Here is a 115343-nt window from a genome sequence, read left to right as displayed (position 1 = left end):
GATCACACGGAAGGGATTGAAGCTCGATCCGGCCAAGAACCAAGGTGACCTGGCCATCGATCTGCGTTCGGCGCCGGGCACCCAGGTCACACTCATGGCCGGTGAAAGCGAGGCCACCGCCACCATGCACGATGCAACGCAGACGGTGCGCTTTCCGTTGGATTGGAAAGACACCGTGCGTCGAATTGACTTGCGATTTGTTGGTCCACCCGGATCCGTCGTCGAAATCGATTCCATCGCCGTCGTACCGGCACGGTCGTCATCGGATGGCCGCGACTAGGTAGCGTGTGGGAAATAAGTGGGATAGGCTTCCAGCCTGTCGATGCTGGAATGACAGGCTGGAAGCCCAGGGCTGTAAGGGTATCGCGTGACCGCGATTTTTGTGTATTCCCGTGTTTTACGCTACACGGAGGTTCGCGATGTCATCGAAAGTTTTTGATCGGTTTGTAACCAAGGCACCATTTGCTGTCATGACCAGGGCGCTCACGCAGGACTTTATCGGGAGCGATTTGCAACTGGTTTTCGATAACAATCGAGAAAAGCAGTATGAGTACCTCGCCACATTCCAGGCAGTGGCGATGACGGTCGCTGACGTGGCCTTGAATTTCAGCGAGAATTTCAATCAAGCCTACAAGGAGCACAAAGAGAATCTCGACGTTTCTCGACAGTCATTCTATGCCAAAACCAGAGGCATAGAACCAGCGGTAAGTGAGTCGCTCGTTTCGCACGCGGCAAAGCGGACTATCCAAATGCAAGACGCGATGGGGTTCACACCCTGGGAATTGCTTCCAGGTTATCGTTGCTTGAGTATTGATGGGAATGTCTTGGCGAAGTCTGACAAAAGATTGAAAGACCTTCGAGACGTCAAGGGTGCACCGTTGCCGGGTAAACTAGTCGCGAGGTTTGACCTACAGCGACAGGTGTTTGACCGCGCGTACGTGCTGCTTGACGGCCACGCGCAAGAGTCGACGTGTTGCGATCGGATCGTGGATGATATCCAGCCGAATGATGTCGTAATTGCGGACCGGCATTATTGCATCGTCCCATTCCTCAACAAACTCGCTCAATCCAAAAGCTTCTTCGTGATCCGCCAGCACGGGCGTTTGAAAGGCGTTTTACTGGGAAAACGCAAACGCATTGGCCGCAGCAGCACAGGCGTAGTCTACGAACAAGCGTTGAAACTATCTGCTGCCGAAGATGCCATGGTGGTTCGCCGAATCACTGTCATATTGGACTCGCCAACGCGAGATGGCGACGAAGAGATTCACGTGTTGACGAATCTTCCCGCCACAGTTTCGGCTAAGGACGTGGCAGAGGTTTACCGGCATCGCTGGGAAGAAGAAACCGCGTTCAATATTTTACAGATGACGCTCACTTGCGAGAAATCAGGTGTCGGTCATCCCAAAGCAGCAACGTTCCTGTTTTGTATGTCGCTGCTCGCGTTCAATCTTCGACAAACCATCTTTGCGGCTTTGTTTGCGACCCATGACGAATCAGAGGTGGAAGCGATCAGCCACTTTCACGTCTCAAAAAATGTCTCCGATAAAACCGAAGGGATGTTGATTGCGATCACCGAGGACGAGTGGGCAGAATTGATTCCGACGACAATCAAAGGCCTCGTCGCGATGCTGAAGAAGATCGCTCGGACGATCGACCTAAAGGAGTACAGAAAATCGGTCCGCGGCCCGAAGAAGAAAAAGCCGCACCGATCAAGGAATGTAGCCTCGTCTCATGTTTCGACCGCGAAACTGCTAGGATTGACCTAGCAGGATACCCTTACAGCCCTGGGCTGGAAGCCTATCCCACTTAAGTTCATCATGTCCCCGCCACGTGGAACGCGTGACGCGATCACGGCTTCACCGGCCGCTTTGGCCCGCCGCCTGTTCGTATTGCTCGGCCGAGATCCATTTTAGATCGTCCCAATACCCCGTGTCGTTGGGTTGGTTCGGACCCTCGGTCGTCCGTCCGCGGAGGACGATTTGCGTCGCTTTGGCTTGCAGATCCTTGGCGATTGTCATGTGTTCGGCGAGCACGTCGGTTGTCTCGCCGGGATCGTTTTCCAGATCGTACAGTTCGGCGTCGGATCGACCGTGGGGCAAGACCAGTTTCCACTTGTCTTCGGTGATCGCGAACCGACCGTTGATGGCGTGGTTGATCAGCGGCAATCGGTGGCGGTTGCTGACAGGGTTCACCAGCACGGTCGCAAAGCTGTGGCTGTCGACACCCTCATCGGGTTGCAAGTCGATGTCGAGAAGATCGGCGAACGTCGCCAACAGATCGATTTGCCCCACCGGCCGATGCCAGCTGCGTCCCGGCGACGAGATCCCCGCGGGCCAGCGGACAAAGAACGGCACGCGATGGCCGCCTTCGTAGATCGAACGTTTGCCTTCGCGATAGCGGAAATTACTGCGGTGACCGAATGCTTTGATGCGTTGCTTCCAAGAGCTTTCCGGACCGTTGTCGCTGGTGAACACGATCAGGGTGTCGTCCGCCAAGTCGGCATCGTCGAGAAACGTGAGGATGCGGCCGACGTGGTGATCGGTCTCGATCACAAATTCGCCGTAGCCGCCGCAGTCACCTTGGCCGTGGAACTCGGGCAACGGGCACACCGGGTAGTGCGGTGATGTCAACGGCAGGTACAGGAAGAACGGCTTTTCAGAACTTGAGCCCGAGGTGTGGCCCTTCATCCACTCGATCGCGGTGTCGGTGAATCGTGTCAAACACTGGTTGTCGATAAAGTCCGGCGCGACCTCCATGCCCTGCTTTCCGAGCACCTGTTTCGTCGCTTCGGGAGTCGGCTGGTAGGGCGGCATGATTCGATAGTCCATGTGCCGTGCGTTCGGCTTCTTGGTGGTGAAGACCGTCGGCGGCACTTCGGCGTGTCGGCCTTCGAACCATGCCAGCACGCCGTAGTTGAGCGACGCGGGGACGCCAAAGAAGTACTCGAAGCCTTTGTCCAGGGGCATGTCGCGGGTCGGCTGGGACCAATCACGGGTCTTGTGATTCGTTCCCGGGAAATCCATGCCGAGGTGCCATTTGCCGACCATCGCGGTCGCGTATCCGTTGTCTCGAAGCATCGACGCGATCGTGGTCCGTCCGTCTTTGATCAAGCATTCGCCTTCGGCGCCCATCACGCCTGTTTTCAGCGTCGTCCGCCACGAATAACGCCCCGTCAGCAAACCGTAGCGCGACGGCGTGCAGACCGAATCGGAGGAATGCCCGTTGGTGAACGAGATCCCTTCGGCGGCCAATCGATCCAGATTCGGCGTTTTGAACTTGGCGTCCGGATTCAAACAACTGGCGTCCCCAAAGCCTTGGTCATCGGTATAGATGACCAGAATGTTGGGACGAACCGACTCGGCTTGAAGGGCCGGGACAGCGAGGGCATGCGTCAGCAAGGCGGCAGCGACCAAGGTGCCCCACGTCGTCGTTCGGTGCTGCACGAGACGCGAGAATGACCGGCGGAAAGCTGCCGGAATCGAAGCAAGGATTTGAATCATGTTGAATCCCAATGTTTGGACGATTGACTCTAGACGTTGGGATCGATCTCGCGCTCCGCCACCGATTGACGGCTCTCTCGGCACATCAATTCCAGTGGGGCGCGGCCGACAACCGCAGGGTGAGCTTCCCTGGGGAAGGCGGATCGCACAGGATTCCCCTCGATAGTCTCTTCTCTCCAAACTCCCAAGTCAAATCCGAGCGGTCGCGACGCAGTCGTCCGCTCGCGGGCTGTCGGTTTACGCCCGTATGCGTTTGCAACGCACGGATGATTCACGCCGTCAGCGGTGCATTGTCGTCCAACATGACGAGGTGTCGATCGGGAACAACCGCGCCGACGAACGCGTTCGGCGTGGAGCGATCCAGTTCGCTTCGTCGGACGGAAACGCCCGTCGGAGCATCGATGGCGAGACTCACTCGGCTGCGCGACACTCGGGTGACCACGATCCTGATCTCGTCGCCCAGCAGAATCTCCTCACCGATCTTTCGTGACAGAACCAACATGCCGACTCCTCCGTGTTTGCTCGCCAGATGAAACGGCGACTGGTTTGTGATCGTCCTCTCTGTAGTCAAGGTGGAAAACTTCAGTGAAACGTCACGCAAAAAGCAAAGTTTTTGATTTGAAGGGGAAGTGGCTTCGATTGCCCGCTGGGAGATCGTCGTTGGTCACGCGGTTTGGTTGACAGCATTACGGAGCGGCGGCATTACGGAGCGGCAGCGGGGCTTTCCAGCCGGCCGGCCATGATGTTTGCGATTTGACGCGTCGGCTCGAAACGTTCCAGCACGATCTTGATCGCCGCGGTGATCGGCGTCGCCAAAAACATTCCGATGATGCCCCACATCATGCCCCAGAACATCAATCCTAACAGGATCGTGACGGGGTGCAGGTCCGACGAGTTGCCCATCAACTTCGGTTCGACCACATTGCCACTGAGGATTTGAATGGCCGACGTCGCCACGATCACCGAGACCATCCAAACAAGATTGCCCGAGGGATCCAACAAGATCAACGGGATCGGCAACAAACTGGCGACGATCGGTCCGATGTTGGGGATGAAGTTCAACAGGAACGCGAGCACACCGAACGACAATGCCATCGGAACACCAAACATCCGCAACGTGAGACCGAACACGGCGCCGGTGCCGATGGAGATCACGGTCTTCAACGACAGGTAGCCGCGGATTTGCGTGTCGATTTCGCGCAACGTCGCGGTTTGGGCGTAAGACGATTTACCCAGCAACAGAAAGAACACATAGATCAGAACGACGATGCTGGTGGACACCAGGCTCAAGAACGCCTGCAATACGACCGAGATGCCGTCGCGGACAAAGGCGTCGACCAATTCGGTGGCTTCTTTCATCCGCCCGGATTCCACCGGAACACTCCGTGCGCGGATTTGAACGGTCGGGGTTTCCAGCAGCGGCAGTGGTTCGCTTTCTTCAGCATCCACTTCTTCAGCATCCGCGTCGGCGTCTGCCGCCGATGCGGACGCCACGTCGGAGTCCGATGTGGCAGTCGATGGAGGTGCGGGATCGGCCGGCGAGTCCACCGTTGCGGCGCCAGAATCGAGGGTCGCGCCGGGAACAAGATCCGCTGGGGACTCAGCATCCCCTGCAGATTCTGGGGCCCCTGCAGATTCAGCATCCGCTGGCGATTCAGGGGACGCGGCCGGTTCGACCGGTTCGGCTGGCGGCGTGGATTCAATCGCCGCATTGCCATTGGCGGTCGCGTCCGGCGGAGCCTGGGCAAGACCCCCGCCGTCGGAACGGATGGATTCACCGTCTTCGTTGGAAAACTTGTCGCCGACAAACTTCTTCAGCGAGAGCGGTTCGAATGAAAGCTTGTCGTCGACCTTGTCCACCAATTGCCGGACACGGGTTCGGTATTCTTCTTTGTTCTTTGCCAGATCGATGATCGAAAACGAGAGCGTCAGCCCGAACATGCCCATCAGGCCGACCCCCAACAGGAACGCCATCCCGGCGGCAACGACGCGCGAAACGTTGAACCGATTTTCCAGATACGTCAGGATCGGGCCGACGCCGCTGACAATGAAACAGGCCACGACGAACGGCACCAGCACCGGTCGCAGCCAATACATCATGTAGATTCCCGCGACACCGGCTAAGACCATCAGGCAGACCGTTTGGATTTGCTGGTCGCTGATTCGTTTTCCCGGCTCCTCGGAATCTGGCATCACAAGCTCATGACGGTTGGTTGCAGCAGCATCGCGATCCGATCGGATCACTCCGGTTGACGGTTGCTGATCGCGTTGAGCTGCGAATTATAGGGGGACAGGCTACTCGGCGCGATCAATTCAGAAGGGATTTCCAGGAACCGCTCCAAGGTCGAGGAGATCCGCACGATGACCTCCCAGTTCTCCGTCACCAGCGGCTGGGAATGCGCCAAATTATTTCGCAGCCCTTCGACTTGGCCGAGGATGGTCTTGATCTGCGTCCTGGAGCGGTCCCAGTACCGTTTCCGGAGCTCCTCTGATCGCGACAACAGCTGTCCTTTGTCGCCGAGTTGCAAACAGTCGATCAGCCGAACCGACTGATTGCGACGCTGGCGTTCGGCTTGGAGCGAGACCGCTTTTTCGAGGCGTGACGCGGACACAAACTCGGTCCATGAATCGCCTTGATAGTGGTTGGCGACGATGCGTGTCAGACTGAGTTCGAACAGCGTGACCATGCCGAACAGCCACATCCGCATCGGCGGTTTTTCGAAATCATTGCGGACGATCACGCCGACCGGTTGGCCGAGCATGGAAACCAAAAGAAATTCCGCGACGGACAACGCGTTGACCACGGTATGGAGCGGTGTCGTCGCGGCGACGATCTGGATTTCGGAGAGCGGTGCAAGTTGATCGGCCAGAGGCCGATCGTCGAAGTAGGCCTGCTCGATGCAACCGATGATCATCCCGTTGCGACGGATTCCGACGACCGACAGCGGACGATCAATCATGAACGTCCCGACGGCATCGACATCGGCCGTCGCGTCAAAGGAAGCGATCGGCTCGGCGATGTCTTGCGCGACGAATCCTTCATAGAAGACGCGGCGCAGGCTATCGACCGTATTCGTCTGGCCTTGCATCAGCGGTTCAGAGCTAAAACTCGATCTGGTATTTCTCAGTCATCATCCGGCGAATGCCAGCCGTTTCCTGGTCGATCACCTGCCAGATCTGTTGCACCGATGCGGCGCCCGCGGTGCGTTCTTGACGCGTGATGATCGCATCGGTCCGCCCCTTTTCACGCAGTGACGCTTGACCGGCTCCGACGCTGGCCGTGTAGCCTTGAGGGCCATATCCGCCTGAGTTATAGCCATAGCCCGAACGGTAACCGCCGCTGCTGTAGTAGTAGCCGCCGGATCCCGCGTTGTTGCTGGCCCGGCGATTGGACGCCCGCATCCCGACGCCTTTCATCGACATCTCGGCACTTCGAAACAGCTCGGCGATGTTCGAGCCATAGTTCAGCAGTTCCTCATCGACCTTCAGGATCGGCAGGTTGTCGATCTTGCGGGCGTAGCGGTCGTACCACATCGCGGCTTGGCCGAAGGTTTTGACATGGTCGCGTTTGGGTTTCTCACGCAAATCTTCGATCAGCGTCGTGACGGAATTGTAGTACTGCTGGGCCGCGATTTTTTTTGCCGATCCCTCGGGGTCCGAACCGGGTGACGACGCCAGTTGCATCGAATCGGACAGCTCATGTGGAAGCTCCAGAATACTCATCACGCGGCGGGCGCCGTCGGTGGAGAGCGTTCCTCGGAGCATCAATGTGTTTCCGCTGACCGAAGGCGTCCAATCATGAAAGTCGTCGATCATCGCACCTTGTCGCTGAAGGACTTGGATCAGCAGTGGCTTGCCAATCTCCGCCAGCAGCCCTGCGTCACCACTGAAATCGACTCGTACCGCTCCAACCGTCTTGTCGGTCACGGTCACTCCCAACGTGACTCCCTTGACGCCCGCGATCAACTTGGTCAATTCGCCGAGGTCCACTCCCGACTCTTTCAGCGGCTGGAATGCTTCCAACCGAGATTTCACCAGCTCGGTCGAAAGCGTGTTTTCGACATCCATCGCCATGATGATCGGCGTTCCCACCTCGGTCGCGTACTTGAAGGCCTGAACCAGATAAGGCGAATACTCCGCGTCGGTCGTCGTCGTGTCCGTCTTTCGCAACCAGCGACTGACGTCTTGTCGGTTTGCCGGCGTGTAAGTCCCGAGCAGGTCATCTGAAATCTGGATGACGTAGCGATCGTTCGGTAACTTCGCCGCCGTGCGGCCCTCCACGTTGTCCATGGCGCCGCCGAATCGCTGGGCAACCGTCGAGACGTTGCGGTCGCCTTTGAGTCGCACGAGCGCCAATTCCCAAATCGATTTTCCGAATTCGAGGTCGGAGCGTCCGGCGAGCAGCACCTCCTTGGCATCCGGCGGCAGGGCCGAGAGGCCCGCATCGTAGGCGGCCTGGCGGCGGGCGTTCCAACGCTCACGGTCCGCCACCTCCGATCCAAACATTTTTTCGGCATTGATCATGACCAGCGTGTTCGCATCGGTCGGGACCCGGTAACGCATTCCCGAAAAAGCGGACTGCGCGACCACCGTCGGCATCGAGATTGCAAACGTGGCGAGAAGGAAAAGGCATCGAATCATGTTGTGGGTCCTTGGTACACCATGGCAAGGAGATTTCAGAGCTGCCCCAGTGTAATGGATCTGATGCCGGATTTCCTTGAGAAACCGCGCTGGAATCGCCTCAACTGACCAGGGAAAATGAGAAGAATTCCCGAAGAAACGGTGAACAGTGAGACATGACGCACTTTCGGCAGGGCGCCTGGATCTGCGCGTGCGGTGATGTCGCGATTCGGGCCCCGCCGAGGACGCGTCGCTGAACTCGACCACAGGGATCGTCCAGCTTAGGACGACCGGTTTTTCAAGGACGATGGCCCTTCCGGGCCGTCGTCCATGGGACGCCGAATGACGACCTTAAAAAGGACCTCGACCAACGCGCCAGCTGGGTGGTCCCCACAGCCGGTTACCGGAATCGGTAGCTGGGGTTCTCCGTGTCGAAATCAAACGCCGACAGCCCGACGTTCACTTTCAAATTGAAGTAGTTGTATTCTTCGTCCAGCACCGGCGGACCGCCGGGCGATTCGGGCCACAACCAAGCCTGGTATCGAATCGGCATCTTCGTCGCGTTATCGAAATACACCAGCGCCCGGTAAAATCGAAAGTGCTCTCGGCGAATCGGATGAATGACCTCCACGAGGGTGCAGCTCGTCTTTCCGAATAAATGATCGGTCTCGATTTGAACGTCACATTCGCCGTGCTGGCGATCCCGCTGCGCCGTGACGACGAACTTTTCCAACAGGTTTTCGATCCCAATCTCCTTGATCGAATACCGCTGTCCGCGCATCGCCAGCATGCCCTCGGGATTAAGCTGCGTCGTCAAGAAACTGGCGAATCCGCCTTGATGCACGACCAGATTTCCCTCGTTGGCGTTCTCCACCCAGATCACTTCACGCCCCTTCACCGAACTGGGCTTCAAAAAATCCAAGTACACACTCAACGGAACGACAATGTCCTGGCCGTCCAGCTTGCGATTGCGAATCTTCAAACTCGCGAACTGCAGCGGCGGCAACACCCCGTCGACCCGGCAGCGTTTGATGAACATCGCCGTGTAGTCATCGATGTTGGCTCGAACGTGTTGCAAACTCTCCTCGGCAATCTCCAAGGCCGCGTCGACCGGATGCCGACGCTCCACCGGTGGTAGGCTCAACCGCGCCACCTGCTCGATTTCTTGTGCACTTGCTAGCAACGGTGCGGTTGCCAGCAATGAAATGATGATCAGCCGTAGTCTCGGCAGGAGTTGGAAAGCGTGCATCCGTTCGTTCCAGATTGAGAGAGAAGAGATTGCCGCCATTAGCCTGGTCTTGCGGCAGTTTCTGATGTGTACATAAATCTCGTTGCGAAGGACTAGTGATATTTTGACTAGATGTTGAGATTGCCTGCAGGTAGCCGGTTCCCTACGATAAATGGGTTGCGTATCTGATTTGATTCGGTGTGCCGTTTCGATTGAGGGGAAGACAGGATGTTCACGCAGAGCGAAAATCGTCCGACGATCCTCGGATCGGTGGCGCCGGGGTTCGAGAGAGTCCGCGCGGAGTTTGAAACCAATTTTGTGTCGCGTGGTGAACGTGGTGCCGCGTGCACGGTGTATCACCAGGGGCAGAAAGTCGTCGACTTGTGGGCCGGACGGCGTTGCCATCACTCCGGGGCACGGTGGACCGAGCAGACGCTTTCGCTGGCGTTTTCGGTGACCAAGGGGATGGCGGCGGCGGTGATGGCGGTCGCCCACAGCCGGGGGCTGTTTGATCTGGACGCGCCCGTGGCCGCGTATTGGCCGGAATTCGGATGCGGCGAAAAGCGGCAAATCACTGTGCGTCAATTGTTGGCCCATCAGGCCGGTCTGGTCGCCATCGACCGCAAACTCAATCCCCAGATTCTGGCCGACCATGACCAGATGGCGGCGATCACGGCCAGTCAAAAACCGTTGTGGCAGCCCGGGACCAAGCACGGCTATCACACGCTGACCCTGGGCTGGTATCAGAATGAACTGATCCGTCGCGTCGATCCCGCCGGGCGGACACTGGGCGAATTCTTTCAAGATGAAATTGCCTCTCCGCTGGGGATCGAGTTTTACATCGGGCTTCCCGATTGGATCGACTCGGAACACATCAGCAGCACCCAGGGCTTTCGAAAGCTGGCCATCTTGGCCAACCTCAACCAGTTGCCGTGGAAAATGGTGATGGCCGGGATTTGGCCCCGATCGGTCGTATCCAAGTCGATCAAGTTTCTGAAATTTGATGACCCCGCGGCACTCGGCCGACCGGAGTACCGAGAGGTCGAGATTCCATCGGCCAACGGATTCGGACAGGCGCGTGCCGTTGCCAAGGTCTATGACGTCTTGGCGCGGGGCGGACGGCGGTTGGGAATCACCCCCACGACGATGCAGGAACTGGTCGCCCCACCGCTGCAACCCTCGCGCGGCACGCGGGACGCGGTGTTGAAGATCGACACCCATTACAGCTTCGGCTTTTCCCGACCCAGCGCCGGATTCCGCTTCGGTGCCGATGACCAAGCGTTCGGCTGTCCCGGCGCGGGCGGATCGTTTGGCATGGCCGATCCATCGAAACAGCTGGCGTTTGCCTACCTGACCAACACGATGAGCTTTCGCATCTTCGATGACCCGCGCGAACGGGCCGTCCGTCAGGCCGTCTATCAGTGCATCGGCGCGATCCAAAAAAATCGGGTTGCGTCGGACGTGAAGGTGGCGTGAGAGCGACCTCACGTCGTCGCGGTGGTCGCCAATGGTGGTCCATCGATCCGTAGAGGTCTTTCACGGTGTTGTTGAAACGCGACCGGACGGCTCGCGCCGTTCCGCTAACACCTTTACAGCCAAAGCGCTAGTGCTTCGTCAACTTTTATTCTTAGGGTACCGCGGAAAAGGGGTCAGGTACCAAAAATGCGAAGCACCCTGCGGGCCATTTGGTTTTTGGTACCTGACCCCTTTTCCGCTCGACAAACGCAGGCTCGAAAATTGAAAGCTGACAAAGCACTAGCATTGGGCTCGCGCCCTACCGCTTCTTCTCGAAACACCGGCCCAGCGGTCCGACCAAGATCGCCGGCAGCAGCACCAGATCGCCCAGCAGCGCCGAGGCGAGCAGGAAGACCATCAACCAGGCGAAGTGCAGGATCGGCACAAAGGTGCTGAGCGCGAACACGATCAACCCGCACGAACAGATCAGCGTCGTGTGCACCATCGCGCCGGAACATCGCGAAAAGGCGCTTTCGATCGCCTGTCGGCGCGACATCCCTTGGTCCAGACCGCGGCGGAACCAGGTCAACAGGTGGACGGTGTCATCGACCGCGATCCCGAGCGCCGCGCTGGCCGTCATCACCGAGCCGATCTGAACGGGAATGTTCACCCACTCGATGCCGCCGAAAACGATCACGGCGGGAAAGATATTCGGAAACATCACCAAGCAGGTTGCCCAGATGTTTCGCAGCACTACCAGCAAGACGCCGGCAATGACGGCGAAAGCGACCAGGAAGCTGCGAAACAAATCCAACAACAACTGGCGTTGGGCTTTGTAGATCAGCGGGATCACGCCGGTGAAGGTTCCCTCGGCGTTCTCATCGGTCAACAAGGGGGCGACCGCTGCCCGGATTTTTTCGACAAAGATCCCATAGTCCAAATCGCCGATGGCGTTGGCACGCACCGAAATCCGCCAAAGATGCTGGTCTCCGCTTTCGCTCAAGTACTTCGCCTCGATCAGGCGTTGTTGGGTCTGCCGGCCGTTGAGTACCTTGCGTTGGACAATGTCACGAACGCTGTGCCCGGAGGGAAGTCGCGGACACAGGTTGAACGCCGACAGGGTCGCCACCGGCTCGTCGAGCGATTGAATTTTGCTTTGGATCCGCGCGACCAATTTGATCTGCTCGACACGATCGCGGGGGTCGTCCTTGTCAAAATGGATCGCGACCTCCAGCGGTACCATCGGTCCGACGCGTTCCTCCAGCCAACGGTAATCGGCGATCGCGTCGCTGCTGGGCAGAAAGCGGTCTTGCAGTTTGACTGTTGATTGGATCGACGGAATTCTTGAGGCGCACAACAGCATCAACGCCAAGCAAGCGAGGGCAAAGAAAACATGGTGGTTGAGCACCGCATCGATCAACGCGTTGCCTTTCTGGTGCGGATCGTCACCGGTCGGCCGATCCGTTTCCGCTTCGGGCTTGGGGGGAAACAGGAACAGCGCCGAGGGGAGCAGCAGAAACAGAACGACGACGCTGGCCACGACACCCAGCGCGGAATAAAAACCGAAACTCTGGATCGGCTCGATCTTGCTGAGCATTAACGAAATCAGGCCGATCCCGGTGGTGATCGCGGCCAGCGAACAGGGCAACCATCCTTGACCGATGGCCCGGATCGCCGCGGGGACGGGCGACGACCGGTCACGCGCCGCATCGCGATAGTAGTTTGCCAAATGCACCGCCGACGAGATCGTCAACACATAGACCAACGGGGGCAGCATCGTCATCAACAGATTCATCTTGCCGCCGCTGAAGTACAGGATCGCCAGCGACACCGCGGTGCTGTAGACCGCGACCAAGAGGACCGAAATCGCCAGTCGAATACTGCGCATCCGCAGCGTCGCGACCAAAAACGAAACCAACGCGGACAGCCCGGCCAGGCCGAACAGCAGTTTTCGGCTTTCGGCATCGATCATCGCGGCATCGACCGTCGGACCGGCCAGTTTCAGCTCCGCGGCCGGCAACTGACAGACGTCCCAGGCCAACGTTTCGATTTCACCGACCGCGGCGCTGCGATCGGCTTGACCGACGACGGAGGTGGTCAACACCAGGCAGGTGGTCCCGTCCTGGGCTCCGATCAGAATCCGCCGCAAGCGACTGATGGCCGCGGCGCGAGAAAAATTCTGCGGCGGCGACATCAACTCCTCGATCGCGTTCTGCCCGGTCCGCACGCGATCAAAGAATGCCGTCTGGAGCAGTGCTTGAGACAGTTGCCCGACGCGCGGATCCTCCAGATCGCATCCGGGCCAGCTGACGACGGCGAATTCATCCGTGCCGAAATGGCTTTGAAACCAGTCGTAGGTGTCGGTTTCGGCGAAGGATCGGGGCAGCCATTGCCTGGGATCGTTCGACGTGCTCTTGAGTGCCCGGAGTGCGCCGTAGCCGATCAGCGGAGACGAAATCACGGCAAACAGGACGATCGCGATGGCGTATCGCCTCATTTCAGTCCGCAAAGCAGGTCGGAAGAAATTCATCGAGCAGTTCGGCGAACGCTTCGGGTTGTTCCCAGTTCGGCGCGTGCCCGCAGTCCTCGATGAATTGCAACTTCGATCCCTTGATCCGTCGCTGGAACTCGCGGCCGGTCTCCGGCGGTGTGATGGAGTCTTCCTGGCCCCAGATGATCATCGTCGGCAGATCCAACTTCGTCAGTTCTTTCTCGACCGATCGGTCGCGGGTGGCGCGGGAGACCCGCAAGACGAATCGGACATAGTCGCGATCTTGGATCGAGGAATGCCAATCGTCGACCAGTTCGTTGGTTACCAATTCCTGTTTATGGACGATGCCACAAACCGTTTTTTTGACGAATTCACGCGACGGTTTCGGTCGCATGCCGCCGATCGGATTCTTTTCGAACAACCCGGCGCTGCCGGCAAGCACCAGACCTTTGGCGAAGTCTTTGCGTCGGGCACACAGGTCGATCGCCACCAAGCCTCCGAGTGAATTGCCACAGATCACAAAGGGATCAATCCGAAGCGTTTCGACAAGCTCGGCGACCTGATCGCTCAAGTCCGCGATCGCGTTGATCCCGTGCTGGCGACGGCCGGGTTGGGGGTCGACCGGCAATTGGGGGGCGATCACCCGATAGCGATCGGCCAACCGTTCCATCACGTGACGCCAATGTTCAGGCGTTCCGAATAAGCCGTGCAAAAATAGCACGGTTTCATCCCCGTTACCCATCTCAACAATCCCGGCAGGGTCGATCCGGGAAGTGGTCGTTGATTTAGAAGGAGATGAGCGATTGAGTAGCACAGACGATGCATTCCTTGACGATGAAGCGAATCCGAAGAGGTGACTTTCGATCGACGTTTGAACGTGAACGGACGCTCCCAGCGGCCGGCATTTTAGCTGCAATCCCGATGTGGGTCGAATCTGTTTTTTTGATGGGACTGGAAATTTTATCCCCGGCGTCCCCAATCTCCTGTCCAAGACATTCGATTGTCTTCATTTTCTCGTGATCGAGCCAATTAGGAATACTACACCTTCCTGGACGGTGGAGTCCACCCACTCGAAGGGCGGGGGGCGGCTTCGGCACGATCGATCACAGCAGATTCTTTCGTATCAATTTGAGCAAAAGAATCAGAGTTTGTAGTGCAAAAGTCCCGTTTGACCCAGATTCCTGGTGGGGTGATCCGGCCAATTGGGACAATAAGCGAAACACGACTCGGCCGCTGCGACCGGATTTTGCACCCGCCTGCCGAGTTGGACGGCCCGTCCCGCCACCTTCGTTTGTCCCTTCCGTTGCAAAAACAACGTCAAAAAGGAGCGGATTCGTCCTCCCCGACGGGTGCATCGGTGCGGCCGACTCATCGCATTGCCAGTCGCAATGCAAGGTAGGGAACCAGATTGAAGACCAGCAGAAGCAGTTTGTAATTAGCCAAATAGCGAAAGTACTCGCGTTGCAGCTCACGCTTTTCCAGCCGAAACCACCGTTGATGCAATCGCCCAATCGCTTCTCCCCACACGACCAGCAGCAGCGTCGTCACGGTTAACATGCCCAGATTCATCAGCGTGCACCAACCCAGTGCAGCAAGCAACACTTCTAATGACGTCATGACGATTCCCCTCTGTGTCCGTTGAATTCGGCTGACCTCCGCCGAGGTCGCTCGCCACTTCAGCCTCCCTGCCACCCGATTCGCCCTTTTCGTTGATCGCGATGTCCCATCCCAATCCCCATCCCAGCCGGCAGCCCGAGTTCCGGCAACTTCGTCACCTGGAACTGCTGATCGCATTGATCTCGATTCTTGTGCTGCAAAGTTTCGTTTCGTCAGACGACAGGCTGCAGCGGGTGCTACTCAATGCGATGTTCTTGATTGTAGTGTTATCGGCCATGCGATCGCTTGCGTGTTCGAAGATTCGGATGTGGGCGACGATCGTGTTAGGCGTGGCTGCCTATGCGCTCTCCTGGATTGATGAAGTGCATTCATCACGGCTTGTCACCGGCAGCACCGACGTTTGCTTCATCGCGATTTTCGTGTTGCTGATCAGCTCACTGGCGGAGCACGTGTTTGGCGAGGGACCGGTGGATGCCAATCGAATCATCGGGGCGATTTCGATCTATTTTCTGATCGGTCTCGCCTGGGCATTTCTCTACGCGTTGATCGAGTTGATCGATCCGGGGTCCTTTCAATCCAATGCGAGTTCAACGTTCGGTGAAACCCGTCCGGGATTCGTGGCCGAATTCATCTATTTCAGCAACGTCACCTTGACGACGCTGGGCTACGGTGACGTGACTCCCGTTTCCCGACCGGCCCGCATGCTGGCGACACTGCAAGCGATGATCGGCCAGCTCTATGTGGCGATCGTGATCGCGCGATTGGTCGGCCTGCAGATTTCGCAAGCGACCGTCGACTCAACCCAGCGGTGACGAGCACGCCACCCTGGCGATCGGCGGACGCATCGACATAAATTTGCTAGCAACCAGTGGGGTAAGCTTCCAGCTTGCCTCGGCTCGCGATCCTCGCGAGCGTCAACGTGGGGCGTTCGGTGGATGATTAGGTGGACGCCAGCTGGCGCTGGCGGGGATCGCAAGCTGGAAGCTTACGCCACGGATCGCAAGCTGGAAGCTTACGCCACGGATCGCAAGCTGGAAGCTTACGCCACTTTCAGGTTCCGCTTGTGATGGATCGCTGCGACTTCGTAGGATCGCGGAATCGACCACCGGTGAACGTACGCGCCGTTGGCAAAACCCTTCGTTGCACTTGATCCCGACACGCAATTTGGCCGGCACGGAAGCCACTGCCGATTCGCACCCACCGACCGCCCGGAAATCCACCGAGCGGCTCGGCGCCTGGGCTGCGCGCACGCGGCACCACCGGACTCGGCTGATTTTCTTGACGATCACGCTGCTATGGGCGTGCGGGGTCGCCGTCGACTCGGATGCAGCCCCCCCTGTGTCTGAATCGATCCGCGCCAGCGGCAACACGATTTACCGTTGGCAGATCGATGGTGCGGAAGCATCGTTGTTGGAAGGCGACTGCGTGTTGCATCACCACGAACAAGCCATCCATGCCGAGCGCATCTTGATCGTCACCGATGGCCCGCGCGGTCGCGTTCGCAACCGGCTGGTGATCGAAGGCCGAGTGCGTCCCGACGGCAGCGTCGACCCGACACCGCGAACGGCGACCTGGACCACGGTCCGCGACCCCTCGGTCCAGGCTCCCAATTACCGTGGCAAGCCGGCACAGCGTCCATTTCTGATGGAATTCCTGCCGCTGGATTCCATCGAAGCGGTCGGAGCCACGCCGCCGCATGCGGAATCGTCCGTCGACCAGGTTCAATTCACCCAACCGGTCCCAGACCCGGGCGTGACCGATGGAGCCTCTACGATCCCGTCTCCGGCGCTTGCCCCCACCCTGACTCCGCCGACCAACACGATCGCGCCGCTGCAACCGCTTCCGCCGTCGGGCGGACTTCCGCTTGCCACCGACTCGCCGCCGCCGATCGTTTTTGAAGACGGCGCGACCACCGGCGGGACACAATTCTTTTTCGGCGGCGGCAGCAAGAGCGTAGAGATCGACGCCCGCGGCGCCTCGCACCCACCGATCATTGACAGTGTCCTGCGGCCGGAAACAAACGAACAAATCATTCTCGCCCGCGGCGGCGTGACGATCCGTGTCCGCGACGTCGCAGCCCAGATGGACGACGGCCGCTTCATGAATTTTGGCACCGTCACCATTTCCGCCGATCGCGTCGTCGGCTGGCTGCCGAATTTGTCGAATGTCTTTGACGGCTCGACGGACCTGTCGGCCGCCGAAGGTGAACTGTATCTCGAAGGCGACATTGTTTTCCGGCAAGGCGACAATGTGATCTACGCCGATTCGATGTTCTACAACGTCACCCGTGAAACCGGGATGGTGTTGGACGCCGAAGCGATCACGACGGTTCCAGAGTACCAGGGTGTGGTTCGCTTGAAAGCCGAGGTGCTGCAACAAGTCGCGCGTGGCAACTATCGCGCCTTTGATGCCGCGGTGACCAGCAGCCGGATGGGTGTGCCACGGTACTGGCTGCAGAGCGAGCAACTGGAATTCTTTGAACGGACGCGGACCCTGATCGACCCACGCACCGGGTTGCTGGTCGCCGACAAAGATCCGTTTGTCCGCAGCAACAACAGCTTTGTGTTCTTGGGCGGGATCCCGATCTTTTACTGGCCGCAATTTTCGACCAGCTTGGAACGCCCCGTCTTTTATGTGACGGACATCAAGATCAACAACGACAGCAACTTCGGCACCCAGGTCATGCTCGACTGGGACGTCTTTCAGCTGTTCGGTATCGACAACGTGCCCAAGGGCGTCGACTGGGAAATCTCGACCGACTACTTGAGTGATCGCGGACCGGCGTTCGGCACGCAGTTGGAATACAACCTGCCGGGACTGTTCAGCATTCCGGGACGCACACGCGGCATGTTGGACGTCTGGGGCATCCGGGACAGCGGACGCGATCGCCTGGGACTGGATCGGCTTTCCTTGGAACCGGAAACCAAAAACCGCGGTCGGGCGTTGCTGCGTCACCGACAACAACTGGCCAACGATTACGAATTCATCGCCCAGACCGGCTGGCTGAGCGATCGCAATTTTCTGGAACAGTACCTGGAGAACGAATGGGACAACGACCCCGACCACGTCACCGGACTACGGCTTCGCAAGTACCACCACAATCAGCTTTTCGATCTATCGGCCAACGCCCAGGTCAATGATTTCTTTCAGGAAACCGAACGGTTGCCGGCGCTGAACCACTACTTGTTCGGCGGCACATTTTTGCAAGAACGATTGACGTGGCAGATGCACAACCATGCGTCGTACTCCAAGCTGAACGTCGCCGATGCCCCGGACGATCCGGTGCAAGCGGCGAACCATTTCCCGTTGCCGGGCGAGGTTGCCAGCGACGGGGTGGTCGCGTCGACGCGCCAGGAGCTTTCGATCGGGTTGCCGCTGGGTCCCTTCAATTTTCGCCCCATCGCCTCGGTCGAAGCCGCCCATTACGGCGAAGCCGCCGACGGCCAGTCGCTGACGCGCCTGCTCGGTCAAGCCGGGCTTCAATTCAACCTGCCGATGGTCCGCATCGACCCGACGATCCAAAGCAGCTTGCTGAACATGCGCGGGTTGGCGCACAAGCTGGACTGGACGGCGGAATACTGGTACGCCGACAGTGACGCGGACTTGGACGAACTGCCGCTCTATGATCGACTCGACGACAACGCCCAAGAACAATTCCGCAGGCGGTTCATCGGCACCACCTTCGGCGGCACCCTGCCCGGCGAATTCGATCCGAGAACGTATGCGTTTCGCCAGGGGATCCAGCGCGGGGTGAGCAGTCCCAGTGACGTGATCGCCGATGACCTGCAACAATTGCGTCTGGGGCTGCACCAGCGTTTCCAAACCAAACGAGGTCTGCCGGGCCGCGAGCGGATCGTCGATGTCGTCCAGTTGGACTTTGATACGATCCTATTCCCCAAATCCGATCGCGATAACTTTGGCGAAACCGTTGGCCCGACGACCTATGATTTCCGCTACCACCTCGGCGACCGCTACTCGATCTTGAGCGACGGCTACATCGACTTCTTCGACGGCGGCTTGCGTTCGATCAGCGCGGGATTGCGGACCAGCCGTCCCGGTGTCAGCGACACGTACGTCGGACTGCTTTCGCTGGAAGGCCCGATCAGCAGCACCGTGCTCCGTACGACCTACGATTACCGCATGAACGAAAAGTGGATCTTTTCCGGCGGCATGACCTATGACTTTGGCAACACGGGATCGGTCGGACAATCTTACGGTTTGACACGCATCGGTGAGTCGTTGTTGTTGCGGGTCAACATCAACGTCGACACCGGGCGGGACAACATCGGCGTCGGATTCCTGATCGAGCCCCGATTCTTTGCCCGCAACCTGGGCAACATCGGCGGCGGCCTGATCCCACCACCCGGCATCGAAGGCCTCGAATAAAGTGGCCCAAGCCCCAAGTGGCGTAAGCTTCCAGCTTGCGACCCCCGCAAGCTTCAAGTGGCGTAAGCTTCCAGCTTGCGACCCCCGCAAGCTTCAAGTGGCGTAAGCTTCCAGCTTGCGACCCCCGCAAGCTTCAGCTTGCGCGTCACACCCTCACCCCGTCTGCTCGTCCACCCACCGCGCGTACTCCCGATCCACATCCACACTCCGCAGCATCACGATTTGCGGCACCTCGTACGGATGCAGCGCCCGCAACGTTTCTTTCAACCGGGCCGCCTGTCCGACCGACGTCTTGATCACCAAGCGAACCTCCGTTTCGCAGCACACCCGTCCGTCCCAGCAATAATGACTCTCGATCGGCGCATCGATCTGGACACAGGCCGCCACGCGACGCTCCAGCAACGCTTGGGCAATCGCCCGCGCCTGCTCCTGCTCGGAAACCGTGGTCCAGCAAACCAGCACGGAAGGGGCGTCGGTCATCGTTTCGTCGCTCATGAAAAACCTAGACGGATATTTGGATCAAACCCCACATCCCAGCACGTGGCGTCAGCCAGTGGCGCGAGGTGGTGTTGCACACGCGCCGCTCACTCACCGGTCTGTTGATTGAGTGAGCCGCGACGCGCGAGCGGCCGGGCATTCTGGCGCCCGCCCGAGGCCTTACGGCCAGCGGCTCACCATTGCATCAGCAGATCCCGAATCAATCAATTGGCCGTCACGCTTCCCGCTGGAAGACCGGCCCTCTACTTGAGACGCAATTTCAACAAATCGCTGCCGCCCTGGCAAGTTATCTCGAACGATTCTCAACAAGGCACGCGGCGGTCACCTGATTTGAAAAATTGCGACGCATTGCTTCGAATATCAGTTGCCGGAAACCGCCTTGCAGCGCTATGGTGAATGATTCAACGGACATCAATCCCCAACTGGAGAAATACGAATGAGTCACGAAGCCGTCATCGCACAACTGAACGAATGCCTGAAACACGAGTGGACGGGCGTCGCGCAGTACTCCCAAGCGAGCTTCATCGTCGAAGGGGTGTGGCGTGAAGTCTATGCCAAGACCTTTATGGACAATGCCGAAGAATCATTCGGCCACGCGAAACTGGTCGGCGACAAGATCGTCGCACTCGGCGGTGTTCCCGCCGCGACACGCAACGAGATCAAACAGACCCGCGACCTGCAAGAGATCTTGCAAAACAGTCTCGAGTTCGAGTCCAAAGCGGTGGAGATGTACACCAAAGCACTGGAGTTGGCCGAAGGCAATCGCCCCTTGGTGATCTTCTTGGAAAACATTCTGGAAGAGGAACAAGAGGGAGTCGACGAGTTCACCAAACTGTTGCGAAACAGCGAGACCAGCGTCGCGGCAAGCGTCGACAGCAAGACGGCGTAACATCAGCGGAAACGATTTTCCACCGCAGAGCGGTGCCACAACACTGCCCGGGGGCGCCAAACGCAGCCCGGTTGGTGGCTGACGGATCGCTAACAAATCCACAGGCTCCCCTCTCCCCAAAAAACGCCGAAGTCGCGTAGCGTCGAGCGTTTTTTGGGGAGAGGGGTTGGGGGTGAGGGGCAACACATCTCGGCTGCATGGTATCGAGTGCAGCCTCCCAGTCGTCAGCTCTACGACGAACGATGTGGGTTGCGAAATCGATTCACCAGCCCCCTAGTATCTCGCCTGACTGGCAATTCCAGGCGATTTGATCATCGTTTGGGCTGTCGATGTTGGGTGGCTGCCTGCAGCGGTTTCCCAACACTGCTGTGTAGATCGTAATTTCCCCTAGGTGGTATTCAACGCCGTGGATGAGCTTGAGTCGCACAGCAGTTCGTTTTGAACCCGAACCGTCGCTCGATCGACCCAATCGCGTTATCGCATGTGGTCAGATCGTATTCACTAGGATGGGACTTAACTATGAAACAGAAGTACAACCGTGTCATTGGTATTGACGTCGCGTCAGACAAAATTGATGTCAATGACTCCGCAGGAAAGATTGCCAAACAATTGCCCAACACGATTTCAGCGATCAGCAAAAAGCTGTTCAAGAGAATCCAAGACACTGAAAATACATTGGTTGTCTGTGAAGCAACTGGCGGCTACGAATATCTGATTGTGGAGGCTGCTCACGACGCTGGTGTACCGATTTGCGTGGCCAACCCGAGGCAGGTCCGTGACTTTGCCAAAGGGCATGGCTATTTGGAGAAGACCGATGTGATCGATGCATTCATGATCCGCCGTTTTGGCGAAGATGTGGAAATCCATCTGACACCTCCTCGCACGGCGCAAGAGAAAGAATTTCTTTCAACAGTGCGGCGTCGAACCCAAGTGAAAGATTTGCTCTCCCAGGAGCAAAACCGACTCAGTCAAACCCGTGACAAGTTTGCCGCTCAACAAATCAAGGAAACGATTTCGCACCTGAAAAAGCAGCTAAAAAGCCTCGACAAACGCATCGAAAAGATGCTCAAGGACCTCAGTAAAGTCGATCCCAAAGTAGAAATCTTGTTCAGCGTCAGTGGAGTTGGTCCAGTCACCGCTGCGACACTCCTGGCCGAGCTGCCAGAACTGGGACAACTCAACCGAGGTCAAATTGCCAAACTTGTCGGTGTTGCTCCGTTGGCCAACCAAACAGGCAAGAGCGACAAGAAACGAAAGGTCCGAGGTGGACGTTCACAAGTCCGAAGCGTGCTCTACATGGCGACACTGGTTGCAACGAAACACAACCCAGTCATCAAACGTTTCTACGATCGGCTTATCGCCAAAGGTAAAATCAAAAAGTTAGCTTTGGTAGCGAGCATGCGCAAACTCCTGACGATTCTCAACAACATGATTCACTGCGGCGAATCATGGAAGAACCCTCAGGTCAATGCGAAAAAGGAGCAAAAGGCGACTACGGCACCGTCGCTAAACTAGGACCGTAGTCGCCATACGTGCTCGATGCGTCATTGACACACCGGCGACTGAGTTATCCCTGGCACGGTTGCATCTCTGCAGAGCCCTGTTGCGTTTCACCCAGCGGCTCAAGTTTACTGCTGCGCAACAATCGCGTCACCCAAATTTCCAAAAATCATTGAACACCGGCGCAATGCCTAAGAAAATCTCGGGGGTTCGGGGGCTGGCCCCTGACCACACTGGATCTCGGAATCGAAAAATCCAAGATTTTCGATCTGACCTCTTGCCACAATTTAAGACCGTCGCTCATCCCCAGCCCTTCTCCCCCACAAATCGACAAGCAAGCTTGTTAACGATTTGCGGGGGAGAAGGGTGCCATCACTCTTGCCGTAATTGAATCGACGTCCCCCTGGATAATCACGCCGCAGCTCGATCGCAAACCGTCAGCGTTACCTCGGCAGGGGCTAAAGCACCGATCACCGATCCGGCAATCGGCACGCGTTGGGCGACGCCGAGCCAGTCCGCACGCCGGAATTCGCCGAAAATTCTTCCTTTCTCCTAAGAAATCGGCACGTCCTTCGTCCTTCTCAGCGGCTACGTTAAACCGTCAGGCGTCCCCGTCGCCGCTCGTCTATTGATTTGTGTACCGAATCGAGCAATCGGTCCCTCTCCATCACTCCCGGGTGATCTGTCATGCTGCCGTTAGATCCAAACCAAGTTCCCCGTCGCTCCGCCGTCCTGCAAGGGTTCGCGCTCTGCGTGGCCACCTGCCTGGTCTTGGCCGGACTAATCCCCACACCTGTTATGGCCGCACCGATCGGATTGATGGAACGTTTTGCCCTGGCGGACGACCGCGAGGCGATTCTGGCGGAGTTGATTCCCGGCAGCCAAGACTACTTCTTCTACCACTGTTTGCACTACCAAAACACGTCCCAGCTGGATCGTGCCGAGGCGATGCTGAAAGAATGGTCGGCCAGCCGCAAGGGATCGATGACGGCGTTGATGCATTCGATGACCGATCGTCAACGGCTGTTGACCTACGACCAATCGCCCAAACAGACGATCGACTATTTGGTCAATCGACTGGGCATCCAACTCAACCACGCGCCGCCGGCCAAAAAAGGCACCCGCCGCTATCCGAGCGAACTGGGTGACAACTTCATCGATTCACAACAGCTGGTCAAAAATTCGTTGCGGGACAACGTGTCACTGTCCCCGATCGGGATGCAGATCGCCGCGGATTGGTACCTTAGCGGGAATGCGAACCAAACCCCAGTCTCGTTGCACGATTTTCTGAAACGCGTCGACGGTTCGTATTTGAAGGGTCTGGATCAGTTGGTCATCGCGGAACTGAGATCACGTCCGGCACGCGACCAACGTTTCGGTGACTTATCGGCCCACCAGTTTCTGACGCTGGGCGAATTGAACAACGTCGGCCGCAGCGTTGGTGCGGTTGCCGATGACAACGCCTTCGTTAACGCCAAGCTGCGGATGCTGCGACCGAGTGCCGATGTCGACATCAGCCAACAACCCGAACAACGCCGTGAGTACCTGGTGCGTTTGGAAGCCTACGTGCGCACGCTCCCCGCCTCGTACAACTCGCTCAAGGCGTCGGCCACCTATCGATTGTTGGAAGCCAACCTGGCGGCCGGCATCTGGGACGCCAATCTGTTTCTGCGTTACCTGCAACTGCCGCGTCAAAGTCCGCTGATCAGCCCCGTGCTCGCCCGGGTCGGATCACGCGCCAACTTGAACGAGGATTTTTCCCAGATCGCGATCCTGCCGCCGATCGGCAACGAACAGATGCTGGTCGAAACCTACCTGGAGCATTTCCTTCGCGACGCCCAAGACACCCGTGCGTTTGAGCGTTACTTGCAACCCGATTTCCTGCGGCGGGTGTTTGCCCGGACGAAATTGATGGCCGGCGTTGCCAACCCGCAACCCTATTACGACATGCTGTCGGCCAGCGAACGCCGCGAACTGCGTGACAAAATCCAACTCAGTTTCGCGGCGAACAATCCCGTCCGCTACGACGCCCGGCAACCCACCGAGTTGCTCGTCGATGTGAAGAACATCGACAAACTGGTCGTCCGAATCTATGAGATGAATTCGTTGGCGTTTCATCGCACCAACGAAGGCCACTTGGACACCGACGTGGAACTCGATGGTCTGATCGCGACGCATGAAAAAACGATCGAGTACGACCGACCGGCGATCGAGCGGCATCGTGAAACCATCGCCATCCCCGAGGCCAGTGACCGTGGTGTCTGGATCATCGACCTGGTCGGCAAAGGTCTGCGCGCCCGCACGTTGATCCGCCGCGGCGATCTGCAAACGGTTCGATCCGGCGATGCCAACGGCATGCAGATTACGGTCTTGGATGAGGATCGCAACCCGATCCCCACGGCAAAGATCTATGTGGGCAACCAGGAATTCGCTGCCAACGACAACGGGCGTGTCACCTTGCCGATGGTCAATCAAGCGGTCGACCGCAAAGTGATCGTCAGCGATGGCAAAATCGCCAAGTCGATCACGATTCGCCAGCCGGACGAAGCCTACAGCTTGAAAGCCGGTTTCTTTGTCGACCAAACGTTGCTTCAATCCGGTCGCACCGCCACCCTGCTGGTCCGCCCGCAATTGCGATTGGGAACCACACCCGTCGACCCGGCGATCTTGAAAGAAGCGACGGTCCGGATCGTCGCCACGGATCTCGATGGCATCGAAACCAGCAAGCAATTCAGCGGTCTGGAGCTGGACCAGGCGAAAGAGATGCAGCTCAATTTCCGGGTGCCGTCCCGTGTCGCCCGGATCGACTTTCAATTGTCCGGCCATGTGGTCGGCCTGTCCGACCGCCGGCATCGCGAGCTGAGTGCCGGTCACTCCATCGAAATCGCCGGGATTCGCCGGACCACGCACACCGTCGATGCCTTCTTGACCCGCGACGGTGACAACTATGTGATCGAAACGCGTGGACGTAGCGGCGAAGCGGTCGCCGGTGCAACGGTCAAACTGGAATTCGCCGTCGACATCGGCGCTGTCCTCCCCAGCCGCTACCTGCAAAGCGATGACAGTGGACGGGTGCAACTGGGACGACTTGCCGGTGTGCGTCAATTGCACTACGGGATCGCCAATCAGACCCAGCATCGGTTTGACCTGGCGCTCAATCAACAAATCTGGCCCTCCACGTTGCACCTGTCGACGGACGACGACTTGCGTCTGCCGTTGGTCGACGGTGCTTCGGTCGACCGGTTCCGATTGTTGGCGACGCGTGACGGCCAAAACCACGTCGACCACTCGGATCAACTGCGACTGGAAAACGGCTTTCTGGTTGCCGCCAATCTACCCGCCGGGGATCTCCGCTTGGTCGACCGTCGGACCGGTCACCAAACCGTGATCGCCGTCGTCCAAGGCCCGACCATCGATCAGGTCCTGGTCGGACAGGTCCGCCATCGCGAGCAAAGTGTTGCGATCCCGATCTCGATCCGCGACATCCATCGCAACCAGGACGGCAGCGTGACGGTCCGTCTGGCCGGCAACACAAATTTAGCCCGGGTGCACGTCGTCGCATCACGCTACTTTGATCGCCACTCACCGTTGGATGACTTGCATCTGGGGATGCCTTCGTTGCGCGGGCGGCAACTCTCGCTGGGACGTTGCGGATATGTCAGCGATCTACGTTTGGGTGACGAATACGAGTACGTGCTGCGTCGGCAATACGCCGCCAAGTTCCCCGGCGTCATGTTGCCCCAACCGAGCATTCTGCTGAACCCGTGGGAAACCGAAACGACGTCGAACGAAAGTCAAAGTGCCCGCGACGGAGCCGCCCCTCCGCCATCGGCCGCACCGGCACGGGAGAGCATGTCCCGTTCAGCCGACAGCATGCTCGAAGCTGAGGATGGTGCCGCTGCCACCCCCGATTTCGACTTTTTGTCCGACGGCGGCGTGCTGGCGGCCAACTTGATCGCGGATGCCGACGGCCGCGTCACCATCCCCGCCGACTTGATCGACGGGATGCCGATCGTCCAGGTGATCGTTGCCGACCCGGCGACCGTGTTGCGACGGACACTCGCCGCTCCGCTGAGCGATGCCGAAACAGAAGACTTGCGGTTGGCCAACTCACTGCCACTGGATCAATCCCTCTCCTTCGAGCGGGCCGTTTCGATCGTCTCGGCCGATGATCCGCTCGACCTTGCCCAGCTCGGTTCGGCCCAGGTCCAGGTCTACGGAAACGTCGATTCCCTGATGACGATTTACCGGACACTCGTCGACGACGAGAGACTAGACGAATTCCAAGTCCTCGGTCGCTGGCACACGCTGAGCACCGCCGAAAAACTCAAGCACTATTCCGAGCTCGCCTGCCATGAATTGCATCTCTTCCTGCGGATGCACGACCATGAGTTCTTCGATTCGGTGATCAAACCCTACTTGAGCAACAAGAAGGAAAAACAATTCATCGATCATTGGTTGCTCGGCAACGACCTGTCCGAGTACGCGACGCTTTGGAAATACCAACGCCTTTCCGCCGCCGAGCGCGCCCTGCTGGCCATCCGAGTCCCGGCGCTGCGGTCCTCCATCCGCCGCGATCTGTTTGAATCGGTCGCCTTGCTCGATGAAGACTACGGGACCCGCCGCAAATTGATCGAAAGCGCCTTGCGATCCAGCCGCATGTCGGTTTCCGGCGCCATGGTTGAAATGGAAGCGATGGGGGATCCGTTCGGAGCGGTCGACAGTGAGCTCTACATGGATATGGACATGGCGATGCCCATGGGCATGGGCATGGCCGGAGGCATGGGGGGTGGCGGCGAGGTTGAACAGAAAAAGAAACTTGAAGCGAGTCGACGCGCCAACGTCGCCCGTCAACTCGGCCGCATGCAAAAAGCCGCACCGGGCAGGGCGATGATGTTCGGGGGCCGCAGCCTGGGGCTCGAAGCCCAGCGTGCGTTCTATCAGGAACTCGACAGCACCAAGCAATGGGCCGAAAGCCACTTTGATCAAGTCCGTGTCGTGGGTGGTCCGTCACCGATCGAGCTGATTCCGATCAACGCCTTTTGGAACGAGCTGGCCAACAATGATTGGACCGACGAAGCCTCGGCGCCGTCGGTGTCAAAACACTTGCTCGAGTGCACCAACAACCGACACTCCGCGTTGATCGCCTTGGCGATGTGCGGTTTGCCACTGAAGTCCGGTGAAATCTCGTTGCCCTCCAAGCCCGAAACCGTCTATCGACCGGAACACCCCGTCGCCCTGGTGACCAAGCGTCTGCGAACCCTGAAACCCGCCGACGCGGAACCCGGCGTGCTGATCGGGCAACTTTTCCAGCAAGTCGATCCCAATCGCCGTGACGACGAAGAACGGCGAGAACCCGATCAGTTCGTCACCGGCGAAGCCTACCAGGGGCAAGTCGTGGTTTCGAACCCGACGGCGACCGAAAAGGTCGTCGAACTGTTCTGGCAGATCCCCGCCGGAAGCATCCCGCTGGCCGGCAGCCAAGTCACCGACAGCAAGACGATCAAACTGGCCCCGTTCGCCGTCTCGGCGATCGACTACAAGTTCTACTTCCCCACCGCCGGCCAATTCGTCCACTACCCCGCGACCGTTTCCCAGGGCGCAACGCTGTTGGCCAGTGGAAAACAAAAATCGTTCAACGTGGCCGAAGAATGGAACGATGACACGGTGACCTGGCAATCGATCGCGCGGGACGGTTCGGCCGCTGAAATCAAAACGTTCCTCGACCAAGCCAATCTACACGAACTCGATTGGTCGCACGTGCTGCATCGGATGCGTGATCGCGACGTCTACGAAACGGTCGTCGATGTGATGAAGCAAGCCCGATTGCCCGAAGCCGACGTCTGGGCATACGGTTTTCATCACGACGACCCGGATTCCATGCGTCGCTTCCTTGCGCTTCGCAACGACTTGATCGCACGCGTCGGTCCCTCGTTGGAGTCGACACTGTTGAACATCGATTCGATCGAACAAGCTGCCTATGAACACCTGGAATACGCGCCGCTGGTTCGCGCCCGTATCCATCGTTTGGGCGAAGTCGACGAGATTCTCAATCCGACCTTCCTGCGGCACTATCAACAATTTGTCCGCCGACTCGGATTCCAAGCCGAAATCGCGAGCACCGAAAAACTGCCGCTGACCTACTACCTGTTGCTGCAGAACCGGATCGAAGAAGCGACGCAGTTCTTCGGCACGCTCAATCGCGAACAAGTCCCCAGCCAATTGCAACATGATTACTTGGCCGGCTACCTGGCGTTGCATCACGGCAACTATGAAGCGGCCTTGGAAATCGCCGGTCGCTACCAGTCCCATCCCGTTCCGCGTTGGAACGACCGCTTTGCCCAAATGGGACTGCACGTTCGCCAGCGATTCGAGCTGATGGACGCCGGGCAACTCGTTTCAGTCGGTGACCCGAAGGCGATCGACGATACCGGCGTTTCGCCCAAGGCGGCTGATCTGGCGATCGCCGACCGAGACCGCGCCAACAGCCAAGCGTCGGCGTCGGTCCCCGAAGTGATCGTCCGCGTCGAAGACGATACGGTGCGAATCGACCACCGCAACACCGACCAAGTCGACATCAACTTGTACGGCGTCGACCTGGAGCTGCTGTTCAGCAACGCCCCCTTCGCACGCAACGACCTGCAACGAATCGCGATGGTGCGACCGACACGGGCCGACACCCTGACGATGCAATCCAAGACGGGAACGGCACGCTACCCGATCCCGGCCGATCTGCGGAGTAAGACGCTGTTGGTCGAAGCCAACGTCGGGGCCTCGCGAAACACCACGCTGTACTATGGCGGTGAGCTGACGACTTATGTCAGTGAAGGTTTTGGGCAGTTGCAAACCACCGATGCCTCCTCGCATCGCCCGGTCGCCGGTGCCTACGTCAAGGTCTACGCCCGCTATCCCGATGGCAGTGTCCGATTCTTCAAAGACGGCTACACCGACGGTCGCGGACGATTTGACTACACCAGCATCAGCGCCGCCGACGCCAAGGGCGCTCAACGCTACGCCATCCTGGTGCTCAGCGACGACAAAGGCGCCACCCTGCACGACGTCGCCGCACCGTAACGGGCTTTCTGCTACTGCTACTGCTCGTCGGCGGCGATGGCGCGGAAGACGTCGTCCAGGCGTTGACGAATCAAGCTCGACCAGAGGTCGTAACCGGCCTCGCTGAGGTGCAGCTTGTCTTCGACGAACAACTCCGCCCGCGGCGTGCCATCGGCTTTCAAGTAGTGGCTGGCGGTAGGAATGAAATAGGTGTTGGGCGTCGAAAGCGCGATCTCGCGAAGCCGTGCATTGACCGCTCGGATTTTTGGCCAGGCGTCGAATCGCTTTTCACAGGGCGTGATCTCGATCAGGAAAAACGGGGCGTTGGGCTGATGCTGTTGCGACACCGCGACGATGTGACGGGCGAGTGCCTCGATTTGGTCGGGCGTGTGATCGTCCGGGTTTCCGACCACACCGTTGCCGACAAACATCACGGCCGCACGATACCGGTGCGGTGACACCAATCGATCAACAAACACGGCCATGTCGGTGAACTTGGCACCCCCATAACCACGACGAATGGTTCGGTACGGGGCCATATCGACCGCCATCGTCGACCAGCGGCGGATGCTGCTGCTGCCGATGAACAAGATCGCATCATCCGGATTCGATTCGGTGCGATTGAGTTCGTCAAACGCAGCGATGTCGTCTGACCATCTCTCTTCCGCCGTGGCGCGATAGGGCGCCAGCAAGTCGTCCGCACCTTGCGACACCTCCGGCTGGGCGTCTTGGGCGACCAGATTCGGGGTGCCGGACGAAGCCGCGACCGCAAACACTACAAACAGCAAGAACAAACGCATCATCAACTCGATCCCAATCGTTGGAATGTCAAAAGGTAAAGCCGCTCGGCAAACGAGCCGCACATCATAGTCCAAAGCGCCCCAGCCAGGCCGCGCCGTCGCGCAGCGGACCACCCATTCGTCCGCGGCAGGATCGTTTCGCGTATCCTATGGCGTCGTCCCCCTTTCCCGAGGCGTTCCATTGATCAATCAGCTCTCCCTCACGTTTGCCTTCGTCACCCTGACGCTCTGCGGTGGATTGTTCCTTCCCGCCACCGGCGAAAACGCCGGGGCCGACGAAATCACCCGCGTCGCCCCCAACGCCAGGCCCGCCTGGATCTGGGGAACCAAGGATCGCATCGCGGGCCAGCGTGTCACGTTGTCGAAACCGTTCCAGGTTCGATCGGCGGTCGCTCGTGCAACGATGCATCTGGCCGCCGACTTCACCCGTTGCTCGGTGGCTTTGAACCGACGACCGTTGGCCCGACTGGACGAATACGCCCCCTGGATGCAGTGGGACGTGACCGACCGGCTGGTGACGGGAACGAATCAACTGTCACTCGACTGCACCGGCGGCGATGGGCCCGCCGCGGTCGCCACCAGCCTGGAAATCGTCTATGCCGATGGATCGATCGAGACCGTTGCCAGCGGTGAGGATTGGAAAACGCATCATGGCGCCGCCGTCTCCTTGGGAAGCGTCGCAGGAGAATTTTGGAACGTCTCCGATCTCGCCAAGATTTCGCCCTTCGAAGACTACGAACAATGGCGTCGGGCCAGCGGAGCCGATGCGGGAACCGACCCCGCCACCTTTGTGACTCAACCGGGTTTCGAAGTCGACCTGATTCGCTCGGCAAAGGCGGATGAAGGTTCTTGGGTCAGCATGGCGTTGGATCCCCAAGGCCGAATCACCATCGCACGTGAAGACAAGGGCCTATTGCGGATGACGCTGTCGCGAGACGGCAAACGGATCACCGCGGTCGAGACGATCAATGACGAGCTACTCGAATGCCGGGGATTGCTGTACGCCTACGACGCATTGTACGCCAACGCAAACAACTCCAAGGGCTTGTACCGTCTACGCGATACCGATGCCGACGATCAATTTGACCAAGTGGAACTGCTGCGTGAATTCCCGGGGTCGGTGGGGCACGGAAGAAACGATTTGGCGCTCGGACCGGACGGATGGATCTACTCGATCCATGGCGATTCAGTCGAACTTGCGACCGAAAACATCGACGATCGCACCTCGCCCCTGCGGGCGGCGCGCAACGGGCAACGATCCGAGGAAGGCCATTTGATCCGAACCGACCGCGACGGATCGCATTGGGAACGCCTTGCATCGGGATTGCGAAATCCATTCGGAATCGATTTCAACGACGACGGCGAGGCGTTCACCTACGACGCGGACAACGAATACGACATGGGAGCGCCCTGGTATCGCCCGACCCGAATGGTCCAGCTGGTCTCCGGCGGAGACTATGGTTGGCGACGCAAAACGAATGGGCAATGGCCACCTTATTTCCCGGACCACAGCGACAACGCCTTGCCGACCGTCGACGTCGGAAAAGGCTCGCCGACGGCAGTCAAATCCGGGGCGCGGAGTTCATTCCCGGCGCATTACCGCCGAGCCGTGTTCGCGCTCGATTGGGCCTATGGACGAATCCTGGCCTGCCACCTTTCCCCGCGTGGTGCCGGATACGCGTGCCGCGTCGAAACCTTCCTCGCCGGCCGACCGCTGAACGTCACCGATTTGGACTTCAGCCCCGACGGCGACATGTTGGTGATCACGGGCGGACGCAAAACCCAATCGGCGCTCTACCGCATTCGCTACGTCGGCCCATCGCAAGACGCAGACGTCCCGACCGAGCAGCAGAAACAGCGGCAAGCGTATTCGAGTCGGTCCAGGTCGCTGCGACGACAACTGGCCGAGCTGCATCAACCCAATCGTGACGATCTGGCGACCGCTTGGGAACAGTTGGGCAATCCCGATCCGCTGATCCGAAACGCGGCGCGAATCGCGATCGAACACCAGGAACGCGCTCGATGGCGACACGCGGCGCTGTCCGAACCGGAGCCCGAAATCCAAGCGACCTCGCTATTGGCACTCGCCCGTGCGGGCGATCGCAACGACCACGACTCCGTGCTCGAGGGTTTGGACGCACTCAAAATCGACGGCCTGACATCGTATGGAAAACTGTCGATCTTGCACGCCTACCGTTTGATCTTGGGCGATCCTGCAACGACCGATTCCGTCGCAAACACAACGTCCAAACAACGGCTGCTGCGTTGGCTGGAATCGCAGCCCGTTGGCACGGTCGCACCGCTGGGAAGCGGGAGCTCGGTCCACGAAGCACTCTGCCGGCTGGCCGCCGATCTGCACCTTGCCGGTGTCGTCCCGCCACTGATGGAACTGCTACGAGTTGGGCAAAGCCAGCGTGACCGGATGAATGCATTGTTCATGCTCTGTCATCAACCCAGCGGTTGGTCGATGGAGGACCGTGTGCTGTTTTTCGAAGCGCTCGGCGAATTGGAGCGGACGGCGTTTTCCGGCGCCGGCATGCCCGGCCGGTTGAAACAAATCCGAGAGCATGCGGTCGAGCGGCTGACCGAAGACGAGCGTGACGCGTTGGGGGCACTGATTGAGCCCGCGACGCTTGACCAAGACACACCCAAACAAGTGTCCCGCCCGCATGTCCGAAAGTGGGCGTTGGATGAATTGGTCGCCGCCCTCGATCAGCTTTCCACACCAGGCGACGAAAAACGTGGCGAAGCCTTGTTCCACGAGGTCTTGTGTGCGTCGTGCCATCGCGTCGCCGGTCGCGGTGGGGTTCTCGGCCCAGACCTCTCTTCGCTGGCGGCCCGTTTCGCTTCACGTGACATCCTGGCGTCCATCATCTCGCCGTCGGACGTCATCGCCGAAAAGTATCGCAGCGTGCAGATCGTGACGACCGACGGAAAGATCGTCAGCGGCCAGGTCATCACCGGTGGTGATTACCGATCGTCGAATCTGCAACTTGCGACCGATCCGCTGGACCCCGGCAAAGTCGTCGAGATCCCGAAACAAGACATCCAGCTTCACCGCCCCTCGAAGGTTTCACCGATGCCGGAGGGACTGCTCGATACGCTGACCGCTTCCGAGATCGCCGATCTACTCGCTTTCTTGACCGGGCAACGGTGACGCTGTGAAGCACTTGCTAGCGGAACGGCGCGAGCGGGCTGTCGATTTAGTCGGGTTCTGCTGAGTTAATGGTGAGCCGCCGGCCGTAAGGCCTCGGGCAACATCGCAGTGCCCGGCCGCTTACGCGGCGCGCGGCTTACAAAAACGACAGCCCGCGAGCCGTCCGGTCGCGTTTCAAAAACACCGTGAAAGAACGGAGGGCTCGCGCCGTAGCCAGAAAAGGTCACGCGAATTCGCGTTGGGCCTGTTTGCGAAATCCTTTCACATGGATCGTGCCGTCACGCTGGATCTCCATGGTTGAGTAACCATTGTTTTCCTCTCCAGACCCTTCCACCATTGCCACCAGCGTGCAGTAGTGGATGCCTTCGATCTCATTCAAATCATTTTGGTGACTATGACCTTGAAACACAGCCAGTACTTTTCCTGACGACTCCAGAATCTTTCGCACGTCCGCGTTGTTCTTTACTCCGTGATTGTTGCTGACGTCCAAACGCTGGTGCGCGAAGATGATTGTCGGGTTGTCCGTGCCGGCCAGATCTTCTTGCAACCAATCCAATTCATCTTGCGGGACGTTCGCGTCGGTCCATTGAAAATTCTTTCGCCCGTAGGGCTGACCATCGGCGCGAAAGCAGGAGTCCAAGACCACGAAATGGACTCCATTTCGATCGAATGAGTAATACGAATCGGATTGCCCCACGCTGCCGAGGAATTCCTCTTTCTTGAGCGTGTCGACACAGTGATTGCCCAGCACGTAGTGCCGGTCGTCACAGATCGCCGAGAACGTTCGATTGATCGTCCTTAAATAGCGCTGCTCGGTTTCGACCGTCTCAGCCGCGTCGATCAGATCTCCGAGTTCGACCAAACAATCGATACCTTCACGCTTAAACGCGGCGGTCGCCTCGGCGAGTTTGGCGAGTGTTTCCCGGTAGTGCCGGGTGCCTGCGGGAGGCTTGTCGGCGTAGTGCAAGTCGGTGACCAGCCCGATGCGAACGCGCGCGTCACCGTCCGCGGCCGGCAAGGCCGCGACCGGCAGCGCTGCGGCCCCGAGCACCAAGGTGCCGTTTCGAAGCAACGCCCGCCGGCCGAGTCGCTCGGTGGTCGGTCGATTGGGGGAATGCGAATCAGTCATCGGTTCTCCGTTTTCGTTTTAATGAATATTAGCCGCTGCGCCCCTCGTTCCCAGGCTGTGCCTGGGGACGCAATGTCCAGAGGCTCCGCCTCGCCGACACGCACTCCGGCATGAGGCAGAGCCTCAACCACATCGCGTTAAAAGTGGCGTAAGCTTCCAGCTTGCGATTTCAGCACCGCAAGCTGGAAGCTTACGCCACTTGTTCTTCCGACGGTCCTTGAATGACTCATTCGTACTTTTTTGGCAACAACTCCACCAGGGAAAAAATTGCCCGATGATCCGACGCGACGGCTTCGTCCAGAACGCGGGTTTCGATGACTCGCCAACGGGTCTCGGGACGACAGAGGATGAAATCGATCTGGCGCGCCGGGCGTGCGACGGGAATCGTCGGCAGGGGCTCTTCGTTGACGCTGGTCCAACTCTCCTGCAACCGCGCCAGGGTGCGGCTGCCGGCCACGTCATTCAAATCACCCAACAACAGCGCCGGCTGCTCGGCGCGAACCGAGATCATCTGCTCGATCGCGTTGGCCGACGCGAATCGTTCTCGATCGTCGCGGCGATGATCAAAGTGGGTCGCCAACATCAGGATCGGCGTCGCCGAGGAGGGAACCTGGATCTCGGCTTCGATCACCCCTCGTTGTTCACCGTCATCGATGTTGGGCAACCGATGGTTGTGATGGCGAACGATCGGGAATCGTGACAGAACCGCGTTTCCGTATTGACCGCCTTGCAGCGGGATGTTGGCACCGAAGGCGACGTTCAGCTTCGTCAGCCGCGCCAACTCGGCCGGCTGGTCGATCGATCGGCTGCGGCTGGCGTTTTGATCGACTTCTTGCAACGCGACCAGATCGGGTTTGACGGATAGAATCACTTCAGCGATTCGTTTCAGGTCCAATTTGCCGTCAACGCCTTCACCGTGGTGAATGTTGTAGCTGAGCAGCCGCAACCGAAGCGGTTCGTTAGCACGCGCGACGGTCGTCACAAACAGTGCCGCGCAAACGGCAATCAGAATCATTCTGGGTTTGATCATGTCATTGATTCGGGTAGACGTGCATCGGCCGTGGTCACGACCAGGGATCGCGTTGTTCTCGGTCCAGCATTTTGTTTGCCGCATCATCGTTGACAAAGACTTCGTTGGCGGCATCCCATTTGGCAATGCGGTGCGGACCGGTTTCGGGGAACAGCCGGATCATCGCGTTGGCGAGGTGACAGAGCACGGCGGATGCGTGGCCCGTTTCAACGGGCGCCCGCGGTTCGGCACGCGATTTCACGCAATCGATGAAGTTGGCCAGATGGGAACTGTGCGGGTCGTCGATGCCCCTGGGCTTTTGTGGACAACCGGCGATCAACTCCGGATCCGAAGCCGACGTGCCGTCATAGCCCGTTTGCAACCAACCGTCGGTGCCCTCGAATCGGGTTTGCACCTGTTCGGAACCGCTTTCGCACACCAATTCGACGCCGTTGGGATACAGACATCGGAACCGGGTTTGAGTCGCCGTGTTGAACAGGCTGCCGGCGGGCAGAAAGCTCGCGTTTTGACATTCGATTTCCGTCGGCCCGCCGGTGTCCAGCCCCATGCCCCAGTGTGCCATGTCGTTGCAGTGGGCCCCGAAGTTCGTGATCTGGCCGCCGGAATAGTCGTAGTGAAACCGGAACCGATACAGACAACGGTCCTGGTGGTAGGGAGCGTCGGGTGCGGGGCCGAGCCAGCTGCGATAGTCAAACTTGCTGGGCACCGGCATCGGTTTCCAGCCCGGCGGTGGGCTGATTTTATTATTGAATCCGACTTTCGTGACCATCCGCTTGATTCGCCCGATCTTTCCCGCCCTGGCCGCTTGACAGACAAACTGGCTGACCGGGTTGGAGCGTTCGTGGCTGCCCGTCTGCAGGATGCGATGGTTCTTGCGAACGGCGTCAATCATCAAACGTCCGTCGGCAACCGAAAACGTCAACGGCTTTTCACAATAAACGTCTTTGCCGGCTTCCAACGCCATCACCGTGATGATGCGGTGCCAGTGATCCGGCACGACCACCACGACGGCGTCGATGTCATCGCGATCGAGCACCTCGCGAAAATCGGATACCGCATCACAGCGAATCGACCGACCACCTTTCGCCTTCTTGGCCATCGCATCGTCGACCATCTTTTTGGCTGGAATGCGCCCATAGAAGTGCTCGGGTTCCTTGTATCCAAAACTTCCTTCGTTCACGTCGCAGACCGCCAACACGTTGCCAAGATCACGTGCGAGGAAGCGCTTCAACAGCCCCATTCCCTGGTTGCCGGTCCCAATGAACGCGACGTTGATTCGGTTGCCGGGCGAGTCGGCTCCAAGTACGGCGGGGCTGACAATCAACGGGGCAGCGACGGCCAGAGATTGCTGCAAGAATTGACGACGACTGGTCATGGCATTGGTCCTTTGATCGCGAGGTTCACAAAACACACGGATGCCCCTGGAGAAGAGCGGATATTCAGCATACTCGCTTCGCTGGGCTCCATGCGAGTGACATCGTTGCCTCCATCGTTTTGCCCCTCTTCCCGAACTCTCTGCCCCCTTCGCCGACGGAACAACCGACGACATCAGAAGTCCGTTTCGGCTTCGTCCAGAATCAGTTCTTTGATCCAAGCGTTGCGATAGCGCACATCATGGCCTTCGCATTGCAACTTCAGGCCCTGGGGCGAGTCGGTGATGCCGAACCCGTTGTCGTTTCCGCCGTCGACACCCGAATTCGGTCCGCCCCAGACTTTGTTGATCGTTTGGTTGACGTGAACTTTTTCGCCGTTGAAGTACATCGTCACCAGTGGTTTTTCGACCAACTTGCCGTCTCGGAAACGGGCGGCGCGAAAGACGATGTCATAAGCGTTCCATTTTCCAACGCCGTTGTAGGCGTGGTACGGCGACTCGGTTTCATTGATCACCGCCCCCATGCCGTGTTTGGACTTGTCGCCGTCCAGGACTTGAATTTCGAAGCGGTTTTGCAGGTAGACGCCGCTGTTGCCGCCGGGCTTGCTGATCAGAAACTCGATGTGCAACCGAAAGTCTCGATACGGCTTTTTCGTCACGATGTCCGCGGTGCCATACTTGCCTCCATCGGCCGCCCGATCGTCGGTCATCACACAGGTGCCGCCATCGACGGGGTCATCAACGATCTTCCACTTGATCGGCAACGACGAACTGAAACGCGGCCCTTCCCAGTACGTCCATTTTTCGTCCAGCATTTCGCGCGTGCCGTCCAGGATGATCTCAGCACCGGCAATCGGCTTGGCTGCGACGCCGACCTGATCCGCGGGTGCCGCTGCGAATGCCGTCACCGCGAACAGGGAAGCAGACAAAACAAGCAGCGTGTGAATGGGTTTCATGGCGGGTGACTTCCGTGGGGCGGTTGGCGGGGTCAGTTGGCGGGGTCAGTTGGCGGGGGTCGGTTGGCTGGGGGACAACGAGGACGCGTCATTCTACTCCGTTCCGCCCGGCGAGGCATCGATTTTGCGTTCCTCGCGGCTAGCCATTAGACTTTGCCCTGGATTTTCGGCCTCCATTTCGCCATGTCCCCAACCGCTAGAACCGTTCGATGAATCGCTTCCGTGCCGCGTTTGCCTGCGTCGCCTGTATCTCGATCAGCCTCGTTGCGACGGCCGGCGTCACGGCCGGGGACTGGTCACAGTTTCGCGGACCACAAGGTGACGGCGTGGCGTCGGCCGGTGACTATCCGACCGAATGGTCCGACACCGAAAACATTCGTTGGTCCGTCGCCTTGCCGCAACCGGGCAACGGCAGCCCGATCGTGGTCGACGGGAACGTCTTCGTTTGTAGTGCCGAAGACTCCAAAGGCCTCGCCCGCAGCTTGATCTGTTTCGATGCCGACAATGGCCATCAACGCTGGTCCCGGACGGTGACGCTGGCCGCAGAAATGCCGACGCACAAGACGAACCCCTACGCCGGCTCCACGCCCGCCTGTGATGGCTCTCGTGTCGTCGTTTGGCATGCCACCGGGGGCCTGCACGCGTACAACATGAACGGCGATCCCCTCTGGTCGCGCGACCTGGGCGAGTTTCGACACATGTGGGGCTACGGTTCCAGCCCCGTTATCGTCGGCGATCGCGTGATTCTGAACTCGGGGCCCGGCAAGCAAGTCTTTGTGGCAGCGTTTGACGTCAAGTCGGGCGAGACGCTTTGGCGGCACGATGAACCGGTGCCGGGAGATGGCGAGCGGAACGCCGAAGGCAAATACATGGGCACATGGTCGACGCCGGTACCGATCGAAAGAGACGGGCGTCAACTGGCCATCGTCGCGATGCATCAACGAATCCTGGCACTGGACGTCGAAACCGGTGACGTCGTTTGGTTCTTTCGCGTGACCAGCGATCGCGGCGACCTGGCCTACAGCTCTCCGATGATCGAAGGCGACCTCTGTGTTTTCAACGCCGGATTCAAAGGGCCGACGATGGCGTTCGAAATGAACGGACGCGGGGACATCACCGAAAATCAACGTTGGCGGATCGAAGGCAATCCCCAATCCATCGGCACCGGAATCTTGCGCGGCGGCTTTGTCTATCGCGTCGGCGCGGGGCCCAATCTGATCGATTGCCTCGACGCCAAAACGGGAAAGACGGTTTGGCAGGAACGCAACAAGGCCGCTTTCTGGGGCTCCATCGCAGCGGCCGGCGCGACCGCGTACGCCACCGATCAATCCGGGACCACGATCGTGTTTCGGCTTTCCCCGGACGAATTCAAGCCCGTCGCCGAGTGCCCGCTGAAGGATTCCAGCAACGCGACTCCGGCACTCGCCGGCGGAAGGGTCTACCTGCGGACGAATCAGAAGTTGTGGTGTGTCGAGTGAGCGGGGGGATGAATCGCAAGCTGGAAGCTTACGCCACTTTGACGGGGACGATTGCTGATGTCGGATGACAAGACCGTCAGCCGCTGGATCGATCAAGTCAAGGACGGTGATTCGATCGCCGCGGCCGAACTGTGGCAGCACTACTACGACCGTCTGGTTCGGAACGTCCGCAACCATCTTCGCGGGCAAAACCGGGGCGTGGCTGACGAAGAAGACGTGGTGGTCAGCGTCTTTGAAAGTTTCTATCGGGCAGCCGAGCAGGGCCGATATCCCGAGATGTCTGATCGTGCCGACTTGTGGCGGTTGTTGTTGAAGATGTCGGCGCGGAAAGTCATCGACAAACGCCGACGCGAGCGCCGACAACGCAGGGGCGGCGGCGAACGAACGTTCTCGCTGGCCGCAGGGTCGGATGGCGAAGACGCGTTGATCGAGGTGATCGGTGATGAACCGACGCCGGACATGGTGCTGACGATGACCGAATCCGTCGAATCGCTGCTTTCGCATTTGGGTGACGGGCAACTGCGCGAAATCGCGATCGGAAAAATGGAAGGGTTCTCCAACGCCGAACTCGCGACACGCTTGAGTTGCTCTGAACGCACGATCGAACGCCGTCTGCACCTGATCCGCGAAACCTGCCAACAAGAACTGATGGACGCCGACGAGTGACGGTCAGCAACGCCCCCGATCGGAAACGATTATCATATCGGATGGCTCGGCATTTCTTTCGATACACCCAATAAAATACAACGGCGGAATCTTGAGACGCTCTCGATCGAAGTACGTTTTACGACCAGAACGATCGCGCCGGTGCAGCCCCGCCGCGTGGTTGCTCGCCGTGCTGTTCTTGGCCAGCGGAGATGCCGTCGCGATCGAATTCGCAACGGACATCGAACCGATCTTTCACGAGCATTGTCTGGACTGCCACGGACCGGATGAACAAAACAGCCAGTTTCGACTGGACCGCTTGGCGGTGTTGCTTGCCGGTGGCAATTCGGGCGAACCGGCGGTGGTGCCGGGTAATCCAGACGCCAGCTATTTGTTGTCGTTAGTCAAGCACGAAGAACCCGGGTGGGAGATGCCGCCCGATGGTGCGCTGTCGCCGGATGAAATCGATTTGATCGAACAATGGATCCGCGGCGGCGCGTCGACTCCGTCACGCTACGGACCGGCAAAGGAAAACGTGGAGCTGAAGCATTGGTCGTTCCAGCCGATCCGGCGTCCAGACCTGGCCGCCCCGAACAGCGACGGAATCGACGCGTTGATTCGACGCAAGCTGGCCGAGAACGGGCTGCAACCGTCACCGATCGCTGAACGCCGCGTCTTGATCCGCCGGCTGTACCTCGTGATGACGGGGCTGCCGCCGACTCCCGAGCAAATTGAGGCATTCGTCCGAGACGATCGGCACGATGCCTGGCAGCGACTGGTCGAAACGATTCTTGCCAGTCCGCATTACGGACAGCGATGGGCCAGCCATTGGTTGGACTTGGTCCGGTTCGGCGAAACGAACGGTTTTGAAACCAATCGCGAACGGCCGAACGCCTGGCACTATCGCGACTGGGTGATCGATTCGCTGAACGAAGACCTGCCTTATGACGAATTCATCCGCCAGCAGATCGCCGGCGACGCTTTGGGGGCCGACATCGGCACGGGATTCCTAGTCGCCGGTCCGCACGACATCGTCAAGGGCAAAGACCCCAAACTCGGTCTCGTCCAACGGATGAACGAACTGGACGACATGATCAACACGACCGGGACCGCCTTTCTGGGGTTAACGACCGGCTGTGCTCGATGCCACAACCACAAGTTTGATCCGATCAGCCAACGTGATTATTACGCCATGCAAGCCGTGTTTGCCGGGGTGCATCATGGTGAACGATCCCTGCCGCCGTCGAGTGAAACGAAGCAAACACTCACCGAGACCGAGGCCGAGATCGCGGAACTGACCGACAAGTTGCAGCCCTACGTTGCCGGGGAAACCATCGCGTCGATCGCGATCGATGAATCGAGGGCGCAGCCCGTTTTCCAGCCCGCCGGGACCGCGGCGAAACAGGGACGCGACGAAGCCGACTTCGGCGGCAAACGGTACACCTGGTGGAAAGCTCGACCGGGCGAAGAAACCGTCATCTACCATCCACGTGCCAGCGGTCTTCACCGCGTCTGGCTCAGCTGGGGCGCGGGCTACGCCACCCACTGCTGCGACGCGCGCTACGTGTTGCGTTCGGCGACGGGAGATCGCGAAATCTGCTCCGTCAATCAACAGCGGCTGGCCGATGGATCCGGCGAAGTCGATGGCGTGGCCAGATGGAGTGGCTTTTTCGATGCCGGGGTCCACGCGTTCTCGCCGGATGATCAACTCGTGCTGATCGCCGGAGACAGCGGGAGTGCCGTGACGGCGGATGTCGTCGTGCTGCAACCGGATTCACCATCGCACCGCTCAGGCCCGCCGGTGCTGCGTGCGACCGTCAATCCGGCTGAGAACGAAGAGCGTTTCGCCCCGCGGTTGGCCCGCTTTGTGCGTTTCACGATCGAACAAACCTCGGGCTCCCAAGCCTGTCTTGATGAGTTGGAGGTCTACGCCGGCGATCAAAACGTCGCACTGGCCAGTTCCGGTGCCACGACGAGTTCCTCTGGTGATTTTCAACACCCGCTGCACAAGCTGCTGCACATCAATGACGGGCGTTACGGCAATGCCCGCAGCTGGATCGTCGACTCGGTTGACGGTGGCTGGGTGCAAATCGAATTCCCCGAACCGACCGTGATCGACCGCATTGTTTGGGGACGCGACCGCGAACAAAGATACTCCGATCGCCTCGCCACGGCCTATCACATCGACGTGGCGACCGAGCCCGGCCACTGGGTACGTTTGGCGTCTTCGTCCGATCGTCGACCGCTCGGCAACGTCCAGCCCGAAGACGCGTCGTATCGCTTCGACCAGGTCTCGCCCGCCGACGCGCGCCGAGCAAGACAATGGCTGGATCGGCTCAAACAGGCCCGCCAACGAAAGGCCGCACTTGAAACGTCACCCCGAGTCTACGCCGGGACGTTTTCGCAACCCGGTCAAACCTATCGACTGTATCGCGGCGAACCCGATGCCCGCCGCGAACCGGTCGGCCCGAATGCGATTGAAGTGTTCGGATCGTTGAATTTGGATCAAGATGCACCGGAACGATCGCGCCGGCTGGCCCTGGCCGATTGGATTGCCGCCGCCGACAATCCGCTCACGCCGCGAGTGATCGTCAATCGACTGTGGCAATTTCATTTCGGCACCGGTATCGTCGACACGCCCAGCGATTTCGGCCACAACGGCGCCCCGCCCAGCCATCCCGAGTTGCTGGACTATCTGGCCAGCGAGTTGATCGAACAGGATTGGTCGCTCAAGCACATCCATCGTCTGATCTTGAATTCACACACCTGGCGGCAAAGCAATCGACCGCATCAGGACGGAAAGACCGTCGATGCCGATTGCCGATTGCTGTGGCGTTTCCCACCGCGCCGACGCGACGCCGAAACGATCCGCGATTCCATCCTGGCGGCCAGCGGTTCGCTTCGGCGTGACGCCACGGGCGGACCTGGATTTAGCGCCTTTGCGGTGCAACTGGAAAACGTCCGTCACTACCATCCGAAACAAGAGTATGGGCCCGAGGACTGGCGGCGCATGATCTACATGACCAAGGTGCGTCAAGAACGGGATCAAGTGTTCGGGGTCTTTGATTGTCCCGATGCCAGCATGGTTGTGCCCAAACGCAGCCGTTCCACGACGCCGCTGCAAGCACTGAATTTGCTCAACAGCCGATTCGTCATGCAGCAGGCCGAGCGTTTGGCGGCGCGGTTGGAAAACGAAGCCGAGACGCCGTCGGCGCGGATCACCCGTGCTTGGCATTTGTGTTTCGGTCGGCCGCCGACCGGCGACGAGTTATCCGACAGCGCCGCGTTCCTTGACCAAGAAGGGCTCGTCCAATTCGCCCGAGCGTTGCTCAACGCGAATGAGTTTGTGATGATCCCCTGAACCACTGTGTCCCCTACGCAAGCTGGAAGCTTACGCCACGATGAAACCCCTTCTGGACCGACGACAGTTTCTTTCCCAGACCGCCAGCGGCTTGGGGGGCATTGCGCTGGCGAGTCTGTTGCAGCAGCAAAACGCGTCGGCCGACGATCCACCGATCCGCCCCACGATCGACCCTTCGCGACCGTTCGCCGCGCGGCCGACACATCATCGGCCGGCGGCCAAGAACGTGCTCGTCATCTTTTGCTCGGGAGCGTGCAGCCAGATCGACACGTTCGACTACAAACCCGAGCTGATCAAACGCCACGGCCAGCCGATGCCGGGTGCCGAGGACTTGGTCACCTTCCAGGGCCAGCAAGGCATGCTGACCCAAAGCCCGTGGGAGTTCAAACCGCGTGGCCGGTCCGGGAAAATGGTCTCGCAGCTCGTGCCACAGTTGGCCGAGCTGGCCGATGACATGTGCTTCATTCACTCGTTGACCGGCAAGACGAACACCCACGGCCCGGGCGAAAATTTTATGTCCACCGGTTACACGTTGGACGGATTCCCCAGCATGGGTGCTTGGACGACCTGGGCCCTTGGAACCGAAAACGAAAACCTGCCTGCCTACGTCGCCATCTCTGACCCCCGCGGCACACCACAATCCAGCGTCAACAATTGGGGACCGGGTTTTCTGCCGGCGGCGTTCCAGGGCACCCAGTGGAGTGCGAACAAGCCGATCAGCAATCTGGAGATCCCCGCCGGTACCAGCGGCAAAACCGATCGCGCGACACGCCGTTTCTTGCAACGATTGAACGAACGGCACCTGCAGCAATTCCCGGGCGATGAAGAACTGGCCGCGCGGATTTCCAGTTACGAACTCGCCGCCAAAATGCAGCTTTCCGTCCCCGAGGTCACCGATCTGTCGACCGAGTCGAAGTCGACGTTGCGCGAGTACGGTGCCGACGATGCGGAGAACACGTTGAAAGCGCAGTTCGCTAAAAACTGCATCTTGGCACGACGGTTGATCGAGAAAGGTGTTCGCTTCGTCCAGCTGTTCAACGGGGCCTATCAAACCGGCGGCGAAGGCGTCAGCAATTGGGACGGCCACAAAAAGATCCACGAGCAATACAGCAAGCACGGACCGGTGCTCGATCAGCCCTGCGCCGCATTACTCCGCGACCTGAAGCGGAGAGGATTGTTGAAAGACACGCTGGTGGTGTGGACGACCGAATTCGGCCGCATGCCGACGTTTCAAAAAGGCGCCAGCGGTCGAGACCACAATCCCGACGGATTCACCGCCTGGATGATGGGGGCCGGAGTCAAGGCGCCGTTCACGTACGGGGCGACCGATGAATTTGGTTACAAAGCCGTGGAGGACGTCACGACCGTGTACGATTTCCACGCCACGATTCTGCATCTGTTGGGGCTCGATCATCGCCGATTGACGTTTTATCACAACGGATTCGAACGCCGCCTGACCGACGTCCATGGATCGGTGATCAAGCCCATCCTGGCGTGAACTCTGTTACGCTTCGCGCCGCGCGACGACGGCATCACTCAGGTCCTGCAACAGCAGCACGCTTTCGTCCCAGCCGATGCAGGCGTCGGTGATACTGAGTCCCGGCACCAATTCGCCGTCGGTCAAGCTTTGTTTGCCTTCCATCAGATTGCTTTCGATCATCACGCCCATGATCCTCAGGTCACCGTCGCTGAGTTGGCTGCAGACATCGCGGCAGACATAGCGTTGCCGCTTGGTGATTTTTCGGCTGTTCGCGTGACTGCAATCGACCATGATGCGTGCCGGCAGACCCGCCTGGGTCAACAGCGCCGACGCCTCATCGATACTCGCCGCGTCGTAATTGGTGTGCAATCCGCCGCGCAGGATGATGTGGCAGTCGCTGTTTCCCGCGGTTGCAAAGATGGCGGACGTTCCTTCTTTGGTCACCGACAAGAAGTGGTGGGGTTGCCGGGCGCTGCAAATCGCGTCGACGGCGATTTGGACATTGCCGGACGTGCCGTTTTTGAATCCGACCGGGCAGGACAAGCCGGATGAGAGTTCGCGGTGCCCTTGGCTTTCCGTCGTCCGGGCGCCGATTGCGCCCCAGCCCACCAGATCCGCGACGTATTGTGGGCTGATTAAATCCAGAAACTCGGTCCCGGTCGGCAGCCCCATGGCATTGATGTCGCGTAACAATCCCCGAGCGGTACGCAACCCGCGATTGATCTCGAAACTGTCATCCAATCCGGGGTCGTTGATCAAGCCTTTCCAGCCGACGGTGGTCCGCGGTTTTTCAAAGTACACCCGCATCACGATCAGCAACTGATCTTGGTGCTTTTGTTGTTCGACGGCCAAACGCTGCGCGTATTCCAGTGCCGCGCCGGGATCGTGGATCGAACAGGGGCCGATCACGACGACCAGCCGATCGTCCTGCTCAGCCAGGATCCGCTGGATGCCGGTCCGGGCCGCGAAAACCGTTTCCGCGATGGTCTCGTCCGCCGGAATCTCTGCCATCAATGCTTGCGGCGGCATCAGTTTCTTGATCGAACCGATACGTAGATCATCAATGGCGAACGATTGAGTGTTTTGTGTCATCGAGCGGCTTGGGCGTGGTATTTCAACAAGGTCTCGTGCGGTTCCGGGGACTGCCGTCAACGATTGACGATAATCAAAAACAGGGAACTCGGTAGGGAGAATTCTCGTCGGTTGGATGTGGAAGCAACGCGAAGGGGTGGGTTCGGGGACGCCTCGATCCCATTTCCTCTTTCGTGATGCATCACGGGCGGGCAAGGTTCGGATCCGCGCGATCATCGTTTTTTCTAGGCGATGAAGTCGTCGGCGAACCAGAACGAAGGACCGTCGGGCCGAAAGATCACGGGCCGAAGGGTCTGATGAGCGATGCCGACTCCTCGCAGATCGCACGCAAATGGAAGCAAGAATTGCACCCCAAGCCGGACAAACCGTCAACCCCCGACGTTTGCCCGCTCCCCGACTCTCCCCCGTGCAGTGATTCCATGGTCACCCGAATGACGCTGCCAAACGGTCGCAAGGCAACGCTGTGAAGTATTTTTTAGCGGTAGGGCGCGAGCGGGCTGTCGTTTTTGTGAGCCGCGGGCGCGTAAGCGGCCGGGCACTGCGACGCTGCCCGAGGCCTTACGGCCAGCGGCTCACCATTGACTCAGCAGATCCCGACTAAAACGACAGCCCGCTCGCGCCCTGCCGCTAACACCCCGTCCACGACGCCAGGACTGGACCGGGCGTTGCGTGACCGTTTCACCAGGTCGGCCCGGTGTTCTCTGCCGAAGCCCAGACGCGGTGCGCGGTGGCGGGGTCATCGCATCCGGCCAGCGGCGTTGCGCCGCGAGGCAAATCGTCGATGTCGTTTTTGACGACGCCGGAAACCTCACAACGAAGCGGCCTCGCATCGATCGGCCGCAACAGGCCATCGGCGGCACGCTGGAGCGTTAGTTCGACGTCGGGAAACTGCAGGAAGGTGTCGCGATCACCTTTGCCGTGCTGTTGTAAGTTCCCCCGCCAAACGAAGTCCTTCGGATCGGCATGGATTCGAAACAGCTGCCATTTCAAGGGCATCAACACGTTGCCAATGATCTGGCAGTCACTCGGATTGGCCGATTGTTCTTTTCCGGCGCCCACGCCGATTTCCATCGACACCTTGCAATCAATGAAGGTGTTGTGGGCCACGAGGGCGCCGCGCACGGGTGCGTAAGAGTTGAGTGCCCCATTGGGAACGCCGTTCATCATGCACAGGGCGGCGCGTTCGGCGTCGCCACGCAGGCCTTCGAAATAGTTGTTCGTGACCCGGTGATCTTGGCCGATCAGACGCACGCCGCCGGTGCCGCGTTGCTTGCGACCGAGAAACAGGTTGCCATCGACCAGACAGCGATGGCCGTGCCGCAGGGTTAAGGCGCCGGCGCAGGAATCAAACACATTGTGCCGGTAAATGTTGCCACAGGACTTGTTGGAAACGATCTCCGCCTCACCGTCGCATCGGTAAAAGTAGTTGTCTTCGACGACGCTTGCGCACTCAAACTCCGAGACCTCGCTGGTGCCGATGCGAATCGTCTCGCCGCCGTTGCGTCCCAGTTCGGGACGCGGCCCGAACTGGTTGTGATCGATGCGGTGGTGCTCCGGGACATCTCTCACCCAGACGACAAGCGTGGTCCCTCGACTCTTCTTGCCACCGAAGTAGCAATGGTCGACGCGGTTGTGGGTTCCATAAATGGAGAGCCAACGGGACTCGATCCCCGCGTCCGAATCCGCCGTTTGTTCGAACGAACAATTGGTGATTCGACAATGGTGGGCAAGGCGTTGGCTGTGCGTTCTCAGCTGCACCACGTCGCTGACGCCCGCCGGATCGACAAAAGCAAACCCAGAAACTTCAACATGGGTTCCCGAAACTCGAAATTCGGTCGCGCCGGAAAACACCACCCCACCGGGGCGTTGCGGGCGAATGCTGATCGGGGCGTCTTGCGTTCCCGGCAGCTGATCGAACGTCAGCTTTGCATCCTGCCAGTCGCCGTCGGCGAGCACGATGGAGTCACCCGCGGCGATCTGCCTGAGTACCGATTTCAGTTCGCTAGGCTGCTCGATCAGAAATTCTTTGCCCAGAACCGGGCATTGAAGCAGTGCCGCGAGGCAGCCCAGCAGGAGAGCAACAGAAGTGACCACGGGGGAACGTCCAAACCTGTCAATCATGCCAAAGCTCTTGATGGGGTGTGCCCGATGCCTCCGCCGGCGCATCAGGTAAACGATACACTCAAGGAATTCCCAAAACACCGGAGCGTTCCACCGTTTTACCCGATCCGCCAGCCCACCGCCGGTGTTGATTCAGTCCCGGCGGTCCCACCGATCGACATCGCGAGAAGACTGACCCGAAATCCTTTTCAACACAAAAAGAGCCGAACCGATGCGTTTATCCGCAGTTGTCGCCCTCTGCGTTTCCTCCGTCTTCACCGCCACGGTCGCCGCCGAGGACTGGTCGCGTTTTCGCGGCGCCCAAGGCCAGGGGATCGCGGAGGGGACGATCCCCCTGACCTGGAGTGGCGAGAAAAACTTGGCCTGGTCCGTGGAGCTTCCCGGGGAAGGCTCCTCGTCGCCGATCGTCGTCGACAATCGTGTCTTCGTGACTTGCTATTCCGGCAGCGGCTCCGATGCCAAACGGCACATCGTGTGTCTGAACGCGGATTCCGGAAACCAGCTTTGGACCGATGCGATCAGCGGCCCGGCGCGTGAAGACGCCTACCAGGGATACATCACCGAGCACGGCTATGCCAGCGGCACACCGGTTTCCGATGGGAAACACGTCTACGCATTCTTCGGCAAAGCCGGCGTGGCCGCCTGGACCGTCGAGGGCAAGAAAGTGTGGCAGCGAGACGTGGGCCAAATGTCCAGCAACCGGCGATGGGGATCCGGTTCAAGCCCCGTGCTGCACGACGGGATCTTGATCGTCAATGCATCCGAGGAGGCCCGCGCGATCATCGGTTTGGATGCCGCGACGGGCAACGAAGTATGGAAAGCCGAATACGATCTTCTGGAACTCTGTTACGCGACACCGATTCTGGCCAAGGGCGAAGGCGACGTGATCGAAGCGGTGATCTCGATGCCCGGCGAAGTTTGGGGGTTGAACGCGACCACCGGCAAGATCCGTTGGTTTTGTGAGATCGGCAACGGCGGCAACGTCAGCCCCAGTGTCGTCCTCAGCGAGGATGCGTTCTACACGTTCGGCGGCTATCCGGCGCAACAGACCAACGCGATTCGGCGTGGCGGTCGCAAGGACATCACCGACACGCATCACCTCTGGGAGAGCCGCGACAGCAGCTACGTTCCCACGCCGCTGTACTTTGACGGCCATCTCTATTGGGTCAGCCATCGCGGCCAGGCCTTTGTCGTCGATGCCAAGACCGGAGAAACCGTGACGCGAGAGCGTTTGGATGACCTCAAGTCGGGCGGCAGTCCCGTGTATGCCTCGCCGATCAAAGTCGGAGCGCACCTTTATGTCGTCACGCGTCGCAGCGGGACGTACGTCTTTGAAGCGACACCCGAGATGAAGCAGGTTGCCAAGAGCGAACCGCTGGACGAATCGGACTTCAACGCCACAACGGCCATCTCAAACGGCCGAGCCTACCTGCGCAGCAACCAAGCGATCTACTGCGTGAAGTAGGCTGGGATAGGGGAGACATTTTGCGGTAAGTCGCTTCTCGATTTAGCGGTAGGGCGCGAGCCCTCCGGTCTTTCACGCTGAAACCGGACGGCTCACGGACTGTCGGTTTTGTGAGCCGTGACGCTTCAGCGGCCGGGCATGCCGGCGCCCGCCCGAGGCCTTACGGCCAGCGGCTCACCATTGACTCAACAGTTCCCGACTAGACCGCCCGTTCGAGCCGCTGCGCCAACACCTCCAGGCTACTCCCGGGTCTCTCGACGGGATATGTTAGCGGCGTCGTTCCTCCTCTCCCTTCCTCCATTGACTGCAAGATTCCTCGATGCCAACTTCACGTCCCGTTGCACTTGTGACCGGTTCTGCGACCGGTGTCGGCCGCGCCTGCGTGCTGCAATTCGCCCGCCGCGGATATGATGTCGTCGTCAACTACTCCCGCAGCGAGGCCGAAGCCCTGGACACTGCCGGCGAAGCGAAGGCCTTGGGGGCGAAGGTGCTTGTGGAAGGTTGTGACGTTTCCGATGACGCGCGCGTCCGGAAAATGGTTCTCAACGTCGGCGAAGCCTTCGGGCGATTGGACGTCTTGGTCAACAACGCGGCGACGACATCATTCATCGAACACCGCGACTTGGAAGGCCTGACCGAATCGATGTGGGACCGGATGTTGGCGGTCAATTTGAAAGGCGCGTTCTTTGTCACGCGGGCGGCCGCCGATTTGTTACGGGCCGGCGGTTCGGGAAGCGTTGTCAATGTCAGCTCCGTCGCCGGGATCACCGGCAGCGGGTCGTCGATCGCCTACTGCGCGACGAAGGCCGGCCTGAACACGATGACCAAATCACTGGCCCGTGTGCTGGCGCCCGAAGTCCGCGTCAACGCGGTTTGCCCCGGCCCGATCGACAGTCGATGGATCAAGGAGGGCAACCCGAAATGGGACCTCGATGCGATGGTCGCCGGCTATCCGATCCCCAAGGCGTCCCAGCCGGACGACATCGCCGACGCCGTGTTGTTCTTCGCCACCGGAACCGCGATGACGACCGGCCAGATCCTGAGCGTCGACGGCGGTCAGACGCTGCTGTAGCTCGGCAGTCTGGAACGTGGCGTAAGCTTCCAGCTTGCGATTCCGGTAACGCAAGCTGGAAGCATGCGCCACGTTCCTCTTCCGCAGGTCTCTGCAGGGTTGAAGCCGATTTCAACTGCGGAACCCTGCTAAGCTAGTAGCTGAACACTGGATGGTCGTGGGCACCGTCAGGGGATGACGATCGCCGTGATGGTGTGATGGGTGACGACAGGTACTCGATGGGTCTGCGATCATGAATGAAGTCGAGGGACGACGCCCGCTGAAGACACGCCAATGGAAGGTGTTTCAGTACGCAGCGGAACGACTGGCGCAGACCCGCGTGACGCCCAACATGATCAGCACCGCCAGCATCGTCTTCGGCGTCATCGCCGGCCTGTCGCTGGCCGGAACGTCGCTGGCGGAATCGTCTGGCGCCCTCGCGATCCTCTATCTAGCGGCAGCCGGTTGCATGCAACTGCGGTTGATCGCCAACTTGCTCGACGGCATGGTGGCCGTCGAAGGGGGGAAAGCGTCTCCGGTGGGCGTGTTGTACAACGAGGTTCCCGATCGTATCTCGGACGCCGCGATTCTGATCGGCGCGGGATACTCGTTGGCCTCGCGCGCCGAACTGGGCCTGGCCGCGGCGGTCGTTGCCGTCTTTGTCGCCTACGTCCGCGCCATCGGATCCAGCGCGGGCGCGGGTGAAGTCTTTGCCGGGCCGATGGCCAAGCCGCAGCGAATGGCGTTGATGACGTTCGGTTGCGTCCTCTGTGCGTTCCTCTCGCTGGCAAGCTCGGGACCGACCGGACGCTGGCAAGCCCCTGTCATGGGAGCGGTCTTGGGATTGATCATCGTCGGCGGTGTCATCACCTCGGTGCGCCGTCTGAGGATCATTTCCGAAACACTGCATGCCGGAATGAGACGCGAGGTCGTGCTGCCATCGGACGACGAATCCGAAGCCGAAGCCGATGCCACGCAGGGGAATTAGATTTGTTCGAACACCTCTCGCCAGAGATTCATTTGACGTTCGCCGGGATCGCAGGGTTGCTGCTGCTTGCCAACGCGATTTTATTTTTGCGGAAGCGTTCCGCCCCCGATCGCGATGACACCGAATTGGTGCTTCGCGTTCGGACGTGGTGGATCATCGTGGTGTCCTTTGCGGCAGTGTTGGCCGTTTCGACGACAACGGCAATCGTCTTTTTTGGCTTCGTCAGTTTTCTCGCCTTGAAGGAGTTCTTGTCGCTCATTCCGACGCGGCGGGCTGATCATCGCGTGTTGTTTTGGGCTTATTTGGCGATCCCCTTGCAATACATTTGGGTGGGAACCGTGTGGTTCGGGATGTTCATCATTTTTATTCCCGTTTACATGTTCATCTGGTTGCCGACTCGGATGGTGTTGATCGGCGAGACCAAGGGATTTTTGCGCGCGATCGGGACGGTCCAGTGGGGATTGATGACCACGGTCTTTAGCCTGTCCCATGCCGCCATGCTGCTGATGATCCGGCCCGGCGAGTCGGCTCGCGTGATGGCGGTCGGGGCGGATGACGGGGCCGTCGCATCCGGCGGCGCGGCGCTGTTGGTGTTGCTGGTCTTGTTGACTCAGTTCAACGATGTGGCGCAGTTTTGTTGGGGGAAAACGATCGGCAAAAAGAAGGTCGTCCCCAAGGTCAGCCCGGGCAAGACGGTCGGCGGATTGATCGGCGGCGTCGCGTCCACCGTCGCACTGGCGGCATGTGTCGGTCCCTGGTTGACCTATCTTGATCTGCCGAGATCGTTGTTGGCCGGTCTGATCATCGGTGTCGCCGGGTTCGCAGGGGATATTTCGATTTCCGCGCTCAAGCGTGATCTAGGCGTCAAGGATTCCGGCAGCACGTTACCCGGTCATGGAGGCGTGCTGGACCGAGTCGACAGTCTGACCTACACCGCGCCGTTGTTCTTTCACTTTATCTATTACTGTTACGGTTGAACGATGGCGGACATCCTGCGTTTTCTCTACTTTCTGTTGATCGTGCGACCGGTCATCTTGATTGTGATCGGCTTGAACGTCCGCCGATCGAATCTGTTGCCAGACAAAGGGCCCGCTGTCATTGTCGCCAATCACAACAGCCATCTCGATACGATGGTCTTGATGACGTTGTTCGGGATGCGGCGGTTGAAGGATGTGCATCCGGTCGCCGCGGCAGATCATTTTTTGCGCAACCGACTGATGGCGTGGTTTTCGACCAAAATCATTGGAATCATTCCGCTGGAGCGCGAAGTGAAAGGTGTGCGCCGAGACCCTTTGGCCGGAATCTGCGAGGCACTGGACGATGGCAAAATCCTGATTCTCTTTCCCGAAGGCAGTCGGGGGACGCCTGAAGTGCGGGACGAGTTCAAAACGGGCATCGCCCACGTCGCCCGGCGCTATCCCGAAGTTCCCTTCACGCCGGTTTTCATGCATGGGCTGGGCCGTTCTCTGCCCAAGGGCGAAGGCATCTTGGTGCCCTTCTTTTGCGACGTGTTCATCGGCCAAGCCGTTTACTGGACCGGCAAGAAGGCCAGCTTTATGGACAGGATTTGCGATGCGATGAATGAGTTGGAAGCGGAAAAAGAAATCCCACGCTGGGAACCTTCTTAGGGTGGCCGAGACGGCTGTCGGTTTAGTCTGGATCTGCTGAGTCATTGGTGAGCCGCTGGCCGTAAGGCCTCGGGCAACGTCGCAGTGCCCGGCCGCTCACGCGTCGCGGTGCCCGGCCGCTCACGCGTCGCGGCTCACAAATCGACAGCCCGCGAGCCCTGCGGTGTTGTGGCAGAGAGGAAGAACCGGAGGGCTCGCGCCCTGCCGCTAAAACCTCAAGCGGCACATGGGGAAATGCTTCCCAGCGTTACCGAGAAGGGGGTCAAAGGATCGGGGCGAACAGACGCGCGATTTGCGAGCCCGCGACCGACCACCAACGCCGCGCGGCAAGATCGTCTGGAGTGATTTCCTTTGAATGGGCAAAGTCGTTCAACAGCATCTGTTCGACTTCGCTGGTGAAATCATCGTCGATCGTCAGCACGGTGATCTCGAAATTCAATCGAAACGAGCGGTTGTCAAAATTGGCGGTCCCGATCGCCGAGGCGTATTCGTCGACCAGGACGACTTTCTGGTGCAGAAATCCGTCACCGTATTCGTACACCTTCACGCCCGCTTGCAGGACTTGGTTGACGTAGGACATCGCGGCCAGCTTGATCCACGGCTTGTCCGGAATTCCGGGGATCAAGACGCGGACGTCGACGCCACGGAGGGCCGCCAGTTGCAGTGCCGTGATCACCCCCTCGTCGGGCACGAAGTACGGCGTGGCGATCCAAATCCGGTCGTCGGCCGAATTGATCGCGTGCGTGAAGAACAGCCCACAGGTCTCGTAGTCATCAGCGGGACCGCTCGGCAGCACGAACACCATCCGATCGTGCTCCATCGACGGTTGCGGTTCCCAGGTGACGTCGGGCATCGACTCGGTCGCCCAGTACCAGTCTTCGACGAAGGCGAGTTGAGTCGCGAGCACGGCCGGTCCGCTGATCGACAGGTGCGTGTCGCGCCAGGGAGTCAACCTGGGGTGCATGCCGATGTATTCGTCACCGACGTTGTGGCCGCCGACAAACGCGATTCGGCCGTCCACGATGACGATCTTGCGATGGTTGCGAAAATTGATCTGGAATCGGTTTCGCCAGCCCCGCGTCGTTCTCATCCCTGTGATATGGACGCCGGCCGCGGTCAATTCGTTGACAAATGCTTTCGGGATGCCGCTGGACCCGATGTCGTCGTACAGCAGGTAGACCGACAAGCCGCGTTTCGCCTGCGCGATCAGTCGGTCTTTCAGCTGTCGTCCCAGCGAGTCGTCGTGGATGATGAAGAACTGAACCAGGATGTAGGTTGTCGCCGCATCGATTTCCGCAAAGATCGCATCGAACGTGGCTCGGCCATTGACCAACAGACGCGTGTCGTTGTTTCGAGTGAACCGCATCCGGGCCAGCTGTTCCAACGCACGCGCTTCACCGAAGCGCGTGCCCAGATCGACGGTGTAGGGCGTCAATTGACGTCGGACGTCATCCAGATTGTCGATCGCATCGCTGGTCCGGTCACGACGCAAATTGACGTAGCCCTGGAATTTATTGCGGCCGAAAATCCAGTAGGCGGGGACCGCAAAAAAAGGCCAGGTGACCAGCGTGATCGCCCAGGCGACGGCACCCTGTGAGGTCCGCGTCGTCATCACCGCCTGGACGGCCGACACAATGCCGAGCAACACAAACACAAAGACGGTGGCACCGAAGACCGACAGATTGGTGGGGGAGGGATCGATCATGAAACGCTTGTTGCCGGGTGGCGGGACGGACAAGGACGATTCTATGCGATCAATGTCTCGCCTAGGGCTTCGTCAACTCTTAAACTTAGGACGACCGATTTTTCGAGTACGATGGCCCTTCCGGGCCGTCGTCCGCTGGACTCCCGACGACGACCTCGAAAGGACGTCGTACATCGGTCTGCTGACCACATCACACTCAATCGACGAGATCATGAGGATTCGGTCGATTGAAACTCTTTCGCTTCCCGAACCTTTTCGCCGCGCTGTGGTTCCTTTAAAGTAAATGAATGGATGGAAGTCTTTTCTTGTCGTGAGGCCCCCGATTGCGTGCTCTTGTTCGAACCGACGCCGGGACGGTGTGGAAAGACATTGCCGCGGTGACGTGTGGACCCGGTCAAGTGCTCGTTCAAGTTTCGCTGGTCGGATTGTGCCGGACCGATTTGGCGGTCGCTGCGGGACGAATCAAAGTCAAGACGCCGAGGATTCTTGGGCATGAGTTTGTCGGACGCGTCGTCTCGGCGGGATCGGATGTTCGCCGCATTTCGATCGGTGACAAGATCGCCGCGGATCCGGTGCTGCGATGTGGACGCTGTGATCGCTGCCTCGGTGGTTGGCAATACGCGTGTCCGTCGGCAGAGTTTATGGGCGTCGATGTCGATGGAGCGATCGCCGAACGTGTCGCGATCCCTGAGCAAAACGCCTGGCGGATTCCCGACTCGCTTGATGATCGTATCGCCGCGTTGCTCGAACCGGTGGCGGCCTGTGCAGCGGTGATGAAGGCACCGATTGGGAAAACTCAGTTTGGTGTCGTCTTTGGCCACAGTCGTTTGGCAAGATTGACGGCGATGATCTTGCAATCACGCGGCTTCGAAAACATTCGCTGCGTCCCTCCGAACGAGGCGCCGACCGAAACAGACGCGTATGACTTTGCGATCGACACCGAAGGCACGACGGATTCGCTCACACAGCTTGTCGACTGCCTTCGTCCGGGCGGAGTCTTGGTGCTCAAAAGCCGCCCGCTGCGACCGCTGGCCTTGGACCTGAAAGCGATGTTGCCCAAGGAGCACCAGATCTTTCCGGTCAACTATGCAGAATTTGGCGAAGCGAGCCGCTTGTTGCTCGATCCCGCGATTGATTTCGCATCGTTGTTGGGAGACGTTTGGAGTGCGGATCAGTCGGATCAGGCTTTTCAGGCGGCAGAAAACGATGCGTTTCGAAAACACTTTATCGAGCTGACATCGGTCCCGGCTCGTCCTCCCGAAGCGAGAACGCAGCATCAATGTGTGCCATCGTCGGATGCGTGAGTTCGGGGAATCCCCGAATGCTGAACCGCCGGCGATTGATCCAGGCGACCGAATCGATGGCCCATCGCGGGCCCGATGGGACCGCCGTTTGGCTGCAGGGCGGAAACGATGCAACCGGTTCATTCGGGCTGGGACATTGCCGCCTGGCGGTCAATGGAGGCCCGTCGGCATGCCAACCGATCCGCAACCGTGCAGGCACGTTGTCGATTGTCGTCAACGGAGAACTTTATGACCCCGACGACGTCCTGCGGCGGCGACTGGAAGACCAAGGACATCGATTCGCAACCTCCAGCGACAGTGAGCTTGCGCTGCATCTTTACGCCCAACACGGGTTGCAGTTCGTCCAATACCTGCGCGGCGAATTTGCGATTCTGATCCATGACGCGATCGCCGAATGTATCGTCGCCGTCCGTGATCGATTCGGGATCAAGCCGCTGCTCTATACCCAGGCAGCAGGCGAAATCTGGTTCGCCTCACAAGCACGTGCGTTCGCTGCCGCGGGGATACCGTTGGAGCGGGACATGGAATCGGTCTGGCACGCGATGAGTTTTCAATACACGCTGCCCGATCGCACGCTGCATCGGAATGTCTACCAGATTCCGCCCGGCCATGTCGCGGTCGCCCAGGCCGAGACCGTCACACTGCGACAATACTGGGATTTGGATTACCCCAGATTGATCGATCAGCAATCGCACAGCCGCCGGGAAGATCCACGGGATACAGCCGCTGCCTTCGCGGATCGCTTGGATGAAGCGGTCAAGATACGGTTGCGGGGGGATGTTCCCCTGGTGGCCCATCTCAGCGGCGGCATCGATTCGTGCAGTGTCTTGGAATCGGCTTCGCGGCAAGGTGCCGTTGCCTCGGCGTTTTCGATCGGTTTTCCCGGACAACGCGACCACGATGAAACCACGTTTGCGATCGAAATGGCGGCGCGGACGGGCGTTGCATTCCACGGCGTTGACGGCGCCCCGGACCGATTGATCGATGCCATCGGGCAAGCGGTTGCGACCAGCGAAGGCTGGTGCGTCAACGGGCATTTGCCCGCCAAGTTCCTGCTCAGCCGGGCGATTTCCGATGCCGGGTACAAAGTCGCACTGACCGGCGAAGGGGCAGACGAGCTGCTGGCCGGATACGCCCATCTGAAAATCGATCTCTGCCGACAGACGGCGCCGAGTGCGATTGAAACGATCCATGCAGACAATCGAAACTCCTACGGCAGCATGCTCCCCGCTGCCGGCGCCGCGCTGCCGACGCGGGCGATCCACGACGCGTTGGGGTTCCTGCCGACGTTCCTGGCTGCCAAAGCGTCACAGGGTTGGATGCTCCGCTCGCACGTCAGACGAGATTTCCTGGCGCAGTTCGACGGACGAGACGCGATGGAAGAACTCGCCGCCGGTGTAATCAATCACGAACAACTACGTGACCGGCATGTCATCCACCAGTCACTCTATTGTTGGATCAAGACGGCTTTGGCACAGAACATTTTGCGCACCTTGGGCGACGGATGCGAAGCGGCGCACGGCACCGAGGGCCGATTGCCGATGTTGGACCATCTGCTGTTCGAATGGGTGAAAGATCAGCCCGTTTCCAGTTTGCTCCGCCCCCATTCCCCTCGATCGTCACGCTCCCCTTCCGCTCACAGCGGCAGCGGATTCACCGACAAATGGCTGCTTCGCACGGCGATGCGGGATCGTTTGCCGACGTGCATTGCCGAGCGTCCGAAACAACCCTTTGACGCGCCGCCGCTGGCAGACAGCCTGCTGCGATGTCGGCGGATCAGAGACTACGTGCAGTCAAAAATCGACGACCATCCGTTCTTCGATTCAGAAAAGGTTCAAACGACGTTGTCGAGCATGCAACACGCGAGCCGCGAAACCAAGACCGCCACCGACCCGTTATGGTGGATGCTGCTCTCCTCCACCGTGGCGTAAGCTTCCAGCTTGCGAATCAACCTCCAAGTCAAGCAAGAAATGATCGATACGCAACCACAATCTCACGTCGAAACCCAGTGGTGGAAGACGTTCTACGATGACGTGGCCATGGTCGTGCTGGCCGATCAAGATCCCGACACGATCCGGGGTCAGGTCGACACCATCACACGTTTAACTGGCTTGTCACCCGGTCAATCGGCGATGGATCAGTGCTGTGGTCTGGGGCAACATGCGTGCGAGTTGGCCAGTCGTGGCGTCGGCGTGATCGGGGTTGACCAATCGGCGCTGTACATCGATCACGCCCGGCAACTCGCCCGCCAGCGCCAGGTCGCCGCGGAATTCATGGTCGCCGACGCGTTGATGTATCAGCACGATCGGCCCGTCGATGTCGTCTACAACTGGCACAGCAGTTTTGGTTATTCACCCGACGACGCATGGAATCAAAAGATGCTTCACGCCGCGCAGCAATCGCTCGCTGCCGGGGGAACGATGTTGCTGGAGTTTCCAAACATGTTGCACCTGCTGGCCCACTTTCGAACCTCCATACGCTCGACGCACCCTGACGGTGTCTCGCTGACCCGGACCTCTCGGATCTCCGCCTCGACGGGAACGCTGCATCAGGTTTGGGAGTACCACAAGGAGGACCGTCCCGTCCGCACCCATGAAAGTACACTGCGGATTTATCTGCCCGATCAACTGATCCAAATGTTTCGCAACATCGGTTTTGTCAACGTGCGTGCGGTCTCGCCCTGCGGGGACACGCTGACCGATGATTCACCACGTTGCATCATCGTTGGGAGGAATCCGCTTGATGAGTGAGTTGATCCAACGGCACGAAGGCCAAACCGACCGTGACTTTCGGGCGTTACTGTACGCCGGAACCGTGCTCGTGCTGCCGCCTTCGGAAACGACGCTGCGAATGCGCGACAATTGTTGGGACCGAATCTGCCAAATCTTTGGAGACGACCCCCGCAACGCCTCCAAACGGCTCGACGGCGATCAAATGTTTCAAAAAGCAGGCTTGCTCCGCCGAGAATTCTACGAGTCGGAAGTCTGTCGACAGGGGATCGCGGATCTGTTGCGGCAAACCGGATGCGATGCAAAACAACATCTGTGTGATCCCGTTCGATTGCGTGTGATCACCGAGGGCGGCCACCACAATCCAGCCGCGGCGCCCGTCTACTATGCCCATCGTGACACGTGGTACTCCAATCCACAGTGTCAGATCACTTGGTGGATGCCGCTGCACCCGGTATCGAAAACCGAGACGTTTTCGTTTTTGCCGTTTTATTTTGATCGAGCCGTGGTCAACGATTCGGGTGGATTTGATTATCGACAGTGGACGTCGAAAGGCACCGATCTGAAGATCGGCTGGCAGGATGCCGACGCCGGCCGCCGCGAACTGTATCCGCAATTACGTGAATCGCTGCCGCAGGCACAGCGAGTCGCGTTCGAGGCACAGGCGGGCGAAGTGATCGTGTTCTCCGGCCAGCATCTCCATCAAACCGTGCCAATCGAATCGGGCGAAACTCGACTGAGCATCGACTTTCGGACCGTCTGTTTGCCAGACCACGACGGCGGGGTCGGGCCGGAAAACGTCGACAATCGTTCGACGGGAGACGCGTTGGCCGGACACATCCCCGTGGTGTCACCGGATCGAGGGCCATGACGGATTCCTTCTGGATCGAATTTGACCGGGTCGCGCTCGGATCTGCCACGCAGATCGCGATCGAAGAAGACCACGCGCGCCGTTGCAGCTATCGTGAACTGCAATCGATGTCGTGTGCTGTCGCCGACTTGATTCACCGCTCAAACGTTGCCCGGCAAAGTGTGATCGCGGTCGGAATCGAAAAGTCGATCGAATACGTCGCCAGCCTGATCGGGATTTGGCGAGCCGGCTGCATCGCGTTGCCGCTGCCTGAGGTGATCCCCGCAGCGGTGCGAAACGAAAACGGTCGGCGGGCGGGAATCGCGGCAACGCTGCTGGCCGATCCGTCGTCGACGCTGAGGATCCAACTGCAGGCTTCGTGCCGCCAACCCATTCGGCAGAGCAGCGACTTGGCCTACATCTTCTTCACGTCAGGATCGACGGGCGCGCCCAAGGGTGTCGCGGTCTCGCACCGCGGGTTGGTGCCGGTCATCAAAGATCAGATCCAAGCGTTTCAACTCGACCGGACGACGCGTTCGCTCTTCTATCTCTCCATTTGTTTCGATGCGTCGCTTTCGGACATCGGCACGGCGCTGTTGAGCGGCGGCACGCTGGTGATCGAGTCGGATCTTCAAGCCTTGCCGGTGGAAAAACTGCTGCAACGCATCGAGAACCGAGGCATCACCTACGCCGACCTGCCGCCCGCGATCGTGTCACGCATCGGAAAACAAAAATGCCACCTTCCTGAATCGTTGTCGACCGTTGTTGTCGGTGGCGAAGTCTGTTCGGCCGAGGGGATTGATTGGTTTTCCAGCCGGCTGGACCTGTTCAACGTTTACGGACCGACCGAGACGACCGTTTGCACGAGCATCCGAAAGTGCCAGCCGGGGGAGTTGCCGACCATCGGAACGCCGATCGCGGGCATGCGTTATCACGTCGAACCGATCGATGGCGATGCGTCCAAAGGCAGCAGCGTCACGGTGGGGGGCGGGGTGACCGAATCGCTCGAAGGTGAACTGTGGATCTCCGGGCCGGGACTCGCAAGCGGCTATGTCGACGATCCAGAATTGACCGACCGGAAATTCGTGACTCGCGGATCGACGCGTTGGTACCGAACCGGCGATCGAGTTCGCAGGGATGCTTCGGGTGAGTGTGTGTTCGTGGGGCGAATCGATCGGCAGTTTAAATTGCTCGGAAAGCTCGTCGAACCGGAGGAGATCCGCAAACGCATCGTGGAACATCCGGCGGTCGCTGAAACGGCCGTCATACCGCTGCGGGATGAACGGGGATCGGTTCGCGCGATCGCCGCGATGGTCAGCCCGAGTCATCCGTCGGGTTTAAGCGTCACATCGCTTCGGGAACATTTGCAGAACACGTTACCGCGTTGGATGGTTCCGACGACGATCAAGGTCGTTGACGCGATCGAGAAAACCGCAACGGGAAAAGTGGACCTCGATGCAACGTGGGATCGGGTGAACGCCTCGGCAACCGAAATGCGGTCTCCACCGGATGACGCGACCGCGGAACTCCTCCGCTCGCTCTGGGCGGAGGTACTCGGGCACGACCGATTCGGATGGGACGATCCCTTCGATGCTGTCGGCGGCAGCTCTTTGGCGTCCATGGAACTGATCGCGGCCGCTCAAGCAGAAGGCCTTTCGCTGAATCCCGCGAGCGTGCAACACCAGTCGTTGCGTGAGTGTGTTCACCATTGCGACTCGTCCAGCATCGCCACAACCGCGCGACTTGATTCCATTGTGCAGGAATTGTCGGGCGCGATTCCTGCGTTGCCGGCCGTTGATCCGACCAAGACCTGCGATCGATCGATCTTGCTGACCGGGGCAACCGGATTCTTGGGCACCTGGGTGCTCGATGCATTGATTCGCCAATCGCACGGGGCGAAACTGAACTGTCTGGTTCGTGCGGGTGATGCCGCGCAGGCCCTGCAGCGGATCAACAGTGCACGGAGAACGTTTTTGGGAATCCATGCGGAGCCGCTGTGCCCCGATGACGTTCGGCCGATCTGCGGTGATCTCGCCGCGCCCCAGTTCGGTTTATCGGATGGCCAATGGTCGCGTCTGGCCGACCAGGTCACCGATCTGGTTCATTTGGCCGCCCGGGTTCATCTGCTGGACGATTTTCAAACCTTGCGTTCGGTCAACCTGGATCCGCTGGTGACGCTCGCGCGGCTCGCGTCCTGGCGAAGGCCCAAGGCCGTCCACTACGCGTCGACGTTGTCGGTTTTCGTCGCAACCGACCGGCAAGAAGCGTGTTATCACGAGCGAGATCGATTGGAGACGTCCACGTGTGTTTATGGGGGCTACGGCCAGACCAAGTGGGCGGCCGAAAAGTTATGGTGGTCGATCGCGGGACAGCAGACTCCGTCAATCTATCGGTTGGGTCTGTTGACCGGAGATACGAGACGCGGCGTCGGCCCCCAACACGATCAGCTGGCCATGTTGACGCGTGGAATCTCCGCACTGGGGCAATACCCCGACGGCATCGAAGACCTCTGTTTCGATGCCACGCCGGTGGATCAAGCGGCTCGCGGTCTGGTCCGTTTGATACTCGATCATCACACCGGTGCATTTCATCTGTGCGGTCCAGAATCGGTATCCGCGTCGCGCTGGTTCGCGGCGATGCAACGCGTGGGGACTGAATTGACGCCGGTCTCGATCGAACATTTCAGGTGCTCTGCCCAGCGTTACCAACGGGATCAAGCGAACGCGGCAGTCGATCGTCGTGACGTCGCGGCGGCCTGTCTGGCGTTGGACTATCGAGCCATGGCGGCGAACAACAGCCGAGCGATGGATTTGTTCTTGGCGACGAAGACTCGATTCGACGCGACGCGGGCAAACAGCGTGTTGCAACCCGGTGGAGAACAGATACGATCGGTCGCCGATCGACAACTTGAGACGATGGCGAGGGTGATGTTGGAATCGGTTCCAGAGAGGGCGCAGGGATGACGACGGGAATGGTGTTGGGAAAATTCTTGCCGCCACATCTCGGGCATGCTTATCTCGTCGATTTTGCACGCCACTATGTCGACGAATTGACGGTCGTCGTCGGCACGCTCGCAGCCGAGCCGATCCCCGGCCGCAGACGTTACGAGTGGATGCGTGAAATGTTCGCCGGAACGGGAACGCGTGTGGTTCACCTGGACCAGGAATTGCCGCAAGACCCGTCGGAACATCCCGAGTTTTGGCGTCTCTGGGAGGACGCGCTTCGTCCCCTGATTCCTCAGCCACTGGACTACGTCTTCGCTTCGGAACAGTACGGGTGGAAGTTGGCCGAGGTGTTGGGGGCCCAGTTCGTTCAAGTCGACATCGATCGCAGCGTGATGCCGGTCAGTGGAACCAAGGTCCGCGAACAACCGCTTGCCCATTGGCGTTATCTGCCACCCTGTGTGCAGAGCTATTTTGTTCGACGCGTCAGTGTTTTTGGTCCCGAGTCAACCGGAAAGAGCACCCTGGCGAAAGACTTGGCGGAACATTTTCATTCCATCGCGGTGCCCGAGTATGCACGCACGCTGATCGAGTCTCAGCAGGGGCGGATTGAAGCGGAAGACATCGAAAAAATCGCGCGCGGGCAAGCTGCCAGTGAAGATGCCTTGGCTCGGGCTGCCAACCGCGTGTTGTTTTGCGACACGGATTTGTTGTTGACGACGATCTGGAGTGATTGGCTGTTCGACGGTTGTCCAGACGCAGTGTCGCGTGAAGCACGTCGGCGGACGTACGATCTGACCCTGTTGACCGACGTGGATGTGCCGTGGGTGGAAGACCAGGTTCGCTATCTGCCCCAAGATCGCACCAACTTTTTCCAGCGCTGTGAAACGGAGCTGCAAGCACACCAACGACGTTACGTCGTCTTGCGAGGTTCCTGGGAAGAAAGATTCCAGTCGGCCGTCCAGGCGGTGGACGCGTTGCTGGCGCGAACCGACTGATGCCCAATGCCACTTACTTTGACGCCAAGCGGGGTGTTTTTTGTTAGCGGCAGGGCGCGAGCCCTCCGGTCTTGCACGCTGAAACCGGACGGCTCGCGCCGTTCCGCTACTACCTTCAGGGCCGAAGTACGTGGCACAACGACAACCCTTTCCGCTTAGCGTCACCGCTCCAACGGCCAACCGGGGAGCGTTCCGCAGGATTGCAGGGCGAGCACGGCCAGCGCCGTTCCCGTGTTGGAAATCAGATTGCCGGCGTCGTTGACGGGGGAGCGTGTGAACCATTTCCCGCTTTCTCGCTGATTGGCAAGCAACCACTCGACACCGCGTTTCAACCGCGGATCGTCGGCCGGCACGCCCAGCTCTCGGCTGATCACGATCACCAATCCGGTGCCGTAGGCGTCACTCGTCTGGACGTCCAAGGGTTCGCCGTCGTCGCGTGTGAGTCCTTTCCAGTCGGTCAGGAAACCGGACGTCGACCAGCCGCCGTCGGGACGTTGCAAGGCGAGCAGTTGTTGCAACGTTTTCGCCCGCTCCGCTTCGCTGGCGATGCCGTCAATCCGCAACGAGCACCAGGCGAGCATGGCTCGGTGATGCAGTGATTTGGGCGGATCATGTTTCAAGTAGCCGCGGAGTTTGACCAGGCCCGCGCGGGCGGACTCCGTTTCGGCATAGCCGTCCGGTGCGATGCCGACGGCGAGTGCCGCGAGTGTGACGCCGTAATGGTCGTCGATCTCCATCGGCGCATAGTCGCAATCCGGCCAAACCCATCCGCCGTCGTCACGCTGGACCGTCCACATCAGATCCAACACTTCGCGGGCGACCGGGCTGAGTTTGCCGGTGGTCTGCACGTCGTTGAAGGTCAGCGCGGCCGCGACGACGATCGGCCAAAACCCTTGTCGCTGCGAGGGGCCCTTGTTCTTCCAACGCACCCTGGGGTACTGCTCAAAGAATTCACGAACCTCGCCCGAGTCCTTTTGGATTGACGCCAAAGCCGGCCGCGCAAACAGATACGGCATGTTGGTGTGGCAGGTCGCGCAGTTCTTTTCTTTCTGCCAGGTCAGCGCGGTACGATCCAGATAGATCGCCGCCTGCTTGGCTGAAAACGCCTCGGCCAAGGGTTCATCGGCGGTGATCGGCTCGCGCTGTGCGGGGACCGATTGCAGCGTGACGATGCCTTGGGCGTGGAGGACCGATGCGGAGAAACAGCTAAGGAAACCCAAAAACACCGTGGCCGTTTGTTTCTTCATCGTCGTCGGTCGCCTTTTTTTAGTTTTGGGTCAGCGGGGAACGTGGCGTAAGCTTCCAGCTTGCGTTTGACGAGTGAAACGACCGCGGAAAAGGGGGCAGGTACCAAAAATGCGAAGCACCCTGCGGGCCATTTGGTTTTTGGTACCTGACCCCTTTTCCGCTCGACAAACGCAGGCTCGAAAATTGAAAGCTGACAACGCACTAGCCTGATCAGACCTGCCAAACTATACCGTAAACTGCAACGCCGCAGCGGATGGCGTACAGTGGGCAAACGTTTGAGTTGGAACTCCCGCCGAGGAAACGCCGGTCATGAAAATTTTAATTGCCGACGACTCGGCAATGATGCGGCATGTATTGGTCGAGTCGCTGAAACAATGGGATTACGAAATCGTTGCGACCGAAAACGGTGCCGAGGCCTGGGAACGCTATCAAAAGGAGCGTTTTCCGCTCGTGCTGAGTGACTGGATGATGCCTGAGATGGACGGCTTGGAACTGGTCTCACGGATTCGATCCAGCCAGTCGACCGACTACACCTACATCATCCTGCTGACGGCGAAATCAGAAAAAGAAGATCTGGTCCATGCGATGGAGGCCGGGGCCGACGATTTTCTGATCAAACCGTGCGATACCGAGGAGTTGCGGGTGCGTGTCCGCGAAGGCGAGCGGATCATCCGGCTGGAACAATCGCTGGCCGAACAAAACCGCAGGCTTCGCGAGACACAAGCCGCATTGGTGCAAAGCGAAAAACTCGCGGGGCTGGGCCAGCTGGCCGCCGGGATGGCCCATGAAATCAACAACCCGATCTCCATCGTCGCCAACAATTTGTCCGTGCTCCGCCGCGAGGTCGCGGTCCTGGCCGAAACCCTTTCAAGCTACCGCCGGCTGAGCGAGACGTTGGCGTCGGCCCGACCGGATCTGGCCGACGAAATCCGCCAATTGGAAGAGGACAGCGATTGGGAATGGACCGAAGAGAATCTTCCGCGACTGTTCGAAAGTTCGTCCAAGGGGCTCAAGCGGGTCCGCGACATTGTGAATAATCTTCGCGATTTTGCGCGGCTTGACGAAGCCGAACTCGATCAGATGGACGTCAATGCGGCGCTCCAGTCGACCCGCCAAGTGCTCGCCCATAAAGTCAAAGACGGCCAGGTCACGGTGGAATTGTGCCTGCGAGACGATTTGCCGGGCTTGATTTGCCATCCGGCCAAGATCCATCAGGTACTGTACAATCTATTACTTAACGGCATCCAAGCAACCGCGCCCGGTGGACGCGTGATTGTGCGGACGTCGGCGGACGATGAAGGAACGATCACCGTCGAAGTGGAAGATCATGGCAGCGGCATCGAAGCCGAGCACCTGCCACGCATTTTTGATCCATTTTTCACGACCCGACCAGTCGGCGGGGGAACCGGTTTGGGTTTGGCGATCAGTTACGGGATCGTCCGTGACCATGGCGGTACGATCGAAGTGGAAAGCGAAATGGGGCGGGGAAGCACATTCCGTGTGATGCTACCGCCACGCCCCAAAACCGAGTGACATTTGCGTGGAGTGACGATGACCGGAAAGACGCCGTTGAAACATTCGATCTTGCTGGTCGATGACGAACCCGAAATCCTGTTTTCGATCAAGGGCCTGTTGCGACGCGAGTTCAACCTCTACACCGCCGAGAGCGGGGCGGAAGCGTTGCAGATTCTGCGCGAGCATCCCATCCACGTCGTGATGACCGACCAACGGATGCCGGAGATGACGGGCGTCGAATTGATCGGCAAGGTGAAATCGGAGTTTCCCGATGCGATTCGGATGGTCTTCACCGGCTATGCCGACATCAAGGCGGTGATCGACGCGATCAACAAGGGAGGGCTCTTTCGCTACATCACCAAGCCCTGGGACCCCGACGAATTGGTCGACGTGCTACGCGAAGCCGCCGCCGAATATGACCGACTGGTCGAACGACGACGGCTGTTGGCGGACCTGAAAGACCACATCGGAAAAGGCCAAGATTACGCCAAGCGACTGGTGGACCAACCGGCCGAAGCCAAGGATGTGAACCGATACATCCAAAACGCGACGCAACTTCTGACCCGACTTCAACAGCAACGATGACCGAAAAAGAACCCGTCTTGCTGACGGTCCTGATCGAATCGGCGACGCGCCGCTGGTCGGTCGCCGGCGTCACACTCGACGGCCGAGCCGTGCCACTGATGTGCACCGAACCCGGCGACTTCGATCCCGTCGTCGGCGCGACCCTGGATGAACAAACCAGCTACCTGCGCCATCGCCTGTCCGGCGTCTTGCAACGCGGTTGTGATCGTCTGTGGGGACGGCAGATGAAACCACGCCACATTGTCTTCGTCGCCGACGACGGCCTGGAACAATCACATCCGAATCTGACCCAACGCGTCGCCGATCATTTCGCAGAGTGGATGACCAGCCCGCCCGTCGCCTTCTTCATCTGCACCGACGGATGGTCCGGCGACGCCGAGTTCACGCTCGATGCCGTCGCCGGTGAACTCGATCCAACGCACTACGAAATCCTCACCAAAGCACTGCCACCGCTGATCAAGAAACTCGATGATCGGCAGGCTTGGGAAATCGCGGCCAGCAAGCCGCCGGCCTAACGCAACGTCTTTGCCGCATGACCGACGCTTGGGTAAAAAAGTCGTGCAGATTGAAAGTCACCCTCCTGGCAGGGGTTCTTCGGCGAGTTTAGTGGGTGCTCTCGAATACTCGGGGAAGGTTTTTTGAGGGATGACTGCGATGTCCGATGGTTCTGTTCGGTAGGCTGGCGAAGCCAGGTGAAGCGGAGGCGGGCTCTGCTCTCAAGGAACTTCCTACCCAGCTAGTTCATTGGGGACCACTCGCAGGTTGAGTGCAGCTGCCCGTTTCGCCAGGTTTTCCATTGCTCGCTTCTTGTATTGCTGTTCGTAATAGTCGTTGCCGACATCGACATATTCCCTCCCGTACTTCAGCATCCCATAAACTATTTTCGCGAGCTTGTGGGCCGTCGCCGTGATCGCTTTGGGTGAACCAAGACGGGAACGGATCCTGCGAAAGAACGCTCCTAAGGCGCAGTTTGATCGTGCCAGGGACGCGGCGGCTGTTCGAAGTGCGGCGGCGGCTCGGTTCGCACTTGTACGTGTTTTACCACTGAGCAATTTCCCACCTGTCTTCTTACTGCCCGGACATAGGCAAAGCCAAGAAGTGAAATGCTTCTCTGTTGCCCACCTACTCATGTCGGTACCGATTTCAGAAATCAGTGTGATTGCGGATTGACCGCTAATCCCATCAATGGTCGTCATGTCGACGCCCAGCACCCGGTAGAGCTGATTGCGCATATCGAACCGGGGGCTATTGCTTCCAGCTTTAGGAGCCTTCAGCTTCGGCAGAATCTCACCGTCACTTCGGTCGGAAAATGTACCCAAATGTTCTTCAAGCTTGGAATCGACTTCCGACAGTTTGGAACCGTAAAAACGGTACAGTTCCAGAGCCTGTTTTAACGCAAATACATGTTCTTCACGCCAATTGCCTTCCAGAGCTTTCGCGATCGTCGACTCGTCATTTTTGCACCTTGGATCGCGAAGTTTTGCGAGTAGGTGAGGGTCTCGACTGCCCGCAACAATGGCATCCAAAATGGCAAGGCCAGTGGTGCCGGTGATGTCCGAAATGACGTGATGGAGCTGGACATTCATTTCCATCATCGCCTTCTGCATCCGTTGGATATGCTCGCTCGCGTTGGCGACGAGCATGGCTCGTTGCCGCATGTAAGAACGCAGAACACAAATTGCCGAACTCTTCCAACCAATCTGCGAGCGACGCCAGATCGGATGTAAAGGTGCCGAAGCAGCGAACGTGTGATGAGTCGCGATCGGAGGGCACGGCAACATAGTGCTGGGTCGAACCAATATCGATGCCGGCAGCGTTCAAGTTGATTGTGTCAAGTGATTGTGGAACGGGTGCGTTGTCAATCGGAAACCCACCACGTGATCGACGCTTAGGTTTCCCAGAGGATTTCTTCTTGGCCATGGCGGAACTCCGAAAGGTGACTTCAACGGAAAAACGCGGCAGGCGCGGGAGTAGGGCTCTGTTATTCTCTCAAACGGGGTCAACGCCGTGAGGCGAGCCACCAATGTCATTTTCAAGCAAACTCCCGGGACCAGGCTGAGAAGCGGGCACGAAGCACCACGTAGAGAACGGCCTCCACGACCCGCCGCGTATCCGACATGATAATCCTCACACCCAGTTCCTCGGAATCATTTGGTCACTTGTGGCCTGCGGCGGCTGAGGAGCAACCCGCCAAGGAATCACCTGGTCTGCGATGCGCCGAAGGTGCTTCGTGCCCTCCGCCGGCCCCCGTGTCGGCGGCGGGTCGTTTGAACTGAGCGTTTGTCCTCGCTCTCCCCATTCGGACATCGCAGCAATGCCTCGAAAAACCTCGGTCCTGAGCGATTAGCCACTAAAATCCACGAAGAACCCCTGGCAGCAGGGTCGAGCGAAGCGAGGGGAGGTCGTTGGTCAGTGGCGAGTGCCGCGATGCCCCGGGCTATCTCTTCGGTTTGATGAACAACACTTCGCCCCGCTCGATCCAGCCCTTTCTCAAGTCGACCCGGAACCACCCCTCGGCGTTCTGGCGGTGAAAGCGAACGGCGGATCGTTGGCCAAAATCTTTCAAGTCGTACTGCGCCCAGGTTTTGCCCATGTCGGTTGAAATGATGAACCCGGTGTCGTAGGGCGATGCCGGCGCGTAGTGCGCCGACAGGATCACACCGTCCTGGATGATCATGTTGGCGGATTCGTATTCGGGGTTGAACAGCAGGGTGTGCTTGGACATGTCCGCCAGATCGGCCGGATCGCAGCTGAAAATGCCGCGGTCGTGCGGCATCACGCCGTTGCGGCCGTTGGCGTCAGACGCCCAGTAAAGCCGGCCGTCGACAAAATTGATGCCGCCGGATTTGTAGCGTGAGTTGGAATTGACCGACACCAGAACCTTCCAATCCCAGGAGTCGTTTGCCGAATCATAGGTGCCTCGCAGCCAATGGCATTCATGCACGTCACCGCGAGCCCCGTCCGCCCGATCATGGTCTCCCGTGCACGCGTAGAACGCATTCTCGGCGGGATTGTAGGCGACCGAATGAATGTGACGGCAAACGATCGGAATCTCGGGGTCGCCCAGCAGATCCCCCGCGCCGGCGCCCTTCTGTTGGAACGTCGGACTCTGCCCAAACGAGAACGCGATCTTGACCGTCTGGCCTGCGTCGGTGGAGTAATAGATGTTGATCGGCGCCGCACCGCCCAGCACGTTGCAATAGTTCCCCCACACCAGCATCTCCGTTCCATCGACGTCCCACGTATGAACGCCATCGAGAGGGTGGAAATACCAACCCGGATTGTCAGGATCCAGCGGCGTGTGCGGCAGGTAATCATTGCCCTTGCGATCTTGGACGATGATCTGCTTGCACGACTTCAGGTTATCGGTGCTCAAAAACAGTTTCGTCAGCGTGGCGAAAAGAAGGTTGCCATTTTTTAAGATGCAGCTGAACGTGATCTTGTCGGCATCGGCAAACGGCAACCGGTGCGGCCACGTCGCACCGTTGTCTTCGGACAGATACACCGCGCCGTCATCGAATCCGAACGCTTTCTGGTCGCGTTGCGAATCGATGTAGGGACCTGGCGGGGCAAGTCGATACCAAAAGTGATCGGTGGAACCGACATCGGTCGCCGCCGCACACAGCCCCCCCGCAGCGGGCAGCAGGAGACCGCCGGCTGAGGCGGACGCGGTGGCGAGAAACTGTCGCCGGGATGCGGAGGTGACGAGTGTGGCTTTGGTGGGCTTCATGGCGGGTGTCGTTGAGTGGGGGAGGGCTGGCGTTTAGAATCTGCCGACCACTTTACCAAACCAAGGCTCGATGAATCGAAATCGCGATGGATCCTGACGACGACGTGATGCAAGCCTTGGCGGCGCACGACCAGCGTGTGGCGCGTTCGGGGCGATCGATCTGGGTCGGTGCCGAACCGACTTACACCGATCGGTTTTCCGAATCTCCCCAGTGGCTGTTCGATGCCCTGGGCGACGACAAACGGGACCGCGCCCTGAAGATGTTGGCGCGGCTGGGAAAGCACGAACACGGCGCCGCCATCCTGCGTTGCGTCGGACGACAATATGGCGGCGAGCCGCATCCGCGTTGGTCGGTGGGCATCTACGCGCGACGCGACGGAGCACGCCTCTGGTCCGGCCCACCGGACCCCGCGCTGGCGCCGCCGCCGCCGACACCTGGCACAGCATCTGACACGACACCGAATCCGCCGGTGCTGGCCGCCACGCTGTCCAAAGCCCTGCGCTCGATCGGCTTGAACGCGACGACGCTTCAGCCGCCACTGCGGGAGCGCGTGGTGTTCCGCACCGATGGAACCGCGCCGCCGGACTGCGCCGCCAAAGCCCCCGCGCTGGCCCGATCCTCGCTACACAGCGAGCGGGTGGTGGGCGCCGAAGTCGAAGACGAGTTGGCCGAGTCGGGAAACTATTTGATCGTGTGCTCAGACACAGACGGCGTGGCGAATTTGGAGCTTCCGAAAATCCCCGACGTCGAGCTTTTCGGGCGGTTGCTCGGTGCCATTTCAACGGCCACGCTGGAATTGGACCTGCCCGCCGTGATGCTCAGCGGACACCCTCCACCGGTCGACCCGACCGTCCGATGGACGACGATCACGCCCGACCCTGCGGTGATCGAAATCAACATGGCGCCGGTCGCCTGCACCGTCGATCTGCTGCAACACTTACGTGACTTGGAAAACGCCGCGGATCAGGAGCGTCTGGCGCCGTTGCGGTTGCAGTACAACGGGGTGGAAAACGATTCGGGCGGGGGCGGACACATCACGCTCGGCGGAGCGCGCCCCTCGGTCAGCCCGTTTCTGACCCTCGGACATTTGTTGCCCGGCATCGTTCGCTACTTCAATCGACACCCGTCGCTGTCCTACCTGCACGCCACCGACTCGGTCGGCCCCTCCAGCCAGGCGCCTCGGGTGGACGAAAGCCTGCACCACGACCTGTCGGACTTTTCGCTCGCGCTCGAACTCCTCAAGCGAACCGACAGCCCGACGCCCGAAACGCTCTGGAATAGCCTCGCACCGTTTCTTGCCGACCCCTCCGGGAACAGCCACCGGGCCGAAATCAACATCGAGAAGCTATGGAATCCGTTCTTGGGCGGGCGAGGCTGCAACGGGCTGGTCGAGTTTCGGGCGTTTCGCATGGCACCGTCCCCCGAGACCACCGCGGCATTGGCGGCCCTGCTGCGGGCGATCGTCACGATGCTCGCCGAGCAACCCTTTGACGAACCGCTGACACAATGGGGATCGAAATTGCACTCGCGGTTTTCGCTGCCGTATTACCTGCATCGCGACCTGAAAGAAGTCCTCACCGATCTCGACACGAGCGGTCTGGGGCTCGCTGATCCGCTGGTCGAACTGTTGCTCCGCGATCGTGACCTGATCCTCGCCGAACGGACGCTCGGATCAGTGCATCTGGAGATCCGCAGGGCGCTGGAGTTTTGGCCGCTGGTCGGCGACGTCGCGACCCAAGAACGCGGCGGTTCGAGATTGATCGACTCCAGCACCTCGCGGATCGAAATCCGATTGCGACCGACCGATCCGAACGAACCGCTCGATCAATGGAACGTCACTGTCGGCGATTGGTCGATCCCGCTCGAGCAGGTCGAGGATGACGCAGGCCCGATCGCGTTGGTCGGCTTGCGCTATCGAACCTTTGTTCCCGTTCGCGGACTGCACCCGACGCTCGGCGCGCAGTCGCCGCTGACGCTCTGCTTGTCACACCCACGCGCCGGCCACTGGCATGTTTCGCTACATGACTGGCATCCCAAAAGCGAACCCTACGCTGGGCTTCCCGCCAACGTGGATGAAGCCCGTCAGCGGCGCGAACAACGCTGCGTCGTCGAGCCGATCGAGGCAAAGACGATCGCGTCGACGGTCTCACCACCCCGCGATGCCGTCTGCGATCAAGTCGTGGATCTCCGCTGGCAGCAGCCCAAGGCGTCGTGATTGCGATGCCGTGATTCCGACCGGTGATTCAGACCTGGCTGATCATCAGCGGACAACAGCCTCTTCGCCCAACCGTCCGGGCGAACCGAGTTTCTGATGCCTGCGGAACACAACCGTCGCGATCAACCCCGTGATGGCGAACGACGTGACCGCCGCAAACAGGTGTCGATGTCCCATCTCGCCCGGCGATCGATCGAGCAACCAGCCCATCAGCGGCCCCATGAAGACGTCGGGCGTGTAACCGATCACCGACACGATTCCAACCGCCGTGCCGGTGCGTTCCATCGGCACGCAACCTTCTTCCATCAATGCGAAGTACAACCCGCGAACCGCGAACACGGCCGCACTGGTGGTAACCAGCGTGGCAAAGAACAGCACCATCGCTCCGGGCGGCAGCAAGCCGGCGGCCAGCGAACCGATTCCCACGGCAATCGCGGCAAAACACACCAGCGTTGATTTGGAAACGCCGAATCGATCGGCGACCAACCCGGCGAGAACAGCTGCCGGTGGCCGCATCCACATCGACACCGTGCCGATTTTTGCCGCCTGCACTTCATCGAACAACAACACCTCCTTGGCGTACAGCGACACGTCATCGAGTCCCTTGTACGCGACGTAAGCACAGACGACGATCACCGCCTGCAACCAAACCGTGGGCATCCGTAGGACCGCCCCGATCCCGCCGTCCGCCCGGGCTGGTTGCTTTTGCCGATTCGGCGAGGAAACCCGCTGCGGCAACGCGAACCATACCAGGACCGCAGACAAAACGGTCACCGCCGCAAACAGCAACACCACCTTGCCAAACGCCTGGGACCGTTCGGCCAAGGTGGCCACCTGCACGTCGGCGGGGATCAGCGCGGCAAACAACCAAACCGACAAACTGGCGATCAGGGCGGCGATCAAGCCGCGGCCTCCGTCCAGAATTCCGAACGCCCGTCCCGGCGTGGCACGTTCTGATAATCCGCCCTCTGACAATCCATCAACGCCCCACTGCCGCGTCGCCCGAATCAGGGGTGACCAAAACAGCAAGATCGTGGTCAAACCCCAAAAACCGTACAAAGACTTCACCGCGTCGGGCGAAGGGATCGTGGCCATCACCAAACCGCCGACGGACGTTGCCACCAGCGCGATCACCATCAGTTTTCGCGCGTCGAAACGATCCGCCAGCGGACCGCCGGGAAAGTAGGCCAGCATCGCAACGACGCCGTAGATCGAAAACGCCATCCCCAACTGCAGGTTGCTGATTCCGAACACGTCCAGCAACGTCGGCCGAAAGATTCGCGGCAACACGAAGGGCAGAAAAAACACGGCCTCGCCGGCGGTGACCAGCGCAAGCATCATCACGAACCTGCGAAACGATGTCGCAGCAACCGGGTCTGCCGCTGAATCAATCAACTACTTGATCTCGCACTCGGCCCCGTCGGGCGTCTGGTCTGCGCCGCCGCCTCGATCAACCACAACGCCTTTCCAAAACGCAAATCGGCCACGAAGGTTCTCCGCCTGAGGCTTCGGATCGGGATAGTACCAAGCCGCATTCTCGTTGACCTTTCCATCCACCTCAAGGCTCTTGTAATGTGCGACGCCTTTCCATCCGCACGTCGTCTGGTGATCGCTGGGTCGCAACCGCGCCGCGTCGACGCTGTCGGCCGGGAAGTAGTGATTCCCTTCCACGACGACCGTGTCGTCACTCCGGGCAATGATCGTTCCGTTCCATTTGGCAGTCGCCATGTCTGTTGTTCTCCGCTCGTCCGGTGCGTGTCTGTAAGTTGTCGATTGTACCGACACGTCCAGCGTCTCGGCGTGCTCACTCATCCATCACCGAACCGCAGCCCACCTCAAGCTGCTGGAGCATCGAGCGGACGGAGGTTTCGAGCATGCCGGTGACGGCTTGAACCGTTCCCCGTTTGTCCGCCGCATAGGCCGACGCGTGGTCTTTCAAGTCGATCGGCTGCCCCACTTTCACGCACGCCTTCCTGGGACCCCAGAACTTTCGCTCTTTGCAGACCTCCATCTCCAACAAGCACAAGACGTCTAAAAACCTCTCGAACGTCATCGATTCTCCGACGTAGCCGTCGTGCAACGCGACAAATTGCAACAACTGCCAAAGCTCGTCGTAGTACCGTCGCGCGAGTTGTTGACGCTGGACCGCCAACTGCTGCTCGTACTCCGATCCACTCGGTTCCTCGTGAACGATCCGGTCGACGGCGTTGAACAGTATTCGAATCCGGTCCAACAGGGTTTGCTTGGTGGTCGCGGAGATCCCCAACTGCTGTTCCAATTCGCAGATCGCGTACAGCTTTAAATTCTCCGCCCGATCGCTCAGGTCGCTGTCGGGGGCCGGTTGAACGCCATGCGTTTTTTCATTCGCCGCGACGACCGCTTCGACGACTCGTCGGAGACGCGCATGCCGTGTCGCCTGCGATGCCCCATCCCCGATCGCCAGTTTGGATTCCAGCCGCGCGAGCGATGCGTCAATTTCGTCGTGCATGTCGCCGAGATAGACGTACTTGATGGCGATCGGAAGACAGTAAAGACTGGCCTGATCGTCTTGCTTCGCCGCGTCCTCATACCCTTTGAACGCCAGTTGGAAGACCCCCTGTTGAAACGGCATGACGACGCTGTTTTGCCACACCGTCTCGCCTTCGGGAAAAATGACCAGCCAACGTTTGCCGGCCGCCAACAGCTTGCGCGTCATGCTGAACGAAGGTCGATCGACCGAGCCGCGGATGATCGAGTACACACCCATCCGCGGCATCAAAAAGCGATTGATCCACGATTGCTGAAACAATTCCATCGCCGCGACGTAGTTGTAACTGTCCCCGAGCAGTTTTGACAAATACATGATGATGTGTGGCTCGAACCCTCCCGAATGGCTGGGCGTCACCAGACATCGCTCGCCCTTGAGCTGCCGCAATGATTCCAAATCTTCGTCGCTGATCTCGATCTCGGTGACACGCAACTTTCGCCGAATCGAAGACCGAATCCCCAGCTGCACCAGCCAGGTCACCAGCCGATTGCTGTTGGGAGGGTAGAACGTAAACGGCTGCGGCCGTGCGCGTGAATCCGTCGTCGAAGGGGCTTGCAAATTCATGGCGGTTCTCGCGTCGACACTCAGCATTTCCAGAACACAACGCCTGATAGCTTAGTGTCTGGGCCGCGGATAAGGGGGGCAGCCGACCGATGTACGACGTCCTTTCTAGGTCGTCGTCGGGAGTCCAACGGACGACGGCCCGGAACGGACAACCGTACTCGAAAAACCGGTCGTCCTAAGCTGGACGGTCCCTTTAGCCGCCCCACTCGCTGCGTGGGACGTCGATTCTATTGCTGCAGTGTTTTGGCAACCGATTGAGTCTCTCTCCCTCTGGGAGAGACGGCGTTTGCGCAGCAAGCAAACGCCAGAGAGGGCTGGCGCTGCAAAAGTCTTGGCGCCTATCGCTACGATCAAATCCGTCACTTATGCAATTGATGTCCCGAGCAGCGACCGGGAATCGCCTCCAGGCTAAACACCAACGGTGGCTGAATACCGTTGGTTTTCGGTCGTCACATCGTAGGCGCGAACCGATCCCGAAGCCGCTCCATCGCACCGGCATGCGTAAACGAAGCTTTCTGGATTTTTCGTGTTGGTATACAATCTCGCGTCAAAGTGCAGATTGGCCGCGACCACCTACCCCACCGGGAAGGATGTTTGACAAACGATGAAGACGCGAGTCATCACGCGGCGGTCAGTCAACAACGGATTGCCAAAGAGGTGTGCCGCAATCCCCCGGGTGGCGATTGTCGTGATCGCAGTTGTGGTAACGCTCAACGTTGCGATTGCGGAAGAACCCTTCAAAATCGAGCACTCCGATCCGTTCACCGAACCGTGGCGGATCAGCCGGTTCCCCGAAGTGGACCACCTCAAGCTCCGTTGCATCGCCGAGGATCTCGATGGCAACGTCTGGTTCGGGGTGCGGGACGGCGCGCTCCGATACGATGGCTACCGTTGGACCCGGCACGGCAGCGACCAGGGGTTGCCCCCCGCTGACGTGAGGTCGCTCACCACACTCGCCAACGGTGAACTGGTCGCGGCCACTGCCCAAGGGCTGTATCAACAAAGCGGCTCACGTTGGAAACGCATCTTCCCCACCGCTTCGCAGTCGACGTGGGGCTTCTCGGGGACGGTGATCGAATCCCGAGACGGATCGATTTGGGCGAGCTGCTCGCGCGGACTGGTCCGGCTGGCTGCCCAAACGTCAACGTTGTTCACGAGCCGAGAATTTGTCGAACACTTCCAACGGGAAGAACTCTTCGACACTGTGATCGCATTGCCGGACGATTGTCTGCCGCGAAAAGGCTTCGATCAAACCCTCGGGATCGTCTTCAGCGGACATCAAGTCGCGGCGCTGAGTCGCATCAGTCCGGCCCGCGCGGCGGGCTTGCGGCCCAAGGACAGAATCTTGGCGGTCAACGGCACCCCGTTGAGGGGCGCGATCGCATTGAGCAAAGCACCGGGAAAGCAAATTCGATTGCGAATCGAGCGTCCTGGCACCGGCCAGCAACAGACGATTGACATCCCAACGGAGGACATTTCCGGCACGTATCTCTCTCCCTCGATCGAGTTCCTGCTGGAAGACAGCGTCGGCCGCATCTGGGCCGGCGGGCTGAACGGCGTGTTGATGATGAGCCCCGACGGTGGCGGCACGTGGCGCAGTTGGTCCAAGTCGGACTGTCCGGTCCAGGGCCGGCTACACCAACTCTTGGAGTCGTCCGACGGAAACATTTGGGCCTTCGCTCCGCGGCAAGCCAACTGCGTCCTTTTCTTTGACGGACAACAATGGAACGACGACCATTCGACGGAACTGGGCGTCAATGTCTCCGATGCCGTGCAAGCGTCGGACGGTTCGATCTGGGTCAGTACCTTGAACCGCATTTACGTGTTCCAACACGGTCGCTGGAAATTCTACGACGCACGCGACACCAAGATCCCCAGCCGCAGCCAGCGGATGTTGGCCGCCTCCGATGGTTCGCTCTGGATCTTTGGAAACAGCCAATCGGTCGTGCGCATCGAATTGTCACGGGACAAGTTCACCTCGTTGAAAGGCCTGACGTATCAATGCACGGACTCCTCGGGTGCACAATGGTTCCTCTCCGATGCCAGATCGCGAATCATCCGACGCGACGGGCAGGCCGTGGTTTCGTTCGGTGCCGAGGACGGCGCCATCGGTCACCCGACCAGCATTGTTTCCTTGCCCAACATCGGCGTGGTCGCGATCGGTGCCCACAGGGGAACCAGCGCCATCGCAACCTACGAGGGTCAAACGTGGACGCGTCGAACGTTCCCCGATGTCGCGGAAGGGTTCAGCAATAAAGCGTTTGCCATCACCAAGCAAGGGAGTCTCTGGATCGGCGGCAAGAGCAAACGCAACCGGGGGCAGGTTGGCGGCCTCGTTTCAGGTATCGGCGACGATTGGAATCACCTGCGTCCACCGCTCGTCCCCGCCTATATCGGATGGATCGTGGAACTGCACGACGGTCGACTGATGGCGGGCAACAGTTCTGGGGTCTGGACGTCTGACGGCACGCATTGGTGGAACATTAGCGATCCGTTGCTCCGAGGAGCCTCTTGTCCCGACGCCGCGGTGGATGCCGGCGGCACCGTTTGGTTGGCCTCCCGGGCCAAAGGCGTTCTCCGATTTCAGGATGACTCCTGGACGTCATTGACGGTTGACGACGGACTCGCATCCAACGAGGTCTCCGCGATTCACGCCGATCGCCAGGGAACGATTTGGGTCAGCACCCGAGACGGACTTTGCCGTTTCGACGGCAAACGATTCAGACGGATTGATTTTCCGGAAGAGTTTGGACGCCGATCGATTCGCTCGGACGCCGATAACGCACTCTGGCTCGACGGCGTGCTGCGTTACAAGCCAGATCCTGACGCGCCCCGGGCGACGTTGGATCAATCTGCGATCACGGTGGATCCGGGGGCGCAAACGGTTGTGTCCTGGCGCGGCGTCGACAAGTGGAATCGAACCGCCGCGAATGACCTGCGTTGGTCATGGCGAGTCGATCGCGGTGCATGGTCGGCGTTCGTCAAACAAAACCAAACCGCGTTGGAAAATCTGCCCGTCGGCGATCATACGCTAGAACTTCGCGTGTCCGACGGCGACGCCAACGTGTCCCCGACGACACAGGCGGTTGAGATCACCGTGCTCAAGCCGTATTGGATGCGAACGTGGTTCCTGTCCGTCGCCGCGATGCTGTTGGTCTTGATCGGTTGGCTGGCCATCAGCTTGATGCGCAACACCCTGGCCCTGCGGCGAACGAACCGACAGCTGGAACGGGCACGCGAAGAACTGGCCCAACAGTTCGCCGAAAAATCGGCGCAGTTTCGGGCCATTTGCGATTGCTCACCGGTCGGCATCTTCGTCACCAATAACGCGAACGAGATCACCTACTTCAACAGTTACCTGGCGGAGGTCGCCGGACTTAAGGGTGAGCCGGATTCGCAATCCACTTGGTTGGATGCGGTGCATCCGGACGACCGTGATCACATCCAGGCCTCGTGGCACTCCGGTACACAAGCGGACGCAGGCAAGCAGTTCAGTTTTTCAGGGCGTTTACTGCATGCCGACGGGACCATTCGCAGTTTTAACGTGGTCGCCGATCGAATTCAGCGTGACGGCGAGTGCCTCGGGTACGTCGGCGCCCTCGAAGACGTCACCGAAAAGCTGAGCGCCGAAGTAGAACTCAAAGAAAGTAATCGACAACTACGCGAGGCACTTGATCGTTTGGCCAACGCCCAGGAGATCGCCATCAAGCGAGAACGACTCAACGCGCTCGGCCGGATGGCCGCCGGCGTCGCCCACGACATCAACAATTCGCTGACACCGCTGCTGACCTACGCCGAAATGCTCGAACAAGACTCCGATCTGCAAGGGGCAAGTCGGAATTGGTTGAAACTGATTCGACTGGGCGTGACCGACACCGCGGAAACGGTTCGCCGCTTGGAACACTTCTATCGTGAATCACACAATCGTGAATTTTTGGAAGTCCTTGATCTGGATGCCATCGTCACACAGTCGGTCGACTTAACACGCCCCCGATGGCAAAACGATTCGCTTTCGTCGGGCAAACAAATCAGCGTGCACACGAACTTCGCGGCCAGCCCCTTGGTCAAAGGAAATGGACCGCAGTTGCGAGCGGTTCTGACCAATCTGATTTTCAACGCCGTCGAAGCGATTGACGATCAGGGCGAGATCACCATCCGCGTCGACGCCGATGGAAGCAGCGCGATTGTCGATGTCTCCGACTCTGGCCGCGGGATGTCCGACGAACAGCTGCGACATTGCACCGAACCGTTTTACACCACCCACACCAAAGGCAGCGGCTTGGGCCTCAGTGAGTGCGATGGCATCGTTCGCCAACATGGCGGCGAACTGCACGTCGAATCCACGCCGGGCCAAGGCACGACCGTGCAGTTCCGGTTGCCACGCGAAGACGACTCGGAACCGCCGGTCGACGAGGACGTGGTGCAGTCGGCCGCTCCGCCGGATGCCAAGAGGGATCACGGTGGAACGCCCCGGCAGTCCTCCGATGTTTTTCGCGTGTTGTGCATCGACGACGACGAACTGGTCCGGCATTCCACCGTCGCCCTCCTGCAATCGCTGCAACTGAGCGTCGAAACCGCCGCAGACGGACCGACGGCGCTCGAGCAATTGGACCAGGAAGAGTTTCAGTTGGTGCTCTGTGATCAGGGGCTGCCCGGAATGGACGGGCTGACCGTTCTCAAACACATCAAGGCACGCCGACCGAATCTGCCCGTGATCATGGTCTCCGGTTGGTCGTTGCCACAATACGACGGCGTCCAGCCGGATGGATTTCTGGAAAAGCCATTCGCGATGGATGCCCTTGCGGACCTGATCGAATCGCTCTTGCAGTGCGCCGACGTTTCGTGAACCCGGCCAAACCGCTTGATTTCCGAGTCTTTTCAGGCCACTGACCCGACGGCCTGGTCCGGCTTCAAAATCCAACGATCCACCCAAAACCTCGGTCCCAGGCAGCGATTTCTATTGCATCCGGGTTCGTCGCCGATAACCTCGAGATGATAGAATCTTGAAGCGACGAGGTTGACTCCATGAAACGAGAAACACGTTTGACTCACCGCTCCGGTTTGGCGCAACGCCGTCAACTCTTGCTGGAGCCACTGGAAAAACGGCGATTATTAGCCGCTACGAATCCGCTGCCGCTTGAGTCACTCGACGGATCCAACGGGGTTCGGCTGATCGCCGCGAAAGCCGACTCCCGCACCGGCATCGCCGTGTCGGTCATTGGTGACGTCAACGGAGATGGCCGCGACGACGTGGTGATCGGGGCACCCTTGGCGAGCCCCGGCGGCGTCACGGACGCAGGTGCGAGCTACGTCGTCTTTGGCGATCGAAATGGGCTACCGGCTACGGTTGACCTCGCCAGACTCGATGGCAAAACGGGATTCGTCGTCGAGGGGATCGATAGCTTTGACACACTCGGTTCAAGCCTCAGCGGTGCCGGCGACTTCAACGGAGACGGCATCGATGATCTGATCATCGGCGTGTACGCGGGCGACCAACCGCCCGATCTTTCCGTTGGCGAAGCGTACGTGTTGTATGGACGCCCCGTGTGGGACTCCGCCTCGATTGATCCCTCGCGACTTTCCGGACGTGATGGCTTTCTAATCCATGGCGTCGCAGCCGGCGATCAACTCGGTGTCGGTGTAAGCGGTGCCGGCGACATCAATGGTGACGGACTCGACGACTTGATCGTCGGGGCCAACGGCGCCGAATCGATCGGGAGTTCGAACAGCGGTCAATCGTATGTCCTCTTCGGTACCACCGATGAACTTCGTGGCCCGTTCAGTCCATCGACTCTCGATGGAAGCAATGGGTTCATCCTCAACGGCGACGACGAGGATTTTTCTGGACTCGTTGTCAGTGGTGCCGGAGAGATCAACGGAGACGGACTGGCAGATCTATTGATAAGCACGCAGAACGGCAGAAGCTACCTTGTTTTCGGAAAGACCGATGGGTTCGCTGCCAGCGTCGAACTTGCAGCGCTCGATGGAAGCGACGGATTTCGGATAAATGGAATGGCTGGCTACACGCACTATGTCAGCGAAGCCGGTGACATCAACGGTGACGGACTCGGCGACGTGATCATCGGCTCGCCTGATCCGCTTCAAAATGACCCTGGGGAAAGCTATGTCATCTTCGGGAGTGGCAGCGGGTTTGCCGCGACCGTTGATCTTTCAAGTCTCAACGGCGTGTCAGGCTTTCGCATCGACGGCATCGACGCCTTCGACCGAGCAGGATTGAGTGTAAGCGGTGCCGGTGACGTCAATAGCGATGGATTCGACGACCTGATCGTCGGCGCCCCCTCAGCGGATCCGGGCAGCATCGACAAAGCCGGCGAGAGTTATGTCGTGTTTGGAAAGGCGTCTAGTTTCACGGCCACGTTCAGCCTGTCTTCCTTGGACGGCGTCAACGGATTCCAGATCAACGGAATCAAGGCAAACGACCGAGCCGGCGAAAGTGTCGCGGGTGCGGGCGACGTCAATGGTGACGGATTCGACGATGTCATCCTGGGTGCCTTTTTGGCCGACCCAGGATTGGTCGACGGCGGCGAAGGCTACATCGTCTATGGCGGGAATTTCACCGGCGGCGTCGAAACACAAGTCGGTGGCGAAGCGGATGACACGCTGATCGCGAATCAAGGCGCGGCAGTCGATGTCTTGATCGGCGGCGTCGGCGATGACAAATTGACCAGTGATGGCGGCGACGATGTCTTGCGAGGCGGCGCCGACGACGACACGTTGATTCTTTCTGATGTCGACTTCTCCGGCCCGCGGCGGATCGACGGCGGACGAGGCTTCGACACACTTTTTCTTGATACCGCGGGCCAGACACTCGACCTTCGCAACATCGCCGACTCGAAAATCCGGGAGATCGAACAGATCGATTTTGGCACCGGATTGAAAGCTCAGGCGGCAGGGACAAACCAATCGCTGATCGTGACGCCGCTGGAGATTCGGAACCTGTCGTCCACCAGCAACACGTTGACGGTCGTTGGCAATGGCGGGAACGTCCGTGTCGAAGGGCTGAACTGGGAAGGCCCCACGCCGATCCGCATCGATGGCCAAGATTTTGTGCAGTACACCGATGGCACGGCGACGTTGCGTGTTCAATCGAACTTGTCTCTTGTCTTTCCGGCTTTATCACTTTCCGGCTTGAACGGTGTCAACGGATTCCGTCTCGTTGGCGTCGACTTGGACGAGGAATCGGGCAAAAGCGTGCACCAAGTGGGTGACCTCAATGGTGACGGGTTTGACGATTTAATTGTCGGGGCGTCGAAGGCCAGCCCCGACGGAGCCAATCTGGCAGGGGCAACCTACGTGGTGTTCGGCGGCCCCGGCGTGTTTCCAACGTCGATTCCGCTGTCGAGTTTGAACGGAAGCAACGGCTTTCGGCTCGATGGAATTGCTGCGGGGGACCGATCAGGATTCAGCGTCGGAGGATCCGGTGACTTCAACGGCGACGGACTCGATGATCTCGTCCTCGGGGCAACTGCGGCAGATACCAATGGAGTGGATGATTCGGGAGAAGCGTATGTCTTGTTCGGCAGCACCGGGGGCTTCGCGTCGTCAATCGATCTGTCCAGTCTGAACGGTACGAACGGCTTTCGGATCGCAGGAATCGACGAAGGGGATGCGCTCGGAGTAAGTGTCAGCTTTACCGGTGACTTCAATGGCGATGGACTCGGTGATCTGATCGCGAGCGCCTTTGTGGCAGATCCGGCAGGCTTGGACAGCGCGGGTGAAACGTACTTGCTGTACGGGCAGGCCGATGCAATGCCCGCCGTGGTGGGGCTCGGTACGCTCGCCGCGACCGACGGATTGGTGATGACCGGAGTTGCCACCGGCGACCGAGCCGGTGTGAGCGTCAGCGATGCGGGCGATGTCAATGGCGATGGTCTCGATGACGTCATCGTCGGCGGATACCTCGCTGACCCGAACGGCATTGTGTCCGCCGGAAAGTCCTACGTCATTTACGGTCGCAGCGACTCACCCATCGGTCCGTTATCTCTGGGGTCGCTTGACGGCAGCAGCGGATTTCAACTCAACGGAATTGCTATGAACGATCAGTCGGGGCTCAGCGTCTCGGGGGTGGGCGATTTCAACGGGGACGGTTTCGACGATCTGCTGGTCGCCGCGCCGTACGCCGATCCCGATGGCAGGGACGGCGCGGGCGAGTCGTATCTGCTGTTCGGAGGCGAAACGCTGCCGTCGGTTTTCAACTTCTCTGACATGGTCGGTGCCGATGGCTTGCAAATCCACGGAACCGATGCCGGCGATTCTTCCGGAATCAGCGTCAGCGGTGCGGGCGACGTCAACGGCGATGGCTTCGATGATCTTCTGATTGGGGCCGTTGGCGCAGACGGTCCGGAGAACGTCGGGAATAGTCGCGGTGAGACCTACGTGGTGTTCGGCAGGCCGGGCACTCAATTCTCCCTGGATCTATCGACGCTCGATGGAACCGGTGGCTTCCGGATGATCGGCGACGAGGACTTCGATCTGTTCGGCCAAAGCGTCAGCGGAGCCGGGGACGTCAACGGCGACGGCTTTGACGATTTCCTGATCGGCGCAACCGGTGCCAGCCCCGGTGGGGTCAACGACGCGGGCGCCAGCTACGTCGTCTTGGGCGGCAACTTCACCGGCGGATTAGAAACGCAGGTCGGCGATGATTCCGACGACACCTTGATCGCCGATCGCGGCTCGCTGGAAAGCGACGTCTTGATCGGCGGCCGAGGTAACGACACCCTGATCAGTGACGGCGGGGAAGACGTGTTGCGGGGCGGCCAGGGCGATGACATTTTGGTGATCGTTGACAATGATTTCTCCAGGAACAAACGGCTTCTCGGCGGAAACGGATCGGACACGTTGCGGCTCGATTCTCTTGGAATACCGCTTGATCTGACGACAATCGCCGACAACCGCATCATCGACGTCGAAAACGTTGACCTCGGTTCTGATTTGGACCACGTCCTGACACTCGATGGACCGGAACTGCGTGGGCTGTCATCGCACGACAACACGTTAACTGTTCATGGCGACGGCTCATTGGTGCGTCTGACCGGTGGCGGCTGGAACGCCCCAACCACGATCGACCTGGGCGGTGAATCCTACATTCAATACCGCAACGGCAACGGGATCTTGAACGTCCAGGCGTCCCTGTCCATTGTGTTGTCCGAGTTGGAGCTTTCCAACGTGGACGGCAACAACGGGTTCACGGTCACGGGGATTGATTCGTTCGACAGTTCAGGCACGGTGAGCGGAGCCGGGGACATCAACGGCGACGGCTATGACGACATCATCATTGGCGCCGACGGCGTCGACCCGAACGACGGTGCGAATGCGGGTGAAAGCTATGTCGTCTTTGGGAAACCCGGTGGGTTCGATGCTTCGATTTCGCTTTCCGAGTTGAACGGCGCCAACGGATTTCGTCTCCCTGGGGTCGGCAGCGGTGATCGGTCCGGCACCAGCGTGAGCGGTATCGGTGATTTCAACGGCGACGGACTGGACGACTTGGCCATCGGTGCTCATTTGGCAGATCCCCTGGGGAAATCTGGGGCCGGCGAGACCTACGTTGTCTTCGGCAGGTCGTCACCGTATCCCGAAGTCGTCGAGTTGTCATCGCTCGACGGCAGCAACGGTTTTCGCGTCGACGGAGCAACGGTGAACGAGAACACCGGCCAAGCCCTGTCCGGTGCGGGCGACATCAACGGTGACGGCTTGAGTGATTTGATCATCGGAGCACCCGATGCAAACCCGCTTGGCCGATTTTTTGCGGGCGCGGCGTACGTGGTGTTTGGCAGCGCCGGCCCCATTCCGCCGGTGTTGAACGTTCTAGCGCTCGATGGTGACAACGGACTGATGATTGTCGGCGAAGATTTAACGGGGTCGGCAGGGATTAGTGTCAGCGGAGATGTCGACGTCAATGGCGACGGGCTCGATGATTTGATCGTCGGTGCGTATCGGGTCGAAGAAGATGGGCGGATTGATTTCGGTAGAAGTTATGTCGTTTACGGGAAAACCGTTGGGTTTTCACCCGTCATCGATCTGGCCACACTTTCGACCGACCAAGGCTTTACTGTCAGCGGCCTCTCCAACTCGGACAATTTGGGACGATCCGTTAGCGGTGCCGGTGACGTCAACGCCGATGGATTTGACGACGTGATCATCGGCGCGGAATTCGTCGATTCGCCCTCGGGGGTGAACAACGTCGGGCAGAGCTACGTGATTTTTGGTCAACCTGATGGCATCGAATTTGAAATCGACCCGAGTGCCCTGAATGGGACCAATGGATTCCGAATCAACGGAGCTGCCCAAGGCGATCAATTGGGCCGCGCTGTTACCAGGGCGGGCGACGTCAACAGCGATGGAAAGGATGACTTGCTTGTTAGCGCTACCGCGGCCGATCCGAATGGAGTCGACAATGCCGGTGCCAGCTACGTGATTTTTGGTCGCAGCGGAAGCTTCAACGCCAACGTGGAGGTTTCTGAGCTGAACGGCGAAAATGGATTTCGGATCAATGGAATCGCCCCCAGCGACTTCGCCGGCGAAGATCTGGGTGGCGCGTTTGATCTCAACGGAGACGGGCTGGACGACTGGATCATCGGAGCCCCCGGCGCTGACCCTGACGGCTTGTCGGCGGCCGGTGAGAGTTATGTCCTGTTTGGCAAAAACTTTACCGGCGGCGCGGAAACTCAGTTGGGGGATGCGGCGAACAATCAACTCGTCGCTTCGCAAGGATTGAGTGTACGGGACGTGTTAATTGGAGGCGAAGGTGACGACACCCTCGTCAGCGACGGCGGCGGCGATGTGCTTCGAGGCGGCCAAGGCGATGACATCCTGGCGTTGATGGATGCCGATTTCTCCGGAGGCCGTCGCGCCCTCGGCGGCAACGGTTTCGACACGTTGCGTCTTGACGGTGCCGGCTTGGTACTCGACCTGACCGTGATTCCCGACAACCGATTGGTCGACATCGAAGCGATCGACATCACCGGCTCGGGCGCCAATGCATTGACGCTCGATGTTTCCGAGGTGTTGCGTTTGAGTTCACACAGCAACACGGTCACGGTTCTCAGGGACTTTGACGATGTGGTTGATTTCGGCAATGGCTGGACACAGATCGCCGATGAAAACAGTGGTGATCGAATTTTTGAAGTCTACACGCAAGGAAACGCGACGCTGAAGGTTCAGAGGTTGCACCATCGCCTGGCATTCCCTGCGGGCAATGGAGCAGACGATTGGACGGTTCGTCGCAACGGTTCGCAAGTCGAGGTGTTCGACAATGTTTTGTCGAATTTGATCACGGCAATCGAAATCGACTCGTTGGCTTCACTCACGTTGACGTCTCCGCCGACCGAAGCGTCACGATTGCAGATCGATTACGCCAGCGGGGGTTTTTTCGAAGTCCCGTCGGGCATCACGTTCACGGGTTCGAGCGGCAGGGACGAACTCGAATTGCTCGGCACCGGACTGACGTTGGCGACGTTCGTCTCGGGTAGTTCATCGATGAGCACGGCCAGCCTGTTGACGACGCAAGGCGGTCCGTCGACAGCCATCACGTTTAGCGACGTGGAACCACTGAACGTCTCGGGGCTGGCGGGACTGTCCGTGCAAGGCCCACTGAATGTCGGCGGGGAAACGCTTCAAATTGATTCTCTCGGTGCGGTCGACGTGGATGGATTGACGTCTGTCTCCGGTGGAACCATTGATGCACCGGGGGGGATCCATCTCGAATCATCCGAAGTCCTCTACGGACACGGCTCGGTCGACGCACCCGTTTCCTCGGATGCCGGATCGACAATCACACTGTCCGCAGACAGCAGCCTTGGCGACGCGACGTCGCCCGACGGCATCCACTTGGACGGTCGATTGAATCTGGGGCCGCACACGATCACCTTGCGCGACGGACACAAGGCGGTACTCGGACAACAAACGACACTCGGTTCAGCGAGCGAAAACGGCACCCTCGTGTCGGACAATGGAATCGAGCTTGCTGACACCCGGACGCTGATCGGTCGTGGCGTGATCAACACCATCAACGGCGAGTTTGAGAACCAGGGCTTCGTTCAGGGCACCGGACCGGGTTTGATCTTCAATCACCTCGTCACGGGGGCGGGCGACTTCGGCGGCGTCACGACGTTCAACGGCGGCACGGACTTCGGGAACAGTCCGACCCAGACCGATGCAGGTGTGATGAGCTTTACAGCGGCAAACACTCATACGGTGGAATTGGGCGGTCTGATCGCCGGCGGTGAATATGACCAGGTGAATGCCGAGTCGGCGAATCTGGACGGGATACTGGACGTTCGATTCATTGACCTCGGAAACGGCTATCAGCCGCAGGTCGGCGATTCCTTCAGCATCCTGACGGCCGACTCGATCAGTGGCAGTTTTCCGTGCGTCGACTTGCCCTCGCTGCCAGAGGATTTGGCGTGGGACGTCATCTATGACAGCGATGAAGTTCGCTTGGACATCGTCCGCATCCCCGATGTGGAATCGATCGTGATCAACGATGGCACCAGCAGTCGGTCGCAAATCACTTCGGTCACGATCCGTTTCGTCAGCGAGGTGGACCACGCTGCGCTTGAAAACGCGTTTGCATTGACAAACATCGACACGAACATCGCCGTCGGAACGATCACCGTCACGGCCAGCGACGAGGGCGGCAGGACGTCGGCGATGCTGTCGTTTTCCGGTGATTCAACGATTCCGGGCAGCAACTCGCTGGCCGATGGTAATTATCGATTGGAGATCATCGCCGATCAGGTGGTCACGCCGGGAGACAACGCAATGCGTTCGGACGCCGTCTTCGGCGGACAATCCGCGGCGCAGCCGAACAACGACGACTTCTTTCGGCTGTTCGGCGACACCGACGGCGACGGTGACGTCGACGGCCAGGACTACGGCCGTTTCGGACTTTCATTCCTGCGGCTCTCCGGCGACCCAAATTACGATTCGGACCTCGACTACGACTGGGACGGCGATGTCGATGGTCAGGACTACGGACGCTTCGGTCTGCGGTTTTTACGACAGCGGAATTGAAGCCGCCAGCGCTGCAGCGACGCCGTGACCCGTCACTGCCACCCGCCACCCGGCGCCGTGGCGTTGCGTGTCAAGCCAGCTCCAAACAGCCGTCGCAGTGCGAATTCAGAGAAAACGCCGGAAACTTGCTAATAAATTCCTTCGCGATGAGTCTGATCCTGTGAGAGGATAACGGGGTCGTGATTCAATTTTGCCTGGCGGACCGAACCGAATTCATGTTGAAACAGACTCCTGAGATCAAACAATCGGGCGCCGAGGGTGAGTGCCAGCTCCCCCTGCGCGCCCTGTTTGAGACCGAGGAGACGCCGCTGTTGCGTTACGCGTTTTCGCTGACGGGACGGCGTGCGGTGGCGGAAGAAATCGTCCAAGAAGTTTTTTTGCAGCTGCATTCCCGCTGGGACCAAGTGGAAACGCCCAAAGCTTGGCTGTTCCGCAGCGTCCGCAATCGGGCCTTCAGCTACATCCGACACATCAAACACGAATCGCTCTCCAGCGATGACGGCAAACCGTCCTCGGACTACAGCGATACCGGGTTCAACGAAACCGGTGACGAAACGCCCGAAGAAATGCTGCTGCGAATGGAAGCCGCCGGCGCCCTCCGCCAAAGCTTGGAGGAACTCGATGAAGCGGATCGGCAGCTGGTCAGGCTGAAGTATTTCGACGACCTCACCTACCGTGACATCAGCGTTCAAACGGGGCTCACCATCGGCAACGTCGGCTACCGTTTGCACCATATTTTAAAAAAGCTGGCCGGCAAACTCCGACCGCTCGGAATCGACGGAAGCTCATGAACGAAGCATTTCAAAACGACCGAATTGACCCCGATCTGGAAGCCCGCATCGTTGCCCTCGTACTCGGCGAAGCGTCGGAGCTGGAACGCGATCAACTGAACCGACTGATCGAGCAACGTCCGGAATTGGCAGCGGTCAAAAAACAATTCGAATCCATCGATGGACTCATGCGTGATGTCAGCTCCGACGAAGCCCCGCCGGAAGACGAGGATTGGAAACTTCCCGCGGAGAGGCGACACAAAGTGTTGGCTGCGATCAGTGGCCAAACGAATCGGCCCGGCGGTGTGAGCGCACTGCGGCGGAACAACCGCTTCTGGAATGTCAGCCGAGTTGCGATCTCGTTTTGCGTCGCCGGCCTCTTCCTGCTGCTCGCCTCGGGATCCTACTTTTTGCTGAGTGCAAGCCGTTCACTGCGAGTCGGGCAAGCCGCCAGCGACAGCAGAGCCCACTTTTCAGCAGACATGGAACTGGGGGAGGCTGAATGGGAGGAATACGCGATGGAGGGCGCGTCGCAGGCGGACGACTACGTGGTCAGCGGTTCGGAAAGACGATTCCGCGGCGGCCAACTTGCGCGTCCGGCGAAACCGGCTGAGCCGCGAAGCGGCAGCGCGTTCGGTGACACGGCGGATTCGAATGCCTCGCTGTCGGCGATTCGAGACAGTCTCGGTGTTGATGCGATCAAGGAACAGGCCGGCCGCCCGTCAGCCTATTACTTGCAAGACGATGTACAGTACTTCCCGGCAGTTCCTAGCACCGCGTTGCCCGAAGTGGCCGTAGCGGATGAATCGGGCGTCGAGAAAGGCCAGACCTTTCGATCCACCGACAAATGGAACCAAGCCGATGCGTCGCGGCAATTCTCCACCGGCGCGATGCCGCGTTTTGACAACGGCGTCGAACTCTCCGATCAGATCACGATGGTTGATCCACAAGCCTCCACCAGCTTCGGTCGAAGTGTCACCGATTTCGAATCGGTTCAGCGGGGTGAAGCAAAGCAACGTGCAGTCGAACGTTACGGCATGGCCGACGGAAAACTCGGCTTCCAAAGCGGGGCGGGCGGTGCGATGGGCGACGCCATAGGCGGTGCGATGGGCGACGCGATGGGCGGTGGCGGATTCGGCGGCGGGATCGGCGGAGAAGCATTCGGAGCCTATGCATCCCCACAACAAGGTGTGTCCCCGCAACAAGGACTGGCCGAGTCGTCTGATGGCGCAATGGCCGGGATGGACATGATGGAAGGGATGGACATGATGGGCGATGCAAGTGTGTCGCCGGCAGATCGCCCTACCGGTGATCTATTTTACGACACGTCCCCCCTTTCATCTTCGCTCGCCGTCCCCCAAAGCACTGTCCCTCAAAGCACTGCCCCCAAAGACGCTGCCCCCAAAAACGCTGCCCCCCAAAGCGAACCGGCCGTCGCCGAACGAGAATTGGAGGAGCTCTTCGAACATGCACCGACCGAATCGGCGAACAATGAGTTCGCCGAGCAACCACTCGCCGCCACTCCCCGCATCATCATTCCCCAAGAGGAGGAATCGGTGTGGTTGGGAACCCGCGTTGCCGGTCGGCGCTCCCGTGCGGAAATCGCCGGCAAAACGGCCACGCTCAGTAAATCGCAACCCGAGGAATCGCAACCCGAGCAATCGCAACCCGATCCTTCGAAACCAACGACAAACTGGGGCGTGCAGGTGAATCGGGACAAGCTTCGAGAACTCGGCGTCTCGCTCGATGGGGGCGACGGACTTGCCGCGGCCGATCAAGCGGAAAAGCAAAGCAACCGACAAAAGGGACTTCAGCAGCAGAACGGCCGGGTCGCAAGCAAAGGCAGAGATGGCTTCATGTCTTACGAGTCGACGGAGAGTTCCGTATCAAGGTTGCTGAAACGATCGACTATGGAAAAATCGCCCGTGCCCGCCGGCCTGGATGAGAAAGACGCGGCGACCGAAGCGTTTTCCACCTTCTCGCTGCACGTCAGCGACGTCTCCTTCAAGCTCGCCGCCGCGGCGCTCGCCCGAGGCGAATGGCCCGAGCCGGCGAAAATTCGGATCGAAGAGTTTGTCAATGCCTTGGACTATGGCGATCCGATGCCCAGCCAAGACGAAAAGGTTGCCTGCCGGCTGGAGCAAGCCATTCATCCATTCCTGCAACAACGCAACCTGCTGCGTGTCTCGATGCGGACCGCTGCCGCCGGACGGGCCAGCAACACGCCGCTGCGACTGACGTTTCTGTTGGACAACTCCGGTTCGATGGAACGCATCGACCGTCAACAAACCGTCCGCAGCGCGTTCGCCTTGCTCGCCCGACAACTCAAACCACTCGATCAGGTCACCTTGATCAGTTTCGCACGCCAACCGCGACTGCTGGCCGACAAGGTCGACGGCTCCCAGGCACAACGGCTGGTCGAGCTGATCGACAATTTGCCCAGCGAAGGCGGGACGAACATCGAAGCGGCACTGCAACTGGCGTTTGAAAAAGCCCGCGAACACCAAACCGCCGGCGCTCAGAACCGAATCATTTTGCTCACCGACGGCGCCGTCAACTTGGGCGATGCCAACCCCGACAGCCTTTCGCAACGGATCACCACGATCCGCGAAGCGGGCATCGCATTTGATGCCGCCGGCATCGTCGCCGAAGGACTCAACGACGAAGTCCTGGAAGCGCTGACCCGCAAGGGCGACGGACGCTATTACCTGCTCGATTCACCCGACGATGCCGACGACGGCTTCGCCCGCCAAATCGCCGGTGCCCTCCGTCCGTCGGCCAAGAACGTCAAAGTGCAAATCGAATTCAATCCCAAACGCGTCGGCCACTACAAATTGCTCGGCTTCGAAAAACACCTGCTCAAGAAAGAAGATTTTCGCAACGACAAGGTCGACGCGGCCGAAATGGCGGCAGCCGAAGCCGGAGTCGCGGTCTATCAATTCCAAGCCAAACCCGATGGCGAAGGAGACGTCGGTTCGGTCTCGGTCAGGTTCCAAGACCTGTCGACCGGACGAATGATCGAAAACCGCTGGCCGATCCCCTATCAACCCGACGCCCCACGCCCCGACCAAGCCTCCGAATCCATTCGCATCGCGACCGCCGCCGCCCTGTTCGCGGCCAAGCTCCGCGGCGAACCGCTCGGCGCCAACGTCGACCTGAAAACACTGGCCGATCTGCTGGCGGGACTACCCGATCAAGACCGCAATCGCAAGCGAGTTCAACAACTCCAAATGATGATCGGTCAAGCCCGACAGTTGGTCGGGAATTGAGTTGATTTAAGTTTCAAGTTTCAAGTTTCAAGTTTGCTGACTCAGACGGAATCAATCGATGGCATTCAGCTTGCCAGTTGAGGGATTCTCTAGGCCCGGAGGGCCGGCAGAGTGTCTGCCGGTGGCGTCAGCCACCGGAGAAGATTCCAAGGAATGTCCAAGGCCCGAAGGGCCGACACAATCCTCCGGGGTTCAGTGCCCGATTGTGTCGGCCCTTCAGGCCTTCGCGTTCGAACACCCATGCACCGGTGGCTGACACCACCGGCAAGCATTGTGCCAGCCCTCTGGGCCTCATCAACCAGACTCGCCCCCCAAGGAATCGCATCCATGAACGCATCAACATCGTCCGCTCCCAAATCTGCGTTCGCCGTTTTTATCACGCTGTTCCTGCTGGGACTCTCTTTCCCTCTATGCCTTCCCGGTCACGCCCAGGATCAGGCACCACAAGCCAAACTCAGCAGCTCCATTGCCGGCGATGGCAGCGGGACGATCGTCGTGGAAGCCCGCGGACAAATCCCCGAACCGCCGGTGTTCTACACGGCCAAGGCCACGTCGACCGCCAACATTTCGCGCGAACACATCGAGCAAGTCATTCAACTGACGGCGAAAGTGATCCAGGGCCGTGCCGAGACCTTGAGCTTTGGACTCCGCGGCGCCGACCAAGTCATCGATGCCCAGGGGCAGAACCTGCGGTCGTGGTCCGTCCGCCGCGAAGGCGACGCACGGTTCCTCGATCTGCACGTCAACCAGGACGTGACGGAATTGAAGGTCGAGATCAAAACCCGCTCGGAGAAACTGCAGCTTCCCACCACCATCGATCTGACGCACCTGGCCCCGGGCGAGTCCGTCGGTTTTGATTCGGTCGTGACCATCATCGATGCCCCCGAGGTCGCCGGCACGGTCCGTTCGGTCAGCGGATTTGTCCCGCTGGATTCGGGCGATTCGGCGAAGCGTTTTCAAACGGCCAGCGGTGGCCAACTCCAGCTCTCACTCCAGCGTGACGGCGCCGCCCCCGCAGCGGTCGAACTGGTCGACACCACGTTGAATGGCCAACTGCATCCCGATGGCAAATCAATTCGCTTCCAGATTCGCAGCACCGCGCGTGTCACCCAGCCCGGTGCCGAAATCACGATCCTCTCGGGTAATGCCGCCGTCAGCGAAGTTCCCGTCGACGACAACTACCAATTGCAACTCTCGACGCCCAACGGGCAATCGGTTTACCAATTGACCTTCGCCGATGCCGGCAGCTTTCCGGTCGCACTCGATTTTGTCGCTACGCTGGACGCCCCCGCCCCCAACGTGCACCGCATGGACTTCACTATCGCCGCCAGCGCCGTCGTTCCCTTGACCCTCGACGGACTCGAATCTGACCTCGAGTTTGATCGTGATCAGGAATCGGTCGTGCCGCTCCGCAAAGACGACGCCTGGCTCGGTTTTTTGCCGGCAACCGGCCGCGCGAAACTGCAATGGAAAACCGCGCGTCAAACCGGCGAAGGAAAACTGTTCTTCACCACCACCGGCAAGATCGAAGCGAAAGTCGGCGCCGGGCTGCTGCGCCAAGATCATCAAATTAACTACCAGGTGCTTCAGGGCGAACTGAAATCGTTCCAAATCGGATTGCGCGGACCGGGCGAAATCCTCGACGTCCAGGGCGCCAACATCATCGGCTGGAAAATCACCGGCACGGGGCAATCGAGACAACTCGACGTCACCCTCAGCCAGCCGATCACGGGACAAAGTCAGATCAACGTCCGCAGCCAGACTCCGCTGGGTGCGTTTCCAGTCCGAGTCGAAGGGCTGCGGCTGGACCCGATCGGCGCGATCCGTCATTCGGGATTCCTACGGCTGATGAACTTGGGATCGGTGCGTCTGGAACCGACCCTGTTGAGTGGGATGAATCAACTGGCACCGGATCAGTACCCCGGCGAACCGATCGAGGCGCGACAGATTTTTGTGTACCGTTTTCCCGCCGCCGAGCACACCTTCACCGTCGCCGCCGATCGCATCCAGCCGGAGGTCAATGTTTCCGAACTGGTGCTTTACGAATTGGCCGAAACGGATCGCGTGGTCCGGGCGGACATCGAACTCGATGTACGCGAAGCACCGATACGCGAGTGGGATTTCGGAATCCCGTCGGATTATTCCGTCGTCTCGGTCACCGGTTCCAGCGTCGCCGACTACATCACCGCAACCGCCGTCGCGGGCGGGCGTCGCAATTTGAAAGTCATCTTCGGCCAGGACGTGATCGGGCGACAACTCGTTGTGTTGCACTTGGAAAAAAGCGAAGCGGCGTCGGAAGGCGATTGGAATCTGCCACGCATCGAATACCCCGACGCCAAATCGGTTCGCGGCGATATCGGAATCATCGGCGCCCCCGGCTTTCGGATTTCAGTCTCTTCGACCGACTTGCTGGCCGAAAAACCCTTGTCCTACTTTCCCAAACCGACGCCGAACCTGCAACAAGCGTTTCGCATTCGCCAGCCCGGCTGGTCGGCCACGATGAGCGTCCAGCGGCTCGAACGCAGCGTGCAATCGGACGTCTTTCACCTCTATTCCCTGAGCGAAGAAACGGTCTACGGAAGCGCGCTGATCAATTACTTCGTCACCGGGTCGCCGGTTTCCGAGTGGAGCATCACCGTACCGGCGGCACTGGGCAATGTGATGGTCGACGGCCAAGACGTTCGCACCTACCGCAGAGAAGGCGACACGCTGATCGTTTCTCTGCATCAACCCGTCATGGGCGCCTACACCCTGCTGGTGACCTTCGAAGAAAAACCCGACAAGAGCAACGGTTCGTTCAAACCTGGCCAAGTCGCTCCGATCGGCGTCCAAGGCGAACGCGGCTACATCCAAGTCGTCAGCCCGATGCAGGTGAAAATCCAAACCGAATCGATCTCCGAGGACATGCTCAACCTGGATCCGCTGGAATTGCCGGCGGAGTTGCGCCTGCTCAGCACCGCGCCTCCGCTGGGAACCTGGCAATACACCCAGCGTCCGTTCGAATTGAACCTGAACGTCAGCTGGTTCGAGCCCGGCACCACGGCGACTCAAGTGGTGGAGTTCGCCGAAGCCAACAGCCGTGTGTCGCAAGACGGCGAACTGGTCACCGACGTCGTGTACTTCATCAAAACGCGCGGACAACGCACGCTGAAGATCCAGTTGCCCGGCGAACCGGTACGGCTGTGGGCCGTTTCCGTCGGCGGCCGGCCCGTCACCGCACGCCAATCCGACGAAGCCACGCTGATCCCGATCCCCGGCGGCACGGACCCGAACGTTCCGGTCGAAGTCAGTTTGCGGTTGGGCAAACCGGCCGTTGACGAGTCCCGCCCCGAACTGGCCTTGCCCACCGTGTTCGCGCCCGTGCTGAAGACCCAGTGGAATGTCACCGGCGACGAGAAATATGTGCTCGTGCCCAGCGGCGGCACGGTCACGCCGCCGGTCCCGGTGCTGCGGCCATCGGGATTTGACTGGGTGGCCAAACGCGGGCTCATCGCGTTGGTGGTGATCGCGCTGCTGGCCGGTTTCGGATGCTGGGCGTCCCGCAAACCGGGATCCCTGCGCGTCGCCGGTTTGCTGGTTCTGCTGATCGCGATTGGAGTTTCGGTGACAACCGCTTTCGTCGCGCTCGCTCAGCGGGGCGCTCCCGCGCCGTTGCAAGTCAGCGTGCCAATCCTCTCGGCCGGCGAAACCATTGCGTTGCAAGTGAACAACACGCCGCTGTGGCGCGTCAATCTTTCCTCCGCCGGTCTGACCGCGTTGCTGTGTGCCGTCATTGCCCTGGCATGGTCGTTTAGGAAACACGACGTCCACGCACGCCGGCTGCTGCGCGGCGGCGGAGCGATATTGTTGGCCTTGGGCGTGTTGCTGCAAGGTGACGGCGCACCGTGGTTCTATGGGCTGCTGGCCCTGGCGATTTTTATCTTGCTGTTCCTGCCGCCGGCGCGCCAGTGGGTCGACCAGACCAATCAATCACTGCGCGACCTCGCCGAGCGAAGGAAAGCGAAAAAAGAAAAACAAGACGACGTCCCCGGCGAAGTGCCCAGCGAAGCATTTGGTCCGGTGACGCCGATGCTGATCGGATTCGCATTCATGCTGTCTTGGGGGAGCAGCAGTTTGGCGGCCGTTCCGGAGGGGTTTCAAGCAGCCGACTCGATCCAACAACAGTGGCAACTGACGCATCAAGACGCACGCTTGTCCGCAACCGGAACGGTCAAGCTGTCCGGCCGACCGGGAGATCGCTTTTTGCTGCTCAAAGCCCCCGCCGTCCTGACGCGATTCGAAGGCGCCGGACTGCGTCTGACCAAGACCGACGTGGCCGGCGAAGGCCTGTCGTACATCATCAGCATCCCCGCGACCGAGCAGGCCCCCGCGACCGAGCAGGCCCCCGCAGCGGACGATGACGATCAACCAGCTGATGAGCAGCCAGCTGACGACCAACCGGCTGACGACCCGCAACTTGCACCGTCGGCGACGTATCAGGCGACGTTTGATTTTCAGTTGGAAGCGGTCCAGCCGATCAAGGGCATCCCGGTGCTGACCGGCATCGCCGCCGTCCAGCAGATCGACCTCCGCTACGACGAAGCCGGCTGGGACGTCACCTGCCCGACCGCGGTGCGGATTGAAACCACCGCAGTGGACGACGCGACGCAAGCCAACGTGTTGCTACGTCCCGGCAGCGCGAGCCTGTTCCTGAAACCCCAAGTCCGCGATGTGACGACGGAGGAAACCCAGTTTTTTGTCGAAGCGTCCAACTTGTACTTGCCCGGACCCGGTGTCGTCGACGGACGCCATCGTCTTCACATCCGGACGTCACAAGGCCAGGTCAGCGAATTGAATGTTATGGTCCCCCAAGGTCTGACCGTCAGCGCGGTCACGGGACCGGTCGGTTCCTGGCAATTTGATGCCGAGAGCGGCGGATTGAAGTTGCAGATCGACCCTGCGCAATCGCAAGCCTTTGATGTGATCATTGAAACACAACGCGGGCTCGATCCCCTGCCGGCCGACGTCACGCTCTCGCCGCTGAAGGTCGCCGATGCCAACGGCCAAGTCGGACTGGTCGCGATCGCGTTTGGCCCCGAAGCCCAGCCCGAATCGTTGCAGCCGAATCAGATGTCGGCCGTCAATCTGGGGGATTTTGACGCCGGCTTGATCACCAACAAACAAGCGGTGCTGCATCGGGTCTATCGCTACGGTGCCGAGGGTGGCGAAGTCGCCGTGCGTGTCGCGCCGGTGGCGGCGGAGGTCCGTGTCGCCAGCAAGCAAGTGCTTTCACTCGGCGACGAACGCGTGGTCTTGGGGATCAACTTTGCCGCGGAAATCTCCCGCGCCGGACTGTTCCAGCTCAGTTTCCCGCTGCCCGATGGACTGGAAGTCGAATCGCTGACCGGACCTGCGCTGCACCATTGGGCCGAACTGACCGAAGACGACCAACGGCAAATCATTTTGCATCTCAATGGAAAAACGCTCGGCACGCAGAGCTTTGCGCTGGCTCTGACCGGCGCCGCGCCGAGTGACGTCGGGCAATGGGAAATCCCGCGGTTCGAGCTGAACGAAGCGACCCGCCAGACCGGTGACTTGGTCGTCCGCCCGACCACCGGCATTCGGCTTCGAACCGTGTCCCGCCAAAATGTTTCCGAGACCGATCCGCGGGCGATGGGCGGCGAAGCCCAGGGGGCGTTGGCGTTTCGTTTGCTGCAACGCGATTGGAACCTGGTCCTGGGGATCGAAAAACTGGATCCCTGGGTGACCGGTCAGGTGTTGCACGAAGTCACGCTGCGGGAAGGCCAGACGCGCACCGCGTTGATCGCAAACTTCAATGTGCAAAACGCTTCGGTGCGTTCGCTGCAAGTCGTGCTACCGCTCAGCGACGCGGACGAAATCAAAACGCTGCGGGCAAGCGGCAACACCGTCAGCGACTTGATCCGAACGGCCGCGGATTCCAACGTCTGGGAAATTCAATTCAAACGCCGCGTGGTCGGAAAGATCGACTTTCGCATCGAATTCGAACGGCGGGGAGACCGCGAGAACGACAGTGAAACGCTCAACCCGGCCGGGTTCCCGCAAGCGAGACAACTGTCGTACTTCTATGCCGTCCGCGCCGGCGGTCGCTTGGAATTGGAACTCGACAGCCTGTCCGAAGGCTGGCAGCGGATCGACTGGAGTACGGTGCCCCCGATGTTGCGCGAAGCGGAAAATCGAAACGCGCCGGTGTTCGCCCTCCGCGCCGTCGTTCCCACCAGCCCTCTGATCGTCCGCGCCCAGCGGCATTCGATCGCCGATGCGCTCAAGCTGCGGGTGGCCCAAGGCTCCCTGACCACCATCCTGTCGCCGACCGGTGATCAACTGACCGCCGTTGACGTGACCGTCGAAGTCATCCAGCGGAGCAGTCTGAGTGTCGGTCTACCCGCTGGCGGCGAATTGTTCAGCATCTTTGTCAACGGCGAAAGCGTGAACTCGATTCGTCAGGGAGGCGACACGAACACTTGGCAGTTCTACATCCTGCCGGGCATCGACGACCGCACCGCAACCGTCCGTTTTGTCTATTCGGTCACCGGCGATCGCTTGAGTGATTTAACGCTGGTTAGCCCGCAATTGAATGTGCCGCTGGAAAACATCCAGTGGAACGTGGTTGCCCCGAAAGGATTTGAGCTGACCGATCACGACGGCAATTTGGAATTGATCAGCCAGACCAATCAAGAGCAATACGACCGCAGTTCGTATCTGTCCAAGGCGGTCGGCAAACGACAGGCCCAGGCGCAACAGGCCGCCCAGTTGCTCGAGCAAGCCAACCAACTGTTGCAGGCCGGTGAACAAACCAAGGCCCGTTGGGCACTCAACAGCGTCGCCAACCAATACGCCTTGGACGCAGCTTCCAACGAAGACGCCCGCGTGCAGCTTGAGAACCTGCAAACGCAGCAAGCGATCGTCGGACTCAACACCCGTCGCCAACGCCTGTATCTGTACAACACGCCCAGCGACACCGCCTTGGCCGACAACCCGCAACTTCGCGAAGCGGCGGCCGACAACCCGATCCTGCAACAGGATCAACTGAATTTTCGGCCCCAGCAATTGAGTCAGCTGCTGAGGGGAAACACGACCGAGGACAACGCGGTGTTGCAGCAGATCGCCGCGCGGCTGGTCCGTCACCAACGCACCACCGAACCGGCCCCGCAAGCGATCATCATCAGCCTGCCGGAAGAAGGCTCGGTCTACACCTTCGGCCGCACCGTCCAAGTTGCCGAAAACGCGCCGCTGGAACTCGATCTCGAATTCGCTTCGCAGTACCGAATCCAACCCTGGCAACTGGCCCTGGTCACCCTGTTGCTCGTCGCCCTAGCAGCCACCCTCGCCTTCGCCACCACCGGTCGCAAAGTGGCGTAAGCTTCCAGCTTGCGATTCCGCAACAAATCCCATCCATGGCTCAAGACTTGTTCCCAGGCGGGGGGCGTCGCTTCTTTTACTGCAGGATTCGGCAACCGATTGAGATTCTCTCCCTCTGGGAGAGACGGCGTTTGCGCAGCAAGCAAACGCCAGAGAGGGCCGGCGGCTTGCGAAAATCTAAACGACTTCCGCTACGATCAACTCCGCCACTTAGGACCGTCGGAAGTATAAGTGGCGGGGATTGATTGTGGGATAGGCTTCCAGCCTGTCGTTTTCGCCATGACAGGCTGGAAGCCTATCCCACTTATTCTTCCGACGGTCCTTATACAATCGACGTCCCGAGCCTGGGGACGATCGCAAAAAATGCGTCTCAGGCATCGGCATGCACAGCATGCCCTACGACTCGTTCCATCAGCAGGGCTGCCACGCTCTCTTACGCAAACATCATGATGATCGCTTGGGCGGCGATGATCCGCAGAATCATCGTCAGCGGATAAACGGCTGCGTAGGCCATCGAACTGGCTTCGGAGTCGGCTTGAGAATTCGCGAAGGCGAGTGCCGGCGGATCGGTCATGCTGCCGGCGATCACGCCGCAGATCGTCAAGTAGTTCTGTTTCCAAATCATCCGCGCCGCGATTCCCGTCGTCAGCAGCGGGACCATCGTGACGATGATTCCCAGCCCCATCCACTTGACGCCTTCGACACTGAGAGCGGCTTCAAAGAAGGTTTCTCCCGCGCCCAATCCCGCACAAGCGAGAAACAGAATGATCCCCAACTCCCTGAGCGCCAGGTTGGCCGAGTAGGGGATGTACCAGACAAATTTGCCGATGCTGCCGATCAGACTGAACACGATGGCCGCCACCAGTGGCCCGCCGGCAAAGCCCAGCCGAATCGGAAACGGGACACCGGGCAGATGAAACGGGATCATCCCGGCGACCACACCGATCGCGATGCCGAAGAACAGTGGCGAAAACTGCGTCTCCTTCATCGATTTACCGCTGTTCCCCAAGAACTTCGTCACCCGTTCGATCGAATCCTTGTCACCGACAATGTGTGCGATATCACCGTAGTGAAAGCGGCTCGATCCACGCGCCGTCAGCTCCACTCCCGACCGAATGATCCGCGTGACGGTTGTGTTGAAGACTTTATCAAGCGACAGCTCACGCAACGATTTCTTTAGAGCCTGGGGGTCAGTCACCAGAATGCGACGGTAGACGACCTCGCCCTTTTCCTTCATCAAGTCGACGTCGGCTTTGCCGCCGATCACCGGCTCGATCCGATCGAGCGTGCTTCGTGGGCCGACGAGTTGAACGAGATCACCGTGGTGCAATTCCGTTTCGTCCGTCGCGGTTTGAACGACATCTTCACCGGCGCGTCGGATCCGCGAAATGCGGACGCCCGAATCTTCGACGCCGGGGATCTGGCCAAAGGGAGTCGATCCCAAGTGGGGGTTGTCGATCACAACCGTGCGACGCTCGATCGGTTCGTAATCCTGTTTCTCAAGCTCCTTGATTTGGTCCACTTCGTCATTGACGTTGATGCCGAACAGCCGACGAATCAACAGCATCGACGTGATGATTCCGATGATGCCGCCGGGGTAGGCGACCGCGTAAGCCGACGCAAGCGATCCGATGCCCGCCGGCCGCTCGTCGCCCGACAAGGACAACGCCGCCTGCTCCGCCGCCCCCAGGGAGGGCGTGTTCGTCGTCGCTCCGCTAAACAACCCCGCCGCGGTAAACACGGGAAGCTCCAGCAACAACACAAACACACAGATCAAAATGACCGCCTGAACGACGATCGAGAGCGCCATCGAATTAAGCAAGATGCCCTGTTTCTTCCACAGCTCGATCACGCCGGGTCCGAGCTGCAGCCCGATCGTGAAGACGAACAAGATCAGCCCAAACTCTTTCGTAAAATCCGCGATCTCCGGATCGATCGATGCCCCAAAGTGGCCGAACAAAATGCCCGCAAACAGCACCCCCGCCGGCCCCAGCCCGATGCCTCGGATACGAATGCCGCCCAACACCAGCCCGCAGACGGCGACGAGCGTGACGATCAAAATAGCGGTTGCGACGGGCGGCATGATGGTGAAACTTCCGTAGCGGTGTGTTGGCTGATTCGGTCGACCAGTCGTTGCAAAGGCGATCCGCACCTCGTGCACGAATCCGTCGCCTTTCAGGGCTGTCGTACTCGATCAATCGCCGTCACTCAATGGGACGGGGGCAGCGCCTACGTGATCAACTACCGTTGTCCACCGATTGCGGTGGGCAATCGCACCAACTGCAAAAAGATCCCTCCCGCCCGCACGTCCCGCAGCTTCCAAAGTCACCCTCCGCCGTGGAGGTCCTGCGGTTTTAAAGTCACCCTCCTGGCAGGAGGGTCGAGCGAAGCGAGGGGAGGTCGAACAGCGAATCGCGAGTTTTGCTTCACCTGCCACAATCGGCTCCCAAGCAGCAACCCAAATCCTCTCCTCGCTGCGCTCGACTCTCCCAGAGGGGGTTCTTCGCGGATTTTAGTGGCTGCTCTCGGATACTCGGGGAAGGTTTTTTGAGGGATGACTGCGATGTCCGATGGTTCTGTTCGGTCTGATGGCGAAGCCAGCTGTAGCGGAGACGGGCTCTGCGGAGGAGCAACCCGCCTAGGAATCACCTGGTCTGCGATGCGGCGCAGGTGCTTGGTGCCCTCCACCGGCCCGCGTCGCCGGAGGGGCGTTTGAACCGAGCGGTTGTCGTCCAACACCCATTCGGACATCGCAGCAATGCCTCAAAAAACCTGGGTCCTGAGTGATCAGCCATTAAAATCCACGAAGAACCCCCAGAGGGAGAGTGACGAAACTCCTTTGAATTCAACGACTTAAAAAACTGCACGACCTCTTTGCAGCGAGGGCAGGGTTCCCGCCGGCGATCGCCTCGCCACACCCCCCAAACCTACTGCGGGTCATGCTCCCCGTGGCGTTCACAATTTGCCCGATGAACTTCGTTGACCTCGCTAGACAACCGAACCCAAATCAGGCAAAATACGTCTCTTGTCGCAAGACGAGCACCCGTGGCACAACTGGATAGCGCATCGGTCTTCGGAACCGAGGGTTGCAGGTTCGAATCCTGCCGGGTGTACTCTTACCACATAAGGACTTACGTCAATTCGGTCGCCGCCGAAAATGACCTCGTCCGAGAAGTTGTCCGAAAAGTCGAGTAAGAAAAGACTCCGCCACGGTCGCCGCCGTGACGGAGCCCGCGAAGCGAACCTTTCAGTCGCCTCTTTTGTTTCCATTTCCCTGGATTCGATTGGAGGGTTCCCATGCCTCATTTTCCCAAGCCCTTTGTCAAAAAGGCCCGTGGCGTTTGGTACGTTGAGATCGATCGCAAACAGATCAATCTTGGTTCGGACAAAGACGAAGCCTTTCGTCAGTACCATCAGATCATGGCGACGCCTCAAAGCGAGGTCACAGCACCGTCTGACTCGATGGTGGCGATCATCGATGCATTTCTTGAGTGGACTCAACGCAATCGCGCCCCCGATACATACGAGTGGTATCGCCAGCGACTGCAGCGGTTCGTTGATTGCTACCCTGACATGCTCGTGTCGCAGGTCCGGCCGTTCCATTTGGAGGAATGGATCGACCAGTACGACCTTGCTAAAACGACAAGGCGGAATTACTTTCGCAGCGTGAAACGCTGTTTGACGTGGGCGTGCCAGCAGGGTCGGATTGATTCGAACCCGCTCGATCGCCTTGAGATTCCGGGCAGCGAAAGAAAGGAAGTCTTTGTTACTCCCGAGGAGTTTGAGCGTTTCCTGACGTTCGTCCCTTCCCAGTGCTTTCGAGACTTGTTGGTTGCGACTTACAAGACCGGCTGCCGCCCGCAAGAATCGTTGCGCGTTGTCGCCAGTTACGTCGACCTCACGAACGCACGTTGGGTCTTTCCGCAACAAGAGTCCAAAGGGAAGAAGTCTCCGAGAATCATCTACCTGAGTGACTCGGTGATGGAAATCACAACGCGACTGCTTTCGCAGAACAGTAGCGGTGAGTTGTTTCGCAACAACGCTGGCCGACCGTGGACGACAGAAGCCGTCAATTGCATGTTTGATAGAATTCGAGTTCGCATGGGAAAAGTGGTTCTCAAGGCGAACAACCAGGCGCCGACCGCTGCCGAAATCGAAAAGTTCTCCAAAACGCTCGCGCCCACGCGTCGCATCAAAGGCGTCGTCCGTGACAAAACTCCTGCTGAGTTTCGCGAAGAAGCGAAGCGCAAACTGACCAAGAGAATGGCTGCGTCGGTCACACCCCGGTACTCGCTGTACGCGCTGCGGCATGGAGCGTTGATGGATCACTATGGCACCAAGTCAGAGCGAATCAACGTTCGCTGTGCGAACGAGAACGGTGACGTTGAGTCATCCAACGGTCATCTCAAGAATCGAGTCGACCAAGCATTGCTACTTCGCGGTAGTCGCGACTTCGCCAGTCGTGAAGACTACATGGATTTCGTTCGCTCCCTGATCGTTCGCGCTAATGATGCGCGCTTAAATCGATTTGAAATTGAACGCTCGCATTTGCGACCACTTCCCGATAGTAAGCTTGATACCGATGACAACCAACAAGGCATCATCGTCGGCAGTAGCAGCACGATCAATGTCAAGAAAAACATCTATTCGGTTCCTAGCCGATTGATCGGTCAAAAAGTCGATGTGCGGATCGGTGCCGAGTGGATCGATGTGACGCATCAGTGACACGACAACTGGAGAGTCTTCGGGAGGGATCGTTCTTGGATCGTCGGGAGAACGTACTGATTTTCGGTCAGCCCGGTGCGGGGAAGAGTCACGCGCTTTGTGCCTTGGCGAATCAACTCGTCCAGCAAGGCCGGAGCATGCTTCTGACAACGTGCAGCTTGCTGGTGCAACAGTTGCTGATCGCAAAGCGGGATCTTCGTCTGCAGAAGTACATCAAGCAACTGTCTCGTTTCGAGGGCCTGATGATCGACGACCTGGGTTACGTGCAGCAGAATCGAGAAGAGATGGAGGTGCTGTTCACGCTGCTGGCGGAACGTTACGAGAGAGGGAGTGTTCTGTTGACGAGCAACTTGGCGTTCAGCAAGTGGGACCAGATCTTCAAAGATGCGACGCATTGCCTCAACAATTCGGATACCGAACGATGGTGGTTGCCTCAACAGAAAGATACCCAAATCGTAGGTGGCGCCATGGAAATGCAAGCAAAAGCTGCACTGATTGACTCGATTCGTTCGCGATACTACGGCGCACGGAAACGAGACAAGTCGCGGATACTCGATGAATTTGTTGCGATTACCGGACACCAACGTAAGTACGCGCTGCGAATTCTCGCTGAACGCCAAAACACCACCCCAGAGCGTTGTGAAGTCGTGGGCCGCAAAATATACGACTGCGCGGTCAAGGAGGTGCTTGTAACGCTCTGGGAATCTTCCGATCGCCTATGCGGCAAACGCCTCAAAGCGATTCTTCCCGAGTTGCTGAAGTCGATGGAGTCGCACGGTCACATGAATCTTGATGATTCTCTCAAGACGCGGGTGTTGTCGGCAAGTGCTTCAACCATAGACCGACTGCTTCGTCCTATACGTGAGGAAGCGACTGGAAAGAAACGCGTTCGCCCAAAGAAAAAGGTCCGCGCTGCAGTTGCCGTCAAGACCTTTTCCGAATGGGATGATGTCGCCCCTGGGAGTCTCGAAGTAGATTTTGTTGCTCACTGCGGAGGGAATCTATCCGGCCCATTCATACACAGTTTGGTTGCTACAGACGTTGCGTCTGGATGGACGGAATGCATCCCGATTCTGATTCGCGAGCAGTCTCTCGTCGTCGAATCTTTGGAATTGCTGCGGAACAGATTTCCGTTTCCAGTCCTGGGAATAAACACTGACAATGACAGTTCGTTCATCAACGAATCAGTCATCAAATTCTGCGATTCCCAAAGTATCACATTTACTCGATCACGGCCCTATCGAAAAAACGATCAGGCATGGATCGAGCAGAAGAACGGTTCTATCGTTCGCAAACACCTCGGCTATCAGCGATTCTCGGGACCGATCGCATGCCAAACCATCGCACATCTTTTCGATAGTGTTCGTTGGTACGTGAACATGTTTCAGCCATCCTTCAAGCTCTTAAGCAAGACTCGTGACGGCGCCAGGGTAAGCAAGAAGTTTCACTCACCTCAAACGCCATGTGAACGGCTACTTAGTGACTCGCGAGTATCATCCGAATCGAAAGAGTATTTGCGACGCAACCGTCTTGAACAGGACCCGCTAGAACTACTACACGCAATCCGACAATCGCAAGCTGCGCTGGATTCGCTGTCGACGGAGGATTCGCTCTCCCAGGAGCAGCAGATTGATCTCGAAGAATTTCTTTCACAGTTACCGGAGCTATGGAAGAAAGGCGAGGCCCGACCAACTCATCAGCCGAAGCCGATGCGAACGCGAGATTATCGAACGCGTCCAGACCCCTTTGAAGGAGACTGGACGACGATTCTTGGATGGCTTGAAAAATCCCCAGACGCAACTGCGTCGTCGTTACTCGAAAGGCTCATCGAACGATCGCCCGACAAATACAACGGCGGTCAACTACGAACGCTTCAACGTCGCGTGAGTCAGTGGCGGAATATCATGGCAAGGAAATTAGTGACGGGCACCACGGCGACCTAAGTGTCTTGCTCGCCTATGAAAAATGTAACCGCTGGCATAGGGCGGCTTCGCTACGCTCAGCAGCCCTATGCCAGCATTCTTTCTAGTCCTTCCATTTGGGTATCCTTCTCGGCTGAGGCAACACGAAGTGGAGTTCTAATTGACGCCGAACACAGGCGAACTGACTCGCTTGAAACGTCATCGCCGTCAAATTGTTGTCGATCTTGAGACGGCTGTTTGGATCGTCCGCATTTATAGGTGGTTTCTCGTCGATGGACTCAACATCGAAGAAATCGTCCGGGAGTTGAACGCTGATCCCGAAGCTCCGGCGCCGGCCAAATCGGTACTTGACCGTTGGACTCGTGACTCAGTGATTGCTGCTCTGACTAATCGTAGGTATCGAGGTGATTGGTCGTATGGCAACACGGAATCGGTTTGGTTGAGCGACAAGGACTACTCTCGCAAATTTCCTCGGGAGGCCCCCCTGCAGGACGCTCAATTCGAAGAACTGCGGATCATTTCGGATGAGGTTTGGTTTGAAGTTCAGAAACGCTTGTCCACTGACCCCAAACGCTCTGGTCGCAAGCCGCGTAACGGAGCACGCCGGAAGCATTCGCGACTGCTCCAGGGTAAGTTCGAATGTCCGGAACACGGTCGACGTCTTGCCGTAACCGGCGACGGTGGAAAGGTGATGCTTTGTCCGGTTTGCCGCGGTTACAAAGTTGAGCAACGCCCGCTTTTCACTCACCTCAACCGTAAACTCGCAACGGACCTGACTTGCGAGAAGTTGGCTTCGCTTTTTGATGACGAGACGGCACTTGTCACCAATGTGATCGAGATTTGTGGTGCCCAGGCCAGCACTTGCGGCGCCCCGGATCCCGTCACAGCGCAGACTTTGCTAAGTCAGATCGACAAGCTCCGGCGGACAATTAAATTCAACCGGCAGGATCCTGGCGAAAGCGAGATGGAGCAGCAGCAGACTCGCGAGTTGTTGCGTGACCTCCGTCACCAACTCGCTGAGGCCGAATCGGCGCTTTCGGCTCATCAGGCGACCACCGGACGGAGCATGGTGATCCCTACCGAAGATGAGATCCTCGCAGAGGTCAGGCAACTTCGTCAAACGCTGAATGACGCACCAAAACTCACCGATGAACGCCAGATTAGGCTCGTTCGACGGTTGATCGATGATCTGGTCACCGGAAGGATTCAGCTGTACCAACAAGGTGAACGCAAGAAATGTCAGGGTTGGCTTCAAGGACGTTTCGAAGTGGCTGTCGTGCCATTTCTCATCAAGCGTTTAACGGGTGCTGAAATTGGCATCGGTGACGAAGACCGGGCCGAAATCGTCATCGACTACCGGAAGTCGGAGCTCATTGCAGAGCAGGCTGACACCGCAAAGCGTTTCTGGGACGATGGTTTGCTATGCAAAGAGATCGCAGTACAAATGGGGCTCCATCGTAGTCGCATCACGAAGGTTCTTCAGTATTGGCACGACCAACGCGGATTGCCGCGTCCAAACAACAAAACCCGCCGCAAGCGACTTGAAAATAAACAGTCCGAACTGCCGTTCCACAAACGCATTGCCAACGAAGTCATCGAGTTGGTGGAAGCGGGGCACTCCAATCTTAAAATTGCTGGGCGTCTTCGGACTAACGACGGCAATGTAGCCAAGGCCATCCAATGGTGGCATGAAACACGCGGCTTGCCGGTTCCCACGGCGGCGGATCGTCGGCGCAAAAAACTCAACCGAGCAAAGAGGATGCTCGACGAGGGCATGTTGATCAAAGATGTCGCCGGAGCGTTGGCGTACAGCCCACGCGGGTTGACGCTGACGCTGGAAAAGGATGCTGAGAATTCCGGCGGCGTCATGGGTGACGGACGTACTCGACGCGGGAACGCCACCGCGGGCAACCTCGCCAACGGAGTGAGTCTGGCTACGCAGACTCGCGCGGCATAGATTGCCACCAAAGGACGAATCATCTGCTCAATCCTCGTCTGCCCGGCTCATCAACTGATTGAGCCGGGCATTTTTTTGGCCAAGAACGCAGGAAGGAGCGAGTTCGAGTTTTTCGCTTGTGACTCCCCAAGAGACCAAAAACAGATCGAATCCGGCAGATCCTGGGCTTGGTCACGGAAAGTGTAACGGAAGTCTCTCTCGTAACCCGTTTGTTCCCAGCACTTTAGGGAATTCACTTTAAAAGTTGAATTCAGGTTAGTGGTGTCCTCGACTAACCCAAATTCAATCTTCCTGAGAAACTACGCACAAATGGCGGTTGATTTGCTTGATCGGCATCGAGAAGGATTTAAACAAAATTTCTGCCGCGTCGAAGTCGGACATATTTCCTATCTCGCTAGGAAGGCTTGCCGTTCTGAATATTGACTTCGGCGACTCCTGGAACTGTCTTTGTCGCTGCGATCGCTAGCGCACGTTCATTTGCATCCTTATTGGTGCAAACTAGCGTGATCTTGCCGCCACCGAGATGCGTCACGAGCATTTCTCTGCATTGCAACCGCTCAAGTCCTCGCGCTATGCGTTTCTCGATTGAGATTGGGAATGGCTCCATGAGAATGGCTTCGCAAGCGACAAGGGCGATGTGGAACTTAGAATTGACCGCGAAGTTCAGTCGTTTCCGATGCCTCACACCGCCCTTGAGGGCTCACGGCTGCGTGCCAATTGGTCTGCAGAAAACGAACGAAGTGATTTGAAACAATGTGCGAGGACATGCCCGCGTTTGCTAACCAATCTGGAAAAACTCGATCAGTGCTCCCTCAATATCGACGAAAGCAAATCGGATCCCAGGCTTGAACTCCGTTGGCGTCACTACGATTTGCTTTCCGAAAATTGCTTCACCTAAATCGTCTACCTTGAAAGCAACGTGGGGGCGTGTCTTGACGTCTTCGGGAAACGGCGCGTCGTGATCGAATCGAATCTTTTCGATCCGCAACCCATCCGTTCCGACTCGGTAGACATGGGCATGGAATTCCGGAAGGTAGATTTCCCCTTTGGAAACCTCAGTCGACGGCACGCCGATATGGTCGTACGACGCGTCAAAACTGGGGCATTATAGATCGGCTGATGATTTCGGTAGCGGTTGGGGCACGTCCATATCACGCTTCGTGTAGATAAATTTGAAATTCGGCAGCGCCGTATGTGTAGGTTCCCGTATGCGAAAAGTAATCGTCGTTTTCCAGCAATTCCGGAAACCGAAACTCGTCGATGATCAAGTGCAGCGTTCGCGGATGGTCGTCGATTGATTTGCGCAGCAAGTCGAGGAAGCCTTTTGTTACGGGATGGTCGAATGGCGAATACAAGAAGAAGACCGATTCATCACCTTTGAGCTGGTAATGAAGGATGTTCGTGCAAACGACGTTCACCGAGCACGAATTGCTCGTCCGCTGATGAAAAGCGTTGACGTTGCGCTCAGCGATCTGACACAGCTGCGGCGATATCTCTAGGCCGACGATTCGTTCAAATCCATATTCAGCGGCCAGTATGAGAATCCTACCTTTGCCGCATCCGACATCGACGAATACACCATCGTGAGGAATCCCGATGTGGCTCATTAACATGCGGAAGTACCTGGCGCGAGTTGGCTTGCATTTGTCGGCGTGCTGCTTGTCTTCCTGGCTGATATCTAGGTCGTTGAACTTAATCGGCAGCGACTTCATTGGCGTGACCGTTTTCTCTTGTCAGTGCGGTGAGTGTGTGAGGGTCACAACGTGTCTGTCTTTCGGCGCGCCTGTAGGCGCTTTTGCGGTTAGCCAGTTGTGCGCGCTAGGCGTTCTTTCTGTCTCTTTCTTTAAGCCTTGCCTGGCGTTTTAACTTGCGCTTTTTGCTCGTTGACGCACCCTTGTTGTGTTCCCTGCACGCTGCGGCGCGAACTTCTTTTGAACTCTGTTTCACAACAAGGACAAGCAACCGTGATGTCACACAAAAAACGAACCTGCAAACTCACCAAGCGGCTCGCCGAAGACATGATGATCCGCAACATGGCCGAAGCCACCATCGACGCCTACACCTATCACGTGCGAAAGTTTGCCGACTTTATCCAAAAACCGCTCGACCAGGCAACCGTCGAAGACGTTAGAACCTTCCAGCTCCATCTGATCCGAGAACGAAAGCTTGCCTACGGATCGTTCAACCAGGCCGTTTGTGCTTTACGGTTTTACTATCGCTACACCCAGCCCATGCCCTGGCCGGTCACGATGGTTCCCTTCGGCAAACGGCCCAAGAAGCTGCCTACCGTGCTCGGCCGACAAGAAGTCGACCAGCTGATTCAATGCACGGCCAATCTGAAACACCGAACTTTTCTGATGACGCTCTACTCCGGAGGGCTGCGGTTCGCCGAAGCGGCCAACTTGAGGATCCACGACATCGACTCCAAACGGATGATGATTCGAGTCGCCAATGGGAAGGGCAAAAAGGAACGCTTGATCCCTCTCTCACCGAGGCTCTTGAAAGAGCTCAGGATCTACTGGCTCAAGTACAAGCCGACCGACTTGTTGTTCCCGGGAAAGATTCCGGGAAAACCCTACGCCGACACCACGATTCGCAAAGCGATGAAGGATGCAGGGGAGAAGGCGGGGATCAAACGCAGGATTTATCCTCATGTCCTGAGACACTCCTACGCGACGGGACTGCTGGAAGCTGGCGTGGACCTGTTGACGATCAGCAAGCTCCTTGGTCACGCGAGCTTCATCACGACGATGGTCTATCTGCATTGCCGCCGGGAGCACCTGCACAGTGCCCCGAGTCCACTGGACTGGTTGCCGGTCAAGCAACTTCCGACTTACACGCCGCCGACGGAGAACGGCGAACAGGACGATTCAGGCAAGAAAAGCTAACCGTCCATCAACTCATTCGTCGCGGTGCTGAACGTTACGTCAACGAGCACCGCGACGGGGGAGCCAGCATGACGGTCCAAAGCGTGTTGGCCAAGACCAGCCTCTGCCGTACTTCGGCACTCGGTGGTCGTTGGTATCAGTGTGATGATTGTGATCGCCTGACGAAACGACACAACTCCTGTGGCGATCGGCACTGTCCGCAATGTAGTGGCGGAAAACGCCAGAACTTCTCCGATAGAGCTTCGAAACTGATCGTCGACGGTGTCGACTACTACCAAGTCGTCTTCACGTTACCGGAGGTGGTCTCGACGATGCCACTGGCGAATCGTCAAGAGATCGCGGAGTTGCTGTTCCACTCTGCTTGGAAGTCTCTCAAAAAGACGGTTGAAACAGAACAGCAATATGAGCTCGCTGCGCTGATGGTGCTTCACACCTGGAACCAGAAGCTGGATGCTCATTGGCATGTTCACGCATTGGTTCCTGGGGCGGGGCCCAGTTTAAGCGATGGAGGTTGGATTAAAGCCAGGGCGCCGCAAGTCGACGGCTATGAAGATGACCGCCAGTACCTCGTCGATGCGATCAATCTTCGAAGATCGTTTCGGAAGATCGCGGTGGCTCACCTACAGCGTCTTCGTAAGAACGACAAATTGAAACTCGACGGCTCGCTGGCGTATCTGCAAGGTGACGAAGCCTGGGAGGAGATGATCGATCAGCTCGAATCAAAGGAATGGGTCAGCTACATCGAACCCCCTCCGACCGAAAGCAGTCGCGGCGAGCACGTGGTTCGTTACTTAACGCGTTATCTGACCGGTGGGCCGATCAGTGACTACCGCATCATCGCCGCGGACGACCACGAGGTCACATTTTGGGCCCGCGAAGGCCGCACCACCGGTGGTGAATCGCTTCAAGTTCCGTTCACTCTCTCGACATCGGAGTTCATCCGTCGCTGGTGCCTGCACATTCTGCCAAAAGAGTTGACCAAAACACGTCAGTTTGGAGGCTGGTCGAATACAAAAGCTGAAGAATATCTCGCGAAGTGCCGAGCGTCACTCACCGATGCCGACCGATCGCAGGCGGGGACTCTCGACTTGCTCTCTGATGAAGTCGACTCGGTCGAGGCCGAGCCCGAATCGAAGTTGTGCTGTGAGCACTGTGGCAGCGAATCGCTTCGTCTAACGCACGAGTATGAGAAGCGACCGTGGAGCGAGATCTTCCGGCGGGACTCGAAAGATAGCCCACGTTGGTACCGCGAGAGTCAAGAAAAAGACGACATTCGCTTTTGGGACGGGGCCATGGGTGAGGGCTTTTCGCAATGGTACGCGTGGTATCTGAAAAGTGGCATTGAAAGTGCAAGGGAGCAGACGGCCCCAGAAACCGCACCCGAATCAAACGCCAGAGCTGGCACGCGGCAACTGCAGCTATTCCAATAGCGGTCTACCCGAACCCGGCCAAGTCGAGCCGACAAACTTCAACGCACGATCTATCCCTGCACGTCCCGTGCCCGGATAGATCGCATTTCGTTGATCGCAACCTCAGTTCGCGTGTCTAGTTTGTTGCGGTAGTCAAAGACGTAGTCATCAACCACACTGCGGACACTTTGGAGAGTACTGACGGGACTGTTGGTCAATACTCGCTTGAGAGACTCAATCACGCTGCTTTTCCTAAAAGTATTCTTCAGCTTTGACGCTTACTTGTTGATTTTGGCGAGGTATTTTTCGGGGTCGGCGAGGAGTTTGTCTTTGCAGCCATCGCAGCAAATCCAGACGGTTTGGCCTTTGACTTCCATCTTCTCAGGCTTGCCCATCACGCCGAGCATTTCTCCGCTCACGGGGCAGAAATGCTGCTTCATCGCCGATGCCTTGTCCTCTTCCGAGAAACTGGCGAGCGTTTCCATCATTTTGTCCATGTCGGACTTCGCCTCGGGAGCCGGAATCTCTTCCGCAGCGTCTCCTCCCGCGTGGGAAGCATGGTCGTGCATCGCGTGCTCGTCGTGTTCCATCGCGTCATGGTCCATGGAATCGTGGTCCATTCCACCCTCCCTATCGGCTGCTGGTGCGGCATCATCGGCTGGTTGCACCTGCGACGAATCACAGCCTGCGAATCCGATGGTGAGCATGGCGATTGCGGCGATGGGTAACGTCCACTTCAGAAAAGTCATGACTTTGAGTTCCTCGTCGAAAAAGGCGTTGGAAAGATCATTACGCCGAGTGAGATGGTTTCCGTCGTGCCGTTCTTCACCGATTTTCATAGGAATTCTGAAAAAGATGGGGCCAGCATCGACGTTTCGTGCGAAATCGCTAAAAATCGTGAAGGAACCGCGGTTTAGAGGTATCCAACAATTGACGAGTTCTCGATGCGACGCGGCAGACCGCGCGGAACTCGTTTTCACCGACAGACCACGAAAGGTCGCAGGTATAGCTCATGAACTGTAACGAAACTCAAGATTTGCTCTCGGCGTTTTACGACGACGAGTTGTCGGTTGATGTGTGCGCTGCTGTTGCGGAGCATTTGCAAAGCTGTCAGGGATGTGCGAGGTCGTTGACTGATTTCGAGCGGCTTAGTGGTGCTTTCTCTCGTGCCGTGGCCCCGCCGGTTCCGCCGAGCGTTTGGGGGCAAGTTGTTCGAGGGCTCGACGCGGAAAACGCGACAGAGAGCGTAGGCAGGGTAAAGCCCTTGCCAGCGGTTGCCCCTGCTGTTGAGCTGGCCTCCAGCGCAAATGCCGATCGCTCGACGAATCGACGTATTAGTCGGGCGACGTATCGGCGTCTCGCGATTGCCGCTTCGATCCTCCTGGTCTTTGGCTTAAGCGTTTGGATATCTCGTCACGATACGATGTCCGACACGGATCACGGGCGTAGCAAAGAATTCGTTGCGACGATGGATCGCTACCTGCGGGCGCTTCCGGAGAATCCTGATGAGGCGGAGCAGTTCTTGCTGGATAAATACGATGGCAAAATGGTCGCTCCGGATGAGGCTGTCCGCCTTGTTGGATATCGACCGGCCGTAGCTGACGGCTTGCCGGAGCGCTATTCGCTCGCGTCGACAAGTGTTTTGAAGATGCCCTGCTGCACATGTGTGAAGGCCGTGTGTAAACGTCAGGATGGCTCGACGCTGGTTCTGTTTGAACACGACGACGAAGAGGTCGACTGGTTTGGGGACCGAACCTCCAGCATGGCGATGTGCGGCGATAAAGAGTGTTGTCTAGTCGATCTCGATTCAAGCATCGCAGCGACATGGCGAGAGGGCCCACGGAGTGTTACCGCCGTCGGCGTGAAGGACCAAGAAGAAGTCACGGCACTGGTCAGGTGGTTTAAACAGACTTGACCACCGATCTCCGTCAAAATGCAAATTCAATTCTCTAGGGACAACGGATGAAACTCGTATTTCAAAAACTTCGTGACAACACCTGGCTCGTCCAGGCTGTCGGTTTCTTGGTGATCGGCTTTGCGTTTGCTTGGTGGCTGCGAGGACCATCGTCGTCGGACTCGTCAGCGGGT

69 protein-coding genes and 1 tRNA gene (2 of these 70 running past the window's edge) are annotated in these 115343 nt (G+C 58.9%); 42 read left to right on the top strand and 28 right to left on the bottom strand.

Annotated features, from left to right (window positions below):
- Nucleotides 1-280, top strand: partial view of a sulfatase family protein gene (locus Enr13x_RS35930; RefSeq protein ID WP_145391745.1) — the end only. The gene continues 1595 nt to the left of window position 1, outside the view; 280 of the gene's 1875 nt are visible here — the last part of the coding sequence; its start codon lies beyond the left edge, outside the window; the stop codon is at nucleotides 278-280.
- 190 nt (nucleotides 281-470) lie between these two features.
- Nucleotides 471-1766, top strand: a complete 1296-nt coding sequence (locus Enr13x_RS35925; RefSeq protein WP_197455625.1) for a transposase — start codon at nucleotides 471-473, stop codon at nucleotides 1764-1766.
- A gap of 90 nt (nucleotides 1767-1856) precedes the next feature.
- Here Enr13x_RS35925 and Enr13x_RS35920 read toward each other — a convergent pair whose 3' ends face one another.
- From Enr13x_RS35920 to Enr13x_RS35895, 6 genes are all read right to left on the bottom strand, one after another.
- Nucleotides 1857-3500 (bottom strand): sulfatase family protein, encoded by a 1644-nt coding sequence (locus Enr13x_RS35920; RefSeq protein WP_145391744.1) that lies wholly within the window; start codon nucleotides 3498-3500, stop codon nucleotides 1857-1859.
- A gap of 271 nt (nucleotides 3501-3771) precedes the next feature.
- Nucleotides 3772-4002, bottom strand: coding sequence for a carbon storage regulator (locus Enr13x_RS35915; protein WP_145391743.1), 231 nt, complete (start codon nucleotides 4000-4002; stop codon nucleotides 3772-3774).
- Nucleotides 4003-4202: 200 nt separating this feature from the next.
- Complete coding sequence (locus Enr13x_RS35910) at nucleotides 4203-5693, bottom strand: AI-2E family transporter (RefSeq protein WP_145391742.1); 1491 nt, start codon at nucleotides 5691-5693, stop codon at nucleotides 4203-4205.
- 47 nt (nucleotides 5694-5740) lie between these two features.
- Nucleotides 5741-6589, bottom strand: a complete 849-nt coding sequence (locus Enr13x_RS35905; protein ID WP_145391741.1) for a hypothetical protein — start codon at nucleotides 6587-6589, stop codon at nucleotides 5741-5743.
- Between the two features lie 13 nt (nucleotides 6590-6602).
- Nucleotides 6603-8141, bottom strand: a complete 1539-nt coding sequence (locus Enr13x_RS35900; RefSeq protein ID WP_145391740.1) for a hypothetical protein — start codon at nucleotides 8139-8141, stop codon at nucleotides 6603-6605.
- Between the two features lie 379 nt (nucleotides 8142-8520).
- Entirely contained in the window at nucleotides 8521-9369 is an 849-nt protein-coding gene (locus Enr13x_RS35895) for a DUF1571 domain-containing protein (protein WP_197455624.1), read from the bottom strand.
- A 207-nt stretch (nucleotides 9370-9576) separates the two neighbouring features.
- Here Enr13x_RS35895 and Enr13x_RS35890 point away from each other — a divergent pair, with 207 nt between their 5' ends.
- Nucleotides 9577-10824: a serine hydrolase domain-containing protein gene (locus tag Enr13x_RS35890; RefSeq protein WP_145391738.1), complete on the top strand. Its 1248-nt coding sequence runs from the start codon at nucleotides 9577-9579 to the stop codon at nucleotides 10822-10824.
- Nucleotides 10825-11122: 298 nt separating this feature from the next.
- On the opposite strand, the gene Enr13x_RS35885 is transcribed toward Enr13x_RS35890, so the two are convergent.
- The 3 genes from Enr13x_RS35885 to Enr13x_RS35875 all read right to left on the bottom strand — a co-directional run bounded on the left by Enr13x_RS35885 (nucleotide 11123) and on the right by Enr13x_RS35875 (nucleotide 14911).
- The gene (locus Enr13x_RS35885; protein WP_197455623.1) at nucleotides 11123-13300 is read right to left on the bottom strand and encodes an efflux RND transporter permease subunit; all 2178 of its coding nucleotides are present in this window, start codon (nucleotides 13298-13300) and stop codon (nucleotides 11123-11125) included.
- 1 nt (nucleotide 13301) lies between these two features.
- Nucleotides 13302-14015: an alpha/beta fold hydrolase gene (locus tag Enr13x_RS35880; protein WP_197455622.1), complete on the bottom strand. Its 714-nt coding sequence runs from the start codon at nucleotides 14013-14015 to the stop codon at nucleotides 13302-13304.
- Between the two features lie 647 nt (nucleotides 14016-14662).
- Nucleotides 14663-14911, bottom strand: a complete 249-nt coding sequence (locus Enr13x_RS35875; RefSeq protein ID WP_145391735.1) for a DUF6868 family protein — start codon at nucleotides 14909-14911, stop codon at nucleotides 14663-14665.
- Nucleotides 14912-15012: 101 nt separating this feature from the next.
- Here Enr13x_RS35875 and Enr13x_RS35870 point away from each other — a divergent pair, with 101 nt between their 5' ends.
- Entirely contained in the window at nucleotides 15013-15723 is a 711-nt protein-coding gene (locus tag Enr13x_RS35870) for a potassium channel family protein (RefSeq protein ID WP_145391734.1), read from the top strand.
- A 526-nt stretch (nucleotides 15724-16249) separates the two neighbouring features.
- On the top strand, nucleotides 16250-19297 hold the full coding sequence (locus Enr13x_RS35865; RefSeq protein ID WP_145391733.1) for an LPS-assembly protein LptD: 3048 nt from the start codon (nucleotides 16250-16252) through the stop codon (nucleotides 19295-19297).
- A gap of 153 nt (nucleotides 19298-19450) precedes the next feature.
- Here the strand turns inward: Enr13x_RS35865 and cutA are convergent, their stop codons facing one another.
- Nucleotides 19451-19777 (bottom strand): divalent-cation tolerance protein CutA, encoded by a 327-nt coding sequence (cutA, locus tag Enr13x_RS35860; protein ID WP_231743986.1) that lies wholly within the window; start codon nucleotides 19775-19777, stop codon nucleotides 19451-19453.
- A 454-nt stretch (nucleotides 19778-20231) separates the two neighbouring features.
- Here cutA and Enr13x_RS35855 point away from each other — a divergent pair, with 454 nt between their 5' ends.
- The 3 genes from Enr13x_RS35855 (at nucleotide 20232) to Enr13x_RS35845 (ending at nucleotide 29258) form a co-directional block, all read left to right on the top strand.
- Nucleotides 20232-20684 (top strand): ferritin-like domain-containing protein, encoded by a 453-nt coding sequence (locus Enr13x_RS35855; RefSeq protein ID WP_145391731.1) that lies wholly within the window; start codon nucleotides 20232-20234, stop codon nucleotides 20682-20684.
- Between the two features lie 519 nt (nucleotides 20685-21203).
- Complete coding sequence (locus Enr13x_RS35850; RefSeq protein WP_145385181.1) at nucleotides 21204-22199, top strand: IS110 family RNA-guided transposase; 996 nt, start codon at nucleotides 21204-21206, stop codon at nucleotides 22197-22199.
- Nucleotides 22200-22982: 783 nt separating this feature from the next.
- Entirely contained in the window at nucleotides 22983-29258 is a 6276-nt protein-coding gene (locus Enr13x_RS35845; protein ID WP_145391730.1) for a hypothetical protein, read from the top strand.
- A gap of 17 nt (nucleotides 29259-29275) precedes the next feature.
- Here Enr13x_RS35845 and Enr13x_RS35840 read toward each other — a convergent pair whose 3' ends face one another.
- Nucleotides 29276-30040: a GDSL-type esterase/lipase family protein gene (locus Enr13x_RS35840; protein ID WP_145391729.1), complete on the bottom strand. Its 765-nt coding sequence runs from the start codon at nucleotides 30038-30040 to the stop codon at nucleotides 29276-29278.
- Nucleotides 30041-30218: 178 nt separating this feature from the next.
- Here Enr13x_RS35840 and Enr13x_RS35835 point away from each other — a divergent pair, with 178 nt between their 5' ends.
- Nucleotides 30219-33194 (top strand): c-type cytochrome, encoded by a 2976-nt coding sequence (locus Enr13x_RS35835; protein WP_145391728.1) that lies wholly within the window; start codon nucleotides 30219-30221, stop codon nucleotides 33192-33194.
- 223 nt (nucleotides 33195-33417) lie between these two features.
- On the opposite strand, the gene Enr13x_RS35830 is transcribed toward Enr13x_RS35835, so the two are convergent.
- From Enr13x_RS35830 to Enr13x_RS35815, 4 genes are all read right to left on the bottom strand, one after another.
- Nucleotides 33418-34323, bottom strand: a complete 906-nt coding sequence (locus Enr13x_RS35830; RefSeq protein ID WP_145391727.1) for a metallophosphoesterase family protein — start codon at nucleotides 34321-34323, stop codon at nucleotides 33418-33420.
- A 226-nt stretch (nucleotides 34324-34549) separates the two neighbouring features.
- Nucleotides 34550-35353, bottom strand: a complete 804-nt coding sequence (locus Enr13x_RS35825) for an endonuclease/exonuclease/phosphatase family protein (RefSeq protein WP_145391726.1) — start codon at nucleotides 35351-35353, stop codon at nucleotides 34550-34552.
- 34 nt (nucleotides 35354-35387) lie between these two features.
- Nucleotides 35388-36728, bottom strand: a complete 1341-nt coding sequence (locus Enr13x_RS35820; RefSeq protein ID WP_197455621.1) for a Gfo/Idh/MocA family protein — start codon at nucleotides 36726-36728, stop codon at nucleotides 35388-35390.
- 173 nt (nucleotides 36729-36901) lie between these two features.
- Nucleotides 36902-37681 carry a 3-keto-disaccharide hydrolase gene (locus Enr13x_RS35815; RefSeq protein WP_145391724.1) on the bottom strand — a complete coding sequence of 260 codons (780 nt, stop codon included), beginning with the start codon at nucleotides 37679-37681 and terminating at the stop codon, nucleotides 36902-36904.
- Between the two features lie 209 nt (nucleotides 37682-37890).
- Between Enr13x_RS35815 and Enr13x_RS35810 the strand changes: the two genes are divergently transcribed.
- The 4 genes from Enr13x_RS35810 to Enr13x_RS35795 all read left to right on the top strand — a co-directional run bounded on the left by Enr13x_RS35810 (nucleotide 37891) and on the right by Enr13x_RS35795 (nucleotide 44663).
- Nucleotides 37891-39159: a PQQ-binding-like beta-propeller repeat protein gene (locus tag Enr13x_RS35810; protein ID WP_145391723.1), complete on the top strand. Its 1269-nt coding sequence runs from the start codon at nucleotides 37891-37893 to the stop codon at nucleotides 39157-39159.
- A gap of 57 nt (nucleotides 39160-39216) precedes the next feature.
- A complete protein-coding gene (locus tag Enr13x_RS35805; RefSeq protein ID WP_145391722.1) occupies nucleotides 39217-39825 on the top strand; it encodes an ECF-type sigma factor in 609 nt (202 codons plus the stop codon).
- A gap of 169 nt (nucleotides 39826-39994) precedes the next feature.
- A complete protein-coding gene (locus Enr13x_RS35800; RefSeq protein WP_315857120.1) occupies nucleotides 39995-43165 on the top strand; it encodes a PSD1 and planctomycete cytochrome C domain-containing protein in 3171 nt (1056 codons plus the stop codon).
- 40 nt (nucleotides 43166-43205) lie between these two features.
- Entirely contained in the window at nucleotides 43206-44663 is a 1458-nt protein-coding gene (locus tag Enr13x_RS35795) for a DUF1501 domain-containing protein (protein WP_145391721.1), read from the top strand.
- A 6-nt stretch (nucleotides 44664-44669) separates the two neighbouring features.
- Here Enr13x_RS35795 and Enr13x_RS35790 read toward each other — a convergent pair whose 3' ends face one another.
- Nucleotides 44670-45737, bottom strand: a complete 1068-nt coding sequence (locus tag Enr13x_RS35790; protein ID WP_145391720.1) for a 3-deoxy-7-phosphoheptulonate synthase — start codon at nucleotides 45735-45737, stop codon at nucleotides 44670-44672.
- Between the two features lie 296 nt (nucleotides 45738-46033).
- On the opposite strand from Enr13x_RS35790, the gene Enr13x_RS38685 reads away from it, so the two are divergent.
- Nucleotides 46034-46204 (top strand): hypothetical protein, encoded by a 171-nt coding sequence (locus Enr13x_RS38685; RefSeq protein WP_197455620.1) that lies wholly within the window; start codon nucleotides 46034-46036, stop codon nucleotides 46202-46204.
- Between the two features lie 211 nt (nucleotides 46205-46415).
- Here Enr13x_RS38685 and Enr13x_RS35785 read toward each other — a convergent pair whose 3' ends face one another.
- Complete coding sequence (locus Enr13x_RS35785; protein ID WP_197455619.1) at nucleotides 46416-47858, bottom strand: polysaccharide lyase 6 family protein; 1443 nt, start codon at nucleotides 47856-47858, stop codon at nucleotides 46416-46418.
- Between the two features lie 211 nt (nucleotides 47859-48069).
- Between Enr13x_RS35785 and Enr13x_RS35780 the strand changes: the two genes are divergently transcribed.
- The 5 genes from Enr13x_RS35780 to Enr13x_RS35760 all read left to right on the top strand — a co-directional run bounded on the left by Enr13x_RS35780 (nucleotide 48070) and on the right by Enr13x_RS35760 (nucleotide 52990).
- The gene (locus Enr13x_RS35780) at nucleotides 48070-49323 is read left to right on the top strand and encodes an outer membrane protein assembly factor BamB family protein (protein ID WP_145391718.1); all 1254 of its coding nucleotides are present in this window, start codon (nucleotides 48070-48072) and stop codon (nucleotides 49321-49323) included.
- A 319-nt stretch (nucleotides 49324-49642) separates the two neighbouring features.
- Nucleotides 49643-50395, top strand: a complete 753-nt coding sequence (locus tag Enr13x_RS35775) for an SDR family NAD(P)-dependent oxidoreductase (RefSeq protein WP_145391717.1) — start codon at nucleotides 49643-49645, stop codon at nucleotides 50393-50395.
- Between the two features lie 232 nt (nucleotides 50396-50627).
- Nucleotides 50628-51362 carry a CDP-alcohol phosphatidyltransferase family protein gene (locus Enr13x_RS35770; protein WP_145391716.1) on the top strand — a complete coding sequence of 245 codons (735 nt, stop codon included), beginning with the start codon at nucleotides 50628-50630 and terminating at the stop codon, nucleotides 51360-51362.
- A 2-nt stretch (nucleotides 51363-51364) separates the two neighbouring features.
- Nucleotides 51365-52339, top strand: coding sequence for a phosphatidate cytidylyltransferase (locus tag Enr13x_RS35765; protein WP_145391715.1), 975 nt, complete (start codon nucleotides 51365-51367; stop codon nucleotides 52337-52339).
- A 3-nt stretch (nucleotides 52340-52342) separates the two neighbouring features.
- A complete protein-coding gene (locus Enr13x_RS35760) occupies nucleotides 52343-52990 on the top strand; it encodes a lysophospholipid acyltransferase family protein (RefSeq protein WP_145391714.1) in 648 nt (215 codons plus the stop codon).
- A 262-nt stretch (nucleotides 52991-53252) separates the two neighbouring features.
- On the opposite strand, the gene cls is transcribed toward Enr13x_RS35760, so the two are convergent.
- Nucleotides 53253-54695 (bottom strand): cardiolipin synthase, encoded by a 1443-nt coding sequence (cls, locus tag Enr13x_RS35755; RefSeq protein ID WP_145391713.1) that lies wholly within the window; start codon nucleotides 54693-54695, stop codon nucleotides 53253-53255.
- Nucleotides 54696-55018: 323 nt separating this feature from the next.
- Between cls and Enr13x_RS35750 the strand changes: the two genes are divergently transcribed.
- The 6 genes from Enr13x_RS35750 to Enr13x_RS35725 are packed head-to-tail and all read left to right on the top strand — an operon-like array spanning nucleotide 55019 to nucleotide 63518.
- On the top strand, nucleotides 55019-55999 hold the full coding sequence (locus tag Enr13x_RS35750) for a zinc-dependent alcohol dehydrogenase (RefSeq protein ID WP_145391712.1): 981 nt from the start codon (nucleotides 55019-55021) through the stop codon (nucleotides 55997-55999).
- A gap of 17 nt (nucleotides 56000-56016) precedes the next feature.
- Nucleotides 56017-57930 (top strand): asparagine synthase (glutamine-hydrolyzing), encoded by a 1914-nt coding sequence (asnB, locus tag Enr13x_RS35745; RefSeq protein ID WP_197455618.1) that lies wholly within the window; start codon nucleotides 56017-56019, stop codon nucleotides 57928-57930.
- Between the two features lie 39 nt (nucleotides 57931-57969).
- Complete coding sequence (locus tag Enr13x_RS35740; RefSeq protein ID WP_145391710.1) at nucleotides 57970-58749, top strand: class I SAM-dependent methyltransferase; 780 nt, start codon at nucleotides 57970-57972, stop codon at nucleotides 58747-58749.
- Nucleotides 58742-59599, top strand: coding sequence for a hypothetical protein (locus Enr13x_RS35735; protein WP_145391709.1), 858 nt, complete (start codon nucleotides 58742-58744; stop codon nucleotides 59597-59599). The genes Enr13x_RS35740 and Enr13x_RS35735 overlap by 8 nt, the downstream gene beginning before the upstream one ends.
- Entirely contained in the window at nucleotides 59596-62541 is a 2946-nt protein-coding gene (locus tag Enr13x_RS35730) for a non-ribosomal peptide synthetase (RefSeq protein WP_145391708.1), read from the top strand. The genes Enr13x_RS35735 and Enr13x_RS35730 overlap by 4 nt, the downstream gene beginning before the upstream one ends.
- Entirely contained in the window at nucleotides 62538-63518 is a 981-nt protein-coding gene (locus Enr13x_RS35725) for an AAA family ATPase (protein WP_145391707.1), read from the top strand. The genes Enr13x_RS35730 and Enr13x_RS35725 overlap by 4 nt, the downstream gene beginning before the upstream one ends.
- Before the next feature lie 161 nt (nucleotides 63519-63679).
- On the opposite strand, the gene Enr13x_RS35720 is transcribed toward Enr13x_RS35725, so the two are convergent.
- Complete coding sequence (locus Enr13x_RS35720; protein ID WP_231743984.1) at nucleotides 63680-64765, bottom strand: prenyltransferase/squalene oxidase repeat-containing protein; 1086 nt, start codon at nucleotides 64763-64765, stop codon at nucleotides 63680-63682.
- A 310-nt stretch (nucleotides 64766-65075) separates the two neighbouring features.
- Here Enr13x_RS35720 and Enr13x_RS35715 point away from each other — a divergent pair, with 310 nt between their 5' ends.
- From Enr13x_RS35715 to Enr13x_RS35705, 3 genes are read left to right on the top strand one after another with little or no spacing between them, the layout of a single operon-like run.
- Nucleotides 65076-66299, top strand: coding sequence for a sensor histidine kinase (locus Enr13x_RS35715; RefSeq protein WP_145391706.1), 1224 nt, complete (start codon nucleotides 65076-65078; stop codon nucleotides 66297-66299).
- Nucleotides 66300-66317: 18 nt separating this feature from the next.
- Entirely contained in the window at nucleotides 66318-66866 is a 549-nt protein-coding gene (locus Enr13x_RS35710) for a response regulator (RefSeq protein ID WP_145391705.1), read from the top strand.
- Nucleotides 66863-67381 carry a hypothetical protein gene (locus Enr13x_RS35705; RefSeq protein ID WP_145391704.1) on the top strand — a complete coding sequence of 173 codons (519 nt, stop codon included), beginning with the start codon at nucleotides 66863-66865 and terminating at the stop codon, nucleotides 67379-67381. Before Enr13x_RS35710 ends, Enr13x_RS35705 begins: the two co-directional genes overlap by 4 nt.
- Before the next feature lie 213 nt (nucleotides 67382-67594).
- Here Enr13x_RS35705 and Enr13x_RS35700 read toward each other — a convergent pair whose 3' ends face one another.
- Complete coding sequence (locus tag Enr13x_RS35700; protein WP_449336656.1) at nucleotides 67595-68524, bottom strand: transposase; 930 nt, start codon at nucleotides 68522-68524, stop codon at nucleotides 67595-67597.
- 779 nt (nucleotides 68525-69303) lie between these two features.
- Nucleotides 69304-70596, bottom strand: coding sequence for a beta propeller repeat protein (locus tag Enr13x_RS35695; protein WP_145391703.1), 1293 nt, complete (start codon nucleotides 70594-70596; stop codon nucleotides 69304-69306).
- An 86-nt stretch (nucleotides 70597-70682) separates the two neighbouring features.
- On the opposite strand from Enr13x_RS35695, the gene Enr13x_RS35690 reads away from it, so the two are divergent.
- Entirely contained in the window at nucleotides 70683-72812 is a 2130-nt protein-coding gene (locus Enr13x_RS35690; protein ID WP_145391702.1) for a transglutaminase family protein, read from the top strand.
- A gap of 45 nt (nucleotides 72813-72857) precedes the next feature.
- On the opposite strand, the gene Enr13x_RS35685 is transcribed toward Enr13x_RS35690, so the two are convergent.
- From Enr13x_RS35685 to Enr13x_RS35675, 3 genes are all read right to left on the bottom strand, one after another.
- Nucleotides 72858-74153: an MFS transporter gene (locus Enr13x_RS35685; protein WP_145391701.1), complete on the bottom strand. Its 1296-nt coding sequence runs from the start codon at nucleotides 74151-74153 to the stop codon at nucleotides 72858-72860.
- Between the two features lie 54 nt (nucleotides 74154-74207).
- Nucleotides 74208-74540 (bottom strand): DUF427 domain-containing protein, encoded by a 333-nt coding sequence (locus Enr13x_RS35680; RefSeq protein WP_145391700.1) that lies wholly within the window; start codon nucleotides 74538-74540, stop codon nucleotides 74208-74210.
- Between the two features lie 76 nt (nucleotides 74541-74616).
- Nucleotides 74617-75903 carry a lysophospholipid acyltransferase family protein gene (locus Enr13x_RS35675; protein ID WP_197455617.1) on the bottom strand — a complete coding sequence of 429 codons (1287 nt, stop codon included), beginning with the start codon at nucleotides 75901-75903 and terminating at the stop codon, nucleotides 74617-74619.
- A 604-nt stretch (nucleotides 75904-76507) separates the two neighbouring features.
- On the opposite strand from Enr13x_RS35675, the gene Enr13x_RS35670 reads away from it, so the two are divergent.
- The 5 genes from Enr13x_RS35670 to Enr13x_RS35650 all read left to right on the top strand — a co-directional run bounded on the left by Enr13x_RS35670 (nucleotide 76508) and on the right by Enr13x_RS35650 (nucleotide 100354).
- Nucleotides 76508-80749 carry an ATP-binding protein gene (locus Enr13x_RS35670; protein ID WP_145391698.1) on the top strand — a complete coding sequence of 1414 codons (4242 nt, stop codon included), beginning with the start codon at nucleotides 76508-76510 and terminating at the stop codon, nucleotides 80747-80749.
- 179 nt (nucleotides 80750-80928) lie between these two features.
- Nucleotides 80929-88935, top strand: a complete 8007-nt coding sequence (locus Enr13x_RS35665) for an FG-GAP repeat protein (protein ID WP_145391697.1) — start codon at nucleotides 80929-80931, stop codon at nucleotides 88933-88935.
- A gap of 179 nt (nucleotides 88936-89114) precedes the next feature.
- Nucleotides 89115-89726 (top strand): RNA polymerase sigma factor, encoded by a 612-nt coding sequence (locus Enr13x_RS35660; RefSeq protein WP_231743983.1) that lies wholly within the window; start codon nucleotides 89115-89117, stop codon nucleotides 89724-89726.
- The gene (locus Enr13x_RS35655; protein ID WP_145391696.1) at nucleotides 89723-92974 is read left to right on the top strand and encodes a YfbK domain-containing protein; all 3252 of its coding nucleotides are present in this window, start codon (nucleotides 89723-89725) and stop codon (nucleotides 92972-92974) included. The genes Enr13x_RS35660 and Enr13x_RS35655 overlap by 4 nt, the downstream gene beginning before the upstream one ends.
- Nucleotides 92975-93301: 327 nt before the next feature.
- Nucleotides 93302-100354, top strand: coding sequence for a hypothetical protein (locus tag Enr13x_RS35650; RefSeq protein ID WP_231743982.1), 7053 nt, complete (start codon nucleotides 93302-93304; stop codon nucleotides 100352-100354).
- 433 nt (nucleotides 100355-100787) lie between these two features.
- On the opposite strand, the gene Enr13x_RS35645 is transcribed toward Enr13x_RS35650, so the two are convergent.
- Nucleotides 100788-102437: a putative transporter gene (locus Enr13x_RS35645; RefSeq protein WP_145391695.1), complete on the bottom strand. Its 1650-nt coding sequence runs from the start codon at nucleotides 102435-102437 to the stop codon at nucleotides 100788-100790.
- Between the two features lie 956 nt (nucleotides 102438-103393).
- Between Enr13x_RS35645 and Enr13x_RS35640 the strand changes: the two genes are divergently transcribed.
- The 4 genes from Enr13x_RS35640 (at nucleotide 103394) to Enr13x_RS35625 (ending at nucleotide 108958) form a co-directional block, all read left to right on the top strand.
- Nucleotides 103394-103467: transfer RNA gene (locus Enr13x_RS35640), tRNA-Arg, on the top strand.
- Between the two features lie 184 nt (nucleotides 103468-103651).
- Nucleotides 103652-105079 (top strand): Mu transposase domain-containing protein, encoded by a 1428-nt coding sequence (locus Enr13x_RS35635; protein ID WP_145391694.1) that lies wholly within the window; start codon nucleotides 103652-103654, stop codon nucleotides 105077-105079.
- A complete protein-coding gene (locus tag Enr13x_RS35630) occupies nucleotides 105055-107022 on the top strand; it encodes an ATP-binding protein (protein WP_315856978.1) in 1968 nt (655 codons plus the stop codon). Before Enr13x_RS35635 ends, Enr13x_RS35630 begins: the two co-directional genes overlap by 25 nt.
- Before the next feature lie 169 nt (nucleotides 107023-107191).
- Entirely contained in the window at nucleotides 107192-108958 is a 1767-nt protein-coding gene (locus tag Enr13x_RS35625; RefSeq protein WP_197455615.1) for a recombinase family protein, read from the top strand.
- Nucleotides 108959-109736: 778 nt separating this feature from the next.
- Here Enr13x_RS35625 and Enr13x_RS35620 read toward each other — a convergent pair.
- Together Enr13x_RS35620 and Enr13x_RS35615 are read right to left on the bottom strand one after the other, a co-directional pair.
- The gene (locus Enr13x_RS35620) at nucleotides 109737-109946 is read right to left on the bottom strand and encodes a hypothetical protein (protein ID WP_145391691.1); all 210 of its coding nucleotides are present in this window, start codon (nucleotides 109944-109946) and stop codon (nucleotides 109737-109739) included.
- Between the two features lie 163 nt (nucleotides 109947-110109).
- Nucleotides 110110-110670 carry a class I SAM-dependent methyltransferase gene (locus tag Enr13x_RS35615; RefSeq protein ID WP_145391690.1) on the bottom strand — a complete coding sequence of 187 codons (561 nt, stop codon included), beginning with the start codon at nucleotides 110668-110670 and terminating at the stop codon, nucleotides 110110-110112.
- Between the two features lie 255 nt (nucleotides 110671-110925).
- Here Enr13x_RS35615 and Enr13x_RS39260 point away from each other — a divergent pair, with 255 nt between their 5' ends.
- Entirely contained in the window at nucleotides 110926-111846 is a 921-nt protein-coding gene (locus Enr13x_RS39260; protein ID WP_231743777.1) for a tyrosine-type recombinase/integrase, read from the top strand.
- Nucleotides 111765-113276 (top strand): IS91 family transposase, encoded by a 1512-nt coding sequence (locus Enr13x_RS35605; RefSeq protein WP_261344220.1) that lies wholly within the window; start codon nucleotides 111765-111767, stop codon nucleotides 113274-113276. Before Enr13x_RS39260 ends, Enr13x_RS35605 begins: the two co-directional genes overlap by 82 nt.
- A gap of 257 nt (nucleotides 113277-113533) precedes the next feature.
- On the opposite strand, the gene Enr13x_RS35600 is transcribed toward Enr13x_RS35605, so the two are convergent.
- Nucleotides 113534-114004 carry a hypothetical protein gene (locus Enr13x_RS35600; protein ID WP_145391688.1) on the bottom strand — a complete coding sequence of 157 codons (471 nt, stop codon included), beginning with the start codon at nucleotides 114002-114004 and terminating at the stop codon, nucleotides 113534-113536.
- 263 nt (nucleotides 114005-114267) lie between these two features.
- On the opposite strand from Enr13x_RS35600, the gene Enr13x_RS35595 reads away from it, so the two are divergent.
- On the top strand, nucleotides 114268-115170 hold the full coding sequence (locus tag Enr13x_RS35595) for an anti-sigma factor (protein ID WP_145391687.1): 903 nt from the start codon (nucleotides 114268-114270) through the stop codon (nucleotides 115168-115170).
- A 47-nt stretch (nucleotides 115171-115217) separates the two neighbouring features.
- Nucleotides 115218-115343, top strand: the beginning of a protein-coding gene (locus Enr13x_RS35590) for an efflux RND transporter periplasmic adaptor subunit (protein ID WP_145391686.1). Its footprint extends 2244 nt past the window's final position; 126 of the gene's 2370 nt are visible here — the first part of the coding sequence; it begins with the start codon at nucleotides 115218-115220; the stop codon falls past the right edge of the window.

Origin of the sequence: Stieleria neptunia, from assembly GCF_007754155.1 — a bacterium.
In the GTDB taxonomy this organism is placed as follows: Bacteria; Planctomycetota; Planctomycetia; order Pirellulales; family Pirellulaceae; genus Stieleria; species Stieleria neptunia.
This window is presented reverse-complemented; position numbering and strand designations above follow the sequence as displayed.

What these genes read in the sequence shown, in the direction of transcription:
- Enr13x_RS35875 (WP_145391735.1), bottom strand. Translation starts at nt 14,911, where the DNA reads ATGACGTCATTAGAAGTGTTGCTTGCTGCACTGGGTTGGTGCACGCTG.
- Enr13x_RS35740 (WP_145391710.1), top strand. Translation starts at nt 57,970, where the DNA reads ATGATCGATACGCAACCACAATCTCACGTCGAAACCCAGTGGTGGAAG.
- Enr13x_RS35690 (WP_145391702.1), top strand. Translation starts at nt 70,683, where the DNA reads ATGGATCCTGACGACGACGTGATGCAAGCCTTGGCGGCGCACGACCAG.
- Enr13x_RS35925 (WP_197455625.1), top strand. Translation starts at nt 471, where the DNA reads ATGACCAGGGCGCTCACGCAGGACTTTATCGGGAGCGATTTGCAACTG.
- Enr13x_RS35915 (WP_145391743.1), bottom strand. Translation starts at nt 4,002, where the DNA reads ATGTTGGTTCTGTCACGAAAGATCGGTGAGGAGATTCTGCTGGGCGAC.
- Enr13x_RS35870 (WP_145391734.1), top strand. Translation starts at nt 15,013, where the DNA reads ATGTCCCATCCCAATCCCCATCCCAGCCGGCAGCCCGAGTTCCGGCAA.
- Enr13x_RS35905 (WP_145391741.1), bottom strand. Translation starts at nt 6,589, where the DNA reads ATGCAAGGCCAGACGAATACGGTCGATAGCCTGCGCCGCGTCTTCTAT.
- Enr13x_RS35715 (WP_145391706.1), top strand. Translation starts at nt 65,076, where the DNA reads ATGAAAATTTTAATTGCCGACGACTCGGCAATGATGCGGCATGTATTG.
- Enr13x_RS38685 (WP_197455620.1), top strand. Translation starts at nt 46,034, where the DNA reads ATGAGCGATGCCGACTCCTCGCAGATCGCACGCAAATGGAAGCAAGAA.
- Enr13x_RS35825 (WP_145391726.1), bottom strand. Translation starts at nt 35,353, where the DNA reads ATGATCAAACCCAGAATGATTCTGATTGCCGTTTGCGCGGCACTGTTT.
- Enr13x_RS35895 (WP_197455624.1), bottom strand. Translation starts at nt 9,369, where the DNA reads ATGCACGCTTTCCAACTCCTGCCGAGACTACGGCTGATCATCATTTCA.
- Enr13x_RS35920 (WP_145391744.1), bottom strand. Translation starts at nt 3,500, where the DNA reads ATGATTCAAATCCTTGCTTCGATTCCGGCAGCTTTCCGCCGGTCATTC.
- Enr13x_RS35890 (WP_145391738.1), top strand. Translation starts at nt 9,577, where the DNA reads ATGTTCACGCAGAGCGAAAATCGTCCGACGATCCTCGGATCGGTGGCG.
- Enr13x_RS35885 (WP_197455623.1), bottom strand. Translation starts at nt 13,300, where the DNA reads ATGAGGCGATACGCCATCGCGATCGTCCTGTTTGCCGTGATTTCGTCT.
- Enr13x_RS35615 (WP_145391690.1), bottom strand. Translation starts at nt 110,670, where the DNA reads ATGAAGTCGCTGCCGATTAAGTTCAACGACCTAGATATCAGCCAGGAA.
- Enr13x_RS35730 (WP_145391708.1), top strand. Translation starts at nt 59,596, where the DNA reads ATGACGGATTCCTTCTGGATCGAATTTGACCGGGTCGCGCTCGGATCT.
- Enr13x_RS35760 (WP_145391714.1), top strand. Translation starts at nt 52,343, where the DNA reads ATGGCGGACATCCTGCGTTTTCTCTACTTTCTGTTGATCGTGCGACCG.
- Enr13x_RS35705 (WP_145391704.1), top strand. Translation starts at nt 66,863, where the DNA reads ATGACCGAAAAAGAACCCGTCTTGCTGACGGTCCTGATCGAATCGGCG.
- Enr13x_RS35710 (WP_145391705.1), top strand. Translation starts at nt 66,318, where the DNA reads ATGACCGGAAAGACGCCGTTGAAACATTCGATCTTGCTGGTCGATGAC.
- Enr13x_RS35910 (WP_145391742.1), bottom strand. Translation starts at nt 5,693, where the DNA reads ATGCCAGATTCCGAGGAGCCGGGAAAACGAATCAGCGACCAGCAAATC.
- Enr13x_RS35795 (WP_145391721.1), top strand. Translation starts at nt 43,206, where the DNA reads ATGAAACCCCTTCTGGACCGACGACAGTTTCTTTCCCAGACCGCCAGC.
- Enr13x_RS35645 (WP_145391695.1), bottom strand. Translation starts at nt 102,437, where the DNA reads ATGCCGCCCGTCGCAACCGCTATTTTGATCGTCACGCTCGTCGCCGTC.
- Enr13x_RS35735 (WP_145391709.1), top strand. Translation starts at nt 58,742, where the DNA reads ATGAGTGAGTTGATCCAACGGCACGAAGGCCAAACCGACCGTGACTTT.
- Enr13x_RS35600 (WP_145391688.1), bottom strand. Translation starts at nt 114,004, where the DNA reads ATGACTTTTCTGAAGTGGACGTTACCCATCGCCGCAATCGCCATGCTC.
- Enr13x_RS35655 (WP_145391696.1), top strand. Translation starts at nt 89,723, where the DNA reads ATGAACGAAGCATTTCAAAACGACCGAATTGACCCCGATCTGGAAGCC.
- Enr13x_RS35805 (WP_145391722.1), top strand. Translation starts at nt 39,217, where the DNA reads ATGTCGGATGACAAGACCGTCAGCCGCTGGATCGATCAAGTCAAGGAC.
- Enr13x_RS35840 (WP_145391729.1), bottom strand. Translation starts at nt 30,040, where the DNA reads ATGATGCGTTTGTTCTTGCTGTTTGTAGTGTTTGCGGTCGCGGCTTCG.
- Enr13x_RS35830 (WP_145391727.1), bottom strand. Translation starts at nt 34,323, where the DNA reads ATGACTGATTCGCATTCCCCCAATCGACCGACCACCGAGCGACTCGGC.
- Enr13x_RS35595 (WP_145391687.1), top strand. Translation starts at nt 114,268, where the DNA reads ATGAACTGTAACGAAACTCAAGATTTGCTCTCGGCGTTTTACGACGAC.
- Enr13x_RS35845 (WP_145391730.1), top strand. Translation starts at nt 22,983, where the DNA reads ATGGCCGCACCGATCGGATTGATGGAACGTTTTGCCCTGGCGGACGAC.
- Enr13x_RS35650 (WP_231743982.1), top strand. Translation starts at nt 93,302, where the DNA reads ATGAACGCATCAACATCGTCCGCTCCCAAATCTGCGTTCGCCGTTTTT.
- Enr13x_RS35720 (WP_231743984.1), bottom strand. Translation starts at nt 64,765, where the DNA reads ATGAAGAAACAAACGGCCACGGTGTTTTTGGGTTTCCTTAGCTGTTTC.
- Enr13x_RS35790 (WP_145391720.1), bottom strand. Translation starts at nt 45,737, where the DNA reads ATGACACAAAACACTCAATCGTTCGCCATTGATGATCTACGTATCGGT.
- Enr13x_RS35820 (WP_197455621.1), bottom strand. Translation starts at nt 36,728, where the DNA reads ATGACCAGTCGTCGTCAATTCTTGCAGCAATCTCTGGCCGTCGCTGCC.
- Enr13x_RS35685 (WP_145391701.1), bottom strand. Translation starts at nt 74,153, where the DNA reads ATGATGCTTGCGCTGGTCACCGCCGGCGAGGCCGTGTTTTTTCTGCCC.
- asnB (WP_197455618.1), top strand. Translation starts at nt 56,017, where the DNA reads ATGCTGAACCGCCGGCGATTGATCCAGGCGACCGAATCGATGGCCCAT.
- Enr13x_RS35680 (WP_145391700.1), bottom strand. Translation starts at nt 74,540, where the DNA reads ATGGCGACTGCCAAATGGAACGGAACGATCATTGCCCGGAGTGACGAC.
- Enr13x_RS35810 (WP_145391723.1), top strand. Translation starts at nt 37,891, where the DNA reads ATGAATCGCTTCCGTGCCGCGTTTGCCTGCGTCGCCTGTATCTCGATC.
- Enr13x_RS35665 (WP_145391697.1), top strand. Translation starts at nt 80,929, where the DNA reads ATGAAACGAGAAACACGTTTGACTCACCGCTCCGGTTTGGCGCAACGC.
- cls (WP_145391713.1), bottom strand. Translation starts at nt 54,695, where the DNA reads ATGATCGATCCCTCCCCCACCAATCTGTCGGTCTTCGGTGCCACCGTC.
- Enr13x_RS35635 (WP_145391694.1), top strand. Translation starts at nt 103,652, where the DNA reads ATGCCTCATTTTCCCAAGCCCTTTGTCAAAAAGGCCCGTGGCGTTTGG.
- Enr13x_RS35675 (WP_197455617.1), bottom strand. Translation starts at nt 75,903, where the DNA reads ATGAATTTGCAAGCCCCTTCGACGACGGATTCACGCGCACGGCCGCAG.
- Enr13x_RS35700 (WP_449336656.1), bottom strand. Translation starts at nt 68,524, where the DNA reads ATGCGGCAACGAGCCATGCTCGTCGCCAACGCGAGCGAGCATATCCAA.
- Enr13x_RS39260 (WP_231743777.1), top strand. Translation starts at nt 110,926, where the DNA reads ATGTCACACAAAAAACGAACCTGCAAACTCACCAAGCGGCTCGCCGAA.
- Enr13x_RS35780 (WP_145391718.1), top strand. Translation starts at nt 48,070, where the DNA reads ATGCGTTTATCCGCAGTTGTCGCCCTCTGCGTTTCCTCCGTCTTCACC.
- Enr13x_RS35775 (WP_145391717.1), top strand. Translation starts at nt 49,643, where the DNA reads ATGCCAACTTCACGTCCCGTTGCACTTGTGACCGGTTCTGCGACCGGT.
- Enr13x_RS35815 (WP_145391724.1), bottom strand. Translation starts at nt 37,681, where the DNA reads ATGAAACCCATTCACACGCTGCTTGTTTTGTCTGCTTCCCTGTTCGCG.
- Enr13x_RS35900 (WP_145391740.1), bottom strand. Translation starts at nt 8,141, where the DNA reads ATGATTCGATGCCTTTTCCTTCTCGCCACGTTTGCAATCTCGATGCCG.
- Enr13x_RS35670 (WP_145391698.1), top strand. Translation starts at nt 76,508, where the DNA reads ATGAAGACGCGAGTCATCACGCGGCGGTCAGTCAACAACGGATTGCCA.
- Enr13x_RS35850 (WP_145385181.1), top strand. Translation starts at nt 21,204, where the DNA reads ATGAAACAGAAGTACAACCGTGTCATTGGTATTGACGTCGCGTCAGAC.
- Enr13x_RS35725 (WP_145391707.1), top strand. Translation starts at nt 62,538, where the DNA reads ATGACGACGGGAATGGTGTTGGGAAAATTCTTGCCGCCACATCTCGGG.
- Enr13x_RS35695 (WP_145391703.1), bottom strand. Translation starts at nt 70,596, where the DNA reads ATGAAGCCCACCAAAGCCACACTCGTCACCTCCGCATCCCGGCGACAG.
- Enr13x_RS35770 (WP_145391716.1), top strand. Translation starts at nt 50,628, where the DNA reads ATGAATGAAGTCGAGGGACGACGCCCGCTGAAGACACGCCAATGGAAG.
- Enr13x_RS35785 (WP_197455619.1), bottom strand. Translation starts at nt 47,858, where the DNA reads ATGATTGACAGGTTTGGACGTTCCCCCGTGGTCACTTCTGTTGCTCTC.
- Enr13x_RS35855 (WP_145391731.1), top strand. Translation starts at nt 20,232, where the DNA reads ATGAGTCACGAAGCCGTCATCGCACAACTGAACGAATGCCTGAAACAC.
- cutA (WP_231743986.1), bottom strand. Translation starts at nt 19,777, where the DNA reads ATGACCGACGCCCCTTCCGTGCTGGTTTGCTGGACCACGGTTTCCGAG.